The 115,343-nt window shown below is 62.9% G+C and carries 90 protein-coding genes, 3 tRNA genes and 1 pseudogene (1 of these 94 running past the window's edge); 53 read left to right on the forward strand and 41 right to left on the reverse strand.

What is annotated here, in order from left to right:
• Window positions 1–707: IS1595 family transposase (locus ACZ92H_RS16740; RefSeq protein WP_465052361.1), on the forward strand; the 707-nt coding region annotated here is incomplete at its 5' end.
• 13 nt (window positions 708–720) lie between these two features.
• Here ACZ92H_RS16740 and ACZ92H_RS16745 read toward each other — a convergent pair.
• The gene (locus ACZ92H_RS16745) at window positions 721–1,836 is read right to left on the reverse strand and encodes a LacI family DNA-binding transcriptional regulator (RefSeq protein ID WP_465050268.1); all 1,116 of its coding nucleotides are present in this window, start codon (window positions 1,834–1,836) and stop codon (window positions 721–723) included.
• A gap of 359 nt (window positions 1,837–2,195) precedes the next feature.
• Between ACZ92H_RS16745 and ACZ92H_RS16750 the strand changes: the two genes are divergently transcribed.
• From ACZ92H_RS16750 to ACZ92H_RS16770, 5 genes are all read left to right on the forward strand, one after another.
• Entirely contained in the window at window positions 2,196–3,446 is a 1,251-nt protein-coding gene (locus tag ACZ92H_RS16750; protein WP_131369947.1) for an Hsp70 family protein, read from the forward strand.
• Window positions 3,447–3,586: 140 nt separating this feature from the next.
• Window positions 3,587–4,216 carry a 3'-5' exonuclease gene (locus ACZ92H_RS16755; protein ID WP_465050269.1) on the forward strand — a complete coding sequence of 210 codons (630 nt, stop codon included), beginning with the start codon at window positions 3,587–3,589 and terminating at the stop codon, window positions 4,214–4,216.
• A 218-nt stretch (window positions 4,217–4,434) separates the two neighbouring features.
• Window positions 4,435–5,823 carry a tetratricopeptide repeat protein gene (locus ACZ92H_RS16760; RefSeq protein ID WP_465050270.1) on the forward strand — a complete coding sequence of 463 codons (1,389 nt, stop codon included), beginning with the start codon at window positions 4,435–4,437 and terminating at the stop codon, window positions 5,821–5,823.
• 99 nt (window positions 5,824–5,922) lie between these two features.
• Window positions 5,923–6,399 carry a DUF4262 domain-containing protein gene (locus ACZ92H_RS16765; RefSeq protein ID WP_131369941.1) on the forward strand — a complete coding sequence of 159 codons (477 nt, stop codon included), beginning with the start codon at window positions 5,923–5,925 and terminating at the stop codon, window positions 6,397–6,399.
• The gene (locus ACZ92H_RS16770) at window positions 6,396–6,839 is read left to right on the forward strand and encodes a DUF6386 family protein (RefSeq protein WP_465050271.1); all 444 of its coding nucleotides are present in this window, start codon (window positions 6,396–6,398) and stop codon (window positions 6,837–6,839) included. The genes ACZ92H_RS16765 and ACZ92H_RS16770 overlap by 4 nt, the downstream gene beginning before the upstream one ends.
• Window positions 6,840–6,864: 25 nt before the next feature.
• Here the strand turns inward: ACZ92H_RS16770 and ACZ92H_RS16775 are convergent, their stop codons facing one another.
• A complete protein-coding gene (locus tag ACZ92H_RS16775; protein ID WP_465050474.1) occupies window positions 6,865–8,652 on the reverse strand; it encodes a GGDEF domain-containing protein in 1,788 nt (595 codons plus the stop codon).
• Between the two features lie 415 nt (window positions 8,653–9,067).
• Here ACZ92H_RS16775 and ACZ92H_RS16780 point away from each other — a divergent pair, with 415 nt between their 5' ends.
• On the forward strand, window positions 9,068–11,266 hold the full coding sequence (locus tag ACZ92H_RS16780) for a prolyl oligopeptidase family serine peptidase (RefSeq protein WP_465050272.1): 2,199 nt from the start codon (window positions 9,068–9,070) through the stop codon (window positions 11,264–11,266).
• 89 nt (window positions 11,267–11,355) lie between these two features.
• On the opposite strand, the gene ACZ92H_RS16785 is transcribed toward ACZ92H_RS16780, so the two are convergent.
• The 6 genes from ACZ92H_RS16785 to ACZ92H_RS16810 form a co-directional block, all read right to left on the reverse strand.
• Window positions 11,356–12,258: an STM4011 family radical SAM protein gene (locus ACZ92H_RS16785; RefSeq protein ID WP_465050273.1), complete on the reverse strand. Its 903-nt coding sequence runs from the start codon at window positions 12,256–12,258 to the stop codon at window positions 11,356–11,358.
• Window positions 12,252–13,631 (reverse strand): STM4012 family radical SAM protein, encoded by a 1,380-nt coding sequence (locus ACZ92H_RS16790; protein WP_465050274.1) that lies wholly within the window; start codon window positions 13,629–13,631, stop codon window positions 12,252–12,254. The genes ACZ92H_RS16785 and ACZ92H_RS16790 overlap by 7 nt, the downstream gene beginning before the upstream one ends.
• The gene (locus ACZ92H_RS16795) at window positions 13,628–14,485 is read right to left on the reverse strand and encodes an STM4013/SEN3800 family hydrolase (protein WP_465050275.1); all 858 of its coding nucleotides are present in this window, start codon (window positions 14,483–14,485) and stop codon (window positions 13,628–13,630) included. Before ACZ92H_RS16795 ends, ACZ92H_RS16790 begins: the two co-directional genes overlap by 4 nt.
• Before the next feature lies 1 nt (window position 14,486).
• Entirely contained in the window at window positions 14,487–15,578 is a 1,092-nt protein-coding gene (locus tag ACZ92H_RS16800; protein ID WP_465050276.1) for an STM4014 family protein, read from the reverse strand.
• A 22-nt stretch (window positions 15,579–15,600) separates the two neighbouring features.
• The gene (locus tag ACZ92H_RS16805) at window positions 15,601–16,527 is read right to left on the reverse strand and encodes an STM4015 family protein (protein WP_131369929.1); all 927 of its coding nucleotides are present in this window, start codon (window positions 16,525–16,527) and stop codon (window positions 15,601–15,603) included.
• Between the two features lie 171 nt (window positions 16,528–16,698).
• The gene (locus tag ACZ92H_RS16810) at window positions 16,699–17,274 is read right to left on the reverse strand and encodes a helix-turn-helix domain-containing protein (RefSeq protein ID WP_092797454.1); all 576 of its coding nucleotides are present in this window, start codon (window positions 17,272–17,274) and stop codon (window positions 16,699–16,701) included.
• A 222-nt stretch (window positions 17,275–17,496) separates the two neighbouring features.
• Between ACZ92H_RS16810 and kbl the strand changes: the two genes are divergently transcribed.
• The 3 genes from kbl to ACZ92H_RS16825 are packed head-to-tail and all read left to right on the forward strand — an operon-like array spanning window position 17,497 to window position 21,157.
• Window positions 17,497–18,723, forward strand: coding sequence for a glycine C-acetyltransferase (kbl, locus tag ACZ92H_RS16815; protein WP_465050277.1), 1,227 nt, complete (start codon window positions 17,497–17,499; stop codon window positions 18,721–18,723).
• A gap of 20 nt (window positions 18,724–18,743) precedes the next feature.
• Window positions 18,744–19,709 carry an NAD-dependent epimerase/dehydratase family protein gene (locus tag ACZ92H_RS16820; RefSeq protein ID WP_131369922.1) on the forward strand — a complete coding sequence of 322 codons (966 nt, stop codon included), beginning with the start codon at window positions 18,744–18,746 and terminating at the stop codon, window positions 19,707–19,709.
• A 47-nt stretch (window positions 19,710–19,756) separates the two neighbouring features.
• The gene (locus tag ACZ92H_RS16825; protein ID WP_131369919.1) at window positions 19,757–21,157 is read left to right on the forward strand and encodes an L-serine ammonia-lyase; all 1,401 of its coding nucleotides are present in this window, start codon (window positions 19,757–19,759) and stop codon (window positions 21,155–21,157) included.
• A gap of 190 nt (window positions 21,158–21,347) precedes the next feature.
• Here the strand turns inward: ACZ92H_RS16825 and ACZ92H_RS16830 are convergent, their stop codons facing one another.
• Window positions 21,348–22,088: an AAA family ATPase gene (locus ACZ92H_RS16830; RefSeq protein ID WP_131369916.1), complete on the reverse strand. Its 741-nt coding sequence runs from the start codon at window positions 22,086–22,088 to the stop codon at window positions 21,348–21,350.
• Between the two features lie 270 nt (window positions 22,089–22,358).
• Here ACZ92H_RS16830 and thrC point away from each other — a divergent pair, with 270 nt between their 5' ends.
• Genes thrC through moaD form a run of 3 tightly spaced genes read left to right on the forward strand, consistent with a single transcriptional unit; the run spans window position 22,359 to window position 25,356 of the window.
• Window positions 22,359–23,855: a threonine synthase gene (thrC, locus tag ACZ92H_RS16835; RefSeq protein ID WP_465050278.1), complete on the forward strand. Its 1,497-nt coding sequence runs from the start codon at window positions 22,359–22,361 to the stop codon at window positions 23,853–23,855.
• On the forward strand, window positions 23,855–25,081 hold the full coding sequence (locus ACZ92H_RS16840) for a molybdopterin molybdotransferase MoeA (protein ID WP_465050279.1): 1,227 nt from the start codon (window positions 23,855–23,857) through the stop codon (window positions 25,079–25,081). Before thrC ends, ACZ92H_RS16840 begins: the two co-directional genes overlap by 1 nt.
• Before the next feature lie 17 nt (window positions 25,082–25,098).
• Window positions 25,099–25,356, forward strand: a complete 258-nt coding sequence (gene moaD / locus ACZ92H_RS16845; protein WP_131369906.1) for a molybdopterin converting factor subunit 1 — start codon at window positions 25,099–25,101, stop codon at window positions 25,354–25,356.
• Window positions 25,357–25,405: 49 nt separating this feature from the next.
• Here the strand turns inward: moaD and ACZ92H_RS16850 are convergent, their stop codons facing one another.
• On the reverse strand, window positions 25,406–25,639 hold the full coding sequence (locus tag ACZ92H_RS16850) for a hypothetical protein (protein WP_131369904.1): 234 nt from the start codon (window positions 25,637–25,639) through the stop codon (window positions 25,406–25,408).
• A gap of 163 nt (window positions 25,640–25,802) precedes the next feature.
• Here ACZ92H_RS16850 and ACZ92H_RS16855 point away from each other — a divergent pair, with 163 nt between their 5' ends.
• Window positions 25,803–27,044 (forward strand): TIGR03862 family flavoprotein, encoded by a 1,242-nt coding sequence (locus ACZ92H_RS16855; RefSeq protein WP_465050280.1) that lies wholly within the window; start codon window positions 25,803–25,805, stop codon window positions 27,042–27,044.
• A gap of 163 nt (window positions 27,045–27,207) precedes the next feature.
• Here ACZ92H_RS16855 and ACZ92H_RS16860 read toward each other — a convergent pair whose 3' ends face one another.
• The 6 genes from ACZ92H_RS16860 to hpnC form a co-directional block, all read right to left on the reverse strand.
• Window positions 27,208–28,014 carry a head GIN domain-containing protein gene (locus ACZ92H_RS16860; protein ID WP_465050281.1) on the reverse strand — a complete coding sequence of 269 codons (807 nt, stop codon included), beginning with the start codon at window positions 28,012–28,014 and terminating at the stop codon, window positions 27,208–27,210.
• 10 nt (window positions 28,015–28,024) lie between these two features.
• Window positions 28,025–28,825: a DUF1700 domain-containing protein gene (locus ACZ92H_RS16865; protein ID WP_465050282.1), complete on the reverse strand. Its 801-nt coding sequence runs from the start codon at window positions 28,823–28,825 to the stop codon at window positions 28,025–28,027.
• A gap of 27 nt (window positions 28,826–28,852) precedes the next feature.
• Complete coding sequence (locus tag ACZ92H_RS16870) at window positions 28,853–29,017, reverse strand: hypothetical protein (protein WP_465050283.1); 165 nt, start codon at window positions 29,015–29,017, stop codon at window positions 28,853–28,855.
• A 130-nt stretch (window positions 29,018–29,147) separates the two neighbouring features.
• On the reverse strand, window positions 29,148–30,539 hold the full coding sequence (gene hpnE, locus ACZ92H_RS16875) for a hydroxysqualene dehydroxylase HpnE (RefSeq protein ID WP_465050284.1): 1,392 nt from the start codon (window positions 30,537–30,539) through the stop codon (window positions 29,148–29,150).
• Window positions 30,532–31,365 carry a presqualene diphosphate synthase HpnD gene (gene hpnD, locus ACZ92H_RS16880; protein ID WP_465050285.1) on the reverse strand — a complete coding sequence of 278 codons (834 nt, stop codon included), beginning with the start codon at window positions 31,363–31,365 and terminating at the stop codon, window positions 30,532–30,534. Before hpnD ends, hpnE begins: the two co-directional genes overlap by 8 nt.
• A gap of 46 nt (window positions 31,366–31,411) precedes the next feature.
• Complete coding sequence (gene hpnC, locus ACZ92H_RS16885) at window positions 31,412–32,284, reverse strand: squalene synthase HpnC (RefSeq protein ID WP_131369889.1); 873 nt, start codon at window positions 32,282–32,284, stop codon at window positions 31,412–31,414.
• Between the two features lie 292 nt (window positions 32,285–32,576).
• On the opposite strand from hpnC, the gene ACZ92H_RS16890 reads away from it, so the two are divergent.
• The 3 genes from ACZ92H_RS16890 (at window position 32,577) to ACZ92H_RS16900 (ending at window position 37,149) form a co-directional block, all read left to right on the forward strand.
• Entirely contained in the window at window positions 32,577–33,737 is a 1,161-nt protein-coding gene (locus tag ACZ92H_RS16890; protein ID WP_465050286.1) for an efflux RND transporter periplasmic adaptor subunit, read from the forward strand.
• Entirely contained in the window at window positions 33,734–36,835 is a 3,102-nt protein-coding gene (locus ACZ92H_RS16895) for an efflux RND transporter permease subunit (protein ID WP_131369883.1), read from the forward strand. The genes ACZ92H_RS16890 and ACZ92H_RS16895 overlap by 4 nt, the downstream gene beginning before the upstream one ends.
• 231 nt (window positions 36,836–37,066) lie before the next feature.
• A tRNA-Leu gene (locus ACZ92H_RS16900) sits at window positions 37,067–37,149 on the forward strand.
• A 68-nt stretch (window positions 37,150–37,217) separates the two neighbouring features.
• On the opposite strand, the gene ACZ92H_RS16905 is transcribed toward ACZ92H_RS16900, so the two are convergent.
• On the reverse strand, window positions 37,218–38,732 hold the full coding sequence (locus tag ACZ92H_RS16905; RefSeq protein ID WP_465050287.1) for a hypothetical protein: 1,515 nt from the start codon (window positions 38,730–38,732) through the stop codon (window positions 37,218–37,220).
• A gap of 7 nt (window positions 38,733–38,739) precedes the next feature.
• Complete coding sequence (locus ACZ92H_RS16910) at window positions 38,740–38,922, reverse strand: hypothetical protein (protein ID WP_465050288.1); 183 nt, start codon at window positions 38,920–38,922, stop codon at window positions 38,740–38,742.
• 601 nt (window positions 38,923–39,523) lie between these two features.
• Between ACZ92H_RS16910 and tig the strand changes: the two genes are divergently transcribed.
• The 8 genes from tig to ACZ92H_RS16950 all read left to right on the forward strand — a co-directional run bounded on the left by tig (window position 39,524) and on the right by ACZ92H_RS16950 (window position 48,975).
• Window positions 39,524–40,864, forward strand: a complete 1,341-nt coding sequence (gene tig, locus ACZ92H_RS16915) for a trigger factor (RefSeq protein ID WP_465050475.1) — start codon at window positions 39,524–39,526, stop codon at window positions 40,862–40,864.
• Between the two features lie 220 nt (window positions 40,865–41,084).
• Window positions 41,085–41,702, forward strand: coding sequence for an ATP-dependent Clp endopeptidase proteolytic subunit ClpP (clpP, locus tag ACZ92H_RS16920; RefSeq protein WP_374106865.1), 618 nt, complete (start codon window positions 41,085–41,087; stop codon window positions 41,700–41,702).
• A gap of 200 nt (window positions 41,703–41,902) precedes the next feature.
• On the forward strand, window positions 41,903–43,171 hold the full coding sequence (gene clpX, locus ACZ92H_RS16925; protein WP_076568804.1) for an ATP-dependent Clp protease ATP-binding subunit ClpX: 1,269 nt from the start codon (window positions 41,903–41,905) through the stop codon (window positions 43,169–43,171).
• Window positions 43,172–43,445: 274 nt separating this feature from the next.
• On the forward strand, window positions 43,446–45,857 hold the full coding sequence (gene lon / locus ACZ92H_RS16930; protein WP_465050289.1) for an endopeptidase La: 2,412 nt from the start codon (window positions 43,446–43,448) through the stop codon (window positions 45,855–45,857).
• Between the two features lie 204 nt (window positions 45,858–46,061).
• Window positions 46,062–46,334 carry an HU family DNA-binding protein gene (locus ACZ92H_RS16935; protein ID WP_010398442.1) on the forward strand — a complete coding sequence of 91 codons (273 nt, stop codon included), beginning with the start codon at window positions 46,062–46,064 and terminating at the stop codon, window positions 46,332–46,334.
• Between the two features lie 124 nt (window positions 46,335–46,458).
• Window positions 46,459–46,535, forward strand: a tRNA-Asp gene (locus ACZ92H_RS16940).
• Window positions 46,536–46,552: 17 nt separating this feature from the next.
• Window positions 46,553–46,629: transfer RNA gene (locus tag ACZ92H_RS16945), tRNA-Asp, on the forward strand.
• 423 nt (window positions 46,630–47,052) lie between these two features.
• Entirely contained in the window at window positions 47,053–48,975 is a 1,923-nt protein-coding gene (locus tag ACZ92H_RS16950) for a SurA N-terminal domain-containing protein (protein WP_465050290.1), read from the forward strand.
• Window positions 48,976–49,181: 206 nt separating this feature from the next.
• On the opposite strand, the gene ACZ92H_RS16955 is transcribed toward ACZ92H_RS16950, so the two are convergent.
• Window positions 49,182–49,871 (reverse strand): arylesterase, encoded by a 690-nt coding sequence (locus tag ACZ92H_RS16955; RefSeq protein ID WP_465050291.1) that lies wholly within the window; start codon window positions 49,869–49,871, stop codon window positions 49,182–49,184.
• Here ACZ92H_RS16955 and ACZ92H_RS16960 point away from each other — a divergent pair.
• Window positions 49,870–50,622, forward strand: a complete 753-nt coding sequence (locus ACZ92H_RS16960; protein WP_465050292.1) for an ABC transporter ATP-binding protein — start codon at window positions 49,870–49,872, stop codon at window positions 50,620–50,622. The genes ACZ92H_RS16955 and ACZ92H_RS16960 overlap by 2 nt on opposite strands.
• Window positions 50,623–50,917: 295 nt before the next feature.
• Here the strand turns inward: ACZ92H_RS16960 and ACZ92H_RS16965 are convergent, their stop codons facing one another.
• Complete coding sequence (locus tag ACZ92H_RS16965; protein ID WP_465050293.1) at window positions 50,918–52,465, reverse strand: NAD(P)H-hydrate dehydratase; 1,548 nt, start codon at window positions 52,463–52,465, stop codon at window positions 50,918–50,920.
• Between the two features lie 131 nt (window positions 52,466–52,596).
• On the opposite strand from ACZ92H_RS16965, the gene ACZ92H_RS16970 reads away from it, so the two are divergent.
• Complete coding sequence (locus ACZ92H_RS16970) at window positions 52,597–56,178, forward strand: hydantoinase B/oxoprolinase family protein (RefSeq protein WP_465050294.1); 3,582 nt, start codon at window positions 52,597–52,599, stop codon at window positions 56,176–56,178.
• A gap of 6 nt (window positions 56,179–56,184) precedes the next feature.
• On the opposite strand, the gene ACZ92H_RS16975 is transcribed toward ACZ92H_RS16970, so the two are convergent.
• Window positions 56,185–57,084 (reverse strand): LysR family transcriptional regulator, encoded by a 900-nt coding sequence (locus ACZ92H_RS16975; RefSeq protein ID WP_465050295.1) that lies wholly within the window; start codon window positions 57,082–57,084, stop codon window positions 56,185–56,187.
• A gap of 122 nt (window positions 57,085–57,206) precedes the next feature.
• Between ACZ92H_RS16975 and ACZ92H_RS16980 the strand changes: the two genes are divergently transcribed.
• Genes ACZ92H_RS16980 through ACZ92H_RS16990 form a run of 3 tightly spaced genes read left to right on the forward strand, consistent with a single transcriptional unit; the run spans window position 57,207 to window position 60,199 of the window.
• The gene (locus ACZ92H_RS16980) at window positions 57,207–58,505 is read left to right on the forward strand and encodes a CitMHS family transporter (protein ID WP_465050296.1); all 1,299 of its coding nucleotides are present in this window, start codon (window positions 57,207–57,209) and stop codon (window positions 58,503–58,505) included.
• Between the two features lie 28 nt (window positions 58,506–58,533).
• The gene (locus ACZ92H_RS16985; RefSeq protein ID WP_465050297.1) at window positions 58,534–59,871 is read left to right on the forward strand and encodes an acyclic terpene utilization AtuA family protein; all 1,338 of its coding nucleotides are present in this window, start codon (window positions 58,534–58,536) and stop codon (window positions 59,869–59,871) included.
• 19 nt (window positions 59,872–59,890) lie between these two features.
• Window positions 59,891–60,199, forward strand: coding sequence for an AtuA-related protein (locus tag ACZ92H_RS16990; RefSeq protein WP_465050476.1), 309 nt, complete (start codon window positions 59,891–59,893; stop codon window positions 60,197–60,199).
• A 158-nt stretch (window positions 60,200–60,357) separates the two neighbouring features.
• Here the strand turns inward: ACZ92H_RS16990 and ACZ92H_RS16995 are convergent, their stop codons facing one another.
• The 5 genes from ACZ92H_RS16995 to ACZ92H_RS17015 form a co-directional block, all read right to left on the reverse strand.
• Complete coding sequence (locus ACZ92H_RS16995; RefSeq protein ID WP_465050299.1) at window positions 60,358–61,770, reverse strand: ABC transporter ATP-binding protein; 1,413 nt, start codon at window positions 61,768–61,770, stop codon at window positions 60,358–60,360.
• Window positions 61,767–62,558, reverse strand: coding sequence for an ABC transporter permease (locus tag ACZ92H_RS17000; RefSeq protein WP_465050300.1), 792 nt, complete (start codon window positions 62,556–62,558; stop codon window positions 61,767–61,769). The genes ACZ92H_RS16995 and ACZ92H_RS17000 overlap by 4 nt, the downstream gene beginning before the upstream one ends.
• Entirely contained in the window at window positions 62,555–63,487 is a 933-nt protein-coding gene (locus tag ACZ92H_RS17005) for an ABC transporter permease (protein ID WP_465050301.1), read from the reverse strand. The genes ACZ92H_RS17000 and ACZ92H_RS17005 overlap by 4 nt, the downstream gene beginning before the upstream one ends.
• Window positions 63,484–65,091: an ABC transporter substrate-binding protein gene (locus ACZ92H_RS17010; protein WP_465050302.1), complete on the reverse strand. Its 1,608-nt coding sequence runs from the start codon at window positions 65,089–65,091 to the stop codon at window positions 63,484–63,486. Before ACZ92H_RS17010 ends, ACZ92H_RS17005 begins: the two co-directional genes overlap by 4 nt.
• Window positions 65,092–65,161: 70 nt before the next feature.
• Window positions 65,162–66,103, reverse strand: coding sequence for an AraC family transcriptional regulator (locus ACZ92H_RS17015; protein ID WP_131369846.1), 942 nt, complete (start codon window positions 66,101–66,103; stop codon window positions 65,162–65,164).
• 177 nt (window positions 66,104–66,280) lie between these two features.
• Between ACZ92H_RS17015 and ACZ92H_RS17020 the strand changes: the two genes are divergently transcribed.
• The 3 genes from ACZ92H_RS17020 (at window position 66,281) to ACZ92H_RS17030 (ending at window position 70,914) form a co-directional block, all read left to right on the forward strand.
• On the forward strand, window positions 66,281–67,333 hold the full coding sequence (locus ACZ92H_RS17020; RefSeq protein ID WP_465050303.1) for an NAD(P)-dependent alcohol dehydrogenase: 1,053 nt from the start codon (window positions 66,281–66,283) through the stop codon (window positions 67,331–67,333).
• Window positions 67,334–67,840: 507 nt separating this feature from the next.
• Complete coding sequence (locus ACZ92H_RS17025; protein ID WP_465050304.1) at window positions 67,841–70,267, forward strand: membrane-bound PQQ-dependent dehydrogenase, glucose/quinate/shikimate family; 2,427 nt, start codon at window positions 67,841–67,843, stop codon at window positions 70,265–70,267.
• A gap of 11 nt (window positions 70,268–70,278) precedes the next feature.
• Entirely contained in the window at window positions 70,279–70,914 is a 636-nt protein-coding gene (locus ACZ92H_RS17030) for a TetR/AcrR family transcriptional regulator (RefSeq protein WP_131369838.1), read from the forward strand.
• A gap of 190 nt (window positions 70,915–71,104) precedes the next feature.
• Here the strand turns inward: ACZ92H_RS17030 and ACZ92H_RS17035 are convergent, their stop codons facing one another.
• The 4 genes from ACZ92H_RS17035 to ACZ92H_RS17050 all read right to left on the reverse strand — a co-directional run bounded on the left by ACZ92H_RS17035 (window position 71,105) and on the right by ACZ92H_RS17050 (window position 74,997).
• Window positions 71,105–71,503 (reverse strand): VOC family protein, encoded by a 399-nt coding sequence (locus ACZ92H_RS17035; RefSeq protein ID WP_131369835.1) that lies wholly within the window; start codon window positions 71,501–71,503, stop codon window positions 71,105–71,107.
• A gap of 109 nt (window positions 71,504–71,612) precedes the next feature.
• Window positions 71,613–71,918, reverse strand: coding sequence for a cyclic-phosphate processing receiver domain-containing protein (locus ACZ92H_RS17040; RefSeq protein WP_465050477.1), 306 nt, complete (start codon window positions 71,916–71,918; stop codon window positions 71,613–71,615).
• 726 nt (window positions 71,919–72,644) lie between these two features.
• Complete coding sequence (locus ACZ92H_RS17045) at window positions 72,645–73,043, reverse strand: hypothetical protein (protein WP_465050305.1); 399 nt, start codon at window positions 73,041–73,043, stop codon at window positions 72,645–72,647.
• Window positions 73,044–73,371: 328 nt separating this feature from the next.
• A complete protein-coding gene (locus ACZ92H_RS17050) occupies window positions 73,372–74,997 on the reverse strand; it encodes a response regulator (protein WP_131369829.1) in 1,626 nt (541 codons plus the stop codon).
• A 239-nt stretch (window positions 74,998–75,236) separates the two neighbouring features.
• Between ACZ92H_RS17050 and ACZ92H_RS17055 the strand changes: the two genes are divergently transcribed.
• From ACZ92H_RS17055 to purL, 3 genes are all read left to right on the forward strand, one after another.
• Entirely contained in the window at window positions 75,237–76,289 is a 1,053-nt protein-coding gene (locus tag ACZ92H_RS17055; RefSeq protein WP_465050306.1) for a GGDEF domain-containing protein, read from the forward strand.
• 189 nt (window positions 76,290–76,478) lie between these two features.
• Window positions 76,479–77,543 carry a GGDEF domain-containing protein gene (locus ACZ92H_RS17060; RefSeq protein WP_465050307.1) on the forward strand — a complete coding sequence of 355 codons (1,065 nt, stop codon included), beginning with the start codon at window positions 76,479–76,481 and terminating at the stop codon, window positions 77,541–77,543.
• Between the two features lie 195 nt (window positions 77,544–77,738).
• Complete coding sequence (gene purL / locus ACZ92H_RS17065) at window positions 77,739–81,788, forward strand: phosphoribosylformylglycinamidine synthase (RefSeq protein WP_465050308.1); 4,050 nt, start codon at window positions 77,739–77,741, stop codon at window positions 81,786–81,788.
• A gap of 114 nt (window positions 81,789–81,902) precedes the next feature.
• On the opposite strand, the gene dgt is transcribed toward purL, so the two are convergent.
• The 4 genes and pseudogenes from dgt to ACZ92H_RS17085 form a co-directional block, all read right to left on the reverse strand.
• Entirely contained in the window at window positions 81,903–83,123 is a 1,221-nt protein-coding gene (dgt, locus tag ACZ92H_RS17070; protein WP_465050309.1) for a dGTP triphosphohydrolase, read from the reverse strand.
• 479 nt (window positions 83,124–83,602) lie between these two features.
• Window positions 83,603–84,274, reverse strand: coding sequence for a hypothetical protein (locus tag ACZ92H_RS17075; RefSeq protein WP_465050310.1), 672 nt, complete (start codon window positions 84,272–84,274; stop codon window positions 83,603–83,605).
• A 246-nt stretch (window positions 84,275–84,520) separates the two neighbouring features.
• The gene (locus ACZ92H_RS17080; RefSeq protein WP_465050311.1) at window positions 84,521–85,483 is read right to left on the reverse strand and encodes an ATP-binding protein; all 963 of its coding nucleotides are present in this window, start codon (window positions 85,481–85,483) and stop codon (window positions 84,521–84,523) included.
• Window positions 85,484–85,569: 86 nt separating this feature from the next.
• Window positions 85,570–86,447: pseudogene (locus ACZ92H_RS17085) on the reverse strand (lipid II flippase family protein).
• A gap of 446 nt (window positions 86,448–86,893) precedes the next feature.
• Between ACZ92H_RS17085 and ACZ92H_RS17090 the strand changes: the two are divergent.
• Complete coding sequence (locus tag ACZ92H_RS17090; RefSeq protein ID WP_465050312.1) at window positions 86,894–87,349, forward strand: tellurite resistance TerB family protein; 456 nt, start codon at window positions 86,894–86,896, stop codon at window positions 87,347–87,349.
• A 191-nt stretch (window positions 87,350–87,540) separates the two neighbouring features.
• Here the strand turns inward: ACZ92H_RS17090 and ACZ92H_RS17095 are convergent, their stop codons facing one another.
• A complete protein-coding gene (locus ACZ92H_RS17095; RefSeq protein ID WP_465050313.1) occupies window positions 87,541–88,071 on the reverse strand; it encodes a hypothetical protein in 531 nt (176 codons plus the stop codon).
• 190 nt (window positions 88,072–88,261) lie between these two features.
• Complete coding sequence (locus tag ACZ92H_RS17100; protein ID WP_465050314.1) at window positions 88,262–89,326, reverse strand: PEP-CTERM sorting domain-containing protein; 1,065 nt, start codon at window positions 89,324–89,326, stop codon at window positions 88,262–88,264.
• Window positions 89,327–89,591: 265 nt separating this feature from the next.
• Between ACZ92H_RS17100 and ACZ92H_RS17105 the strand changes: the two genes are divergently transcribed.
• Genes ACZ92H_RS17105 through ACZ92H_RS17125 form a run of 5 tightly spaced genes read left to right on the forward strand, consistent with a single transcriptional unit; the run spans window position 89,592 to window position 96,083 of the window.
• The gene (locus tag ACZ92H_RS17105; protein ID WP_465050315.1) at window positions 89,592–90,275 is read left to right on the forward strand and encodes a vWA domain-containing protein; all 684 of its coding nucleotides are present in this window, start codon (window positions 89,592–89,594) and stop codon (window positions 90,273–90,275) included.
• A gap of 14 nt (window positions 90,276–90,289) precedes the next feature.
• A complete protein-coding gene (locus tag ACZ92H_RS17110) occupies window positions 90,290–91,048 on the forward strand; it encodes a PP2C family serine/threonine-protein phosphatase (protein ID WP_465050316.1) in 759 nt (252 codons plus the stop codon).
• Window positions 91,045–93,384 carry a hypothetical protein gene (locus ACZ92H_RS17115; protein ID WP_465050317.1) on the forward strand — a complete coding sequence of 780 codons (2,340 nt, stop codon included), beginning with the start codon at window positions 91,045–91,047 and terminating at the stop codon, window positions 93,382–93,384. Before ACZ92H_RS17110 ends, ACZ92H_RS17115 begins: the two co-directional genes overlap by 4 nt.
• A gap of 9 nt (window positions 93,385–93,393) precedes the next feature.
• Window positions 93,394–94,743, forward strand: coding sequence for a toxin-antitoxin system YwqK family antitoxin (locus ACZ92H_RS17120; protein ID WP_465050318.1), 1,350 nt, complete (start codon window positions 93,394–93,396; stop codon window positions 94,741–94,743).
• On the forward strand, window positions 94,725–96,083 hold the full coding sequence (locus ACZ92H_RS17125; RefSeq protein WP_465050319.1) for a toxin-antitoxin system YwqK family antitoxin: 1,359 nt from the start codon (window positions 94,725–94,727) through the stop codon (window positions 96,081–96,083). The genes ACZ92H_RS17120 and ACZ92H_RS17125 overlap by 19 nt, the downstream gene beginning before the upstream one ends.
• Before the next feature lie 132 nt (window positions 96,084–96,215).
• Here the strand turns inward: ACZ92H_RS17125 and nadB are convergent, their stop codons facing one another.
• Complete coding sequence (nadB, locus tag ACZ92H_RS17130; protein WP_465050320.1) at window positions 96,216–97,829, reverse strand: L-aspartate oxidase; 1,614 nt, start codon at window positions 97,827–97,829, stop codon at window positions 96,216–96,218.
• 213 nt (window positions 97,830–98,042) lie between these two features.
• Between nadB and ACZ92H_RS17135 the strand changes: the two genes are divergently transcribed.
• The 6 genes from ACZ92H_RS17135 (at window position 98,043) to ACZ92H_RS17160 (ending at window position 105,241) form a co-directional block, all read left to right on the forward strand.
• Window positions 98,043–99,431, forward strand: coding sequence for a TIGR03013 family XrtA/PEP-CTERM system glycosyltransferase (locus ACZ92H_RS17135; protein ID WP_465050321.1), 1,389 nt, complete (start codon window positions 98,043–98,045; stop codon window positions 99,429–99,431).
• Entirely contained in the window at window positions 99,428–101,539 is a 2,112-nt protein-coding gene (prsK, locus tag ACZ92H_RS17140) for an XrtA/PEP-CTERM system histidine kinase PrsK (protein ID WP_465050322.1), read from the forward strand. Before ACZ92H_RS17135 ends, prsK begins: the two co-directional genes overlap by 4 nt.
• Window positions 101,540–101,583: 44 nt before the next feature.
• Window positions 101,584–102,939: a PEP-CTERM-box response regulator transcription factor gene (gene prsR / locus ACZ92H_RS17145; protein WP_131369778.1), complete on the forward strand. Its 1,356-nt coding sequence runs from the start codon at window positions 101,584–101,586 to the stop codon at window positions 102,937–102,939.
• A gap of 93 nt (window positions 102,940–103,032) precedes the next feature.
• Window positions 103,033–103,476 (forward strand): hemerythrin domain-containing protein, encoded by a 444-nt coding sequence (locus tag ACZ92H_RS17150; RefSeq protein ID WP_131369776.1) that lies wholly within the window; start codon window positions 103,033–103,035, stop codon window positions 103,474–103,476.
• Between the two features lie 39 nt (window positions 103,477–103,515).
• Complete coding sequence (locus ACZ92H_RS17155) at window positions 103,516–104,466, forward strand: hypothetical protein (RefSeq protein WP_465050323.1); 951 nt, start codon at window positions 103,516–103,518, stop codon at window positions 104,464–104,466.
• Window positions 104,467–104,671: 205 nt separating this feature from the next.
• Window positions 104,672–105,241 (forward strand): DUF1439 domain-containing protein, encoded by a 570-nt coding sequence (locus ACZ92H_RS17160; RefSeq protein WP_131369770.1) that lies wholly within the window; start codon window positions 104,672–104,674, stop codon window positions 105,239–105,241.
• 12 nt (window positions 105,242–105,253) lie between these two features.
• Here the strand turns inward: ACZ92H_RS17160 and ACZ92H_RS17165 are convergent, their stop codons facing one another.
• From ACZ92H_RS17165 to lpxO, 4 genes are all read right to left on the reverse strand, one after another.
• Window positions 105,254–105,490, reverse strand: a complete 237-nt coding sequence (locus ACZ92H_RS17165) for a DUF7661 family protein (protein WP_465050478.1) — start codon at window positions 105,488–105,490, stop codon at window positions 105,254–105,256.
• Between the two features lie 346 nt (window positions 105,491–105,836).
• Complete coding sequence (gene fdx, locus ACZ92H_RS17170) at window positions 105,837–106,175, reverse strand: ISC system 2Fe-2S type ferredoxin (protein ID WP_465050324.1); 339 nt, start codon at window positions 106,173–106,175, stop codon at window positions 105,837–105,839.
• Between the two features lie 144 nt (window positions 106,176–106,319).
• Complete coding sequence (locus tag ACZ92H_RS17175) at window positions 106,320–106,712, reverse strand: DUF6331 family protein (RefSeq protein ID WP_465050325.1); 393 nt, start codon at window positions 106,710–106,712, stop codon at window positions 106,320–106,322.
• Between the two features lie 135 nt (window positions 106,713–106,847).
• Window positions 106,848–107,747, reverse strand: coding sequence for a lipid A hydroxylase LpxO (lpxO, locus tag ACZ92H_RS17180; RefSeq protein WP_131369761.1), 900 nt, complete (start codon window positions 107,745–107,747; stop codon window positions 106,848–106,850).
• A 141-nt stretch (window positions 107,748–107,888) separates the two neighbouring features.
• Here lpxO and ACZ92H_RS17185 point away from each other — a divergent pair, with 141 nt between their 5' ends.
• The 5 genes from ACZ92H_RS17185 to ACZ92H_RS17205 form a co-directional block, all read left to right on the forward strand.
• Window positions 107,889–108,326 carry a hotdog fold thioesterase gene (locus ACZ92H_RS17185; protein ID WP_465052362.1) on the forward strand — a complete coding sequence of 146 codons (438 nt, stop codon included), beginning with the start codon at window positions 107,889–107,891 and terminating at the stop codon, window positions 108,324–108,326.
• A gap of 277 nt (window positions 108,327–108,603) precedes the next feature.
• Window positions 108,604–110,184: a methyl-accepting chemotaxis protein gene (locus ACZ92H_RS17190; RefSeq protein WP_465050327.1), complete on the forward strand. Its 1,581-nt coding sequence runs from the start codon at window positions 108,604–108,606 to the stop codon at window positions 110,182–110,184.
• An 81-nt stretch (window positions 110,185–110,265) separates the two neighbouring features.
• The gene (locus tag ACZ92H_RS17195; RefSeq protein ID WP_465050328.1) at window positions 110,266–110,805 is read left to right on the forward strand and encodes a hypothetical protein; all 540 of its coding nucleotides are present in this window, start codon (window positions 110,266–110,268) and stop codon (window positions 110,803–110,805) included.
• Window positions 110,806–111,163: 358 nt separating this feature from the next.
• Window positions 111,164–114,187, forward strand: a complete 3,024-nt coding sequence (locus ACZ92H_RS17200; RefSeq protein WP_465050329.1) for a calcium-binding protein — start codon at window positions 111,164–111,166, stop codon at window positions 114,185–114,187.
• Window positions 114,188–114,287: 100 nt separating this feature from the next.
• Window positions 114,288–115,343: the start of a type I secretion system permease/ATPase gene (locus tag ACZ92H_RS17205; protein ID WP_465050331.1), read on the forward strand. Its footprint extends 1,134 nt past the window's final position; only the first 1,056 of its 2,190 coding nucleotides appear in the window; the start codon lies at window positions 114,288–114,290; its stop codon lies beyond the right edge, outside the window.

Genomic DNA, 115,343 nt, shown 5'->3' on the forward strand with positions numbered 1-115,343 from the left:
TGGCTCGCCTGCGGCATAAATCGCTGTGGCTCGGTTATGCCGACTGCCTGCTCGATTCCCGCTCGGTACGCCAGGCAGCCAGCCAATTGGGCGTGCACCGCAACACCACGTTCCGCTGGCGCCACCGTTTTTTAGCCCTGGCAAAAACGGACCGGCCGCATGGCCTGCATGGCATCGCCGAGGTCGACGAACTGTATGTGCTGGAATCGCAAAAGGGAGCGCGGCATCTGACGCGTCCGGCGCGCCGCCGGGGTGGCCATGCCCGCCAGCGTGGCATTTCCAGTGCGCAAGTCTGCATCCTTGTGGCGCGCGACCGCACGGGGCAAACCCTGGCTTTCGTCACCGGACAAGGCGCGCTGACGACGGCGCAGCTGCATGACTGCTTGTCTCCCGTCATCGACAAGGATGTCTTGCTGGTGACGGACGGCCATGCCGCCTACCGGGCCTTCGCGCGCACAGCGGGGATCAGCCACCAGGCCGTCAACGTGCACGCAGGCATCCGCGTGCGCGGTGCCGCGCACGTGCAGAACGTCAATGCGTATCACAGCCGTCTGCGCGAATGGTTAAGGGCGTTTCACGGCGTGGCGACGCGCTACCTGCCAAACTACCTGGGATGGCGCTGGATACTCGACGCCAGACGCATCCGCTCACCAGAAACGTTATTGAAAGCAACATTGGGCGCATTCCCACATCTGACGGTGACATAGCCTTTTTTTATGGCTAGGCGGCCGCCATCATGCCGAAGCGCTGCCTGGCAAATTCAGGTTCCGCGGTCAGCCGCGCCGTGCTTCCTTCCACCAGGTACGAACAATAGCGGCGCCGCTCGGCGATGCCGCCGCGCCGCTCCATCAGCTCTCCCAGCATGGCGACGGCATCGGCGGCCATCTTTTGCACGGGCTGGCGCAGGGTGGTGATGTCGTAGCTGAGCCAACCGGACGCTTCCAGCGCATCGAAGCCGGCCACCGACATTTGCAGCGGCACCTGGATGCCCATCTGGTGGCGCGCCGTGTCCAGACAGCCGATGGCCATGATGTCGTTGCCGCAGATGACGGCGTCCGGCACGCGGCCCAGGCGGTCGATGACCTTGCGCAAGCCGCAGCCGCCGCTGGCGTAATCGTAATTGCCGCTGACGACGATGGGCGCGGGCAAGCCCAGGCTCAGCAGGCGGTCCAGCACGCCCGCCTTGCGTTCCTGTGCCACGGCCGAGTCGCCGGGGCCGTCGATGATGGCGAACTGGCGGTGGCCCGCCTCCGCCAGCCGCGACACGAGCAGGCGTGCCGCTTCTGCCTGGTCGCACAGCACGGCATGCACGGCGTGCTCGCGCGGGCTGCGGTTGAACAGCACCAGCGGTACCTCGCGCCGGGCGAACTCGGCCATCTGTTCGTCGGACAGGCCGGCCGCCACGATGGCCCCATCGACCTGGTACTGCCACACGTCGCCGAGCACCTTGCCGATATCGGCTTCGCGCTCCAGCGTGAACAGCAGCAGGCGCTTGCCCTGGCGGGCGATTTGCTGGCTCAGGTCGGACAGTACTTGCGGATAATACAGGTTGGCCAGGTTGGAAATGATGACGGCCACCAGGTTCGAGCGGCGCGTGATCAGGCTGCGCGCGGCCGCGTTGGGAATGTAGTCGAGGCTGATGGCCGCCTGCATGACCTTGGCATGCGTGGCTTGCGATACGCTGGCGCCCGGCTTGAAGCAGCGCGAGACGGCCGATTGCGACACGCCGGCCAGCAGGGCCACGTCATACGAGGTCACGCGGCGTCCGGCGGCGGGCAGGCTGCGTGCGACGGGAGCGGTGCCGGGGTTGCGCGCGACAGGATTCTTTTTTCGCATATTGGTCTGGCAAGCAAGCTGTCTCAAAGTATTCCTGCAGGCCCGGCCGCTTGTGGCGGCCTGGATGGGAAAGATGAGCATAGCGTAAAAGATTGCCATGTGGCAAGACTGTTTTCTTATTCATGTTGCAAAAAATATGATGAATTGGCAACTGGTATGCCTGTCGGGCGCGCCGCTGCGTGCGCCGGCGCCAAGTGGTCGCCAGGTGGCGACGTCTGGCCGCCAGGGCTAGCCGTTGATTGCCGGTGGGAAAACTTGCCGCCGCCTTCCTCCGTTGACGGCCATCGTACGCATATATGTCTAGTGCAACCGCGTGCCTTCTGATAACATAACGCCCCTTTATTCAGGGAAGGGTCGACATGGCCAATGCATGCGGCGTCGATTTCGGCACGTCAAATTCCACGGTAGGCTGGGCACGTCCCGGGCAGAGCACCATGCTCGGCCTGGAAGATGGCAAGACCACCTTACCATCCGTCGTCTTCTTCAATGCGGAAGACGAGGAAGTCAGTTTTGGCCGCGCGGCGCTGGCCGGTTATCTGGCCGGCTATGAAGGGCGCCTGATGCGCTCGCTGAAAAGCCTGCTGGGCACCAGTCTCATCGATGGCCAGACGGAAGTGGGCGGCCGCGCGCTGCCGTTCCGCATGCTGCTGGCACAATTCATCGGCGAAGTGAAACGCCGCGCCGAGCAGTCCGCCGGCCGCGAATTCTCGTCCGCCGTGTTTGGCCGCCCCGTCTTCTTTATCGACGACAATGCGCAAGCCGACCAGCTGGCGCAGGACACGCTGGCCGAAGTGGCTCGTTCCGTCGGCTTCAAGGATGTGGCCTTCCAGTTCGAGCCGATCGCCGCCGCGTTCGACTACGAGTCGCAGATCAGCAAGGAAGAGCTGGTACTGATCGCCGACATCGGCGGCGGCACGTCCGACTTTTCGCTGGTGCGCCTGTCGCCCGAGCGGGCGAAAAAGACGGAGCGGCGCGAGGACATCCTCGCCACCGGCGGCGTGCACATCGGCGGCACGGACTTCGATAAATACCTGAGCCTGTCTTCCGTCATGCCGCTGCTCGGCTACGGCAGCCGCCTGCACAACAATAGCGAGGTCCCCTCCAGCTATTATTTCAACCTGGCCACCTGGCATACCATCAACCTGGCTTACACCAAGAAGATCTGGGTGCAGCTGGCAGACGTGTGCCGCGATGCGCGCGAGCAAGACAAAGTGAAACGCCTGCAAACGCTGATCGACGAGCGCGCCGGCCACTGGCTGGCCATGAAAGTGGAAGAGGGCAAGATCGCCCTGTCCGACGCGGCCGAAGTGCAGCTGGAGCTGGACCGCCTGTCGCCCGCGCAAAGCCTGCTGCTGAAGCGGACGCAATTCGACGAGGCCATCGGCCATCTGTGCGGTTCCGTGGAAGAAACCGTGCTGCGCCTGCTGCGCGACGCGGGCGTGGCGCCGGAAGACGTCGATACCGTGTTCTTCACGGGTGGCTCGAGCGGCGTGCGTTTGCTGCGCGAAAAAATCGCGGCCCTGGTGCCGGCGGCGCGCAAGGTCGAAGGCGACTTGTTTGGCAGCATCGGCGCGGGATTGGCGCTGGATGCCGTGCGCAAGTTCGGTTGATGGCTGGGCAAGGCGCGCGCCTGGCGGCGTAGCCTTGCCGCCTGGCTTGTCGCCGTGCTAGTGTATGGTCCTGCAACGCGGCGCCTGCTCCTGCGCATTTTATCGAGACACTTATCGTTGCACCCACGAAAGAGCACCCCATGCATGTGTTTGACAAACCGATCGTCATGATCGACTTCGAGACGACCGGCTTATCTCCCGACATGGGCGACCGCATCACGGAGGTGGCGGCGCTGCGCATCGAGGGCGGGCAGATCACGGACCGCTTCGTGACCCTGATCAACTGCAATGCGCGCATTCCCTCGTTCATCACGGGCTTGACGGGCATCACGCAGGCGATGGTGGACCAGGCGCCGCCCGTGGCCGAGGTGGTGCCGCAGTTGCTGGACTTTATCGGCAGCGATGCCTTGTCGGCGCACAATGCCAGTTTCGATGAAAAGTTCCTGCGCGCGGAAAGCGCCCGTCTGAACCTGGCGCCCGCGCACGAGGCGCTCGTGTGCTCGCTGAAACTGTCGCGCCGCGTGTTTCCCGGCATGTCCAGCTACAAGCTGGGGCTGTTGTCGAGCCAGCTGGGCATCGCCTTCAAAAGCGCCGCCCACAGGGCCGAGTCCGATGCGGAAGTGGCGGCGCAAGTGCTGATCCATATCGGGCGCCATTTGCGCAGCAACTATGGCATCGCCGACGTCGACGCGGACTTGCTCGTCTCGCTGAACAAGCTGGCGGCGGCCAAGGTGCCGCAATTCCTGCAGAAACACCCGTCGCGCCGCTGAGCGTCCGTCAATGCTTGCCGCGCGCCAATTCTGACGCGCAACAGCCCGCTTCGCGCTGAAGCGGGCTCATCAAAACGATGTAATTTTGTTATTTCCTTTGAGTTCGCTCAAGCCCTTTCCCCGCATCGAATTTAAAATTTAAGCAACACACGATTTCGCCGCCCTGGGCCGCCGTTTTGCGCGCGCTGCCGGCAAGCGCAATGTGGATGGGGGCGCACATGGACAAGCACCATACTGCCAGAGATAGCCACCAGGCGTATATCTGGTTCCGCACGGCTGCCGAACAGGGCAATGCCTATGCTCAATTCAACCTGGGATTGATGTACAAGAAGGGGGAAGGTGTCGCGCACGACGATGCGCGCGCCTTTGTCTGGCTGCGCCTGGCGGCCCTGCAGGGGCTGGCCTTTGCGCAAAATCATCTGGGCGCCCTGTATTACCATGGCCGCGGCGTGGCGCAGAGCGACGAAGAGGCGGTGCTGTGGTTCCGGCGCGCGGCAGCGCAGGGCGATGCGTCGGCCCAGCAAAACCTGGGGCAGATGTACCGCAAGGGGCGGGGCGTGCTGCAAAGCGACGAACTGGCCCTGGCCTGGTTCTACCGCGCGTCCGAGCAGGGCGTGGCCAGCGCGCAATCGCTGCTGGGCGAAGCGTATGCGCAGGGACTGGGAGCGAAGAAGAACGATGCGCTGGCCCTGGCCTGGTTCCGCAAGGCCGCCCTGCAGGGCGATGCGCAGGCGCAGCTGAACCTGGGTCTCGTCTACAAGCGGGGCCAGGGCGTGGTGCAGAGCGATACGCAGGCGCTGGCCTGGTTTCGCCAGGCCGCTGCCCAGGGCCTGGCCGTGGCGCAGCGCCAATTGGGCGTGGCGTATGCGGAAGGCCTGGGCGTGGCGCCGGACCAGTTGCGCGCCTACGCCTGGCTGCAGCGCGCGGCCGAACAGGATGACATGGATGCCCAGTTCAACCTGGGCGTGATGCTGGCGCGCGGGCAGGGCGTGGACCGCGATGACGCGCGCGCCGTGGCCTGGTACCGCCGCGCCGCCCTGCAGGGGCACTGCATGGCGCAATACAACCTGGGCGGCATGTACGCGGGAGGGCGTGGCATTGCCCGCGATTTGCGCCAGGCGCTCGATTGGTACGCGAAGGCGGCGGCCCAGGGGGCGGCAAACGCGCAGTTCAACCTGGGCGTGATGTATGCCAATGGTCATGGCGTGGCCCGCGACGAAGTGTGCGCTGTGCACTGGTACCGCACGGCGGCCGAGCAGGGTGATGCCAGCGCGCAAAATAACCTGGGCGTCATGTATGCGAACGGCCATGGCGTGCCGCAGGACGACGGCCTGGCCGTGCATTGGTATGCGCGCGCCGCCGAGCAGGGCCATGCGCTGGCCCAGTACAACCTGGGAGGCATGTACAACGGCGGGCGCGGCGTGGAGAAGGATGCCGTGCGCGCCTACATGTGGCTGGCGCTGGCGGCGGAAGCCGGCGACGGCACGGCCGCCGGCGCGCGCGAGGCCAGCGGCGGCAAGCTGGCGCCCGGGCAATTGCAGCAAGCCCGTGAATTGATGCGGCAATGGCGCCTGGCCCACGGGCTGGCGGTGCCGCCGCGCGCCTAGCGCTTCCCGTCCTGCCGTGCCTGCCAGCACATGCGATAATTGCACCTCGGCATGCCTTGCGTTGGCATGTTTTTCATGTGGGATAAGGAAAGGGGCGCGATGGCAAGGCAGGCAGGCGAAGATGCATCCGAACAAAAAGTTATCGATGATATCGCGACACATGGCTGGCACGGCGTGCATATCGCCGGCGATGACGAGGGGCCCGGCTATAGTTTCACGATAGGCGCATGCCACAGCTTTGGCGTGCCGGAATTTCTCATCATGGGTTTGCCGCAAGCGATGGCCCACAGCATACTCGACGTGGCGCTCGATGCCGCGCGCAGCGGCGCCATCACGGACTTCACGGCCACCACGGATGCTTTGCTGCAAGGCCATCAGTGCGCTTTCGTGCGCGTGCCGGAAGCGCAATACCGCGACCATGTCGGCTATGCGCGCTGGTATTACCAGGGCAATGATTTTACTTTGTACCAGATCGTCTGGCCGTCGCGCGATGGGTATTTCCCTTGGGAGGCCGGCGCCGGCACTGCCTATGTCGCCAGCCAGCCGTTGCTGGGACCGGCGCCGCTGGTAGCATGAATGCGGGCAAGGTCGTCACGCTGGTGACCGGCACGGCCACCCTGTGCGTGTTCGACCCGGCCCGCTTGCGCCACAAGCTGGACGACGGCTGCGACTGGTGGAGCGTCCCCTGCGCGGAGCTGGCGGCCGTGAATGCGGGCCTGGCGGCATTTTTCAACGTGGGCGGCGATGGCGCATACGAGATCACGCTGCAGGACGAACTTGCCGAGCCACACGCGAGCGTGCACCTGGCCGTGCTCTCGGGCCGCGTCTATATCGGTGCTGGGGAAGACGTGACGGGCGGCGGCCTGGAGCCGGACGCGGCTTGCGGCGGCCTGTTTCTGGACCTGCCCGCGGGCAGCTATCGCGTGCAGGCGCGGCGCGATGGCGCGCGCATCAGCCTGGCATTGCTGCCGGACGCGCGTGGCAGCAATGCGTTTGACGCGCTGGTGCGCATCTAGTCATCGTTGCGCGTATCCGGCCTGCCTATGCATCCAGGCGCGCCACGCCCGTGCCCTGGCGGCGGTCGAGGAACAGGCTGTTGCCGTGGATTTTCTTGGCCTGCTTTTTTGCTTCCGCCGCCCGCGTGGCGATTTGATGGTGCGTGTAATACTGGTGCGCCTCGACCTTGATGACGCCCAGCGACAGGCTGATCAGCGAGTAAAACACTTTCTTGCCCTGCCGGTCTTCACTGATGTAGCCGCCTCGTTCGCAGTCGCCCGTGCTGTAATAGGCGAGGATGGCGGACGAAAAGTCGTCGAGCATGGCCTGGCAGCGCACTTCCCAATCCTCGCTCTGGAACAGGATCATGAAATCGTCGCCGCCGATATGGCCGATGAAGTCGCGGTTCGGGTCGCAATGGCTGCTGAGGATCTCCCCCGTCAGCTGGATCACGTCGTCGCCCTTGCGGTAGCCGTATACATCGTTGAATGGCTTGAAGTGGTCGAGGTCGCAATAGCAGACCCAGAAGCGGCTGCCGCTGTGCAGCAGGCGATCGATATGTTCGTTGATGGGCACGTTACCGGGCAGCTGCGTCAGGGGATTCGCGTAGCGGGCCGCATTGATCTGCATCTGCGTGATTTCGCGCATCAGGTCATGGCCCGTGCCCATGCCCAGGTAGCGGCCGTGTTCAGTAATGATGAAGCCGTTGAACAAATGGTGGGCATCCGACTGCACCATGGTGTAGCTGAGTTCCTGCAAGCTTGTCTCGTGGTCGGCGATGAGGGGATTGGCATCCATGAACAGGCTGCAGGATTTCTTGCCGTACAGTTCGCGCTGATAGGGGCGGGCGAAGTGGTCGATCATCTCGAAGCGGCTGATCAGGCCCAGCGGCACGCCGTTGTCGACGACGGGAATGATCATCAGCTTCGGTTCCTTCAGGAAAATGTCGTACACCTCGTTATTGTTCAGTTGCGGCGACACGGCCGCCACCCGGTGCAGCAGCTTGCGGATGCTGGCGCCATTCTTTTCCAGGCTGCTGCGCTGCGGATACACGGCCACGCCGTTGCGTCCCAGCGCCTGCACCACTTCCGCCGGCAAGGCGCGCGCCGGCACCATGTTGGGCCGGCCCAGGTGATAACCTTGCCCGAAGGCCACGCCCAGGTCGCGCAGCACCAGCAGTTCCGTCTGCGCCTCGATGCCCTCGGCAATCACCAGGGTGCCGGATTTCTCCGCGATTTCCTGGATCGAACGCACGAATTGCAGCTTTACGGGGTCATTGTTGATGCCCTGGATAAAATGCATGTCGATTTTGACGTACTCGGGCCGCAGTTCCGACCACAGGCGCAGGCTGGAAAAGCCTTCACCCAGGTCGTCGATGGCGATCTGGAAACCCATGTTACGGTAATGCAGCACCGCCTCGCGCATCAGCTCGTAGTCGTAGGTGGGCTGGTTTTCCGTCAGCTCGATGATGACGCGGTCCGGATTGATGCCGATGTGCTCGATGTATTCCAGGGTCTCGCCATGGCGCGCATTGCGCAGCAGCAGGCATTCAGGGCTGACATTGAGGAACAGCTTGCCCGGCAGCTGCAGTTCGGCAAAGCGTTCCAGCACCACCTGGCGGCACAGGTGTTCCACTTCCAGGGTCAGGTCGTTCGCGCGCGCCACCTTGAACAGGTTCATCGGTGCATGCAGGGGGCTGTCCGATGGCCCCCGTATCAGGCCTTCGTAGCCGATGATCTCGCCGCTCTGCATGTGGATGATGGGCTGGAACAGGGCGCTGAGCTTGCGGCCGGCCAGGATCTCGTGCAAGGCATCCGTCCCTTCGATGGTCATGGCGGCCGCTGGCGGCTTCAGGTACGCCACGTTCGATGGCGTCGCGGCGGCGGGCGCGGAGGTGGCGGTGGGGAGGGCGAGAGTGTGCATAGGGGGATCTGGCGGCACGGCCTCTGGACGGGCCATGAACATGTTGCCGATAGTAAAGAAGATTTATGACGGCTTGATGAAATGTATTTGCTTTTGACAATGTTTCTTGCCTGACCGTCAGTTTGCCGATTCTCCTCAAAAACGCGATTTACCACGGCGATTTCCGTGAATTGCCCAAACAAAAAACGGCAAATTCAGCGGATAACTGTGCATTAAAAGTGCCGATCCGCGCTATGATTTCTCTTGGCGAAAGTCAACATAGGCAGCCGCAGAGTTTGCTAGAGCGGTCTGCTTCCCCGACATCCAACAATGAGACAAACAACCCATGCAATTACGTAGTGCAACCCTCATACTCAGCTTGCTGGCCGCATTCGGTGGCAACGCCATCGCGCAAACTGCGCCCGTTCCTGCTTGCCCTGCCGGCGACGGCGCGCCCGTGACGTATCCGGTCAGCAAAAAAGTCGACCAGCAGGACAGCTATTTCGGCACCACCATCCTCGACCCCTACCGCTGGCTGGAAGACGCCAACAGCGCTGAAACGGGCGAGTGGGTGGCGGCGCAAAACAAGCTGACGCAAGCGTACCTGGGCACCATTCCCGAGCGCGAAGCGATCAAGCAGCGCCTGACGAAGCTGTGGAACTATGAGCGTTTCTCTACGCCAACCAAGCAGGGCGGCCGCTACTTTTACAGCCGCAACGATGGCTTGCAAAACCAGGCCGTGCTGTACACGGTAAAAAAACTGGCGGACGAGCCCCGTTTGCTGCTCGACCCGAACACCCTGTCTTCCGACGGCACGGTGGCCTTGGCCGGTACCTCGATCAGCCCGAATGGCAAATACCTGGCCTACGCCACGGCCGCTTCCGGTTCCGACTGGAACGAGTGGAAAGTGCGCGACATCGAAACGGGCAAGGATTTGACGGACCATATCAAGTGGGCCAAGTTCTCCGGCGCCTCGTGGACCAAGGACAACACGGGCTTCTTCTACAGCCGCTATGACGCGCCGAACGAAGCAACCAAGCTGGCCGATATCAATTACTTCCAGAAATTGTATTTCCACAAGATCGGCACGCCGCAAAGCGACGACGTGCTGGTCTTCGACCGTCCCGACCAGAAGGAATGGGCGTTCGGCGGCAGCACCGTCAGCGATGACGGCAATTACCTGATCATCACGGCCACGCAAGGCACGGAACGCAAGAACCGCGTCTTCTACAAGGACTTGCGCCAGAAGAATGCCAAGGTGGTGGGCTTGCTGGAAGAATTCGACGCGTCGTACGCATTCATCGACAATGACGGCCCCGTGTTCTTCTTCAAGACGGATAACAAGGCGCCGAAATCGCGCGTGATCGCCATCGATACGCGCAAGCCGCTGCCCTCCGACTGGAAGGAAATCGTGCCGCAAAGCGCGGAAACCCTGGTCGCCGTCAACCTGATCAACAACCAGCTGGTGCTCGACTACCTCAAGGATGCGCAAACGCAGATCAAGATCGTCGACCTGAAGGGCAAGCTGGTGCGCGAAGTGGCCTTGCCGGGCATCGGTTCGGCCGGCGGGTTTGCGGGCAAGCGTGGCGACACGGAAACGTTCTACTCGTTTACCAGTTTTACGACGCCCGCCACCATCTACCGCTACGACATGAAATCGGGCAAGAGCACGGTGTACCGCCAGCCAAAGGTCGATTTCGATCCGGACGCCTTTGAAACGCGCCAGCAATTCTTCACCAGCCGCGACGGCACCAAGGTGCCGATGTTCATCGTCTCGAAAAAAGGCATGAAGCTCGACGGTTCCAACCCGACCTATCTGTACGGCTATGGCGGCTTCAATATTTCGCTCACGCCGAGCTTCTCCGTGGCGAATCTGGCCTGGGTGGAAATGGGCGGCGTCTACGTGATGGCCAACCTGCGCGGCGGCGGCGAATACGGCGAAGCCTGGCATCAGGCTGGCACCAAGCTGAACAAGCAAAACGTGTTCGACGACTTCATAGGCGCAGCCGAATGGCTGGTGGACAACAAGGTCACCTCGCCCTCCAAGCTGGCCATCGGCGGCGGCAGCAATGGCGGCCTGCTGGTGGGCGCGGCCATGACGCAGCGTCCGGACCTGTTCGCCGCGGCGATTCCGCAAGTGGGCGTGCTCGACATGCTGCGCTTCCACAAGTTCACCGTGGGCTGGGGCTGGGTGCCTGACTACGGCTCGTCGGACGATGCGGAGCAGTTCAAGGCGCTGGTGAAGTACTCGCCACTGCACAACCTGAAGGCGGGCGGCTGCTATCCGGCCACCATGATCACCACGGCCGACCATGACGACCGCGTCGTGCCGGCGCACAGCTTCAAGTTCGCCGCCGCCGCCCAGGCAGCGCAAGGCGGCGCGGCGCCCGTGCTGATCCGCATCGACAGCAAGGCGGGCCATGGTGCCGGCAAGCCGACCACCAAGCAGATCGAGGAAGTGGCGGATCGCTGGGGCTTCCTCAGCCGTTCGCTGAAGATGACGCCAGCGGTGCCTGCGGAAGCGGCCAAGGTGGCGGCGCAGTAAGCCGGTAGGCGGTAGGTCGGATTAGCGCGCAGCGCGTAATCCGACACCGCCTGCGCCAACAATGTGTCGGATTACGCGGCCTGCCGCCGCTAATCCGACCCACTCCGACCTACCTCCGTAATCCTCGCCAGCACTCCCTCCCCAAACACCGCCTGAAACGGCAAATCCTTGCGCTGCGCATAGCCGATGTAGCAGTCGCACTTGAAGCGCGGGCAGGCGCGTTCCTGCAGCATGTCCGCCAGATCATCCTCATACAGATTCCCCAGCCGCTCCGGCACGAAATGGCAGCGCGCCAGTTCGCCATCGCCATCGACGGACAGCGATGCTTCGCCCGCCAGGCACGGTTTGCCGCGCGATGGGGAAGGCCGGCGGCTTTGCGCGAACCACGGGTCGATGGCGTCCAGTGCGGCCAGGGTTTCCCCGCTGTAGTAGCCGGGGCCGCGCCGGTCGTAGGCGTTCAGCCACAGGTACACGTGGCTGGGCAGCGCCGCGCGCAGGGCGCCGATGGCGTCCAGGTGTTCCTGCATGGCGACGACGCCGACGGAATAGCGCACGCCCATGGCGTCGAGGCGCGCGCAGCGTTCGACAAAGCGGGCCAGTGTCGTCTGGTCCGGATGGTAGGTGCACCACAGGCCGATCTTTTCCAGTCCATCCATGCCATCGAGCCAGCTCAATGGGCCGGACAGATTCGTCTGCAGCGCCACCTGGCGTACGTGCGGCAGTGCGGCCAGCGCTTGCATGGCCGCGCGGTAGTGGCGCCGCACCAGCGCTTCGCCCCAGGGCGTGAACAGCACGCCGATGTCCCGCTCCTGCGCCGCTATCCAGTCGGTAAAACGCGCCACTTCGCGCGCGTCGCGGGCCAGCGCGGCGCGGCTGTCGCGCTTCTTGGCAAACGGGCAGTAGCCGCAGGCGTAGTTGCAGCTGGCCAAGGTGCCGCGGTACAGCAGGGACAACGTGCCCGCCTGCGCGAGGCCGGGAGGTGCTGTCAGCACGCCTGGCCGCCTTCGGCCATCAGCGCGCGCACCTTGCTTGACGCCAGCCACGGGCCGATGGTGTCGGCGTAGCTGTAGCCGCGGTCGTTCAGGCGCAGCAACGGGCCATCCTCTTCCACCAGTTCCAGCGCGTGCAGCTCGGCCAGCTGCGGCAAGTCCGCTTCGCAGCGCGTGCCGAAGCGCGCCGCGTAGGCGTCGCGGTCCAGGCCCGGTTGCGTCAGCAGCGACTGGATCACGTAGCGGCGGCGCTGCTCTTCCTCGTCCAGCACGTAGCCGTGTTCCGCGTGCGCGAAGCGTTCTTCGTCCAGCGCCAGATAGTGGTCGATGATATTGATGGTGTCCGTGCGCGCCACCGCGTACTGGCTCGAATAATGCAGGCGCGAGGTATACGAGCGGGCGCCCGCGCCCAGGCCCACCATGCCGTCGTTCTGGCAGCAGTACGACGGGCCGTTCTGTTCCGGCGCGTGGGGCGCGCGGAACATGCGCATCGAGACCTGCTCGTAGCCAAGCGCGCGCAAATGGTCGCGCGCCGCCGCGTACAGGGACAGCCTGCTGTCGCCGTCCTGCGCCAGCAGGATGGGGTTCAGCGTCTCGGCGCCTTTGCGACGCGCGATCTTGCCGAGACCCGTTTGCTCGCGCACGTACAGCGGATACAGGTAGATTTCCTCGGGACGGAAGGCCAGCGCGCTGTCGATGGAGGCCAGCAGGCTGGCCACGGTCTGCCCCGCGATGCCGTAGATCAGGTCCAGGTTCAGGGTGGGAAAGCCGGCCGCGCGTATCAGGCCGATGGCGTGATGCACGGTGGCGTTTTGCTGGGGGCGGGCCAGGGCGCGCATCTCGCCGGCGGCAAAGCTCTGGATGCCCAGGCTGACCCGGTCGATGCCGTGCGCGCGGCACACGGCCAGACGCTCCGCCGTGATGGTCTCGGGCGAGGCTTCGATGCCGGCCGGCGTGTGCTGCAAGTCGATGCCGAGGATGTCGCGCGCGCCGCACAGCAAGGTATCGAGCTGCGCGGGCGACAGATACGTGGGCGTGCCGCCGCCCAGCGCAAAGCGGGCAAAGCGGCGTTCGCCCAGCGCGCCGTCGAGGGCGCGCATCTGCACCAGCACCTGCTGCACGTAGCGTTCGACCATCTCCGCGCTGGGGCGGGCCATGGCGAACAGGTTGCAAAAGCCGCAGCGCATCTCGCAAAACGGAATATGGATATACGCGAACAGGGCGCAGCGGTCCTGCTGCGCCCACAAGGGCGCCAGCGGCGCCGCTTGCTGCAAGGCGCGATAGGCCGCCTTGTGCGGATACGAGTAGGAATAGGCCTGGTAGGGCGTGTGGCGCATGCGCTGCGCCAGGGTGCCCGGCTGTTCGGATGGGTTCACGATGGGGACTCCTGGGATTGCGGCGGCAAGGCCGCGGTATCGGGTTCAATGAAAAAATGCGCGTACGGCACCTGCCACACGCTGTCGTGGGCGAGGCGGTGGCCGCGGTAGCCGTCTTCGCCGTAGGCGCTGCCGTGGTCCGAGCAGACGATGGCAAACGTGGGCGCGCGCGCGGCACAGGCCTCGAACAAGGGCGCCAGCGCACCGTCCACATAGCGCAGGGCGGCCGCGTGGCTGTCCAGGCAGTCGCTGCGGCAGCCGGGCAGGTAGGCGCGGTTTGGCGTATGCAGGGCGGCCACGTTAATGAACAAAAAGCTGCGCGCGTCGTCCAGGGCCAGGCGTTCGATGGCCAGTGCCACCTGCTTGTGCGTCGAGTGGCGGCTGGCCACGCCCATGCCGGCGCTCCAGTGACTTTCCTGGAACAGCGACGGCAGCACGCTGCCCAGAGCGGTTTGCTTGTTGAAAAAGCCCACGCCGCCGATGCAGATGGTGCGGTAGCCGCGCGCGGCCAGCGCGGCGGGAATATCGGCTTGCTCGAACGTGAAAGTGTGCGGTGATGTCGTTTCGCTGCCCGCGAAGGCCGAGGCGAACAGGCGCGGATGGCGGCCCGGCGCGGCCGGCGTCGGAAGGAAACCGGCAAAGAAGGCCTGGTGCGCCGCGTAGGTAAACGTGGCGGGCGAGTGGCGGCATTCCCAGCCGCCCGGCGGCAGGAAACGCCCCAGCACGGGCAGTTCGCCCGCTGCGTACAGGGCTTGCGCCACGTCGTAGCGCAGGGTGTCGAGGGTGATGAAGACGATGTCGTGACTGCCCACGATGGCGTGCATGTCGGGGATGTCGGGATTTTTTTCAGGCATGTCAGTTGAAATGGGCCAGTTGCGCCGCATAGGTGTCGGCGCCTTGCCATAGCAGGCCAGGCAGCAGGTCGCCGAAGGCGTTCGCTTCCAGCACGCGGGCCTGGCCGCGGCGCACCACCAGGTCGTAGCCCGCCACGCGGCTGTCCGGGAAGGCTTGCGCAGCCAGAGCGCTCGTCGCTTCCAGCGCCGCCATGTCGGCATCGTCCAGCAAGTCCGCCGCGTCGCCGCGCCGGTTGTCGAGGTGCAGATTGGTCATCATCCGTTGTCCCATGCGCGCCACCCGGTGCGCGGGCTGGCCGGCCAGAGTGACGACGCGCAGGTCGTAATGGCTGTCGCCGCGGCGCGGCTTGTTCAGCCATGCTTCCGCGTACAGCTGCTGGGCGGCCAGCGCATCGACGAGGGCCGCGATGTCGGTTTCGGCTTCGTAGCGCGCCATGCGCTTGCTGTTCATCAGGCGCGTTGCGCCTGGCGCGCGCAGCAAGGTGGCCGAGGTGGTGGCTTGCTGGCGGCCGGCGCGGTTGCGGCGGTAGGCGACGACGCCGGAGGCCGACGAGCCATAGCGCGGCTTCAGGTAGAGGCGGTCCAGGTCATGTTCGCGCAGCAAGTCCTGCAAGTGCGCGTAGCCTTGCACGGGACCCAGCATGAGTGGCACGGGCACGCCGTGCGCGGCCAGGTGGCGCTGGCATGCCAGCTTGTCCGTCATGCGGAGGATGTCGGCTGGCGCATTGACGGCGCGCACGTGCGGCAAGGCCGCCAGCTGCGCGCCCACATGCTCCATGGCGGCCGCAAAACCGGCAAACCACGCATCCATGGCCAGCAGCTCGCCATGGCCGGGCGCGGGCAGGGGCGCGCGGCCCTGCAGCAGGCGGCCGGAACGCAGCAACAGCAGATGGGCGGCAGGATCGTCGCCGGGCGGCTCGATTTTCAGCCAGCCGGGCTGGCCCAAGGCGACTGGCAGCAGGTCCGGCTGCGCCAGCCAGTCGCGCCATTCCAGCACCTGCGCGGGCGGCAGGCGCAGGTGCGCGCGCGCCGCCAGCATCAGGCGCACGCGCTTGCTGCCGGCAGTCGCCAGCAGGGTGAGGGGCAAGGCCAAGGAGACTCCGTTTGCTCGATGCTTACTCGCCCACGGCGACATAGCGGTAGGTTTCGCCGTCGTCCTCGTCCTCTTCCTGCGGGTCGTCCAGCGCCACCGCGAACGGCAATGCCTTCAGCTTCGCCTGGTTTTCTTCCGAGATGTAATGGTGCGACAGGTCCAGGCGTTTCAGATTGCCCAGCTGGCTGCCGTTCAGCAGCGCCGCGGCGCCCGTGTCGCCGATGGTGCCCAGCGACAGGTCGAGGATGTCGAGCTGCGCCACCAGCGGCTCTTCCGCCAGCCACACGGCCAGGTCGTCGGCGATTTCCGCATCGCGCAGGCCGAGATACTTCAGCGTGGGCACGGCCAGCTGCGCCAGCACCTTGCGGTACAGGTCCACGTCGCCGGAAAAGCCATAGTCGTCCGTGCCCAGCCACAGTTCCAGGTGTTCCAGCTTCGGCATGCTCGATTGCGCCAGCGCCTCGGCGATTTTCTGGTCGAGGCCACCCGATTCGATGGTCAGCTTGCGCAGGTGCTGGTGCGCGAACGGTTCGATCACCAGTTCATTGCCGCCACGGATGCGCAATTCTTCCAGCAGCGGGAACGCGTCCAGCAGGGGCTTGTAGCTGCCCTGGACGATCCACGAAATTTCGCATTCCTCGTACGTCATGTCGCCCATGAAAATGGCGCGCAAGGCGGGCAGCTGCGGCGCCTGGGCGATCAGCGCGGCCATCACTTCGTCGGCGCCCGATTCGTACGGGTCGCCCCACATGCCGATGATCAGCGCCTCGAGCGCGTTCTTGTCGGCCTTCTCGAGGAAGCCGGCGATCAGCTCATCCATCTTGCGCGTGTCGTCGTACTCGAGCGACAGGCGGTAAACGATGTCCCGGGAGGCATCGAACGGCAGGTCGGGGTCGTACTCGACGACTTTTTTATTGTGGAAGGTAATGGTGCTGTCGGAAATGGTCATCGCTGTGGCTCCGTGTAAGCGTTGGAGGCCTGGATGCCGCGCGCATGGCAACGGTGCTGGACGAGCCGGGATGTGCCGCGACGCTCTGCGAAGACATCCAGGCCTGGAGATCTTGTTTATTGCAAAATCTTAGCACGGAGGCACGGGCTTGTTGCGCACTGCTGGAGCGCGTTATCGATGGATCACCACCAGCAGCGCCTTGCCCTCGGTCTTGCCCAGGTTGCGTATCGTGTGCGGCTGGTCCGCCGGATAGCGCGCCGTGCCGCCATTCTTGACCTTTTTCTTTGCCGCGCCCACTTCCAGTTCCAGGTTGCCGTGGATCACCGTCAAATGCTCGGTGGTGCCCGGATCGTGGGGCTGCGACGCCAGTTCGCCGCCCGGCGCCAGCGTTACTTCATACCATTCATATTTGCCGGCCAGTTCCATCGGCCCCAGGATGCGCAGCACGTAGCCGGCGTGGTCGCCGGGCAGGGTGGGGGTTTCGTGCGCGTCCGTGACGCGGATGGTTTCCACGGCTTTTTCCGCGCTGGACAGCAATTCGCCGATCTGCACGCCCAGGGCGTTGGCCAGGCGCCACGTGATGGCGATGGTGGGATTGGCTTTTTCGCGCTCGATTTGCGACAGCATGGACTTCGAGACGCCCGCGATGCGCGACAGATCCTCCAGTGTCAGGCCGCGCGCCAGGCGCAGCCGTTGCAGGGTGGCACCTACTTCAGGGGGAGAATTGGTCGAAACGCTGGTTTTCATCGGCAGTTGGCTTGCAAAGTTCAAAAGGCTTGGGTAATATCCACTATATTGAATTTCAGTTCGAAATAGTGGATTTTGAAGGAAATCACGGAAACGTGTAGACTTCAAACAGCGCTTCACGGTACAGCATACTGCGCGCACCGGTCAAGCGGCGGCTTTTTCCCTATGGCGGCTGAGACCACACGGACACCACACGCCTACATCAGGGACACAAGGAATATCATGAGCGAGCAAGCGAAGAACACCTTTTTCAGCGGTCTGCAACAGAATCTCGATCAACTGCGCCAGCAGGGCTTGTACAAGCCCGAGCGCGTGATCGCCTCGCGCCAGGGCGCCGAAGTGGTGTGCGACGATGGCCGTACCCTGATCAATATGTGTGCGAACAACTACCTGGGCCTGTCCGGCGACGTGCAGACGCAGGAGGCGTCCATCGCCGCCACGCAGAAGTATGGCTACGGCCTGTCGTCCGTGCGCTTCATCTGCGGCACGCAAACCGTGCATAAGGAGCTGGAGCAGGCCATCTCCGCTTTTCTGGGCACGGAAGACACAATTCTGTACGCGGCGGCATTTGACGCCAACGGCGGCGTGTTCGAGCCGTTGTTCGATGAAAACGACGCCATTATTTCCGACGCGCTGAACCACGCTTCCATCATCGACGGCATCCGCCTGTGCAAGGCTGGCCGCTACCGCTATGCGCACAACGACATGGCCGACCTGGAAGTGCAGCTGCAGGCGGCCATCGCCGCCGGCAAGCGCCATAAAGTCATCGTCACGGACGGCGTGTTCTCGATGGACGGCACGATCGCGCAGCTCGACAAGATCTGCGACCTGGCCGACAAATACGGCGCGCTGGTGATGATCGACGAATGCCACGCTTCCGGCTTCATGGGCGCGACGGGCCGCGGCACGCACGAACACCACAATGTGATGGGCCGCATCGACATCATCACCGGCACCCTGGGCAAGGCCCTGGGCGGCGCCATGGGCGGCTTCACGTCGGCGCGCAAGGAAGTCATCGACACCCTGCGCCAGAAATCGCGCCCCTATCTGTTCTCCAACACCCTGGCGCCATCGATTGCCGGCGCCTCGCTGTCGGTGCTCGAGCGCCTGGCCAAGTCGACGGAGCTGCGCGACCGCCTGCATGACAACACGGCTTTCTTCCGCAGCGAGATCGAGCGCATCGGATTCACCATCAAGCCGGGCACGCATCCCGTCGTTCCCGTGATGCTGTTCGATGCCCCCGTGGCGCAGAAATTCGCCGCCCGCCTGTATGAGCTGGGCGTGCTGGTGACGGGCTTCTTCTACCCGGTCGTGCCGATGGGCCAGGCCAGGGTGCGCGTGCAGCTGTCGGCGGCCCACACCCGCGATCAGCTGGTCAAGGTGCTGGCCGCCTTCGAGCAGGCTGGCAAGGAACTCGGTCTGCTGACCACTGCCACCACTACCAATTAACAAGAAATCAGGATAAGAAGATGGAACGCATTTTAGTCATCGGCGCAAACGGCCAAATCGGTAGTGAACTGGTGGGCGCGCTGGCGCTGCAGCACGGCGCGGACAATGTCATCGCCAGCGACATCGGCACGAACAATCTGTACCAGGCCAAGCGCTATGCGCAGCTCAATGTGCTGGACAAGGACGGCCTGGCGAAAATCATCGCCGACGAGAACATCACCCAGGTGTACCAGCTGGCGGCCATGCTGTCGGCAACGGGCGAAGCGGCGCCATTGAAGGCGTGGAGCCTGAACATGGATGGCTTGCTCAATATCCTGGAGCTGGCGCGCGAACGCGGCGAGGCGGGTAAACCATTGCGCATCTTCTGGCCGTCGTCGATCGCCGCCTTCGGCCCGAACACGCCGCAGGTCAACACGCCGCAAATGACGGTGATGGACCCCACCTCGATGTACGGCATCAGCAAGCTGGCCGGCGAGCGCCTGTGCGAATACTACTTCAACAAGTATGGCGTAGACGTGCGCAGCATCCGCTACCCGGGCATCATCAGCTACAAATCGCCTCCGGGCGGCGGCACCACCGACTACGCCATCGCCATCTTCCACGCGGCCTTGCGCGGCGAGCGCTATGACTGCTTCCTCGATGCGAACACCACCTTGCCGATGATTTACATGCCCGATGCGATCCGCGCCACCATCGAACTGATGGACGCGCCGGCAGCGGCCATCAAGATCCGTTCGTCGTACAACGTGGCCGGCGTGTCGTTTAACCCTGAGCAGCTGGCGAAAGCCATCGTGCACATGGTTCCGGACTTCAAGATCAGCTACAAGCCGGACAGCCGCCAGGCCATCGCCGACAGCTGGCCGCAAAGCCTGGACGACAGCACGGCCAGCGCCGACTGGGGCTGGAAGGCGCAGATCGGCGTCGAACAGATGGTCACCGACATGCTGGCCAATGTCGACGTGGGGCACGCCGCCAAGGCGGCTTGAACGCGCACGAACATTTATAAAAACATACTAATATAAAGAGACACTACATGGATATGAGCGTATTTGACCTGTTCAAGATCGGCATCGGGCCGTCGAGCTCCCACACGGTGGGGCCGATGGTGGCGGCGCGGCGTTTTCTGGTCGAATACGGTCCCCTGGACCAGGTGGTGGGCGTCGAAGTGGCCCTGTACGGTTCGCTGGCGCTGACGGGCGTGGGCCATGCCACGGACAAGGCGGCCATCCTCGGCCTGATGGGCGAGACGCCGCAGCATGTGGCACCCGATGAAGTCGACAGCAAGCTGGCCGCCATCGAGGCGGCTGGCGAAATCGCGCTGCTGGGCACGCACGTGGTGCCGTTTACGGCCGCCACCGGCCTGGTCTGGCACAAGAGCGAATCCCTGCCCGAACACCCGAACGGCATGCTGTTCACCCTGAAGCTGGCCGACGGCAGCCGGGTCGACAAGGTGTATTACTCGATCGGCGGCGGCTTTATCCGCGAAGCGGGCGAGGCGCAGGCGGAAGCGGCCGTGGAATCGGCTGCCGGCGCGCGCGTCGTCTTCCCCTTCGATACGATGGACCAGCTGCTGGCGCACGGCGTGGAAAGCGGCCTGTCGATTCCAGAAATGCTGCGCGCCAACGAGTGCGTCAAGCGCAGCGATGCGGAACTCAATGAAGGACTGGACCGCATCTGGCACGTCATGCGCGACTGCATCGCGCACGGCCTGCACACGACGGGCAACCTGCCGGGCGGCTTGAACGTGAAGCGCCGCGCCGCCAAATTGTGGCGCCTGGCGCAGGATGCGAAGGCATCGGACAACCGCGCCAACGACTTGCCGCACGACGCCGTGCATCTGGTCAGCCTGTATGCGATGGCCGTCAACGAGGAAAACGCGGCCGGCGGGCGTGTCGTCACGGCGCCGACGAATGGCGCCGCCGGCATCATCCCGGCCGTGCTGCGCTACTACGCGGAGGACTGCCGTCCCAGCGATCCGGTGGGCGGCGTGCGCCGCTTCATGCTGACGGCGGCTGCCATCGGCATGCTGTGCAAGCGCAATGCCTCGATCTCGGGCGCCGAAGTGGGGTGCCAGGGCGAAGTGGGCGTGGCCTGCGCCATGGCGGCGGCCGGCCTGGTGGCGGCCCTGGGCGGCACGAACGAACAGATCGAGAACGCGGCCGAAATCGGCATCGAACACCACCTGGGCATGACGTGCGACCCGATCGGCGGCCTGGTGCAGATTCCGTGCATCGAGCGCAATGGCATGGGCGCCGTGAAAGCCATCACGGCGGCTTCCCTGGCGCTGCAGGGCGACGGCACGCATTTCGTCAGCCTCGACGAAGTCATCGAAACCATGCGCCAGACGGGCGCGGACATGCAGGACAAGTACAAGGAAACGTCGCTGGGGGGCCTGGCCGTGCACGTCATCACGGTGAATCACGCGGCTTGCTGAGGGCGACGCGACAAACCTGCTGCGCAGCCCACTTTCGCGTCGGCGTTGCTCGCTGTACCCTGGTACAGCTGCGCTACTCAACGCGACATTGGGCTTGCTCGCGACGGTTTCTCGCGCCGCCGTGACGTCCCATGTGATTCTTTGATGTCGCTCCAGGTCGGCTTGACGCAATGCGCGCAAGCCGACAACCTCACTCCTCCTCAAACAACTGCTCCAGCCTTCTCGGGTAGTTATTCAGAAAATCGCGCGTCACGGCGAAGTGCTCCGTGTCTTCATACGCCACTTCGTGGATGCCGCCGCCCGTAAACATCAGGATCTTCGCGTTCGGATAGGCCAGCAGGATGGGCGAGTGGGTGGCGATGATCAGCTGGGAATCGTCCTGCACCAGCTGGTGGATCACGGACAGCGCGGCCAGCTGGCGGCTGGGCGACAGGGCCGCCTCGGGTTCGTCCAGCAGATACAGTCCCTTGCCCCGCAGCTTGTTGATCAGGGTCGCCATGAACGCTTCGCCGTGCGACTGCGCGTGCAGCGACTTGCCGCCGTAGCTGGCCAGGTATTCGGGCATGTCGTCCATGTAGGTGGCGACGTTGAAAAAGCTCTCGGCGCGCAGGAAATAGCTGTCCTCGGGTTTTTTATAGCTCTTGCTCAGGCGCAGATGCGCGTGCAGGCCCGATTCCTCGTCCGAGGGCAGGGCGATGCGCACGTTGCGCGTGCCGCCATCCTTGCCGAAGCCCAGCGCCACGGCCAGCGCTTCGAGCATGGTCGACTTGCCGCTGCCATTCTCGCCGACGAAAAACGTCACGTCGCGGTGGAAGTCGATGTGCAGGAAGTCGCGGATGGCGGGGATGGTGAACGGGTAGCGGTCCAGGTCGACGACGGCGTCGGCGCGCAGCGCGGCGCTTTGCAAATATGGTTTTTTACTCAGCGACATGGCCGGTTTTCGACTCCATAGTGGCCCCGGTGCGGGGTAAACAACTGCAGTGTGGCGCAAATCGGCGGCGCGCGCCAGCACGCACGCGGGGCACGGCCGCCGGGCTTGATCTCCTGCCATTATGGCCGGTCTGACAACAGCACGGCTCTCGAATTGTCACATTCTGTCAGGGCCGACGCCACGCGATTCGCCTTGGACGGCGGCTGGCACTATAATATCCGCTGCCATTCATGATCAACCGCACTCAGCTCAACTGGACTCTTCAAATCTATGCATTACGTGTCTACCCGCGCTGATAAAGCGCCATCGCAATCGCAACAACCATCTTTGCAGCAATTTTCCGACATCCTCCTGGGCGGCCTGGCCCCCGATGGCGGACTGTATCTCCCAGAACACTACCCGCAAGTCACCGGTGCCGAGCTCAATGCCTGGCGCACATTGTCGTATGCCGACCTGGCCTACGAAATCCTGAAGAAGTTCGCCACCGATATCCCGGCCGCGGACCTGAAGGCGCTGACGGCGAAAACCTATACCAAGGAAGTCTACAAGAATGCCCGCGCCGGCGAAAACGCGGCCGACATCACGCCGCTGCGCGTGCTCGAAGAAAACGTCGTCAAGGGCGGCCAGACCACCCTGATCCTGCAGGCCCTGTCGAACGGACCGACCCTGGCCTTCAAGGACATGGCCATGCAGTTGCTGGGCAACCTGTTCGAATACACCTTGGCCAAGACGGGCGCCGAACTCAATATTTTCGGCGCCACCTCGGGCGACACGGGCAGCGCGGCCGAATACGCGATGCGCGGCAAGAAGGGCATCCGCGTCTTCATGCTGTCGCCGCACAAGAAAATGAGCGCCTTTCAGACGGCGCAGATGTTCAGCCTGCAAGACCCGAACATCTACAACATCGCCGTCGAAGGCGTCTTCGACGACTGCCAGGACATGGTCAAGGCCGTGTCGAACGACCTGGCCTTCAAGGCGCAGCAGAAGATCGGCACCGTCAATTCCATCAACTGGGCGCGCGTCGTGGCGCAGGTGGTGTACTACTTCCGCGGCTACCTGGCGGCCACCACCAGCAACGAACAGAAAGTCTCGTTCACAGTGCCGTCGGGCAACTTCGGCAATATCTGCGCCGGGCACATCGCCCGCATGATGGGGTTGCCCATCGCCAAACTGGTGGCCGCGACGAATGAAAACGACGTGCTCGACGAATTCTTCCGCACGGGCGTCTACCGCGTGCGCAAGTCCGCTGAAACGTATCACACGAGCAGCCCGTCGATGGATATCTCGAAGGCATCGAACTTCGAGCGCTTCGTCTACGACCTCGTGGGCCGCGACAGCGTACGCGTGCGTGCGCTGTTCACGAAAGTGGAAACCCACGGCGGCTTCGATTTGTCCGGCAAGCCGGGCAGCGATGGCGACGAATTCAAGCTGGTGGCCAGGTACGGCTTCAAGTCGGGCAAGTCCACGCACCAGGACCGCCTCGACACCATCCGCGACGTGGCCGACGATTACGGCATCACCATCGACACGCACACGGCCGACGGCATCAAGGTGGCGCGCGAGCACCTGGAGCCGAACGTGCCGATGATCGTGCTGGAAACGGCGCTGGCGGCCAAGTTCAACGAAACCATCCTCGAAGCGCTGGGCGTGGACGCGGAGCGCCCGGCCGGCTTCGAGAACATCGAGGACTTGCCGCAGAAGTTCGTCGTGATGGAGGCCGACGTGGAAAAAATGAAGGCGTATATCAGCGCCGCCACGGGGCTGTGATGAGCGAGCCGACCGCACAACGCAAAGCCATGCTGTCGGTGGCCGAGGCGCAAGCCTTCATGCTGGGCGCGGCGCGCCCGGTGACGGGCGTCGAACGCGTCGATACCATGCGGGCAAACGGCCGCGTGCTGGCCAGCGCGCAAACGTCGACCCTGAACGTGCCCGAGCGCGACAACACGCAGATGGATGGCTATTGCGTGCGCGCGCAGGATTGCGCCAGCGGCGCGGCCAGCCTGCCCGTGTCGCAGCGCATCGCGGCCGGCCACGTGGGCCAGCCCCTGCAGCCGGGAACGGCGGCGCGCATCTTCACGGGCGCCTTGATGCCGGACGGCGCCGACTGCGTGGTGATGCAGGAACAGTGCACTGTGGCGGACGGCGTGGTGACGGTCAACCACGTGCCGCACAGCGGCGAATGGGTGCGCCGCCAGGGCGAGGATATCCGCGCCGGCAGCGTGATCCTGGAAGCGGGGCGGCGCCTGCGCAGCCAGGAAATGGGCCTGGCCGCCTCCGTGGGACTGGCGCAGCTTCCCGTGCTGCGCAAGCTGCGCGTGGCCGTCTTCTTCACGGGCGACGAGCTGGCCATGCCCGGTGAGCCCCTGGCGCCTGGCGCCGTCTACAACTCGAACCGCTTCACCTTGCGCGGCCTGCTGGAAAATTTGGGTTGCGAGATCATGGACCTGGGCATCGTGCCCGACAGCCTGGAAGCGACGCGCGCCGTGCTGCGCCAGGCTGCCGAGGGCAGTGACTTGATCATCACCTCGGGCGGCGTGTCCGTGGGCGAGGAAGACCATATCAAGCCGGCCGTGGAAGCGGAAGGGCGGCTGAACATGTGGCAGATCGCCGTCAAGCCGGGCAAGCCCCTGGCGTTTGGCGAAGTCAGGGACGCCTTCTTTGTCGGCCTGCCCGGCAATCCCGTCTCCAGCTTTGTCACGTTCCTGCTGTTCGTGCGCCCGTTCATCCTGCGCCTGCAGGGCGTGGCGGGCGACCTGGCGCCGCGCAGCTACGCGCTGCCGGTCGCCTTCGAGCGCCTGAAGGCCGACAAGCGCAACGAATTCCTGCGCGCGAAGATCAATGGCGAGGGCGAACTGGAACTGTTCGCCAACCAGAGTTCGGGCGTGCTGACATCCACCGTGTGGGGCGACGGCTTGATCGACTGCCCGCCGGGCCTGTCCATCGCGCGCGGCGACAGGCTGCGCTTCATCCCGTTTAACGAATTGCTGTACTGAGTAACAAGGAAGTGACGATGAAGATCAATCTGCGGTTTTTTGCCAGCGTGCGCGAGCTGGTGGGCACGGCCCAGGAAGTGCTGGAAGTGAGCGAGCCTTTGCGCACGGTGGGCGAGGTGCGTTCTTTCCTGATTGCCCGCGGCGGCAACTGGGAATATGCGCTGGCCCAGGGCCGCGCGCTGCGCATGGCGCATAACCAGGTGATGTGCGGCGCCGATACCGGGATTGCCGATGGCGACGAGGTGGCGTTTTTCCCGCCCGTGACGGGCGGCTGATGCCGTCCGCATGAAAAAAATGGCCGCTTCCTGGAAGCGGCCATTTTTCTTACGGCGCCTTGGCTTTCGGCTTGTCGCCGCTGCACGTCGCGCAGGCGACGGCTTTCCGGTAGCGCCAGTACTTCGAGCCGATGAAGATGGCCGACGCCACCAGCGACCAGGCCAGCGCGCTGAGAATATCGGCCCGGCTGGTGGTGCCCTTGCTGTATTCGACCACCGTCAGGATGATGAATAAAATCGAGCTGGCCAGCAAATAGCGGGAAATCCAGAATCCTGCACCCATGTGTTTCTCCTCTCGTCGTCTTATCGTTCAATGATGGACACGGCTGTTCGTTGCAGCATGTTCGCGCAGTATGCCTCATTTTTGGGCGGCGGCGCCATTGGCGAACCTTATGTTGCCCAATCTCGACTAAAATGCCGGGGTTTTCACCGTCTCCCAGCTTGCCATGACCCATTCCAGCCTTCCTCCCTTCCACATCGCCGTCATCGGCGGCGGTCCCGCCGGCCTGATGGCCGCCCAGGCGGCCGCCGACCGGGGCGCCACGGTGGAACTGTTCGATGCCATGCCCTCCGTCGGCCGCAAGTTCCTGCTGGCCGGGCGCGGCGGCATGAATATCACGCATGCGGAGGGCTACCAGCCCTTTGTTTCGCGCTACGGCAGGCAGGCGCACCGCGTGAAGCCGGCGCTGGACCAGTTCGGCCCGCAAAAAGTGCGCGACTGGGTGCACAGCCTGGGCGTGGAGACTTTTGTCGGTTCCTCGAACCGCGTCTTCCCCACGGATATGAAGGCGGCGCCCCTGCTGCGCGCCTGGCTGCACCGCCTGCGCGAAGCGGGCGTGCAATTTCACATGCGCCACCGCTGGCAGGGCTGGCGCGACGGCCAGCTGGCGTTCGCCACGCCGGACGGCGAACGGGTATGCGCTTTCGACGCCGTGATCCTGGCGCTGGGCGGCGGCAGCTGGGCGCGCCTGGGCTCGGATGGCGCCTGGGTACCCTTGCTGCAGGGGCAGGGGGTGCCGGTGGCGCCCCTGGTGCCAGCCAATTGCGGTTTCGACGTGGACTGGAGCGGGCATTTCAGCAGCCGTCATGCGGGCGAGCATCTGGCCACGGTGGCCATCACGGCGCATGACATCGACGGCTTGACGATCAAGCGCCAGGGGCAGTTCGTCATCACGGCGGGCGGCGTGGAAGGCAGCCTGATTTATGCGTTGTCGGCCGGCTTGCGCGAGCAGATCGCGCAAAATGGCAGCACCACCATCTGGCTCGACCTGGCGCCTGACCACAGCCATGAACGCGTGTTCGAGGAAGTGACGCGCCCGCGCGGCGCCCGCTCCATGTCCAGCCACCTGCAAAGCCGCCTGGGCATCAAGGGCGTGAAATCAGGCTTGCTGCGCGAATGCCTGGGCGCGGCCGATTTTGCCGATGCGGCCAGGCTGGCGGCCGCCATCAAGCTGCTGCCCGTCACGCTCAAGCGCCCGCGCCCCATCGATGAAGCCATCAGCAGCGCCGGCGGCGTGCACTTCGATGGCGTCGACGGCAGCATGCTGCGCGCCATGCCGGGCGTCTTCGTGGCCGGTGAAATGCTGGACTGGGAAGCGCCGACGGGCGGCTACCTGCTGACGGCCTGCCTGGCGCAAGGCAAGGCGGCCGGCGAGCAGGCCGTGGCATGGCTGGAAGAGAATTCTTGAAATCACAACGGCATTGAGTCGTTGGCGCCACGACGCCGTTCAACATCGTAGCGGTCGGCGGTGGCCGGGAAGCGCAGCTGTACGCCAGCACGGGGCCGCCGAGGCAGCGAGCATCGCCAGCCGCAAATCGCGCCGCGCAGCAGATTGCGAGCGGCTGTCCTCATCAGTGCCAGATGATGTCGCCTGAACCGCTTTTCTGCGTTTCGCGCTGGCGCGGATTGCCGTACACGTGGATGTCGCCGCTGCCGCGCAGGGTCAGATTGGCGGCGTCGCGCACGAACAGGGTGCTCTGGCCCGAGCCTTGCAGGCTGACGCTGGCCTTGTCGGCGGCCAGGTGCTCGGCATCGATATCGCCCGAACCACTGAGGTCGGCGCGCACGAACTTGGTATTGCCGCTGGCGGCGATACGTCCGGAACCCACCATTTCCAGCACCACGCTATCGCTGTTGCCGGCGTTGATGTCGAGGTCGCCGCTGCCGTTGACGGTCGCCTGCACCTGCTTGTAGCGGCCCGTGAAGCTGACATTGCCTGAACCCATCAGTTCCAGGATGAAACTGTCGCCGGAAAAGCCCGTGATCTTGCTGTCGCCATTGCCGTGCACGTCCAGGCGGGTCAGGGCAGGCAGCACCAGTTCCACCTTGAGTGGCTGGCGATGGTGGAACAGCATGCCTTTCGGGCCGATATGCAGGGTCGTGCCGTCGGCGGTGGTGTCGACGTTCGACAGCAGGCGCTGCTCGCCGCTCACTTTCAGCGATGGCGTGCTGCCGCGGCGCAGCACCAGGTCGATGGGGCCGGCCAGGTCGATGCTGGTGATGCTCGCGGAAACGGGCCGCGTGTCGCTGCGCACGGCGCGGCCGGCAGCGCTGCTGGGGCTGCTGATGCCCTTGGCGCGCAGCGCCGCATACGACATGGCGATCAGGACCAGGGCCAGCAGGAACATGGACAGGCCGACTTTGAATAAGCGTTTCATGGCGGCCTTTCTAGTGACCTTTGAGCAGGGAGACATTCATGGCGAGGTAGCGCCGGATGCCGATCAGGGTATAGCGGGTGACCACCAGGCTGAGCAGGAAAATGCCTATGCCGCCCAGCAACATGCCCATGCCGAAGATGGTTTGCGTGGTGCGCGCATCGCGGTCCAGGTCGGTCGAGATGCGGATGCCGCCGCCGGCCAGCGCCTCGGCACGCTCCATCACGCGCGACGAGGTGTTCGCTGGCTCCGCCTGGTCCGGATCGTCCGCTTCGCTCCGGGCCGGGCCGGGGATGTTGTGCACTTCAATGCCCGCGTCGCCGATGGTAATGCGGGTTTCGCCCCGGTCGTCGCCATCGCCACCGTCATTGTCATGGATCAGCATGTAGCGCAGCGGGCCGTCGAGCACCAGTTCGTTGGCGCCGGACAGGCCGCTGGCCGTGATGGCGATGCCGCCCAGGTAAAAGCTCAGGCCAACGGCGTACAAGGTGGCCAGCAGGGCCGCATACACGGCGGCGGGCACCACCATGAAGAGGTTGAAGATGGCCAGGCCCACCAGCGAAACGAGCAGGCGCAGCAGGTTGACGGGCGTCTTTTTATGCTCGAACGCGTGGCGGTGCGTGCTGGTGCGCAAGGTCAGGGCGATTTTCTTCGGCTCGCCCAGGTCGTCGGCGATTTCCTGTTCGCTGCGCCCGGCCGCAGCGCCTTCGATGAAGGTCTGTTCATAATAATCGAGCGTCTTGGCCACCAGGTCCGGTGGCAAGCCCGCCAGCGCGCGCCGCAGCGCGTCGAGATAGTCTTGCTTGTTCATCATATTCGTCCTGTCTTGCGGTGCGCCGTGTCAGCCTACCGTGGGCAGCAGCATGCTGGCTTGGCTCAGCAGCAGCGGCGTAGGTTGCGCTTGCTGCACTTGCTGGCCGTCAATGACGAACAGTAGCGCCAGGGCCACGATGGACAGCACCGCCACGGCTTTCAAGCTGTTTATCAAGTGCAAGGTGGTGTGCATGGTGTTCCTCGTGGCATGGCGGTTGTCGATGGTCAGACTGTACCCAAGCGCACACTGGCGCACCAGCGCGGTGCGACAGAATGCAATTTGGCGGGGGCGAGCGACACCAGCGCGGGATGCACCGTCAAGTCTACCTTGGCTTTTGTCCCGCCTGCTTGCCCTGGCAGGCGGCCCTGGCCGCCGCGATGCCGCTGCGCACGGCCGCTTCGATGGTGGCTGGATAGTCAAGCGTGCGGTCATCGCCGGCCGTGTAGTCGCCGGCCAGCAGCAGGCCGGGCACGCCGCTGGCATTGCCAGGGCGGAGCAGCTCGGGCGTGCAGGCAAAGGTGGCGCGCTTTTCCGTGATCAGCTGGGTCCACAGGGGCTGCGCCAGTTCCGGGCGGCCCAGCACTTGCGCCAATTGTGCCGCGATGGCTTGCGCCAGCGGGCCGTGGCCTTGTTCGGCGGCATGGCCGGACGCGCTGATGACGACGGCCAGCAAACCGGCCTGCTGGCTGTCGAGCTGGCCACGGTCGAAAACGAACTGCCCCCACTGGGCCAGCGCCGGCGTGTCGACCAGCGCGTAGAACGGCAACGCCAGGCGCAGCGCGGCATCGTATTGCAGGTAGCAGGTGCTGATGGCTTCCGCCGTCAACGCCTGCATCTGGCTGATGGCAGGTTCCAGGCGCGCGTCTTGCAGGCCTTGCAGCAGGCTGGCCGCCTGCACGGCTGAGGTGGCGACGATGACGCCATCAAAGCGTTGCGCGTCGTCGAGCTGCCAGCGGCCGTCCGGCAGGGCTAGCAGGGCGGCGACCTTGACGCCCGTGTTCACCTGGCCGCCATGCTGCGCGACGTAGCGGGCGGCCGCGTCGGGGAACAGGGCGCTCAGGTCCGCCTTCGGGATCAGCATGTCGGAGGCGCTGCGGCGGCGCGCGCCCAGGCTGTCGCGCAGCACATTGATGAAGACGCGGGCCGAAGCCCGTTCGGGCGGGGTATTCAATGCCGCCAGGCACAGCGGATGCCACATCAGGCGGTTCAGGCGCGCCGTCTGGTCGAAGCGCTGCAGCAATTCACTGACCGGGCAATCGCTGTACAGTTGCCAGCCCATCCAGCGCATGGCGGTGGAAAAGCGCATCAATGCCAGTTTGTCGGCGCGCTGCAAACCCTTGGCGCGCAGCAAGGCCCACGCCAGGTGCAGCGGCGCGGGCAGGCGCGGCGCGACGAAGTCCATGCCGTCGGCGCCGGGCGGATAGCGCATCTGCAGGGGCAGCGAGAGGATCAGCTCGGCCGGATCCTGGCCCGCCAGCTTGATCAGGCGCAGGGTTTCCGTGTAGGCGCCCAGCAAGATGTGCTGGCCGTTGTCGAGCACCGCATGCGCTTGCCCATTGCCGCGCTCGACCCGGCGCGCGCGGCCGCCGAGGGTGCGCGCCGCCTCGTAGACGGTGACGGCATGGCCGGCGCGCGCCAGTTCCATGGCCGCCGCGCAGCCGGCCCAGCCGCCGCCGATGACGGCGTAGCGCTGCTTCACCTTGCTGTCAGCCACGAACCCAGGTCTTCCAGGCCAGCCACAGTTTGCGGATCGGGGTGAGCGAGATGCGCTGTTTCAGCACGTGGTAGCCGTCGCGCTCGACTTCGTTGAGCAAGGTGCGGTAGATGGCGGCCATGATCAGGCCCGGGCGCTGCGCGCGGCGATCCTCGGCCGGCAGCAGGGCGAACGCTTCGTCATACGCTTGTTGCGCGCGCGCCACCTGGAAACGCATGAGGTTTTCAAAATTGTCGCTATGGCGCGCGTTCAGCAGGTCGGCCGCCGTGACGTTGAATTGCTGCAATTCGCTGATCGGCAGGTAGATGCGCCCCTTGCGCGCATCTTCGCCCACGTCGCGGATGATGTTGGTCAGCTGGAAGGCATGGCCCAGCTTTTCCGCGTACAGCAGGGTTTCCGGACGGGTCGCGCCAAAGATGCTGGCTGACAAGATACCCACCACGCTGGCGACATGCCAGCAATAGCGCCTCATGGCCTGGTAATCGAGGTAGCGCGTCTGGTTCAAGTCCATTTCCATGCCATCGATGATGGCCTGCAAATGTTTTTCTTCCAGCTTGTAGATAGCCAGGTGCGGCTGCAGGGCGCGCATCACGGGATGCGTGGGGTTGCCCTCGTACATGGCCTTGACTTCCTTGCGCCACCAGACCAGCTTGGTACGTGCCACGGCTTCATCCGTGCATTCGTCGACCGTATCGTCGACTTCGCGGCAGAAGGCATACAGGGCCGTGATGGCCTTGCGGCGCTCGGCGGGCAGGAACAGGAAGCTGTAGTAGAAGCTGGAGCCGCTCTGGGCGGCCTTTTGTTGGCAGTATTCGTCGGGAGACATAGGCAAAAGAGCAAGGGTTGCAGATCGAAGCCGCTATTCTATCGTCTTACAGAGTGGGCGACGGGGGAAAAGCCGTGTTTACTTGCGTCTCTTGCTGCAGGTTTTTGCGCGACATGCGCAGGGCGCGCCAGAAAATGATCAGCCAGTCGCGTTTCTCCAGCTTGGGACGGCGGCGGAAGACGTCGTAGTTGACGTCCTCGATGCATTCGAGAATGCGCAAGCCCCCTTGCACCACCAGGCGCAGCTCCCAGCCGATGCGCCCGCGCAAGCGCAGGGCCAATGGCGCACCGGACAGCATCAGGGCCCGCGTGCGCGCCACTTCGAAGCGCATCAGCGCGCTCCATTTGCCGTGCGCCTCGGGCCGCTCGAAGGCGGCGGGCGAGACGGCAAAGCGGGTCAGGTCTTCCATCGGCAGGTAGATGCGTTCCTTTTGCTGGTCGATGGCGACGTCTTGCAAGAAATTAATTAGTTGCAAAGCTGAACATATCGCATCGGAATCGCGTACATTCTGTTCATCGGCCGCACCGTACAGGTGCAACATCAGCAGTCCCACGGGGTTGGCGGAGCGGGCACAATAGTCGAGTACGTCTTCGTAGCGGGCGTAGCGCGTTGTTTCCACGTCCTGCTTGAAGGCGGACAACAAATCGTGGAATGGTTTCAGCGGCAGCTGGAATGTGGCGATGACGGCGGCCAGGCGCTCGAACATGGGCTCGTGCAGGGTTTCCTGGCGTGCGATACGGCCCAGCGCTTCTTCGTAGGCGTGCAGGGAGGCCAGGCGTTCGGCCGGCTTGGCGTCGCCTTCATCGGCCAGGTCGTCGGCGCTGCGGGCGAAGGCATAGATGGCTTCGACGGCAGGCACCAGGCGGCGCGGCAGTAAAAATGATGCTACAGGGAAATTCTCGTAATGATCTACAGGCATGAACACACTTCTCTAGTCTTGCAGTTTTGTCCGACGCCTGGCCTAACCCGCGGTTTGGCCGGACGTTGTTCGTCTCAAGATTAATGACGCAAAAGTCACTAAAAACTTTTGCCCACGATTATAATTAATAACCAGAAAGTCATTAAGGGTATAGCGCACCCCGTCATGACCACACTGATATTGTCACAAATTTAAGGATATCGCGTGCGAAAAAATTTGGCCCACCCCCAATGGCAAGCAAAAAGTTTCCTCGCATAAAAATCTCACAGCCCGCATAGTAAAGGAAAATACCTTGTTTGCCCTGAAAACCCTGCGCCGAGAGACCGGCGCAACGACTCTTCCTGCCCTGCGCCTGATGGCCGCCGCCGCCCTGGCCATGACCTTGGCCGCCTGTTCCAAGCACGTGCCGAAGGTGGAGGACGTGCGCCCCGTGCGCGCGATAGTGTTATCTAGTAGTAATGTTGATGTGAGTGCCGAACTGGCGGGCGAGGTCGTGCCCCGCGTGGCGTCGCAGCTGGGTTTCCGCGTGGGCGGCAAGATCGTCGCGCGCAAGGTGGACGTGGGCGCCGTCGTCCACAAGGGGCAGGTGCTGATGCAGCTCGACCCCGTCGACCTGCAGTTGGCACAGGCGCAGGCAAAAGCGGCATTGGCCAGCGCGGAAACGAATCGCGACCTGGCACGCGCCGAGCTGAAACGCTATCAGGACTTGCGCGAGAAAAATTTCGTCAGCCAGGCCGTGCTTGACAGCAAGGACGCCGCCTACAAGGCGGCGCAAGCCAACGTGGAAGCGGCGCAGGCCGCCTACCGGGGCCAGGCCAACCAGTCCGGCTACGCCAGCCTGGTGGCCGATGCCGATGGCGTTGTCACGCGCATCGATGCCGAAGTGGGGCAGGTGGTGTCGCCCGGCACGCCCGTGGTGGTGGTGGCCAGGAGCGGCGAGAAGGAAGTGGTGATCGGCATTCCGGAAGACAAGGTCGATACCTTGCGCAAGGTCAAGGACGTGGTGGTGCGCCTGTGGGCCGACCCGCAGCAGGGGCTGCCGGGCAAGATACGCGAAGTGTCGCCCGTGGCCGATCCCGCCACGCGCACCTACATCGCCAAGGTCAGCATTCCCGATGCGCCCCAGGCGCGCCTGGGCATGACGGCCGTGGTGCAGTTCGCCTCGCAGTCGGCCACGCCGCAGATCAAGGTGCCGTTGACGGCCCTGTTCAACGAGAAATCGCAAAGTTCCGTGTGGGTGGTGGAAAACGGCGCCGTCAAGCTGGTGCCCGTCACGGTGGGCGGCGTGGCCGGCAATGAGTTGCTGCTGACCTCGGGCGTGAAGGCGGGCCAGACGGTGGTCACGGCCGGCGTCAACTTGCTGAAACCGGGCCAGAAAGTGACGATACTGGGCGCGGAAACGGCCGCGCCCGCCACGGCCGCCAGCAACGCTGCGCTGGGAGCGGCCAAATGAAGGGCGGTTTCAATCTGTCACGCTGGGCGCTCGAACATATTCCGCTGACGCGCTACCTGATGGCCGTGCTGCTGATCGGCGGCATGCTCAGCTATGCCAGCCTGGGCCAGGACGAGGATCCGCCGTTCACCTTCCGCGCCATGGTCCTGCAAGCGTACTGGCCCGGCGCCACGGCCTTGCAGATGGCCGAACAGGTGACGGACAAGCTGGAAAAGAAGCTGCAGGAAACGCCGTACATCAATGAAATCACCAGCTATTCGAAGCCGGGCGAAACCCTGATCCTGCTGGAATTGCGCGAATCGGCGCCGCCCAAGGAAACGGCGGCCGCCTGGTACCAGGTGCGCAAGAAGATCGGCGACATCAAGGGCACCTTGCCGGCGGGCGTGGTGGGACCGTTTTTCAATGACGAGTTTGGCGACACGTATGGGTCCATCTTCGCCCTGTCCGGCGACGGCTTTACCTACGCGGAAATGAAGGACTACGCGGACAAGGTGCGCCAGGAGTTGCTGGCCGTGGGGCAGGTGTCGAAGGTGGAGCTGTTTGGCGTGCAGGATGAAAAGATCAATATCATCTTTTCGCACAAGAAATTCGCCCAGCTGGGCATTCCGTTCGATGCCATCGTGCAGCAATTGTCCGAGCAAAATTCCATCAACGCCACGGGCGTGCTGGTCACGCCCACCGACAACCTGCAGGTGCGCGTGACGGGCGCCATGCTCACCGTCAAGGACCTGGAAAACCTCGAGCTGCGCGCCAACGGCACCACCTTCCGCCTGGGCGACTTCGCCACCGTAAAGCGCGAATTCGCCGATCCGCCGAAGGACAAGATGCGTTTCAATGGCAAGGAAGTGATCGGCCTGGGCGTGTCGATGGAAAAGGGCGGCAATATCATCGACATGGGCAAGGCATTGCAAGCCACCGTCAACCGCATGAAGAGCGAATTGCCGGTTGGCATAGAGTTGCAGCGCGTGTCGAACCAGCCGGAAGCCGTGTCCGCTTCCGTGGGGGAATTCGTGCATACCCTGATCGAAGCCATCCTGATCGTGCTGGCCGTCAGCTTTGTCGCGCTGGGCTTGCACACCAAGCCGCTGCGCATCGACGTGCGCCCGGGGCTGGTGGTGGCGCTGACCATTCCGCTGGTACTGGCCGTCACTTTCCTGTGCATGCGCCTGCTCGATATCGACTTGCACAAAATTTCCCTGGGGGCCCTGATCATCGCGCTGGGCTTGCTGGTCGACGACGCCATCATCGCCGTTGAAATGATGGTGCGCAAGATGGAAGAGGGCATGTCGCGCTTCGACGCGGCCACGTTTGCCTACACCTCGACGGCCATGCCGATGCTGACGGGTACCCTGATCACGGTGGCGGGCTTCCTGCCCATCGGCCTGGCCAAGTCGACGGCCGGTGAATATACGTTTTCCCTGTTCTCCGTCAATGCGCTCGCCCTGATCATTTCCTGGGTGGTGGCCGTCGTCTTCACGCCCTACATCGGCTACATCTTGCTGAAGGTCAAGCCGCACGCGCATAACGACCATGAATTGTTCGACACGCCGAACTTCCGCCGCTTCCGCCGCGCCGTGACCTGGTGCGTGGAATGGCGCAAGACGACCATTGCCGCCACCCTGGCGATCTTTGCGCTGGGAATTTATGGTTTCAATTTCATCGAGAAGCAATTCTTCCCCGACTCCAGCCGTCCTGAACTGATGGTGGAACTGTGGTCGCCGGAAGGCACGACCTTTGCCGCGAATGAAAAGCAGGTGAAGAAATTCGAGGCCTTCGTCGGCAAGCTCGACGGCGTGGAAAGCGTGACCAGCTATGTCGGCACGGGCAGCCCCCGTTTTTACTTGCCGCTGGACCAGATTTTCCCGCAGACCAACGTGTCGCAAGTGGTGGTGTTGCCGAAGAGCCTGGCGGACCGCGAGCGCTTGCGCCAGCAAATCGTCGATGTCTTCAAGAAGGATTTCCCGGAAGTGCGGGGCCGGGTCAAGCTGCTGCCGAATGGACCACCCGTGCCGTACCCCGTGCAATTCCGTGTCACGGGTCCGGAAGTGGCCGGCGTGCGCGCCATTGCCGATCAGGTCAAGGACATCATGCGGGCCAACCCGAATACTCTGGGCGTGAACGACAACTGGAATGAATCCGTGAAGGTGCTGCGTCTGGACCTGGACCAGGACAAGATGCGCGCGCTGGGCGTCACGTCGAAAACGGTGATGCAGGCGGCCAATACCATCCTGTCGGGCACCGTCATCGGCCAGTTCCGCGAAGACAACAAGCTGATCGATATCCAGGTGCGCCAGCCACTGGAGGAGAGGGCGACGATCTCCGTGCTGAATGACACGAATATCCCGACGGCAACGGGCAAGTCCGTGCCTATCTCGCAGCTGGCCCGCGTGCATTTCGTCTGGGAGCCGGGCGTGGTATGGCGCGATCGCCGCGAATGGGCCATTACCGTGCAGTCGGACGTGGTCGACGGCATCCAGGGCGCGACGGTGTCGACGCAGCTGGCACCGCAGCTCGATGCCTTGCGCGCCAAGTTGCCGGCCGGCTACCGCATCACCGTGAAAGGCGTGGCGGCCGACAGCGGCGAGGCGGAAGCGTCCATCGCGGCCAACCTGCCGCTGGCCATCTTCATCATCTTTACCTTGCTGATGTTGCAGCTGCACAGTTTCTCGCGTGCCTTGCTGGTGTTCCTGACGGGGCCGCTGGGCGTGGCGGGCGCCGCCTTTGCCTTGCTGGCGCTGGGCCGGCCACTGGGCTTCGTGGCCAACCTGGGCATCATCGCCCTGTTCGGCATGATCATCCGCAATTCGGTGATCCTCGTCGACCAGATCGAGCAGGACATCAAGGATGGCTCTGCGCCGTGGGATGCCATCATCGACTCGGCAGTGCGCCGCTGCCGCCCCATCGTGCTGACGGCCGCCGCCGCAGCGCTGGCCATGATCCCGCTGTCGCGCTCCGTGTTCTGGGGGCCCATGGCGGTGGCCATCATGGGCGGCCTGATCCTGGCGACAGCCCTGACCCTGCTGTTCCTGCCTGCGCTGTATGCGGCCTGGTTCCGGGTCAGGAAGCCGGACGTGACGCTCGCGAAAGCAGGTTCGTAATTAACTGCAGGGTTCCGGCATAAAAAAGGCGGCATTCCTCTGGGAAATCCAGTAGAATGCCGCCTTTGCTTCAGCAGTGGCCTGCCTGGCAAGTGCAAGGTAGCCAGATCGCTCCCGAGTTGTTAAAATCAGGGTGGCGCAGGCGGTAGCCGGCACGGCGGTCAGTCTGCGTGGCGGCCAATTTGCACGGCGGCCAAGCGGCGCGGCAAGAGTCGCCAGCAGTACAAGTATGCGGATGTGGTGGAATTGGTAGACACGCTGGTCTTAGAAGCCAGTGCTTCGGCTTGGGAGTTCGAGTCTCCCCATCCGCACCAATCCGGGTTGTTCCAGCCCGGACGTGCAGCACCATCAAGATCATTCTCAGAACTTCATCGGTTCAACTTCAACCCAGTACGCCGAGGCCCGCCAGTTGCCGGCTCGATTGCTGCACCAGCTGCGCAAGCAGCGCCTGGGCCTGCGGGTAGCCCGTCCTTTGCATCATGGCTTCATCCTGTGCCAAGGGCAATAACGCCTGCAGCACCCATTGCCGCGCTTGCGGCCAGCTGTGTTCCCCTTCAAGCCGGAGCTGCGGCATTTCCCTGTCCAGCAGTTGCAGCGCCGCGCGCGCCGTCGCCAGCTCCTGCTGCGCCTGCGATACCAGCGTGTCGCCGGGCGGCGGAGGCTGCCGGGCCAGGAAAGTGTCGAGCTTGCGGCTCTGGCGCTCGTACAGGTCGAGCAATAAGTGGGCGGTGGCGCCGGCGGGCCGCCGCTGAACGTCGAGCTCGTCGAGCACGGCCAGCAGCCAGTGCGTCATCCGCCGTCCGGCCAGGCCCAGCTCCGGCCAGGTGGTCGCCAGCAATTGTTCGCCCAGATAGCGGGCCCGGTCGATGGCACGCCGGCTGCCGCTCATGTTGTTGCCGATGGCGCCATACACGGGCGCCAGCGCTGCCTCATGCCGCTCGGCTAGCAGGCACAGCAATGCCAGGTGCACGTACACGTGGAAGGCGGCCAGCACGCGGTGCGCATCCCAGTAATGATTGCCTTCATCATCGGGCGCATTCCACAGCGAGCAGACTTTGGCGCCATCCTCGCGCGCATAGTCGGGGGCCAGCAGGCTGTGGCCGTGGCGAAAGTCGTAGAGCTTCTGGTGCAGCGCTTCGTGCAGCAGGTGCTCGGCCAGCCACCACGGATTGCCGATCAGCTCCTGGTTCAGGAAGACACTGCCATTGACGCGAAACTGCGAGCTGGAAGCCTTGCCGCGCCAGGTGCCCAGCTTGGGAAACAGGGCGATCAGTTGCACGTGCGACAGGGCGCTGGCGCTCAGGCGTGGCAGCAGGGTGTCCAGCAGGCGCAGGCCACGGCGCAGCAGGGCGCGCTCGTGCGGCGTGGGCGTGGCCAGCGGCGCGCCGTAATTGTCTTCCATGACGGCAAGGAAGGCCGCTGCATAGGGCGTGCCCTGGTGCCAGGCATGCCATATATACGTGTCGTCGTCCTGTGCCGGGCCGTCGTCGTGCAGGCGCGCCATGTCCGGCAGGTGGGCGACCAGCGGCCCGCCGGGCAGGCCGGCGCGCAGGTGGGCGCCAGCGCCCTGGAACAGGGTCGCGCACTGCGGCAGGGGCAGGCCGTAGTCGTCGCCCAGATGCAGCTGGCGCATGGCGTGCTGCACGGCGCAGCGCAGTACCGTATCGCCGAGCAACTGGCGCCGGCGTGCCGGTGCCGCGGCATCGAGCAGGCCGGCCAGTCGCGCGGCCTCGGGCAGGGTGTCGCCCAGCTTGTGCAGGCGCCGCCGGTAGGCGACGGCCAGCTGGTCACGGATGTAGTGGCTGTCGCCAAAGGCGCGGTGGCGCACCAGCGCCGTTTCCACGGCATCGAGCACATCCATGCCTGGTGGCGTGGCCCGCAATGCGACTGCAGCCATTGCCGTCTCAGGCGACGGTCGGGTGGTCGTGGTCGTGGTGGCCATCGCCCTTGATGCGCAATTCCATTTCATCGACTTCCGTCTGGATTTTTTGCAGATCGTCATCGGTGACGCCGTCGAGCAGGCGGCTGAGAACCATTTGCAGCTTGGCTTTGGCGTTGGTGGAGGCGCCCGGTGCGCTATCGCTCATGATGTTTTCTCCCTTAAATTCACTTGGAGAGGGGCAAGCGGAGTTAGGTTTGCCTGAAAAATGGCCAAATTGAGGCAAATCAAAGGTTTTTTGCCCGAAATCTTCGCCAAGAGCGCATTTCTTTGTTTCGGACGGAGCGACAGTTCGCATATACTAATGTACGAAGCAGGCTGGAAAGCCTGTCTCTGGCGAAATGAAGAATGCCGGGGCAAGAGTAAAGACAGGGCAGAGCCAGGCTGCGGCGACTCGTTCGCCGCCGCTGGCATCCTCTGTGGCCGGGCCGCAAAGCCAGCCACTTCTCCGAAGTCCTTTGTTATAATGCCACGCTTTACCGAATGATGGCCGGCCCTGCGATTTACCTTGAAGCATGGCTGGACGCTCGGAGCCCTGTCGCGGTACTGGAAGCGGCGGATTGTTTGGTGCCTGGTGCGGGTTTTTCCCCAGCCGGGTAGACCAGGTCCACTGTCCTGCTTTCAATACTTTTACAGATGAATTTGCGAGCGAGTGAAGCTGGGCCCATGTCTTGCTGCCAGGAATGGCGCAAGGGGTCGGGTCTTCTTCTCTCGTACCAACAGTATTTATTTTTTGGACGATTTTTTACATGGCAACTGCAGTCGAAACCTTGGGCAAACTCGAACGTCGTATCACGATCTCCTTCCCGCTGACGGACGTCCGCACGGAAGTTGAGAAGCGCCTGAAAGTGCAAGCCCGTACGGCTAAGGCACCGGGCTTCCGTCCGGGCAAAGTGCCGTTGAAAATGGTCGCAGCACAATACGGCTACCAAATCGAATCCGAAGTGCTGAACGACAAAGTCGGCCGCGCTTTCAACGACGCCGCCAACGAAAACAACCTGCGCGTCGCCGGTTTCCCGAACATCGTGCCGAAAGAAGAAGCAGCCGAAGGCCAGCTGGCTTTCGACGCAACCTTCGAAGTGTATCCGGAAGTCGTCATCGGCGACCTGACGGCCGTTGAAATCGAAACCGTGCAAGCCGACGTGTCGGAAGCCGAAATCGACAAGACCATCGACATCCTGCGCAAGCAGCGCGTGCACTTCCACACCAAGGGCGAAGCTGGCGAACACGGCGACGGCGGCGAGCCAGTCGCTGCCAACGGCGACCGCGTGACCGTGGACTTCGTCGGTTCGATCGACGGCGTTGAATTCCCAGGCGGCAAAGCTGACGGCTACGCTTTCGTGCTGGGCGAAGGCCGCATGCTGCCAGAATTCGAAGCAGCAACCCTGGGTCTGAAAGTGGGCGAGTCCAAGACGTTCCCGCTGTCGTTCCCGGAAGACTACCATGGCAAGGACGTGGCCGGCAAAACCGCCTCGTTCACCATCACCCTGCAAAAGCTGGAGTGGGCGCACTTGCCGGAAGTCGATGCTGAATTCGCAAAATCGCTGGGCGTTGCCGATGGCGACCTGGCCAAGATGCGCGAAGACATCAAAGTCAACCTGCAACGCGAAGTTGCCGGCCGCGTGAAAGCGCGCAACAAGGAAGCCGTCATGGACGCGCTGATCAAAGTTGCTGAGCTGGAAGTGCCAAAAACGCTGATCGCTCAGGATTCCGAGCGCCTGGCCGAAATGACCCGCCAGGACATGGCGCAGCGCGGCATGAACGTCAAGGACGTGCCTTTCCCAGCAGAACTGTTCGCGGAAAAAGCCGAGCGTCGCGTACGCCTGGGCCTGATCCTGTCGCAACTGGTCGGCGACAACAACCTGCAGGCAACGCCTGAGCAAGTGAAGGCGCAAATCGAAGATTTCGCCCAAAGCTACGAAGATCCACGCGAAGTGCTGAAGTACTACTACAGCGACCGTCGTCGCCTGGGTGAGATCGAAGCCCTTGTATTGGAAGAAAACGTCGTCACCTACGTGTTGGGCCTGTCGAAAGTTACGACGAAAGCAGTTGCTTTCGACGAATTGATGGGAAGCAACGCACAAGCGTAAACCAGTTGGTATTGGGATGCCATGATAGCTTTTAACACCTGACGAAACCGTAGCGAGCGGATGGAAGTTGTGGCTGAGAAGCGGAACTGTGCGAATGCACGGGGACGCCGGCTCAGTGAGCAGCGGAGACCGCACACGCGACGCGCAGTAGGTTTTGTCAGGTGTCCCAAGGTGGTGGTAGCATCCCCTAACTGCTTCACAAGGAAATGAAATGACAGGTATGAACCGTAATCCGGCGCTGGACACAGAGATGCTCGGCCTGGTGCCGATGGTGGTGGAACAAAGCGGTCGCGGCGAGCGCTCGTATGATATTTACTCGCGCCTGCTGAAGGAGCGCTTGATTTTCATGGTTGGCCCGGTCAATGACCAGATGGCCAACCTGGTTGTCGCCCAGCTGCTGTTCCTGGAAAGCGAAAATCCGGAAAAGGAAATCTCTCTCTACATCAACTCGCCAGGTGGCTCGGTTTCGGCCGGCATGGCCATCTACGACACCATGCAGTTCATCAAGCCGGACGTCTCGACCCTGTGTACCGGGATGGCCGCCTCGATGGGTGCCTTCCTGCTGGCCGCCGGCGCCAAGGGCAAGCGTTTCTCGCTGCCAAACTCACGCATCATGATTCACCAGCCGTCCGGTGGTTCGCAAGGCATGGCGTCGGACATCGAGATTCAGGCAAAGGAAATTCTTTACCTGCGCACCCGCTTGAACGGCATCATGGCCGAGCGCACGGGCCAGTCGATCGAACAGATCGCCAAGGACACCGACCGCGACCGTTTCATGTCCGCCGACGAGGCTGTTGAGTACGGCTTGATCGACAAAGTGTTGACCAGCCGCGCTTGATGAGCCCCTACCGGTATTGCTAAGCAAGTAAGTAAACGCCCGGGCGCTCAAACGTTCGGGCGTTTCGCTTTTATTTCGGGTAGCATGGAGCTTGTGCACGTTGTTGACTTGCGCCATGGGTCGTTGCCTTTACGAGCAGCAACTGTCATCCGGCTTGCGATTTTGCAATATTGTTAATGCAGTTCCAACCAAAATGCCTTATGTCAGACAAAAAATCCTCTAGCGGCGAAAAATTACTGTATTGCTCGTTCTGCGGCAAAAGCCAGCACGAGGTGAAGAAACTCATCGCCGGCCCGTCCGTGTTCATTTGCGACGAGTGCATCGACTTGTGCAACGACATCATCCGTGATGAAACGTCCAGCATCGAGACGGTGACCGGTACCAAATCCGACCTGCCGACGCCGCAAGAAATTGCCGCCTTGCTCGACCAGTACGTGATCGGCCAGCAGACTGCCAAGCGCATCCTGTCGGTGGCGGTGTACAACCATTACAAGCGCCTCAAGCACCTGGGCAAGAAAGACGACATCGAACTGGCCAAGAGCAACATCTTGCTGGTCGGTCCTACCGGCTCGGGCAAGACCCTGCTGGCACAGACCCTGGCGCGCATGCTCAACGTGCCGTTCGTGATCGCCGACGCCACCACCCTGACCGAAGCCGGTTACGTGGGCGAGGACGTGGAAAACATCATCCAGAAGCTGCTGCAAAGCTGCAACTATGACGTCGAGAAAGCCCAGCGCGGCATCGTCTACATCGATGAAATCGACAAGATTTCGCGCAAGTCCGACAATCCGTCGATCACGCGCGACGTGTCCGGCGAAGGCGTGCAGCAAGCCTTGCTGAAACTCATCGAAGGCACGATGGCTTCCGTGCCGCCACAAGGCGGCCGCAAGCATCCGAACCAGGATTTCGTGCAGATCGACACGACCAACATCATGTTCATCTGCGGCGGCGCCTTCGATGGCCTGTCGAAAGTGATCGCCAACCGTTCCGAAAAGAGCGGCATCGGCTTCTCGGCCACCGTGCGCAGCAAGTCGCAAAGCTCGGCCAGCGAACTGATGTTGCAAGCGGAGCCGGAAGATCTGGTCAAGTTCGGCCTGATTCCGGAACTGGTGGGCCGTCTGCCCGTCATCGCCACGCTGGCGGAATTGACGGAAGAGGCGCTGATCCAGATTCTCGTCGAGCCTAAGAATGCGCTGATCAAGCAGTATTCGAAGCTGCTCGAGATGGAAGGCGCGGAACTGGAGATTCGTCCGGCCGCCCTGCACGCGATCGCCCGCAAGGCGCTGGCGCGCAAGACCGGTGCCCGTGGCCTGCGTTCCATCCTGGAACATGCTTTGCTGGACGTCATGTACGAACTGCCGAGCGAACAAAATGTGGTGAAGGTCGTCATCGACGAAAATACCATCACCAGCGGAGCCAAACCTTTGTTGATTTACCAAGAGACTGCCAAGGCCTCCGGAGAAAATTGAAAACTGCCCACACAAATGCATAAAAAGGGTTTTGATTCCTTAAGGCATGGCAGTACAATTTAAATCAATAATGGTGCAGGCTTCAATCGTAAAGCCACTCGCGGCGCTTCGCTGCGCGTGGCTTTTTTATCATTGAACTTGCGCATTAGAGTCATGCGGGTGTGTTTTGCGAAATAGACAGTGATGTTTGTTTCACAGAATTATTTATTCTCGCCGGTCTTGTGTTTTGGCAGCGAGCGCCAACATCGTAAACACGCTTTCTATAAGGTACGCCATGACAACTTCCAAATTAACTGAGCAAACTCAACTGCCGTTATTGCCGTTGCGGGATGTCGTCGTTTTCCCGCATATGGTGATACCGCTGTTCGTTGGCCGTCCAAAGTCGATCAAGGCGCTGGAAGCTGCGATGGAGCAAGGCAAGAGCATCATGCTTGCCGCTCAAAAAGCAGCCGCGAAGGACGAGCCGTCTCCTTCGGATATCTATGAAATTGGCTGCGTCGCCAATATTCTGCAAATGCTGAAGCTGCCCGATGGCACCGTCAAGGTGCTGGTCGAAGGCGCGCAGCGTGCCCGTATCAACCACATCAGCGATGCGCCGACGCACTTCATCGCCGACCTGACGCCGCTCGAGTCCGAGCCGGGCGACGAGTCGGAAGTCGAAGCCATGCGCCGCGCGATCGTGCAGCAGTTCGACCAGTACGTCAAACTGAACAAAAAGATCCCGCCTGAAATCCTCGCATCCCTGTCGGGCATCGACGATGCCGGCCGCCTGGCCGACACGGTGGCTGCGCACCTGCCGCTCAAACTTGAGCAAAAACAGGTCATCCTGGAAATTTTCAGCGTGGCCAAGCGCCTCGAGCACCTGCTGGGCCAGCTCGAAGGCGAGCTCGACATCCTGCAAGTGGAAAAGCGCATCCGTGGCCGCGTCAAGCGCCAGATGGAAAAATCGCAGCGCGAGTACTACCTGAACGAGCAAGTCAAGGCGATCCAGAAAGAACTGGGCGAGGGCGAAGATGGCGCCGACCTCGACGAGCTGGAGAAAAAAGTCGCTTCGGCAAAAATGCCGAAGGAAGCGCTCGACAAGGCCACCAACGAGCTGAAAAAACTCAAGCTGATGTCGCCGATGTCGGCCGAAGCCACCGTCGTGCGCAACTACATCGATACCCTCGTCAATTTGCCTTGGAAAAAGAAATCCAAGGTCAATAACGACTTGTCGAATGCGGAAAAAGTGCTCGAAGGCGACCACTACGGCCTCGACAAGGTCAAGGAACGCATCCTGGAGTACCTCGCGGTGCAACAGCGCGTTGACAAGCTGAAAGCGCCCATCCTGTGCTTCGTCGGTCCTCCGGGTGTCGGCAAGACGTCGCTGGGCCAGTCCATCGCCCGCGCGACGAACCGCAAGTTCGTGCGCATGGCCCTGGGTGGCGTGCGCGACGAAGCGGAAATCCGTGGCCATCGCCGCACCTACATCGGCTCGATGCCGGGCAAGATCCTGCAATCGCTGTCGAAAGTCGGCGTGCGCAACCCCCTGTTCCTGCTCGATGAAGTCGACAAGATGGGCGCCGATTTCCGTGGCGATCCGTCCTCGGCCCTGCTGGAAGTGCTCGACCCGGAACAGAACCACACGTTCTCCGACCATTACATCGAAGTCGATTTCGACTTGTCCGACGTGATGTTCGTGGCGACGTCGAACTCGTACAACATTCCGCCAGCCTTGCTGGACCGCATGGAAGTGATCCGCCTGTCCGGTTACACGGAAGACGAAAAGACCAGCATCGCGCAGCGTTACTTGCTGCCGAAGCAGATCAAGAACAATGGCTTGAAGGAAGAAGAAATTTCGGTGGCCGAATCGGCGCTGCGCGACATCATCCGCTACTACACGCGGGAAGCCGGTGTGCGTTCGCTCGAGCGTGAAGTGTCGAAGATCTGCCGCAAGGTAGTCAAGATGCTGCTGCTGAAAAAATCCGACAAGAAAGTCATCGTCAACTCGAAGAACCTGGATAAATTCCTCGGCGTGCGCCGCTATGATTTTGGTGTCGCCGAGAAAGAAAATCAGGTGGGCCAGGTGGTCGGTCTGGCATGGACGGAAGTGGGCGGCGATCTGCTGACCATCGAAGCCGTATCGATGCCGGGCAAGGGCGGCGTCATCCGCACGGGCACCCTGGGCGACGTGATGAAGGAATCGATCGAGGCGGCCCGCACCGTCGTGCGCAGCCGTTCCGCGCGCCTCGGCATCAAGCCGGACGTGTTCGAGAAGAGCGACATCCATATCCACGTGCCGGAAGGCGCGACGCCGAAGGATGGTCCTTCGGCGGGCGCAGCCATGACGGTGGCGATGGTGTCGGTCTTCACGGGCATTCCCGTGCGCGCCGACGTGGCGATGACGGGCGAGATCACCTTGCGCGGCGAAGTGCTGCCGATCGGCGGCTTGAAAGAGAAGCTGCTGGCGGCCCATCGCGGCGGCATCAAGACGGTGCTGATTCCCGAGCAGAATGTGAAAGACCTGGCCGAAATTCCGGACAACGTCAAGAACAAGCTGGAGATCGTGCCCGTGCGCTGGATCGACAAAGTGCTGGAAATCGCGCTCGAACGCATGCCTGAACCATTGACGGAAGTCGCTGCCGTGGAGGCTGTCACGGCCGCGGCGGCCAAGCCTGACACGGCTGGCGAGGTAGTAAAACACTAACGTTTTACCCCTGTTTTCCCCAAACAAGCGCTTTTAGAGCGCTTGTTTTATATTGAAACGTGAATTGCGCCCCCAAAGCGCTTGACACATATACAGTGTGGCTTGTTTAATACGCCTGCACATTTTTTTCGCCGGACAGCTGTGGTGCCAAAAGTGCCGCAACGATACGGTAAACGTTTTATACCTTTGTAATTGGGGATGCTAGTGAACAAGACTGAATTGATCGACCACATTGCTGAAAAAGCTGACATTTCCAAAGCCGCCGCTGCGCGCGCACTCGACGCTGTTATCGGCGGCGTGACGGAAACTTTGAAAAACAACGACAGCGTGACGCTGGTTGGTTTCGGTACTTTCTCGGTCAGCGAACGCGCTGAGCGTACCGGCCGCAATCCGCGTACCAAAGAAGCGATCACGATCGAAGCTGCAAAAGTCCCGAAATTTAAAGCTGGTAAAGCTTTGAAGGATGCTGTAAACTAACGGACTTCGGTGAGGTGACAATCACCGGAAACATTTGGCGGCGCTTTCGGGTGCCGCGATTTCAGGGTCGACGTTCTTGAATGACGATCCTGAAAACAAATGCAAGTAGTACTGTGTATTTTTCGGAGTGGTAGTTCAGTTGGTTAGAATGCCGGCCTGTCACGTCGGAGGTCGCGGGTTCGAGTCCCGTCCGCTCCGCCAAAAAAATACGCTCTTAAGGAGTGGTAGTTCAGTTGGTTAGAATACCGGCCTGTCACGTCGGGGGTCGCGGGTTCGAGTCCCGTCCGCTCCGCCAGAATATGGAAACCCGCGCTGCTGAATAAGCAGCGCGGGTTTTTTGTTTATGCGTCCGATTATCTTCGCGCGGTGACGCTTTAAATCTTTGCAGTGCCGTTCTGAATAAAGAAGGCGCGTGCATTTAAATCCCCTTTAAGCTGGATCGGGTTTAATGGCCGAGCTCGGCTTCCCGCCGGGACTGCCCGCGCCTGCGCCGCCGGGGCAGGGCGCCGCCCCTGATTTACTCTTGCTATAGCGCTATGGGCATTGTAGAATCAGGAGATAATGGCTTGGGCGTCAGAATCCTGCTTTAGTTCCAGCGCCAAGTTGTTGAATCTAAAGGGGAAGTGGACATCTGTCCCGTCCATTCCGCCGAAGAAATCAAGGCGAACGCATGTTCGCCTTTTTTTATAGTGATCCACTCATCCCGAATTGGCTGACCATGTTTGAATTTATTCGTACCCATCGACGCTTCATGCAGTTTCTCTTGATGCTGGTGATCGTCCCGTCTTTTGCACTGGTCGGTATCAGTGGCTACCAAAGCTTCGGCGACGGCGCGAACACCATCGCCAAGGTCGGCGATCAGGTGATCACGCAGCAGCAATATGAAGAAGCGCAACGCCAGCAGATCGACCGCTACCGCCAGATGATGGGCGCGCAGTTTGATCAGAAAATGTTCGACACGCCGGAAGCGCGCCAGAGCATCCTCGACAACCTGATCGCCGAGCGCGCCGTGGCCGCCGAAGTGGGCCGCAGCCACCTGGTCATCAGCGACGCCGTGCTGCAAAAGGAAGTGCTGGAGATCCCCGGCTTGACCCTGCCAGATGGCAAGTTCGACCTGGAGCGCTACAAGGCCATGCTGGCCGCGCAAGGCATGACGCCGCAGATGTACGATGCGCGCCGCCGCAGCGACCTGGCCCTGCAGCAACTGGCTGGCGCCGTGCAAGGCACGGCCTTCGCCCCGAACACCGTCTCCAAGCGCCTGTCGGACATCACCTCGGAAGAGCGTGAAGTGCAGGAGCTGCTGTTGCCGATCGCCCAGTACGTGTCGGAAGTCAAAGTGACGGACGCCATGGTCAAGGCTTTCTATGACAAGAACAGCAAGTTCTTTGAAATCCCGGAACAGGCGAAGATCGAATACGTCGTGCTCGATGACAGCGCTGCCAGCGAGCAAGTCGACGTCACCGACGCCGACGTGACGAGCTACTACGCGAAAAACCAGAAAGCCTATACGACGGAAGAAGCGCGCCAGGCCAGCCATATCCTGGTGGCCGTGAAGAAAGACGCATCGGCCGCCGACAAGGCTGCCGCCAAGGCCAAGGCCGAAGCCATCCTGGCCGAAGTGCGCAAGGCGCCTGCCAGCTTTGCCGCCGTGGCGAAAGCCAAGTCGGAAGATCCGGCGTCCGCGGAACAAGGCGGCGACTTGGGCGTGATCGGCAAGGATGGCCTGCCAGCGCCGCTGCTGACTGCCGTCTCGAAGCTCAAGCAGGGCGAGATCAGCGATGTTGTCGCGTCCGATTTCGGCTTCCATATCCTGACCGTCACCTCGCTCAAGCCACAGCACGTCAAGGCGCTGGACGAAGTGCGCGGCGAGATCACGGCTGACCTGCGCAAGCAGTTCGCCGCCAAGAAATACTCGGAAATGGCGGAAACCTTCACCAACACCGTGTACGAGCAGTCCGATAGCCTGAAGCCAGCCGCTGACAAGCTGAAACTGAAAGTGGAAACCGTCGCCAACCTGTCGCGCACGCCGTCGCCGGCACTGGGCAATGCACCGTTCAACAACGCCAAGTTCCTGACAGCCATCTTCTCGAACGACTCGCTGAAGGACAAGCGCAACACGGAAGCCGTGACCGTCGCGCCAAACGTGCTGATCGCTGGCCGCGTGGTGGAATTCAAGCCGGCATCGAAGCGTCCGCTGGCCGAAGTCGAAGCGATGATCCGTCAGCGCGTGACGATGGAAGAAGCGGAAAAGCTGGCGAAAAAAGCCGGCGAAGCCAAGCTGGCCGCCTTGAAGGCATCGGGTGACGCCACCGGTTTCGGCGCCGCGCAATGGGTGTCGCGCAGCAAGCTCGACGGCATCAACCGCGCCGCCATCGCGCAAGTCATGAAGGCCGACACCAGCAAGCTGCCAGCGTACGTGGGCGTGGACCTGCCAGCGCTGGGCTACGGCATCTACCGCATCAGCAAGGTGCAGCAGCCGGAACAAGTGGATGCGGCGCGCCGCCAGCAAGAGAAAGACCAGATCAGCGGCATCCTGGCACAACAGGAAATGTTCGATTACGTCGAGTACCTGAAAGCCAAGGCCAAGGTGAAGATCGTCAAGCCATTGACGGCACCAGCCGCCGCACCGGAAGCGCCGTAATTAGTTTCCATGCATAAAAATAGCCGCTCACAGAGCGGCTATTTTTTTGTCTGTGGAGTATGCGTGCCATGGCGTCTTCCATGGTTGCCGGCGTAAAGCTGGGGTCAGTCGCTTCGCGATCGGAATACGCGCCATTGGCGCATATTCCCCCGTCGGGTCTGACCCCTGATTTCTGCCTCGGGTTCAATGTAACGTCAACAACAGGCTTATTTAGCCCCCAGCAACGGCGCCAGGCGCGGCCAGATATTTTTCAGAATCGCCGGATGCGCCTGCGCATTCGGATGCATGCGGTCCGCCTGGAACAGCTGCGGCTGGTCAGCGATGCCTTCGAACATGAAGGGCACCAGGGGCGCCTGCCATTCCTTGGCCAGCTTGCCGTACATGGCGTAAAACTTGTCGCCATAGTCGCGGCCATAGTTCGGCGGCATGCGCATGCCGACCAGCACCACTTGCGCGCCAGCCTTTTTCGACGCTTCGCCCATGGCGCGCAGGTTCGCCTCGGTGGCGGCCAGCTGCAAGCCGCGTAAGCCGTCGTTGGCGCCCAGTTCGATCAGCACCACGTCCGGCTGGTGTTTCGCCAGCAGGGCAGGCAGGCGCGCGCGGCCGCCACTGGTGGTCTCGCCGCTGATGCTGGCATTGACGATGCGCGTGGCGTTCTGTTGCGCCTTGAGCCGCTGCTCCAGCAGCGCCACCCAGCCCGTGCCCCGAGCCAGGCCGTACTCGGCCGAGAGGCTATCGCCGAGCACCAGCAGCGTTTTTGGTGCAGAATAGGCGTTCGCCATGCCTGCCCCCAGGAGCAGGATTGCCGCAGGAAGCAGGGCCAGGGTGCGCCGCCGCAGGCGGCTGCCGCCCTTGACACTTATTTGTTCACGAAATTTTTTAAGATAGATCAGCATGCCTGAATTCCCTAAAGCGACTTCCACCAACTTCCTCCCGTCCGAAGCAGCGGCCCAGCGGCCCGCCGCAACCAACAGCCAAAATGCGCAGCCGGCCATCGAAGTGGTCCAGCTGGCCAAGCGCGTACCCGATGCCGATGGCGAGCTGACCATCCTGCATCGCGTCGATTTTACCGTGCAAACGGCCGAGACGCTGGCCATCGTCGGCGCCTCCGGTTCCGGCAAGTCCACCTTGCTGGGCTTGCTGGCGGGACTCGATACGCCCAGCGAGGGCAAGGTGATGCTCGACGGCACGGATATCTTCGCCCTCGATGAGGATGGACGCGCCGGTTTTCGCAAGGAAAAGCTGGGCTTCGTGTTCCAGTCCTTCCAGCTGCTGGCGCACCTGACGGCGCTGGAAAACGTCATGCTGCCGCTGGAACTGCGCGGCGACCCGCAGGCGAAGGAAAAGGCGCAAGCCATGCTGGGCCGCGTCAACCTGGGCAGCCGCCTGAAGCACTACCCGAAATACCTGTCCGGCGGCGAGCAGCAGCGCGTGGCCCTGGCCCGCGCCTTCGTGACGGAGCCGCCGCTGCTGTTTGCCGATGAACCGACGGGCAGCCTGGATGCGGCCACGGGCGAAGCCGTGATCCAGCTGATGTTCGAGCTGAACCGGGAACGGGGCTCGACCCTGGTGCTCGTCACGCACGACAGCTCGATCGCTGCCCGCTGCGGACGCACGATTACCATTGCGGCGGGCCGGCTGGTGTGATGGCTGGCGGGCGGCAGGGCGGATGACGCCTCGCCCCAACCTGCGGATCCACCCGGCTGTTTGCGCGCGATGGCCATTGCGGCGGGACGCATGCCGCTCATGTTTGTCGGATTACGCGTTCCGCTAATCCGACCTACGTTCATGCTCGATTGCGGCGCGCTGCGGGTGGACGGTGGCCATTGCGGCGGGATGGCTGCCGCAGATGCTTGCCGGATTGCGCGTTGCGCTAATCCGGCCTGCATTCGTCGCCATGTGCAGGTTGGATTAGCCCGCAGGGCGTAATCCAACATCTGGCTCAAGCCAGCGACAAGGCATTGATCAATTTGCGGATCGCCGGGATCAATTCCCCCGCCGTCAGGCCGATCGGCCCCGCGCCCGATGCCACCAGCGCGTCGGCGGCCGCGCCGTGCAGCCAGACGGCGCCGATGGCCGCTTCCCATTCTGGCCAGCCCTGCGCCAGCAGGCTGCCGCACAGGCCCGCCAGCACGTCGCCCGTGCCTGCCGTGGCCAGGGCGGGGCCGCCCGTGTTGTTGACCACCACACTGCCATCCTGCGCGGCGATCACCGTGCCCGAGCCTTTCAAGACGACGATCACGCCCAGCTGCGCCGCCAGCTGGCGCGCCGCACCGAGGCGGTCGGCCTGCACTTCGGCCACCGTCATGTCGAGCAGGCGGGCCGCTTCCAGCGGGTGCGGCGTCAGGATGGTCGCCCCGGCCCCCGCGCGCACGGCCAGCGCCGACTGCAGTTCCGGCTCGGCCGCCATCAGGTTCAGCGCGTCCGCATCCAGCAGCAGCGGGCTGTCGCTTTCGAACGTCCGCTGCAGCAGTTCCACCGTATCGACATCGTCGCCCAGGCCCGGTCCCGCCACCAGCGCGGCGAAGTGCAGGCCGGAGAAGTCCACGTCCTTCGCGCGGCGGCACATCAGTTCCGGCTGGCCGCTGTCGAACGGGGGCGGAGAGTCGGGAAAGGCGATGTAGACGCGGCCCGCGCCCGCATGCAGGGCCGTGCGGGCCGACAGGATGGGCGCGCCCGCCATGCCGTGCGCGCCGCCGATGACGGCCACGCTGCCATAGCTGCCTTTGTGCGTGTTTTGCCGGCGCGGCTGCAGCTGGCGCGCGAACAGGTGCAGGCCGTTCAGCTGCGCCTTCGCCGCGGGCAGCAGGGCGGGGTCGATGGCCAGCGCCGCGACTTCCACTTCGCCCGCATGATCGCGGCCGTTCGCCGTGTGCAGGCCGGGTTTGTCGCCGATGAAGGTGAGCGTGTGCGTGGCGCGGATGGCGACGCCGTCGACGGCGCCCGTGTCCGCGTGCAGGCCGCTGGGCACGTCGAGCGCCAGCACGGGGCAATCGAGCTGATTCACCAGCTGGACCACCTCGCGGCATTCGCCGTCGAGCGGGCGCGACGCGCCGATGCCGAACAGGCCATCGATCACCAGATCCCACGGCGCCGCGCCCACGGCCGCCGACGCCATGCTGGTATCGGCGTCGATGAAGCGCGCGGCACTGTTGCGGGCGCGGCTCAGTGCCAGTGCCCGTTCGGGCGAGGTGGCGCGCGCCTCGGGCGCCAGCCATACCAGCACTTCGATGCCGCTGCCGGCCAGGTGCATGGCCGCTTCCAGCGCGTCGCCGCCATTGTCGCCGGGGCCGGCGAGCACCAGCACGCGGCTGTGTCCCGCGCTGTCGCCTTCTTCCTGGCGGTGCAGCAGTTTCAGCGCGGCGCTGGCGGCGGCCTGGCCGGCGCGCTGCATCAGCAAGCCTTGCGGCAGCTCTTGCAGTGCTGCCTGTTCGATGGCGCGCAGTTCGGCGATGGCGTACAAGGGATGTGCGGAGTCGGTCAGTGGCATGTGTGTCTTCCTGTTGTCGGTATGCTTGCAACATAAGGCCGATCGGCGTGGAAGGCAAGGCGCGCACGCCTGAAACGCCCGCTGATTTGGCGGCTACAATAGCCATCTCACTCAGACTTGGGGGCAAGGCGATGGATTGGCAATTCTGGATCGACCGGGGCGGCACCTTTACGGACATCGTGGCGCGCCGTCCCGACGGCAGCCTGGCCACGCACAAGCTGCTGTCGGAAAATCCGGGCCAGTACCGCGACGCGGCCCTGGCCGGCATGCGCCAGCTGATGGGTCTTGCGCCCGATGCGCCGCTGCCTGCCGGCCAGCTGGGCGCGATCAAGATGGGCACGACGGTCGCCACCAATGCGCTGCTCGAACGCAAGGGCGAACCGACGGTGCTGGCCATCACGCGCGGGTTCCGCGACGCCTTGCGCATCGCCTACCAGAACCGCCCGCGGCTGTTTGCCCGCCAGATCGTGCTGCCCGAACTGCTGTATGGCGACGTGATCGAACTCGATGAACGCATGGGCGCGCACGGCGAGGTGGTCACGCCGCTCGACGAGGCGGCCGCGCGCACGGCGCTGGAACTGGCGCATGCGCGCGGCTTGCGTTCGATCGCCATCGTCTGCATGCATGGCTACCGCCATCACGCGCACGAGGCGCGGGTGGCGCAACTGGCGCGCGAAACCGGTTTTACGCAAGTATCCGTCTCGCACGAGATCAGCCCCATGATGAAGCTGGTGGCGCGCGGCGACACCACGGTGGTCGACGCCTACCTGTCGCCCATTTTGCGCCGCTACGTCGACCAGCTGGCGCAGGAGCTGCCCGGCGTGCACCTGCAATTCATGCAGTCGAACGGCGGCTTGACGGATGCGCGCGCCTTCCAGGGCAAGGACAGCATCCTGTCCGGCCCCGCCGGCGGCATCGTCGGCATGGTGCGCGCCAGCGCGCTGGCCGGCTTCGACAAAGTCATCGGCTTCGACATGGGCGGCACCTCGACGGATGTGTCCCATTACGCGGGCGAGTTCGAGCGCGTGTTCGAGACGCAGATCGCCGGCGTGCGCATGCGCGCACCGATGATGAGCATCCACACGGTGGCGGCGGGCGGCGGCTCCATCCTGCACTTCGACGGCGCCCGCTACAAGGTGGGGCCGGACAGCGCGGGCGCCAATCCCGGCCCCGCCAGCTACCGGCGCGGCGGCCCGCTGGCCGTCACCGACTGCAACGTCATGCTGGGCAAGCTGCAGCCGGCGTTCTTTCCCCGCGTCTTCGGCCCCGACGCCGATGAGGCACTGGACGTGGCCACCGTGCGCGCCCAGTTCGAGGCGCTGGCGCGCACGGTGGGGAGCACGGCGGAGCAGGTGGCCGAAGGCTATATCGCCATCGCCGTGGGGAACATGGCCAACGCCATCAAGCAGATTTCCGTGCAGCGCGGCCATGACGTCACCGCATACACCTTGACCAGCTTTGGCGGCGCGGGCGGCCAGCACGCCTGCCTGGTGGCCGATGCGCTGGGCATGCGCACGGTCTTCATCCATGCCCTGGCGGGCGTGATGTCGGCCTACGGCATGGGCCTGGCCGACCAGAGCGCCATGCGCGAGCGGGCCATCGAGGCGGTATTGGGTGCGGATCTTGCGGACGATTTCGCCGCGCTGGGCGAACTGGCGCAAGGCGACTTGCTGCGCCAGGGCGTGGAACGGGAACGCATCGCGCTGATTTCGCGGGTGCACCTGCGCTACGAAGGCACGGATTCCCCCTTGGTGGTGCTGTTCGATAGCGTCGCCGGCATGCAGGCGCAGTTCGAAGCGGCGTACAGGAAGCGCTTTTCCTTCCTGATGCCGGCGCGAGCGCTGATCGTCGAGGCGATCTCCGTGGAAGCCATCGGCGCTTCCGACGCGCCGCAGGTTGGCGCACCGGCGTACGCGGCGCGGTTGGGCGCGCTGGCGCCCGTGCAGACGGTGGACATGTATTGCGCGGGAGCGTGGCGCGCCAGCGGCCTGTATGCGGCGGACAGCCTGCGTCCCGGCGACGCCATCGACGGTCCGGCCATCGTCAGCGATGCCAATGCCACCACCGTCATCGAGCCGGGCTGGCGCGCCGACGTCACGGCGCAGGGCCATTTGATACTGCGCCGGGTGGCCGCCTTGCCCGGGCGGCGCGACCAGGGTTTGCAAGCAGCGACAGACGCCGACCCCGTGATGCTGGAAATTTTCAACAATCTGTTCATGTCGATCGCCGAGCAGATGGGACTGCGCCTGCAAAATACGGCCCATTCCGTCAACATCAAGGAGCGGCTCGATTTCAGCTGCGCCATCTTCGATGCTCAAGGCAACCTCATCGCCAATGCGCCGCACATGCCCGTGCACCTGGGCTCCATGGGCGAGAGCATCCGCACCGTCATGACGCGCAATGCGGGGCAGATGCGGGCCGGCGACGTGTACATGCTCAACGACCCTTACCACGGCGGCACGCATTTGCCCGACGTGACGGTGATCTCGCCCGTCTTCGACGCCGACGGCAGCAGCATCCTGTTCTACGTGGGCTCGCGCGGCCACCATGCGGACATCGGCGGCACCACGCCCGGCTCGATGCCGCCCGACTCCACGCATATAGGGGAAGAGGGCGTATTGATCGACAATTTCAAGCTGGTCGACGGCGCCACGGGGCGGCTGGCGGAAGAAGAAACGCTGGCCCTGCTGGCGGGCGCCAGCCATCCCGCCCGCAATCCGCGGCAAAACCTGGCCGACCTGCGCGCCCAGGTGGCGGCCAACCGGAAGGGGGCGGACGAACTGCATAAAATGGTGGCGCATTTCGGCCTCGACGTGGTGCAGGCCTATATGCGCCACGTGCAGGACAATGCGGAGGAAGCCGTGCGCAGGGTCATCACGACCTTGAAGGATGGCGGTTATACCGTGGCGCTGGACAACGGCGCGCGCATCCAGGTGGCTATCCGCGTCGACGCGGCGCAGCGCAGCGCCACCATCGATTTCACGGGCACTTCCCGCCAGTTGCCGAACAACTTCAATGCGCCGTCCGCCGTCTGCATGGCGGCCGTGCTGTACGTGTTCCGCACGCTGGTGGACGACGAGATACCGCTCAATGCCGGCTGCCTGAAGCCCTTGACCGTCATCATTCCGCCCGGCTCCATGCTCAATCCCCAGTATCCCGCCTCCGTCGTCTCGGGCAACGTGGAAACCTCGACCTGCATCACCAACGCCCTGTATGGCGCGCTGGGCGCCATGGCGGCGTCGCAGGGCACGATGAACAATTTCACGTTTGGCAGCGACAAGTACCAGTACTACGAGACGATCTCCGGCGGCTCGGGCGCCGGCCCCGGTTTCGACGGCACGGACGTGGTGCAGACCAATATGACCAATTCGCGCCTGACGGATCCGGAAATCCTGGAGTGGCGTTTTCCCGTGCGCCTGGACGGCTACAGCATCCGTCCCGGCTCCGGCGGGGCGGGGCGCTGGCACGGCGGCAATGGCGGCGTGCGCAGGATGCGCTTCCTGGAAGCGATGACGGCGGCCATCCTGTCGAACAACCGCATCATTGCTCCGTTCGGCATGGATGGCGGCGAGGCCGGCGCATTGGGGAAAAACTATGTCGAGCGGGCCGACGGCACGGTCGAGCACTTGCCGCATATTGGCAAGGCGCAGATGCTGCCCGGTGACGTGTTCGTCATCGAGACGCCCGGCGGCGGCGGTTTCGGCGCGCCCTGAGGCAGGCTACGGCATGGCGCCACCGCCCAGGCGCAGCTCGATCAGCTCCAGCATGCCCTGTGCGGCGACGGACAGGCTGCGCTGCGTGGCCAGCACGATGGGGCGCTCCGGCTGGCCGTGCGCCAGCGGCACGGCCACCAGGTTCAGCTTGCGGAACTGGAACAGGGTCAGCGCCGGCACCAGCGCCACACCCAGGCCATGCTCGATCAGGCCGGCCACGGTGGCCAGGTGCTCCACTTCCAGGCCGCTGTCGCGCACGGCGATGCCATGCACCAGCAGCTCCACGTGCTGGCGCACGCTGGTGGACTTGGCCAGGTGGATCAATTCGCAGCCTGCGAGATCGGCCAGCGCCAAGCGGCGCCTGGCGGCCAGCGCATGGTCGCGCCGGCACACCAGATAGAACGGGTCGCTGCAGAGGGTGCGCGTGTCGAATTCGGCCAGCCGCGCGCTGGGCGCCGTGATGGCCAGGTCGACCTTGCCTTGCCGGAGCAAATGCAGGCACTGGTCCGACAGCGCGTCGTGCAGCCGCACTTCGATGCCCGGATAGCTGGCGCGGTACTCGGCGATCACGGCCGGCAGGCCATGCGCGGCCAGCGAGGGCAGGGCGGCGATGGCCACGCGCCCCTTGCGGCGCGCCACATAGTCGCTCAGGTTGCCAAAGGCGGCCTGCATGTCCGCCAGCAGGCCGCGCGCCACTTCCACGAACATCTCGCCTTCGACCGTCAGGGTCACGTTGCGCGTGTCGCGCTCGACCAGCTTTGCTCCCAGCGCCGTCTCCAGTTTCTGGATCACGGCGCTGAAGGCCGATTGCGACAAATGGCAGCGCTCGGCCGCGCGCGTGAAGTGGCGGCAGTCGGCCAGCGCGACAAACGCCTGCAGCAGCTTGCTGGAAATGTTGGGTAGCATCGTTTAATTTGAAAAACAGGATAATCATGCTGAAAAATCGATTTTACAATATAAAGCGCCGGCAGCAGAATGCTTCAAACCCCGCATAGACGAGGGACACACAACTTACGGAGACAAATACCATGCTGGCCCTGCTCGGACTGTGCACGATCGCCATTTTACTGGCGGCCATCCTCACCAAGAAAATGTCGCCCCTCGTGGCGCTCATTACCATCCCCATCGTCGCTGCCCTGATCGGCGGCTTCGGCATGGAGACGTCGAAATTCATCGTTGCCGGCATCACCAACATCGCGCCCGTGGCGGGCATGTTCGTGTTCGCCATCCTGTTCTTCGGCATCGTCACGGACGCCGGCATGCTCGACCCTGTCGTCAAAGGCATCCTGCGCGTGGTGGGCAGCCGCCCCAGCCGCATCGTGCCGGGGACGGCCTTGCTGGCCCTGCTGATCCACCTGGACGGTTCCGGCGCCGTCACCTTCCTCGTGACGATTCCCGCCATGCTGCCGCTGTACACCCGCCTGGGCATCGACCGCCGCATCCTCGCCTGCGTGGCGTCGCTGGCGGCCGGCGTCAACTTCCTGCCCTGGACGGGGCCGATGATACGCGCCTCGGCGGCCCTGCACATTCCCGTCAGCGACATCTTCATGCCGCTGATTCCCGTGCAGCTGATCGGCCTGGCCTTCGTCTTCGGCGTGGCCTATTACCTGGGCCGCAAGGAAGAAATCCGCCTGGGCCTGACGGCCGGCGCGCCGGCCGGCTTCGTGCAGATGCATGAACTGACGGAAGCGGAACAGGCCATCCGCCGGCCAAAAAACTTCTGGATCAATATCGTGCTGACGGTGATCGTGCTCGGCGTGATGATCAGCGGGAAGGTCGACCCCGTCGTGATGTTCATGATCGGCGTGGTGCTGGCCCTGATGATCAATTACCCGAACGCGGACATGCAGCGCGCCCGCATCGACGCGCATGCCAAGGCGGCGCTGCTGATGGCCAGCATCCTGTTCGCCGCCGGGGTCTTCACCGGCATCATGAACAAGTCCGGCATGCTGTCGGCCATGGCCAAGACGGCCGTCGGCTTCGTGCCGCCCGAAATGGCCTCGCACATCCCGGCCGTGCTGGGCGTGCTGTCCATGCCGCTGTCGATGCTGTTCGACCCGGACTCCTTTTACTTCGGCGTGCTGCCTGTGGTGGCCGAAGTGAGCAAGATGCTGGGCGTGGAACCGATCCAGGTGGCGCAGGCAGCCTTGCTGGGCCAGATGACGACGGGCTTTCCCGTCAGCCCGCTGACGCCGGCCACCTTCCTCGTCGCCGGCCTGGCCGGCATCGACCTGGCCGACCACCAGAAATACACTTTCAAATACCTGTTTGCCGCGTCGATCGTGATGACCATCAGCTGCATCTTGCTGGGCATCTTCCCGCTGTAGGCAACATCCTATTTAACAGGAGCGCAATATGAAAACCATCCGCATCGGCGCCGGCGCCGGTTATTCGGGCGACCGCATCGAGCCGGCCGTGGAACTGGCCGAGCGCGGCCAGCTCGATTACCTGATTTTCGAATGCCTGGCCGAGCGCACCATCGCGCTGGCGCAGCAAGCGAAGATGCAAGACCCGCAGCAAGGCTTTGACCCGCTGCTGGCCGAGCGCATGCGCGCCGTGCTGCGCCCGTGCAGCGAGAATGGCGTGCGCATTCTGACCAATATGGGCGCGGCCAATCCGCTGGCCGCCGCCGCCGCCATCCGCGCCATCGCGCAGGAACTGGGCTTGCCGCATATAAAAGTGGCGGCCGTCACGGGCGACGACGTGCTGGCGCTGGTGACGGGCGGCGATTACCTCGACGACACGGGCGCGCCTGTGGCGCAGCTGGGCGGGCGGCTGCTGTCGGCGAATGCCTACCTGGGCGCGCAGCCGCTGGTGGATGCGCTGGCGCAGGGGGCCGACGTCATCGTCACGGGCAGGATCGCCGACCCGGCCCTGGTGCTGGCGCCGCTGATCCATGCGTTTGGCTGGGCCATGGACGACTGGCACCGGCTGGGGCAAGGCACCCTGGTGGGACACCTGCTCGAATGCGCGGGGCAAATCAGCGGAGGCTACTTTGCCGATCCCGGCTACAAGGATGTGGCCAATCTGGCCCGCCTGGGCTTTCCCATCGGCGAGGTGCGCGAGGACGGCAGCGCCGTCATCACCAAGGTGGCCGGGTCGGGCGGCTGCGTGACGGTGGCCACCTGCACCGAGCAGCTGCTGTATGAAATCCACGATCCGGCCGCCTACCTGACGCCGGACGTGGTGGCCGATTTTTCGCAGGTGCGGATGGAACAGGTGGCCATCGACAGGGTGGCCATCACGGGCGCCAGCGGCCATGCGAAGAGCGGGCAGCTGAAGGTGACGCTGGGCTACCTGGACGGCTATATCGGCGAAGGGCAGATCTCGTATGCAGGCCCGGGCGCCGAGGCCCGCGCGCGGCTTGCGCAAGCCATCGTGGCCGAGCGCCTGCACCTAAGCGGCGTGCAGGCCGAGGAACTGCGTTTTGACCTGATCGGCGTCAACGCCATTCACGGCGCACAGCTGTCGGGCCGTCATGCAGAGCCATATGAAGTGCGCCTGCGCGTGGCCGGCCGCGCGGCCAGCCTGCAGGAGGCGGCGCGCATCGGCAATGAAGTCGAGACCTTGTACACCTGCGGCCCGTCGGGCGGCGGCGGCGCCAGCAAATCGGTGCGCGCCGTGGTGGCCGTGCGCGCCACCCTGGTCGACGCGGCGCTCGTTCCCAGCGCCATCCACTTCGGGGAAAACTGACATGAGCAAAGCTAAAACCATCGCGCTGCGCGAACTGGCGCATGCGCGCGCGGGCGACAAGGGCGACATTTCGAACCTGTCGCTGATCGCGTATGACCGCAAGGATTACGAACTGCTGCTGCGTGAAGTGACGCCCGAGCGCGTGCGCCGGCATTTCGCTGGCGTCGTGGGCGGCACCGTCACGCGCTACGAATTGCCGCAGCTAGGGGCACTGAACTTCGTCATGCAGCAGGCGCTGGGCGGCGGCGTCACGCGCTCGCTGGCCCTGGATGCGCACGGCAAGTGCCTGGGGGCGGCGCTGCTGGCGATGGAGATTGCTGTTTCCTGATGACGCGGTGGTTTTTCCTGCTTGTCCGGACCGTGGCTTGCGGTAGCGACGTTCTTTCACCCCAAAAGCAAGTGCCGGGATCAGACCCACGGGGCCTGACCCCGCGACCCCGGCCCTTTTTGTCTTTGGGTTGAAGGAAGCACGGAAGCCGGCACGCTTCAGCCAACGTGCAAATCGATGCGCCGCTGCGCCACGGCACGCGCGATTTGTTCATCGTGCGTCACCAGCAGCACGGCGCAGCCGCTGGCGCTGGCCGTGTCCAGCAGCAGCGCCAAGGTTTCCTGCTGCGTGATCGGGTCCAGGCGCGAGGTCGGCTCGTCGGCGAAGATCAGCGCCGGTTTCAGCAGCAGTACCCTGGCCAGCGCAAAGCGCTGCAGTTCGCCGCCCGACACTTGCGACGGCCGGCGCGCCAGCAAATGACTCCCCAGGCGCAAACGCGCCAGCAGCGGCGGCACGCAGTTCCATGCCAGGCCATGCAGCTTGACCACGTCGCGTAGCGCCGTTTCCAGCGTGATGGTGGGCGCGAAGGCGGCAGCCGGGTCCTGGTACAGTTTCTGGAAGGCCGTGCGCGGCAAGCCAGCGGCGCGTGTGACGGTACCCGCGTCGGGCTGCAATAGACCCAGCAGCAGATTGCCGAAAGTCGTCTTGCCGGCGCCGCTTTCGCCCGTGACGGCGACGACTTCTCCCTGGCGGATGTCCGCGCTGATGCCGGCAAACAGGGAATGCGGGCCGAAGGCCTTGGCGATGTTATCCACCTTGGCGACGATGGCACCCGGTGCCGCGCCAGGCGTGCGCGCTGGCCAGCTGGCCGGATCGGCCGCCAGCAGCGCCCGCGTGTAGGCGTGCGCCGGCTGCGCCAGCACGGTGCGCGATTCGCCCTGTTCGACGATGGCGCCGTCGAGCATGACGGCGACCTGGCCGCCCAATGCGCGCGCCAGCCACACGTCGTGCGTGATGCACAGCACGGCCATGCCGCCAGCTTGCGCGGCGCGCAGCATGGCCAGGATGCCGGCGCGCCGGCCGGGATCCTGGCCCTTGGTCGGTTCATCGACGATCAAGAGGCGGGCGCCGGCCGCATGGGTGGCCAGGAAGGCCACGCGCTGCGCCATGCCGCCCGATATCTGGTGCGGGTACAGGGGCGCCGCATGGCGCATGTCCAGCCGTGCCAGGTCGCGCAGGGCCGCTTCGCACGCATCGGTTTGCGACAGTCCCGCCACCAGCTCATGGGTTTCCGCCACCTGCTGGCGCACGCGCATGGTGGGGTCGAGCGCCAGCCATGGTTCCTGCGGCAGCAGCGCCACTTCGCGGCCCCACAGCGCTTGCCTGGATTGCGAATCGGCCGCCTTGAGCCGGTGCGTGCCGATGCAGATGCCGCCTTCGGCGCGCAGGCCGGCGGCGAGCGTGCCCATGATGGCCTGCGCCAGCAGGGACTTGCCCGAGCCGCTTTCGCCCAGCAAGGTCAATGCGCCGCCGGCCGCCAGGCCAAGGCTGGCGCCTTGCACCAGCCGCGCGCCGCTGGCCGTGTCGATGACGGCCAGGCCGTCCAGTTCCAGATAACGGTGTTCGCTCATGGGAGATTGCGTTCGCGCCCGGCCAGCATCAGGCCCAGCATGGTGAAGAACAGCAGCGCCACGGGGGCGGCCACCAGCCACGGCGCTTCGCTGTAATACGGCAGCAGTTCGATCATCATCACGCCCAGTTCCGCCGTGGGCGGCTGCAGGCCGACGCCGATGAAGCCTAAAGCGGCCATGGCCAGCACGGCGCCGCCAAGGCCGAAGCGCATCAGGGTGGCCAGGCGCGGCAGCAGCACGGGCGCCAGGTGGCGGCGGATGATGTAAGCGGGACCAAAGCCCAGCAGGCGCGCCGCTTCCACCTGCGGGCTGGCCAGCAGGAGGGCGGCCGCGCTGCGCGTGACGCGGAAGTATTCGACCCACAGGGCTAGCGAGATGCCCAGGTACAGGGGCCAGAACTGGCCGGGCGCGAAGGCGGCCAGCAGCAGTACCAGCAGCAGGCCGGGCAAGGCCAGCACCGCGTCGGCCAGTGCGCCCAGGAGGCGGTCCGGCCAGCCGCCGCGCCAGGCGGCCAGCAAGCCCAGCAACGTGCCGGGCAAGGCGGCGCTCAGCACGCTGAGCACGGCCATCGACAGGGACAGCTGCGCGCCGTGGGCAAGGCGCGCCAGCATGCTGCGGCCCAAATGATCGAGGCCCAGCGGATGCGCCAAACTGGGCGCTTCCAGAAAGCGCGCCAGGGTCTGGCGGGCCGGGTCGATGCCCACCAGCGCGGGGCCAAGCAGGGCAAAGGCGGCGACCAGCAGCAGGAGCAGCCAGCCGGCGCGCTGCGAGAGGGGTAATGCTTTCATGCCTGCCTCGCGCGCGGGTCGAGCGCGGCGCAAGCCAGGTCGACGAGGCAGTTGAACAGCACGAACAGCAGTCCCAGGACCAGGGCCGTGCCCTGTATCATCGGCACGTCGCGGGCAAAGATGGCGTGCACCAGCGCGTGGCCGATGCCGGGCCAGGCAAAGATGGTTTCCACCAGCACCACGCCTTCGACCAGGTACACCAGCTGCACCGCCGTGTAGGCGACCACGGGCGCGGCGACGTTGCGCGCGCCATGCCGCAGCAAGGCTTCGCTGGTACTTAATCCCTTGGTCAGGGCGAAGGCGTAGTAGGCGGAGGCGCGCACCTGGGCCATCGCGTCACGGGCCACGCGCGAGGACACTGCCGCCAGGCCCAGCGCCAGGGTCAGCGCGGGCAGCATCAGGCTGCCATGGTCGGCATGGCCGGCGGCGGGCAGGGCCTGCAGCTGCACGGCAAAGGCCAGCACCAGCAGCAGTGCCAATACAAATGGCGGCAGGGCGCGCAGCAGCACGGAAAGCAGCAGGTTGACCTTGTCGAAACAGCCGCCCGGACGCAGGCCCGCCAGCACGCCGGGCAAGGGACCCAGCGGCAGGGACAGCGCGACGGCGAATAGCGACAGGCGCAGGGTTTGCCCCAGCTGTATGCGGATGTCGTCAATGACGGGCTGCGCCGTCACCAGCGAGATGCCCAGGTCCAGGCGCAGCAGCCGCCCCCACCAGTCGGCCAGCGCGGCCAGCGGCGCGCGGTCCAGCCCCAGTTCCACGCGCACGGCGTGCGCGGCGGCCGCGTCGACCATGTCATAGCCATAGCGGCCCGCCGCGATGCGGTAGGCGATATCGCCGGGCAGCATGCGCGTCATGAAAAAGCACAGGGTGCCCACCAGCAGGGCCACCAGCAGCGCCTGCAGCAAGGCTTTCAGCAGGATCTTCATGCGGGAGTCTTCCACGTGATGCCGGAGAGCCGGTAGCTGCGCTCGAACGGGTCGATGCTCACGCCTGACACGCGGCGCGCCACGGCCAGCGTCTGGCGGTACCAGACGACGGGAATCACGGGCAAGCCCTGCTGCAGTTCTGCCGCGATGCTGGCGCGCAGCCGGGCCGCTTGCGCGCTGCCGGCCGCCACGCCGCCGCCGGCCAGTTGCGCCAGGGCGGCGCTGACGGCGGGGCTGTGCCAGCCCATCGCGCCCCAGTCTCCGCCGTGCACGCCGTAGTCGTCGGCCAGGGTGGCCGTCGGGTCGGGAAGGTTGCCGAAGTTGCGCGCCACGAGACCGATTTGCAGCGCGCCGCTGCGGTGGCCGGCGGGGATGTCGCTGGAATTGCCCACCACGACCTGGATGGCGATGCCGACCTGGCGCAGTTCTTCCTGCACGGCCGTGGCGATCAGCGGCAGTTCCGGGCGGTCGACAAAGGTGGTCAGGGTCAGCGCCAGGCGCTGGCCGGCGCGCCGCAGGATGCCGTCGGCGCCCGGCGCGTAGCCGGCCTGGCGCAGCAGCGCGCGGGCTTGCGCCGGATCGCCGCGCAGGGGCGCCATGGCGTTTTGCTGCGGCTGGTGCCACAGGGCCATCGCGGGCGGGAACAGCTGCGTGGCAGCCAGGTCGGCGTCGCGCAGCAGGGCGCGGGCGATGCCGTCGCGGTCCAGCGCCAGGCTGATGGCGCGCCGCACGCGCACGTCGGCCAGCAGCGGATGGCCGGCGTTGAGCTTTAAAAAGGTGGTGCGCGGCAGCGGCGCGGCCACCAGCTGCGCGGTGGATAGGCGCAGCAGGCGGCGGATGCTGGGCGGGTCCAGCGAGAAGGCCACGTCGGCCTGGCCGCTCTGCACCATCAGGGTCCGCGTTTCCGCGCGCGAGACGCTGATGTAGCGCGCCCGGCGCACGGCGGGCGGCTCGCCGCGCCAGCCATCGAAATACGCCACGTCGACCTGCTGCGGCAGGGCGATCGCCGTGATCCTGTATGGGCCGCTGCCGATGATGCGCTGCACGCGGCCATCCGCGCCATACGACGATGGCGCCAGCACTTGGGTGCCCGAATGCGTAAACAGGTAGGGCAGCGGCGCATAGGGCTGCGCCAGGGTCACGACGATGGCGCCGCGCGCGGATGCCATGCCGCGGATGCGGGCCAGGCGCAGCACGCCGGGCGCGGCCAGGGCGCGCTGCAGCGCAACGAGCACGGTGCCCGCCGTCAGCGGCGTGCCGTCGTGGAACAGCTTGCCCTGGGCGATGAAGAAGCGCCATTCCAGTCCATCCCGTGACACTTCCCAGTCGCTGGCCAGCGCCGGCAGCAAGCGGCCCTGGTCGTCCGCATCGAGCAGGGTTTGCGCCACTTCCATGCGGGTAAACATATAGCCGCCGCGCGACGGTTCCAGGCCCGTCAATTCCCACGGCCCGACGACGGTCAGGGTGTCGCGGCTGGCGGGCGCGATCGTCGCATGGTCGCTGGCGGGGCCGTCATGGGCGTGGGCGGGCAGGATGCCGGCGGCCAGCAAGCCAGGCAGATGGCGCAGCAGCTTGCGTCTGCCGCGGGAGCAGGAATCGGTCATCGGGCCATGGCGGTGCGGCGTCCAGTGTGGGGAGGCCAGATTCTAATGCACGCCGCGCAGTGCAGGCAAATCAGGACGTCGCGTAGGCCGTCGTGCCGCTGAGCTGGGCGCGCACCTGTCCCACGTCGCGCATGGGCGCGCGGCCGAACTGGCGGCTGTATTCGCGGCTGAACTGCGATTCGCTGGCGTAGCCGACGCGGTAGCCGGCCGTGCCCGCGTCGATCTGCTCGACCAGCATCAATCGCCGCGCTTCCTGCAGGCGCAGCAGCTTCTGGTACTGCATCGGCGTCATGGCCGTAATCGCCTTGAAGTGGTGGTGCAGCGACGACATGCTCATGTTCGCCATGCCGGCCAGGTGCTCGATGCGCAGCGGCTGCGCGTAATGCGCCTTGATCCAGTCGATGGCCTGCTTGACCTGGTGCGACTGGCTGCTGGCCAGCGCCATGTGGCGCAGGCGCGCGCCGACGGGGCCATTGAGCAGTCGGTACGTCAGCTCGCGGCGGATCAGCGGCGCCAGGGTGGCGATGTCTTCGGGCTTGTCGAGCAGGCGCACCAGGCGCAGCATGGCGTCCAGCAGCTCGGGCGACACGTCGCTGACGGAAATGCCGCGCGTGGCGGGGATCAGCTTCGGCTGCGCCGCGCCGCCGCCCGCGCTGGCGTTCTCGCCGTCGAGCAGCGCGGCCACGTCGGCGATGTCGATGCCCAGCACCACGCACAGGTGCGGCGCCTCGACGCTCGCTTCCACCACGCGCACCTGCACCGGCAGGTCGACGGAGGTCAGCAGATACTGCATGCGGCTATAGTGAAAAGTGTCGCTGCCCAGGGTGACTTGCTTGCCGCCTTGCGCGATCAGGGCCACGCTGGGACGCGCCGCATGGAACAGCGATTCCGTCGTCGAGGACTGGCGATGGAAGGTCAGGTTGCCGATGGCCGTCGCGTAGTCGCCGTTGCGCGGCGCGTGGCGGCTGATCAGGGCGGCGATTTCATCTTGCGGGGGAAGTGGCGTGGACATGGCGGCAGTATGCATCAGGCGAGGGAGGGCAGGGGATGATCTTACGCAGATTTGGAGGATCGTGCAAAGGTCTTGCAGGATCGCGGTAACGCGCGCGGCGCATTTGCCGCAGACTAGCAGCATCGCTTGCACGGCACGCGTCTCCCCTGTCACATACATATATCCATAGGAGTTTTCATGACTACCATCGCCAAAGGCTATGCCGCACTGGGCCCGACCTCCGCACTGCAACCGTTCACGTTCGAGCGCCGCGCCCCGCGCGCCGACGACGTGGCCATTTCGATCAAATACTGCGGCGTGTGCCATTCCGATATCCACCAGGCGCGCGACGAATGGGGCGGCTCCGCCTTCCCGATGGTGCCCGGCCATGAAATCGCCGGCGTCGTCACTGCCGTCGGCGCCGACGTCACCAAGTTCAAGGTGGGCGACCACGTGGGCGTGGGCTGCTTCGTCGATTCCTGCACTACCTGCAAGACGCGCAACGTCGACCTGGAACAGTACATGCCAGGCCTGATCCAGACCTACAATGGCCTGGAAGCCGATGGCAAGACGGCCACGCAGGGCGGCTACTCGGACAGCATCGTCGTCAAGGAAGGCTACGTGCTGTCGATTCCCGACAACCTGCCGCTGGACGCCGCCGCGCCGCTGCTGTGCGCAGGCATCACGCTGTACTCGCCGCTGAACCACTGGAAAGCCGGCCCTGGCAAGCAGGTGGCGATCCTGGGCATGGGTGGCCTGGGGCACATGGGCGTGAAGATCGCCCACGCCATGGGCGCCGAAGTGACGGTACTGAGCCAGACCCTGTCGAAGCGCGAAGACGGCCTGCGCCTGGGCGCCAACCACTACTACGCCACCAACGACGCGGAAACGTTCACCAAGCTGGCCGGCACCTTCGACCTGATCATCTGCACCGTGGGCGCGGCCATCGACTGGAACCAGTACATCAACCTGCTGAAAGTGGATGGCAACATGGTCATCGTCGGCATCCCGGACGGCGCCGTGCCGCCCGTGAGCGCCTTCGGCCTGGTCGGCGCGCGCCGCAGCCTGTCCGGTTCCATGATCGGCTCGATCAAGGAAACCCAGGAAATGCTGGATTTTTGCGGCAAGCACAATATCGTCTCCGACATCGAGATCATCCGCATCCAGGATATCAATGAAGCGTTCGAGCGCGTGGTCAAGAGCGACGTGCGCTATCGCTTCGTCATCGACATGGCGTCGCTCGCGCAATAAAAGGGTAACGCCCGAGAAAACGCCCAGGGCGTTGTTGCCGCGTCTCGCCGTACGAAGTTGCCATACCCTGTACTGTCTTCGACGCGGCGCCTGGCCCTGGGTGTTTTTCGGACGTTCCAACGGTATTTGATTTGTTTGACCGTCAAAACCGGCACGCCGGCGTCGAGGAACTGGGGTCGGACCCTCTGGGTCCGACCCCGGCAGTTTTCCCGGGGTGGCGTCTTCTTCGTGTAGGGCCGCCCCCGTAGGTCGGATTAGCGCAGCGTAATTCGACAAACGCTGCACTCGCCGCAACTCGGGACAAGCGCGCAAGCGCATCATCCAACAACCATCCGACCGGCATCCCCCATCCCCGCCAAAAATCAAGCTCCGACATCAATTTTTCTTTCCTTGCGTCAAAAAACGGCATAAAATGAAACCGTACAGTACAGTTTCACTACGTGGTTTTATAAAAATCAGCCATCCCCGACGTGTTTGCCTGGGCAGGGGAGGCGTCTTGGATAAAAAATGGACACTTCAACACAGTATGGAGCGGCGGCGATCCCGCCGGTCTCCAGGGGCAAGCGCGTGGCGCTGGCCGTTCTTGGCGTTTTTCTCGGGCTTTCCGGCCTGGCCCTGGCGGCCGGCGGCATTGAACTCATTACCCTAGGCGGTTCCTGGTATTACCTGCTGGCCGGTCTCGGCCTGCTTGCGGCCGGCGTGCTGTACCTGCGCCGCAAAGCGCTGGCCAGCGCCGTCGTGGCCGCACTGGTCATCGCTACCCTGATCTGGGCCGTGTGGGAAATCGGCTTCGCCTTCTGGCCCATGGTGCCGCGCCTGGCGCCATTCCTCGTGATCGGCCTGGCGGCCGCCCTCATGCATCCATGGCTGGCGGGCCGCGCCCATTCCGGGCAGTCGCGCGGCTTTGCCGCCTTGTTCGCCGTGCTGCTGGCGGCCGGTTTCGCTGCCATGTTCAAGCCGCATGGCGTGACGGAAGCGGCGGTCCGGCCGCAGCAGGATGCCGTCGCGCTGGCCAATGACGGCAGCGCCAACTGGGCGCACTATGCGAACGGGCAGGCGGGAACGCGCTTCGCGCCGTTCACGCAGATCGACAAGCAGAACGTTGGCCAGCTGCAGGTGGCATGGAGCTACCGCACGGGCGAGCTGGCCGAAGGCGCATCCGAATCGCAAAACACGCCGCTGCAGATCGGCGACACCATCTATACCTGCACGCCGACGAGCAAGGTCGTCGCGCTCGACGCCGACACGGGCAAGGAGCGCTGGAGCTACGATTCCCGGCCTGCCAACACCAAGACCTGGAACCGTTGCCGCGGCGTCGGCTACTACGAACCGGCCACGGTGAACAAACCGTTCCGGTTCGACGGCATGCAGGCGGCCAGCGCGCCGCAACCGGGCGCCTGCGCCAAACGCATCGTGCAAGTGACCATGGATGCGCGCCTGATCGAGATCGACGCGCAAACGGGCAAACTGTGCGAAGGCTTCGGCGACAAGGGCTCGGTCGACCTGATGACGGGCCTGGGCAAGGTGCGCGCCAACGTGCCGTACTATGCCTACACGTCGGCGCCGACCATCGCGCGCAACCTGATCATCCTTGGCGGCTGGGTCTTTGACGGCCGCTCCGTCGACGAGCCGTCCGGCGTCGTGCGCGCCTACAGCGCCGACACGGGCGAGCTGGTGTGGGCATGGGACCTGGGCAACCCGGCCATCACCAAGCTGCCGCCGGAAGGGCAGACCTACACGCGTAGCACGCCGAACATGTGGTCCACGCCCGCCGTCGACAATGAACTGGGCCTGGTCTACCTGCCGCTGGGGAACGAGCAGCCCGACTTCTGGGGCGGCAAGCGTCCGCCGCTGACGGAGAAATATTCGTCGGCCATCGTCGCCCTCGACATGGCCACGGGCCGCGAACGCTGGACCTTCCAGACCGTCCACCACGATATCTGGGACTACGACGTGGCCGCGCAGCCGGCCCTGTACGACGTCCCCGACGGCAAGGGCGGCAAGACGCCGGCGCTGGTACAGCTGACCAAGCGCGGCCAGATCTTCATGCTGGACCGCCGCACGGGCACGCCCATCGCCGACGTGGTGGAAAAACCCGTGCCGCAGGAGCATGCGGCCGGCGACTGGGTGGCAAAAACGCAGCCATATTCCACCGGCATGCCGGCCCTCGGTGCGCAAGCGCTGACGGAGCGCGACATGTGGGGCGCCACCTTCTTTGACCAGCTGGCGTGCCGCATCAGCTTCCGCAAGCTCAATTACCAGGGCGAGTTCACGGCGCCAAGTACCAGTGAAACCCTGATCTATCCGGGCTACTACGGTGGCTTCAACTGGGGCGGCGCGGCCGTGGACGAAAGCAATGGCTATATGTTCGTCAACGATATCCGCATGCCGCAAGTGGTCAAGCTGGTGCCGCGCGAAACCGTGGACGTGGCCAAGCTGACCTCGGGCCACGGCGTGGGCAGCACTTATCCGATGGACGGCACGCCCTTCGTCATCGACCACAAGGCCTTCAACTCGCCGCTGGGCATTCCATGCCAAAGCCCGCCATGGGGCGTGTTTGCCGCCATCGACCTCAAGACGCAGAAAAAAGTATGGGAGCGTCCGGCCGGCACGGTGCAGGACGCCGTCATCAACGGCATGCGCGCGCGCCTGCCCATCCCGCTGGGCATGCCGACCCTGGGCGGCGGCGTCAGCACGGCGTCGGGCCTGGTGTTTTATGCGGGCACGCAGGATTACTACCTGCGCGCGATGGATATCGCCACCGGGCATGAAGTGTGGAAGTCGCGCCTGCCCGTCGGCTCGCAAGGCACGCCGATGACGTATGTGTCGCCCAAGTCGGGCCGCCAGTACGTGGTGGTGGTCGCGGGCGGCGCCCGCCAGAGCCCGGACCGCGGGGATTACGTGATAGCATACGCGCTTCCCAAGACACAGTAAGAGTTTGCTTCATGCCCCAGTTGCGCACCGTCCCCGCTTCCCCGACTACCCGAAGCGAGGAGCGGCGGCGCAAGCTGCTGGTGGCGGCGGCGGACCTCTTCCTCGCCTCCGGCTATGACGGCGTCAGCATGGACGCCATCGTGGCCGAGGCGGGCGGCTCGAAAGCCACCGCCTACCGCTACTTCGGCAGCAAGCAGGAGCTGCTGGTGGCGGTGGTCGAATATCTGTGCGCCGACTTCATCATCGATTTGCGCCAGCTCGATACGTCGCAGGCGGGCCTGGAGCAGGGCTTGCAGCTGATCCTCGATGAACTGGTGGCCGTCGTCACCAGCCCCCGCCACGTGGATTTTTATCGCCTCGTCGTCACGGGCGCCGCCGCCGTGCCGGCCGTGGGCCAGACCTGGTACGAACACGGCCCGCAAGTGTGGCACGCATTGATCCTGCGCCTGCTGGAGCAGCAGCGCGTCCAGGGCCGCATCGCGCCCGACACCGCGTTTTCCAACCTGCCGCAAATCCTCTTCGATGCCGTGTTCTCGCACCTGACCACGCGCACCGTGATGCTGGGGCAGGGCGGCAATGCCGCCGCGTTCCGGCCATTGATCGCCGAATTGATCGACCTGGTGGTGGCGCGGGTGGCGCGCAAATAAACACGGCGGTTCACCAATGGCGTCGGATGTCGCTACGCTGATCCGGCCTGCACGATTACGCCACTGAACTCGTAAATGGCGGCGGCAACGGTGAAAAAGCGCAGGTCGGATTAGGCCCGGCAGGGCCGTAATCCGACAGTAGCGCTGGTCGGCTGCCTTCCCGCCAGAAAAGCAAGGCAATTCGCCGGCGTCAGGCTTCCGGCGCCGTCCACACCAGGTTCCACAGGTGGCCATCGATATCCTCGAAGCCCTGGTCATACATGAAGCCCTGGTCCTCGGGCGGATGCGGCGTGCGGCCACCGGCGGCAACGGCCCTGGCGATCAGGCTGTCCACCTCTTCCCGGCTTTCGCAACTGAGGCAAATGACGATTTCATTGGCCTCCCTGGCATTCGCGACAGGCTTGTCGATCAGCGACTGGAAGAAGGGTTCCGTCGTCAGCATGGCCTGGATGGTGTCGCCGGCAATGTTCATGAAGGCCGCGTTCTCGCCGCTGAAGCGGGGATCGAAGGTGAAGCCGAGGGCGGAAAAGAAGGCTCTGGATTTGTCCAGATCCTGCACAGGCAGGTTGAGGATGATCTGTTTGTGCATGGCGTCTCCCTGGTGAAGGTGATGGGCATTAAGACTGTAAATCATCTGACAGCGGCTGTCAGCGCAAGTTTGAGTCCATACACCTGATACGACACCGCGGTCATTGCCGTCAACTGATATCGCGCCCGGCGGCCAGGCGGCGGATGGCAGCGATCCCTGCCTCCATCTTTTCACGTGCGGAACTGTTGGCCGAATGGACCTGGATAATCGGGGGCTTAAAACCGCGCAATGCGACGGCTTCCTCGATCCACAAGACGACGTCATAGCCGGTGCCCCGCCCGTCATCGCCAAGATCGTGGTCGAGACTGATTTCGGCAACCCCGCCGGCGGCCAATAGCGCTACTGCCTCATCAGGCCAATACACGCGAGTCCAGCCCTGCGGCGTAGTGCGCTCATCGTCGAGGTAAACCTTCATTCCTTCATTCCCTTGGATAGTTGATGAAAATTTCTTGTCCATCAATAATACCCTGTACGTATGCTGGATATGCGGCGAAGAGCGCCTTATGCCGAAGTACGTTCCGCTTACGGCCGGGCGCCGTCATTGGCAGGTTCCGTTCCTTGCGGGCATTCCTCCCGACGCACGCGTTCGCCGTCCTTGCCTGGACCTTGACGCTTTGCCCAATGAAGAATGGCAGATTTCCAACAGCATATGGGAAATGCATTCACGCTGTTTATGCGCCAGCAGAATAAGAATAAAAAAACCACATCCGTGGGATGTGGTTCTAGTGGAGAGGGCAAGGGGTGGCTTGGCGCGGCGAGCCGCGCTTGAGTTTTATCATCGAATGACTTGACTTTTGGACTGGCCGCTAAAGGCTTTGAAAGCAGAGGCAAAAAGTCTGAAATAAAGACGTAGCCTTTTTTTCAGCAATCATCACTTCCTTGATAGTGTCTCTTAATACGCTTTTTATTTGGACATTCCTCAATGCTTTGTATGCTATTTTTATTGGTTCCAAAGAAATAAAATTGCGTCAACGATAATCGTGGCATACATGAACGCATACCCGGTAAATGGTGCCTGGAATGCCTGCCTGTCCTTAAAAAATGGAATGTGATTTTGGTCCTGGCGTGGTTCGATCGAGATGATCTGGCTGCCAAATCCTAAAAATTCTCTTTATTGAAGGTGTCAATACCGCTTTTATTATCAGTTTCCTGAGTCAGGAAAGGTTGCTTTATACAAATTGAGCAGAGACGGGGCGTTGTCCTTCAAGACGTCCTTCTTGCTTGCAGAGTCGAGCAGAGCTTGAATTTGCTTCTCGGACAGTTCAGGCGAGTCGAGATCGAGATCCGGAATTTCCTTCTTGGCCCACTCGCTCAGGGCCCGGATGATGATTGCCTCTTCGGTCACGCCATGGCTCTTTGCCAATGCGCGCAGCGTAGCGGCTGAAATTCCGAAAGCGCTGTTGACTTGATCCAGCGAAATTGAAAAGGTGTTTTCCGGTGTGTTCATTGCAAATGTACTTTCAGATGTGAGTGTCCTATTTTGGTGAGTGAGAAGAAGATGCAGGGACAAAATCGTCTCCTGCAACTGCTCCGTCATCATCCAGTTTCAGCATATTCATATAAAACTGCGGAAATTGCTAGTTGATTTGTTGCCATTTGGCAAAACGTCTACCAGCAGCACTCGCCGGACTGGGAGCGCTGTGCGCGACGGTGCGGGTACACGGCGGCTTGTTTCCGGTGCTGCGTAATTCGCAGGCTTAAAGGAAAGCCTCCGATAAAGTATCTCCCGACGGGCCAAGCCACGCGGTCGCCTCTAAAAAGTGTCTGCCAGGCGCTCTCAACCTGGACGCAAGGAACGGGGCCGGAAGGGGACGGCGTGTTACGCAGGGCCCGGCCCAGGCAGATAAAGGGCGGGGCGCGGGCGGCAGTCAGGTAGCAATACCATACTTGTGCTGCGTGGCCGCATACTGCTGCTTCAGCGACTCCAGCTTCGGATGCCTGGGGTCGATCTTGCGGATCACCTGCATCTGGTGCTGCGCCTGCTCGGCCAGCGGGGCTTCCCAGCCCAGCATGTTGAGCTGGCGCAGGATGGCGTCGACGGAAGCGAACAGCACGGGCAGGTTGCCCGGCGTCTTGCGCAGGGCCTGGCGCAGCACGAAGACGGCGCCCTTGAGCTCTCCGCTTTCCGACTTGCTGGCCGCATCCTGCATGAGTTCCTGCACCTGGTTCTTGATCTGCTGGCCCATGCCTTGCGCCAGGTCGTGGCGGCCCGCTTTTTCAAACACGTCCACGGCTTCTTCCATCGTCACGTCGCTGTCCGCCTCGTTGACGAGTTTCATCATGACATCGGAGGCGGCCTGCTCCAGGTTATTCTTCAGGCAGCTCTGCACCAGGCCCACCTTCAGCTGGGTCGACAGGCCCCGCGCGCCGTCCAGGGCGGCAGCGGCCAGCTGCAGTTCGCTGGCGGCGGCGATGTCATTGCCCGACAGTTCATGCAGCATGGCGGCCGAGATGGCACGGCAGGCTTCCACGTTGGCACCGCCCCGCAGGGAGCGCTCCATGTCGCGCAGCACGCCGCTCGCCTGCGGCGCGTCGCCCTTTTTCACCAGCGTTTTCACCAGGTTGACGTGGTCTTCCGGATCGCGGAATTCCGAGTACTTGGCCTTCGTCACCACCTGCTTGTAGGCCCGCTCGGCCGCGCCGATATCGCCCGTGTCGAAGGCGATGCCGCCCAGGTGGCGCAGCCGGCGCACCATGTGCGGCGAAATGGCCACCGCGTCTTCGAGGATTTTCTTGGCCTGCATCTGCTGGCCCATTGCTTCATGGTTCTTCGCCAGCAGGTCGTAGGCGGCCATGAAGCGGGGATTGACTTCCACCAGTTCCAGCAGCGCCTCCTGCGCATCCTCGTGGCGCTGCTGCTCGAACAGGGTGCGCGCCAGACCCAGGTGGGCCCAGGCCATGGGCCGCGTGGCCAGGGTGTCGGCATAGATCTGTTCCGCCTCGCGCCACTCGCCCAGGGTGATGTGCAGTTCGGCGCGCAGGCGGGCGAAGTCGGCCGCCAGGCGCGGGTGCTGCAGTTCGGCCGCGCGGCAGCTTTTCACGGCTTCGCGCAAGTCGCCCTTGTCGATCAGCTGGTAGGTGGGCAGGAAGATGGCGCGGCGCTCGATGGCGCGCTCGATGCGGCCGCTCAGCACATCGACGGTGAACGGTTTTAATATGTAGTCGGACGGCGTCAGCTCGGCCGCGCTGATCACCTTGCTGTGGATGGCTTCGGACGTCAGCATGATGAAGATGGTCCACAGGCCGATCAGTTTGTGGTGGCGCAAGTCTTCCAGCAGCTGCTGGCCATCCTGGCCATCCGTGCCACTACCAAGATCGTATTCGCACAGGATGATGTCGAACGGTTTTTTCATCAGCAGGCGGATGGCCGTGCCGGAATTGACGGCATATTCCACCTTGGTAATGGCCGCCTGGTTCAGCATATTGTGCAGATTGCCCCGCATGCTGGGGTTCGGGTCGACGATCAGGACAGATAAGTCGCTATATTCTGGCATTGTTCAGCTCTCGTTCATCTGTATATGGCTCTGCGGCTCGATGGTGCAACGTAGTTGCCTAATAATATTATTATTTGTCAGCATACTGCAAAGCCAGTGCAAATCGCTAACAAAATGCAGGCGAACGCATGCGGCGCGACACGGCTGGCGCGTGCGCTTGCGGGCAGGGCGGGCGCAGGGTATCCTGAAGGCAACCTTTTACGTTTGACCATGCTGGAATCGTCGCCTGGAAAGTCGCCATGTATTTGAACGACACGCGCAAGCAAACCCTGCATCATCTGCTGTTCGGCGGAGGACGGGCGCATGCCGAAAAGTACTTTCCCGAATTGCGCCGCATGGCCGTCATCAGCGAATCCTTTGCCCTGGCCAGCATTATGCTGGTGTGGGTCTTCATTCCTCCTGTAAATACGCTCGACATGGCGGCGCTGCTGTCTGCGCTGGCCGGCATCGCGCTGGCCATCGGCATCAATGTGGCCGCGCGCGCCATCTGGGTGCTGAAACTGGGGGGCGCGCTGGGCATGTGCGCCATCGCCTTTGGTTTCCGCCTGCTGGCGGAAGGGGCAGGCCAGGCGGAATTCTGGATGCAGCCCGTGGGCGTGTTCATGGTGCTGCTGGCGGCGCCCATTTTCAATGGCTGCGTGGTGTATCTCATCGTTGCGGCGGCTGTCTGGCTGATACTGGGCTACGGCCATTTTCCGCTCGATCCTGCCATGGCGCACGCAGCCTGGTCGAACCTGCTGATCGCCTACAGCATGCTGTTCGGCCTGGTCCTGAGCATCAGCTTTAATCTGTTGCGCCTGCGCGACTTTCGCGCCAGGGAGGCGCTCACGCGCCTGGCCTACCAGGATGGCTTGACTGGCTTGAACAACCGCCGCCGCTTTACCGAATTGACGCAGCAGTTGCAGCAGCAGCCGCAAACCATGTACTTCCTGATGATCGACATCGACAATTTCAAGAAAATCAACGATACCCTGGGCCATGACGCCGGTGACGTGGTGCTGGTCAAGACGGCGCACATCATCGCCGACGCCTGCGGCGGCCACCTGTGCGGACGCCTGGGGGGCGAGGAGTTCGGCATCGTCTACATCGGGGACCGGCGCGCCGTCTGCCAGTTCGCCGCCAGCCTGGTCGATGCCGTCTACCTGGCCTTCAATCCGGGGCAGGCCGTGTCGATCAGCGTGGGCATTGCCGAACTGGCCTGCGACACGGAACTGGCGCACAGTTATCGCCTGGCCGATGAATCGCTGTACCAGGCCAAGCACCAGGGCAAGAACCGCTATGTCATCGCCTGACGGCATGCACATCCGTCTTGCAGAGGTTTCGGGGAGCAGGTATTCTGTTTGCATTAATGTATTAATTAATGTCTTAACGGTATTCACGGCCGCCGGCCGCGCACCGCCCCGATGTGGCGCAGACGCAGGGTTTCACCGTGACGTGACCGCTGGCGTTTCACCTTTACGAGAGAAAATCCAGCCTTCCTGATGCGCCTTCCTTCCTTGAGTACCCTGCGGCGCGTCGCCATCCCCCTCGCGTTTGGCGGCAACAGCGAGCAGCAGCACACGTATTTTGCGGAACTGCACCGCGTTGGCCTCGTCACGCAAGTATTGGGCATCGTCGCCTACAGCCTGACGTGGATGCTGATGCCGGCGCCGTTCCAGCCCAACCTGGCGCATGCCGTGCTGGCGCTGCTGGGCATGCTGGCCAGCCTGATCGTGCGCTACCGCTGCACCACCTTGCCCGTGCTTACCATCACGGGCGCCTGCGCCGTGCTGACCCTGACTTTCGGCTTGCGCACCATGGCCGACGCCATAGGCCATGCCAGCTTCTGGGTCTTGCCCGTGGGCGTCTTCATGACCCTGGCCATCGCTTCCATCTTCAATGGCGGCCTCAGCTACCTGGCCGTGGTGGCGGGCGTGTGGTGGAACGTGGGCCATGGCCTGTATCCCGTCAACGCTGGCTTGCCCGACGAATCGTGGGCGCCGCTGATGATCGCCGTCAGCGTGCTGTTCGGACTGGCGCTGAATGTCAGCTTCAGTTTATTGCGGTTACGTAACTATCACTCGAAGCAGGAGCTGACGCGGCTGGCCTTCCAGGACAGCCTGACGGGCTTGAACAACCGCCGCATGTTCACGCAGCGCGCGCAGCAGATGCATGGCGCGCCGCAGGGCGGCACCTTGTACTTCCTGATGATCGATATCGACGACTTCAAGATCATCAACGACCAGCAGGGCCATGATGCGGGTGACGAGGTGCTGGTGCGCACGGCGGCCATCATCGCGGGCAAGGCGCAGGGCCATTTGTGCGGACGCCTGGGCGGCGAGGAATTCGGCATCGTCTACGCGGGCAACCGCGAAGACGTGCGCGCCTTTGCCGCTGCTCTGGTCGAGGCCGTCAGCCAGGGCTTCCTGGCCGCGCAGTTCGTGTCGATCAGCGTGGGCGTGGCCGAACTGGACCGCGGCAAGGACCTGGGCCACGGCTACCGCCTGGCCGACGAAGCGCTGTACCTGGCCAAGCGCCAGGGCAAGAACCGTTACGTGATCGCCTGAAGGTTGCCTGGCCTGGCTGTTGCAAGTTGGCGAAAACTGTCCGTTTCCAGGGCAAAATGGCTGGAAAGCCATAAGTTCCGGTCATAAAGCAGGGGTAAAACGGGTATAATGCGCGCAAAGGAAATTTGCCGTACGAAAGATATTGTCATACCTACCTTTAACCCGCAGCCACGCTGCATCAACCACCTTCCAATCATGTTGATACTGCCGGGTTCCAATGCCCTGTCCCATTTCCGTAGCCACCGTCTGTTAAGCCAACTGCAAGCCGTTTCGCCTGCGATCGTTGCCGTACAAGCACGCTATGTCCATTTCATCGATGCCGGCGCGCCTCTCACCGACGACGACAGCACGCGCCTGGGCGCCTTGCTGACGTACGGCGAGCCGGCCCAGGCCGACAATACGGAAGGCGCTGCCGAAGAATTCTTCGTCATTCCCCGTTTTGGCACGATTTCGCCGTGGGCCTCGAAAGCCACCGACATCGCGCACAACTGCGGCATGGCGCACATCAAGCGCGTCGAACGCGGTATCGCTTTCCGCATCAACCTGAAATCGGGCATCCTGGGCAGCGCCATCGGCGCGGGCAAACTGACGCAGGAGCAGGTCGACGCCGTGGCAGCGCTGCTGCACGACCGCATGACGGAATCCGTGCTGCGCAGCGCGGACGACGCCAAGGACCTGTTCCGCACCCTGGAAGCGCGCCCGCTGGAATCCATCGACTTGCTGGGACAGGGCAAGGCCGCGCTGGAAACGGCGAACGTCGAGCTGGGCCTGGCGATGTCGGAAGACGAGATCGACTACCTGGACGCCGCCTTCACCAAGGCCGGCCGCAACCCGACGGACGTGGAACTGATGATGTTCGCGCAGGCGAACAGCGAGCATTGCCGCCACAAGATCTTCAACGCCGACTGGACCATCGACGGCGTGGCGCAGGCCAAGTCCTTGTTCGGCATGATCAAGAACACGCACGAACTGCAGCCGAAGGGCACCGTCGTCGCCTACAGCGACAATTCCTCGATCATGGAAGGCGCCACCGTGTCGCGCTTCTACCCGCGCGGCGACAAGCACGAATATGCGGCGTCAAACGAACTGACGCACACCCTGATGAAGGTGGAAACGCATAACCACCCGACGGCCATTTCGCCATTCCCCGGCGCCTCGACGGGCGCGGGCGGCGAGATCCGCGACGAAGGCGCGACGGGCCGCGGCGCCAAGCCAAAAGCGGGCTTGACGGGTTTCACCGTGTCGAACCTGTCGCTGCCGGACGCCGTGCGCAGCTGGGAAACGGCCGCTTCCGTGACGGCGCCGCTGGCTGGCCGCGCCGATGCGGAGCAATACGGCAAACCGGAACGCATCGCCTCGCCGCTGCAGATCATGATCGAAGGCCCGCTGGGCGGCGCCGCGTTCTCGAACGAATTCGGCCGTCCCGTATTGGGCGGCTACTTCCGCACGTATGAACAGAACGTCGGCGCGCAAGAAGCTGGTGCACCGGACGCCGTCTTCGGCTACCACAAGCCGATCATGATCGCGGGCGGCATCGGCAATATCTCGGCGCAGCACACGCACAAGAACGACATCCCCGTCGGCAGCCTGCTGGTGCAGCTGGGTGGCCCGGGCATGCGCATCGGCATGGGCGGCAGCGCCGCCTCGTCGATGACCACCGGCAGCAACACGGCCGACCTGGACTTCGATTCCGTCCAGCGCGGCAATCCGGAAATGGAACGCCGCGCCCAGGAAGTCATCAACGCCTGCTGGCAAATGGGCGCGGACAATCCGATCATTTCCATCCACGACGTGGGTGCGGGCGGCTTGTCGAACGCTTTCCCGGAAATCACCAACGACGCCAAGCGCGGCGCGATTTTCGACTTGCGCAAGATTCCGCTGGAAGAATCGGGCATGGCGCCGAAGGAAATCTGGAGCAATGAGTCGCAGGAGCGCTACGTCCTGGCCATCGCGCCGGAAAGCCTGCCGCTGTTCAAGGCCATGTGCGAACGCGAACGCTGCCTGTTCGCCGCCGTGGGCGTGGCCACCGAAGAGCGTCAACTGAAACTGATCGACCCGGAACTGGGCAACGAGCCGGTCGACATGCCGATGGACGTCTTGCTGGGCAAGCCGCCCAAGATGCAGCGCGACGTGGTCCACGTGGCCAACGACTTCCCGGCCATCGATCTGACGGGCATGGACCTGGTGGACGTGGCGCAAAAAGTGCTGCTGCTGCCCACCGTGGCCGACAAATCCTTCCTCATCACCATCGGCGACCGCAGCGTGGGCGGCATGACCGTGCGCGACCAGATGGTGGGACCATGGCAAGTGCCGGTGGCCGATTGCGCCGTCACCACCATGAGCTTCGAGGGCTACCTGGGCGAAGCGATGGCCATGGGCGAACGCACGCCGCTGGCCGTCATCGACGCAGCCGCTTCCGGCCGCATGGCCGTGGGCGAAGCCGTCACCAACATTGCCGCCGCAGCCATTTCCGACATTTCCGACATCAAGCTGTCCGCCAACTGGATGGCCGCCTGCGGCCAGCCTGGCCAGGACGCAGCCCTGTACGACACGGTGAAAGCCGTCGGCATGGATCTGTGCCCGGCGCTGGGCATCAGCATCCCCGTCGGCAAGGATTCCCTGTCCATGCGCACGACGTGGAAAGACGAGGGCACGGGCGCGGCGAAATCCGTCACCTCGCCGGTGTCGCTGATCGTTTCCTCGTTCGCGCCGGTGACGGACGTGCGCAAGTCGCTCACGCCGCAGCTGAAGACGGACCAGGGCGACACTTCCCTGATCTTGATCGACCTGGGTCGCGGCAAGAACCGCCTGGGCGCCTCCGCTTTGGCACAAGTCATGGGCCAGCTGGGCAACGCCACGCCGGACGTGGACAGCGCGGAAGACTTGAAAGGCTTCTTTGCGGCGATTCAAAAGCTGAACAGCGACGACAAGTTGCTGGCCTACCATGACCGTTCGGACGGCGGCCTGTACGCCACCCTGACGGAAATGGCCTTCGCCGGCCACACGGGCATGTCCGTCAACCTGGACATGCTGACCATGGAAGGCGAGCATTCCAGCGACTGGGGCGACGCCAAGAACTGGGCCGGCCAGGTGGCGGAACGCCGCAATGAACTGACCCTGCGCGCCCTGTTCAGCGAAGAGCTGGGCGCCGTCATCCAGGTACGCGCGGAAGAAAAATCGCTCGTCATGGACGTGCTGCGCACCTTCAACCTGGGCGCCTGCAGCCATATCATCGGCAAATTGAACGACCGCGACGTGATCGAATTCACGCGTGACGCCAAGCTGATTTACACCCAGCCGCGCGCGGAACTGCACCGCCTGTGGAGCGAAACGAGCTGGCGCATCGCCCGCCTGCGCGACAATCCCGCCTGCGCGGATGCCGAATATGACCGCCTGCTGGACGTGCAAGACCCGGGCATGTCGCCGATTGTCACCTTCGACCAGAACGAGAACATCGCCGCGCCATTCATCGCCACGGGCGTGCGTCCCCGCGTCGCCATCCTGCGCGAGCAGGGCGTCAACTCGCACATCGAGACGGCGTATGTGATGCATCAGGCGGGCTTCACGGCCGTCGACGTGCACATGAGCGACCTGATCGCGGGCCGCGTCAAGCTGGACGACTTCCAGGGCGTCATCGCCGTGGGCGGTTTCTCCTACGGCGATGTGCTGGGTGCGGGCGAAGGCTGGGCGAAAACCATCCTGTTCAACGCCAGCCTGGCGGAACAGTTCGCGCGCTTCTTCAACCGCACGGACAGCTTCGGCCTGGGTATCTGCAACGGCTGCCAGATGATGAGCAACCTGAAATCCATCATCCCCGGCGCCCACGCCTGGCCTAAATTCACGCGCAACAAGTCGGAGAAATTCGAAGGCCGCTTTGCCATGGTCGAAGTGATGGATTCCCCATCGATCTTCTTCAACGGCATGGCCGGCACCCAAGCCGGCATCGCCATCGCCCACGGCGAAGGCTACGCCGACTTCTCGCAAACGGGCGACATCACCCAGGTCACGAAAGCCATGCGCTTCGTCGACAACAAGGGCGCCGCCACCGAAGCGTATCCATACAATCCGAACGGCTCGCCGGAAGGCATCACCTCCGTCACCACGCCAGACGGCCGCTTCACCGTGCTGATGCCGCACGCGGAGCGCGTGTTCCGTTCGGTGCAGCAGTCCTACCACCCTGAAGCATGGGGCGAGGATTCGCCATGGATGCGCATGTTCAGGAATGCGCGGAAGTTTGTGGGGTAATTAGTTACGTTACTTGCGGCGCGGCGACTTGGTTCAAGACGCTGCTGCTGGGGCAGGAATGAGAAAGCCGCTGTCGGGAGACAGCGGCTTTTTTTCAACTAAGTATGTCAAATTTCAGGGTTGATATATCCGGTCTAATGAGCCATTGCCGAAATATTTCTCATATTCTTGAGCCGCGAAAGAATCCATCATTCCAGCTATATAATCAATAACTAGACGTTCGATTGGTTCATCTAGATGTCGTAATTCTGCAGGCAATAATATTTTCCCTTTATTATATGACTGGTCGGTAAGAACTTCATAGAGCCCTTTTATTATTTTCTCTCCACGTTTCTCATAAAGTTGAACATCTTTCTTTCTTAGTATAGCTTTGAAGAGAAGATTTTTTAATCCGGTGGCAAGATTGTGTTTCGATGCGTAGCCAAGCCTTTTGTTACCTTTTTCTCCTATTGCTTTTATATCCTTGCATAATTCATTCACAATAGTGGACGTCAATTCTTTTCTTAATACTACTGAGTATTCCTCAGATGAGCCATGCGTATTGCATTTAAGCGCTTCACTTTCTGAGTGTTTTACTATTTCTGAGAAATTATCGTATGCCGAACTGTATTTTGTGCTAATTTTGAATTCGTGTAAAATTTCACCTATGGTTATCATCTTAAAGCTCAACGCATCTTCCAGGTCGTGTGCTGCATAAGCAATTTCATCAGAAATGTCCATTATTTGTGCATCAATACTTTTCTTGATTGTTATGCCATGGTTTGAAAGTTCCGTAGTTAAAAAATCATAATCATCTGGGTATAGATATTTTTTACTATTTTCTTCTTTTTTGTTAAAGTATTTAGTTATTCCAAAAAAAGTTCGGATTGTTAGATTTAATCCTTCATAAGAGTGATGTTTCTTTTCTAATTTCCTCATTACTCTAAAAGCTTGTGCATTACCCTCATAGCCGCCAATGCCAGCGCTTAATTTATTTAATACCATTTCACCGTAATGACCAAAGGGCGGATTGCCTATATCATGCGCTAAAGAGCAAGTTTCAGCTACAACGCTTTTTTGAAGGCCTAAATCTACCGCAATGCTTCTTGCTAATTGCGCAACCTCTAAGCTATGTGTCAGTCTGTTTCGATTAAAGCGATTGGCGTCCACTCCGAGTAATTGCATTTTTCCTTGTAATCGGCGAAATGATGAGGAATAAAGAACGCGTGCATAATCGCGCATAACTTCCTCCCTACCTTCGCCTCTGCTATCGTTGCTATTCGTCGCTCTATACTCCAGTGGCAAGACTATTGTCTCTTGCTCCTGTGCAAAATCCCTTGTTTCTTCATCATACATGTCGGTTTTCCTTAGAGTATTTTTATGGTATGGCTATTATATTTATTGTCAAAAATAGATGTGTGCAAAGGAAGATATTAATCTCGATTATTTTTTCTCTAATTTTAAATGATTTTTAAAAACATATTTTTTCGTTCTTGATTTTTTTTGCTGGATGAAATGCTGGTCTGCGAGTCTATTAATGCCATGTTGAGCTCATTGCTGTATTCGCTACCCCGGTCGTCGGCATGTGGAAGTTCTCATTCATCAATCTTACTTTATATCTACTCCCTTATGCTATAGTGGCCTCCACTTGGTAAGCCAATACCTCATCATGCACTCTAAGCTAAAGAACGGGTTGATTTTTTCCTTGGCTAATAAGGAACATGTCTAATGAAAATATTTCTTCAGCATTGTGCATGAATGGGCTATTTCTGGATGATAATGACAAATCCGCTATATATACAGCGGATTTTTCATAAATTACTAATTGAACTACTTTATGGCTTCGTAAATTTGCAATCAAAGCTACTTGAAATTAATTCTCGAAGATTTATTACTGTAATTCTGTTTTCATAAGTCCCTCCATCCGTGTTCTCAATGTCGAATATTTCCCATTCAAAAGAATTTCCGGGAATTTTTCGTATATTTCCGAAGCATGTGAACGTGTCTCTAACTGATTTTTCTTCATCGACATTCACATCCCACGCAACGATAAAATCAACGACGGCAAGGGCGTGATTGAAAGGGCCGAAATTATTAAACTCATATTTGTATTCGATAGAGCAAATATTTTTTTCATGTAGTGGATGTGAAGCGTGTTCGTCGCGCAGTCCTAAGCTATCAATGCCTTGGGTTGAAAAAGTTATAATTCTACGCCAATATTTTTCCAGTTCTCTATTTTTTCCTTTAAGCGCAGATAGCTGAGAGTACATTACTCCTACTAAGTATTCTTCGCCAGGTTGTGGGGATAAAAATAAGTGTTTCTCTTTTGTTGAATCCGTTATTCTAATTCTTTCCCTTGATTTAATATTAAATTTTGCCAATTCTAACATTTCAATTTGCTCATTCAGCAAATTTTCGGAACTTTCTCTTCTTAGTCTGGAAAGTAATTCGGCAAACGTATAATCAGTAGTAAATTGCGTGTCTAGGAACTTCTTTATCTCAGACATGAAATTTGGATCAGTTAAAGTGTCATATGCTCGTTTGCTGAGCGCACTTCTATTCGTGACAAGATCAAAGTCGCCATCAATTATTAGTGAATAATGACTTGCTGCATCTCCTTCGGATAAAACCTCATATCCGTCTATTCTTGTTAAAATATCAGGATATTTGCAAATTTTAATGCCTTTTACAGAAATAAAAACACCTCGTTGATCACTTAGCCTAATGCCAGACTTTCCTTGGCCTTTTCTGCCCTAATTCGGATATTCATCGTGTGCTCGGCGATTTCCGTCAATTGCTAAAATAATCGAAAATTTATTTGGTCCTACACTAAACTTCTTGGCTGAACGACTAAAAAATCTACCGTCTCTGAGGCGAGCGATTTGAGCGGGACCTTTCAAACTCGGATCGGGATTGCCTTTTTCAAGATACGGATAGCCAAATGGTATTTTTGAAGTGTGTTCGTCGGCAAATAATGTGAAATCAGCGGCTTTTAAACCTGAAGTTACCTGTTGACGTTGGCTTGCTGTGAACCCTTGTGCCGTTGTTAAATGCCGGACGTCACCGTGGCGAGTATAGAATTGGATGTAATTTTGAACATAGGATTCATTTGATGACGGTCCAAATGTGAAGTGTTTCAAATATGCTTCTGTTTCCAAATGATCAATTAATACAAATGTTATGGAAGGCGATAGCTCTGGATCTTCAATAGCATTTTTTATGTATGAAATAGCCATTGCTGTATCAGATGTTGGCGCGATTATAAATGCGTCAAGAATTTCATTTATATTGTTAGATACAATAGGAGTAATGTCAAAATTTGTATCGAGGTTTGCCCGTGGGTTATCAATTGTCTTGTATTTCCATTGACCTTTATTTTTGTCTGATGTTGTTGCAACTAAAATTCTTGCGCATGCAAAACATAGCTTTGATCCTTGGCATTTGTAGCCAATAGTTTCACCTTGTTTCTTTGTTGATTTTCCAATTGAGAAAAATGCCTCCCAAGGTGTTATTCCATTTATTTTTGTTTTATCATCAAGGCCAGTTCCGTCATCAAGAAAAATAAAACCTTGCCGATCTTTTAGCGGGACATATATCATATGAGTAGCTTTTGCATCATATGAATTTGATATTAGCTCTCTCAGTACTTCGCAAGGATCGTTTCTGTTTACAGAAAGCTCACCAAGTACATGGCTAAACTCAATTTGTGGTCGCATGTCTTATCTTTCTTTTAATAAATTATCTAATGTGTTGGGGACAATAGAATTTTTCAATGTTAGATGATGTTTTTTCTTGATTACGTTTATATATTTTTGGCCACCCCCACAATCACCACCGCCGACGGCACCAGCAAAAATTGCGCAATCAGCGTCCCCGCCAATCTGCTCCCCACCAGCCACACCACCGCCCGCCGGAACTGCGATTCTTCGATCTTGCCTTCGATGACGTCATCCGTCATGCCCGACACCACGGGTCGATGAAGACGGCCATCATGATGGTGGCGCCGCCGTTGATGATGGAGGACAGGGTGCTGGAGGTGACGCGCACGCTCGGATCGAGCACGCCTGCGTGCAGGGCAGCGGTATAAGGTGGACAACGAGGCGCCTACCGTCCACAGGGCCGTGGCGATGACGTTCATGGCTGTCATGGAGATGGAGACGCCGGATTTTTCGCGCAGGCCCGTGACGTTGGCGGGCTTGGGCAGAGGCTGGCGGAAGTCTTGAGGTAGGACAGGCCGCCCTTGAAGACGGCGTGCAGCAGCAGTTTCGGTACCGATCTGTGCACCTGGAAGTGCTCGACGGCGCGGCAGAAGGCGCGCTGGAAGGTGGGGATCAGGATCGCGCCGAGTATCGTTGCCAGGCTGGCGGAGAACAGCAGCCAGCGAAAGTCACCCAATAAGGTGCTGGCGGCGATATGCTGGTCGATTCCCGTTTCCACCCGCTTGGCGAAGGTAAGGCTGAAAATCGGGCCGAGGAAGGAATTCGAAGTGCGCGACAGCAGCATCAGGATGCTGAACAGGGCCAGCGACACGGCGATGCGCCGCGTGCGGATGCCGGCGATGCGCACGGAGTAGGCGAGGGTGCCGATCATGTGGATGATGAACGTCAGTGCGCAAATCAACAGCAATTGCTTGTCCATCACAACCTTGCAGTAAGGAAAAATGTAATTCCATGCTGCCATGAAGTTACTTATTTTTCAACTGCAAAGAAGTTAATTTTCAAGTTAAGTGGTTTTCGGGGTGTTGTGCATGCTTTTGCGTGGTGCGGGCTGTGTTTCAATCGAGGTGAATACCGGGGGCTTGCCGGGCGGGATGCCCTTGAACAGGCTAATACCGCTAAATTGCTCCCCTTTTCAAACCCCGGAGCAAAGGACCGGGGTGGGACCCTGAGGGGCCGACCCCAGCTTTTCCGCTGTTCGGGGTGATCGGCGGCTGCTCATACCAGCTGATATGAGTGGTCCGTCGATGGAGGGGGCCGATTACGCAGTGCCCTTGCCGCAGCTGCCCGGGTCCAGGCAGACCTGCCGCCGCCATGCTTGCGCCGCTTGCATTCCAGCCTCGCGCCCTCAGCTAAGCGGGAGTGGTAGCCTGTAGCGCTGCCGCATCCATACCTACCAGGAGAACCGCCATGAGTTTCGATTCCTTTCTGTCCAAACTGAAGAGCAAGGCAAGTGAACTGAAAACCGAAGCGCTGAAGTACAAGAACAAGGATTTCCTGAACGCCGCGATGGCAGGGTCGGCCCTGATCGCCATGGCGGACGGCAGTGTCAGCGCGGACGAGAAGCAGAAGATGGTGAAGTTCATTGAAAGCAATGACGCACTGTCCGTGTTTACCACCAGCGACGTGATCAAGGCGTTCCAGGAATATGTAGGGCAGCTGGAGTTCGACAAGGATATCGGCGAAGCCAAGGCGTATCAGGCGCTGGGCAAGATGAAGTCGAATGTGGACGCGTCGCGCCTGCTGGTGCGCATGATTATCGCCATCGCTTCGTCGGACGGCAATTTCGACGCCAACGAACATCGCGTGGCCAGCAAGATTGCCAAGGAACTGGGCTTGAGTCCGGCGGAGTTCGAGTTGCAGTAACTGCCAGTCCAGCCGGCCCCGGCTGGCTATGTAATCCTCAGGAAGTTATTGTGAATTTATGAAGAACAGAACCGGATGCTATGCAAGGCGTCCGTTGCGACGCAGTGCGAGCACTGCTAGCAGCGGGCAACGCCGCAGAGCGCCGGTTATGGAAGTCAGAAATCACAATAATTTATTGTGGGTTACTTATCTTAATCCTTGTCCCACCACGGCGGCGCGCTCTCCGACCTCGGGCATGCCATCTTCAATGCACTTATCTTGTAGCGGATCTCGATCACCTGCCCATGGTGAAACGGACCGCGTATCCAGTCACCGGAATTAAAGAGGTAGGACTTGCCATTGATGCAGCGTTCGGTTGGCATGTCGCCGATGGGGCCGGTCGAACGCAGGGTGACGCGCACTTCGCCCGTTGCATCGAGCGGCGCGTCGGCGCTTGCATACAGTATATCTATGCCGACATCGCAGACACGGGTGCTGCCTATCTTGCTGCAGTACTTGATATACGTTTCCTGGCGCGCCGTGACCATGTGATCTTCATGCCGCATCGGCTTGCCATCGTCAAAGGTAAAGCGCAGGATGACTTGCGTGGGCTCGCTGGCAGGATGGCGTATGGTGCTGGTGCAGGCAGCGCTGGCCAGGGCCAGCAGGGGCCAGGCCAGCAGGCGCAGGCCGCGGCGTAACACATGCGCCATGCGGGCAGGAATCTTTCTAGTCTGAGTCATGCTGCTCCATGGTAAATAGCCGCGGCGTCATTGTGGCGAAGGCGTGGCGAAGGCGGCAATCATAGCATGCAGCAATTTTTCCACGGAGCATGTATCTGGCGGCACTGCCGCCGGTTTGTGCATGTATCCGAATGTTGGCCCAGGCTCGGCTGGCGGTCGGAGCGCCGCCAGCCGATGACAGGACGGTGGATCAGCTACGCTTGCGTGCAGCGCAAGTCAGCAGGGCCAAGCCGGCGAGCAGCATGGCGTAGGTGGCTGGCTCCGGAACCGGCGAGACGGGATCGAGGCGCACGACTTCGCATATGCTGTTGCGGCAGCCATAGGCGGAAATCTGGCCCGCTTCGTTGATGCCACCCACTTGCCCGAAGTACCAGCCATCCTCGCCAATCAGGTCGCGCAAGTCATATGTATCATTGCCATCCCAAAGCATGGCCGACGTGCCGAAGTCGTTGTAACCCAGTACCCTGCCGAGACCATCGATACCGATGGAGTCGGAGAGCTTGGGTATCGTTTGACGTATTCCATTGGACCAGATGAACGCTTCTGTGCCGTTGGCACCGCGACCGCTCGTCTGCCGGCCCGATACCTGGCCAGCGTTGTTAATGCCGGTGGCTGAACTTGGCGAGTCATGCTCGCTGGCGAGCTGAGTTATTACGCCATTGGCATACAAATAGGCCGTATTTGCGCCGTTTGCCCCCTTCGTGTAGCCGACGACAGATCCCGAACTGTTGATATGGTAGGCAGCGATGCCGGCGCCCCCCGCGTCGATTTCCTGGTAGCCGCCAGCGCTGGAGTACACATAGGCGCGCGCGTTGTAGGCGCTGTCGAACGTGTTGAGCGTGACTTGCCCGGTTTCGTTGATGTCGTTTGGATATCCTGGCTGGCCATTTACAGTGAGGAGCGTGTATGCACCGTTTTCCACATAGTAATAAGTCCGGTCACCGTAGTCGCTTGGCTTGGAATAGGCGATGCCTTGGCCAGAGGCATTGAGGCTCACTATCACCATATTTCCCGGCAAGGGGGCCGAGACATTCAGGCTTGAGCCCGAGGTGCTGAACCAGACGTTCTTGCCCTCGGAACTACCGGATCCAAAAATCTGCCCCTGTGAGTTGATGCTTCCTGCGTACACATGTGCAGGCATCGAGTAGTTGAAACGCGTCAGCGTAAATTGTGGCGCCGGAACAGTCGCGGCAGATGCCGATGTGGCCGCCATTCCCACGAGCAGGGCCAGTACTGATTTTCTGAAAATATGCATGTCATTCCTTTGTTAAAAATGGCAATTATGATAATTAATAATAAAAATGTAAACCTAATTGACAACTTAATTGTCGAGAAAAATTTCCAGATATTCATTTTTTTGTCGATATTGGCAAACTTTGCGCGCATGGCGGTACCGCCATGGCACGAAGGCGAAGTTGCTAAGCTTTGTGCAACCTTGCATTTAGGCAATCTCGCGCAGGAAATCGCCCACGATGATGTAAGATTCGCACTATGTCCGATTTCACATTTACCGATTGCCCATGAGTTCAATAATGATTCCCGATGTCGCCCTGGTCGACAACACCGAGCAACGCACGCCGCTGGTGTTGGTGCTGGACTGCTCCGGCAGCATGGATGGCGAACCCGTCGCGCTGCTCAACGAAGGCCTGGCCCTGCTGGAGCAGGAATTGAAATCCGATGTGATCGCGTCCAAGCGCGTGCGCATCCTGGTGATTCAATATGGCGCGCATGATGAAGCCGTGGTTGCCAGCAACTGGTGCGACGCCATGGATTTCACGGCGCCCCTCTTGGCCGCAAACGGCACCACGCCCACGGGCGCGGCCGTCGAACTGGCGCTGGCGGAAATTGAGCAGGAAAAGCAGCGCTTCCGCACCGCCGGCGTGGCGTACACGCGGCCGTGGCTGTTCCTGATGTCCGACGGCGAGCCGACGGACCGCTGGCAGCACGGCGCCGAGCAGGCGCGCGCGGCGGAGCAGGCCAATAAAGTGGCGATCTTCCCCATCGCCGTGGGCGAGCACGCGAATATCGGTACCCTGGGCGAATTTTCCAGCCGGGGCGAGCGCGGCGTGAAGCAGCTGAAAGGCTTGCAGTTCCGCGAACTGTTCCTGTGGCTGAGCGCCAGCATGCAGGTGGTGTCGCAGTCGCGTCCCGGCGCGCAGGCGCAGCTGGCGTCGACGGACGGCTGGTCCGTCGTGAATACCTGATAGCCTGCTGATCCATGGCGATAGCAAACAAGCATTGGCGCGTGTTCGGCGCGTCCGTCACGGGCAAGGCGCACCTGGACAAGGACATCCCTTGCCAGGATGCCCACGCGCACGCCGTTGCCAACGGCGTGCTGGTAGCCATCGTCTGCGATGGCGCCGGTTCGTCGCGCTTCAGCGAGCATGGCGCGCAGTTTGTCGCCAGGCAAACCGTGCAGGCGCTGGCCGGACGTCTGGAGCAGGGCGCCACGGTGCAGGATTTGCACGCTGGCGTCCTGGCGGAAACGTTGGCGCAGGTGCGCGCCGCGCTGGACGACATCGCCCGCGCCGCCAACGCCACGCTCGATGACTACGCCAGCACCGTGGTGGGCGTGGTGATGAGCAAGGATGCCGGCTTCTTCTTCCACCTGGGCGATGGCCTGGGCGTGGCCCAGCTGGGCGATGGCGCCGAACTGATCTCGCTGCCTGCCAACGGCGAATACGCCAACGAAACCTACTTTATCAGCGGCGAGCGCTGGCGAGAACAGCTGCGCCTGCTCGCGATTCCGCCAGCCGCGCGCGGCGTCGTGCTGATGTCGGATGGCTGCATGCCCTTTGCCATGAGCAGGAACAATGCGGCCCTGTACGCGCCCTTCATGGATGCCGTGCAGGGCTATCTGAGTACGGTCGATAGCGTCGAGCTGGGCAATGCGGCGCTGGCGTCCACCCTGGCCGACCCGCGCACGCACCAGATCACGGGCGACGACAAGACCCTGCTGCTGGCCTTGCGCGCATGAGCCAGAAGCAGGGCGTGACACCGGGGTTGAGTCCGGGTGGAAAAATCTGGCTGGATAAAGTCCGTGGCCTGGTCCTGGGTAAACTCATCAAGAGCGGCGGCGCCGGGAGCGTGTATCTGCTGCCCGGCGCGCCTGCGCAGGTAGCCAAGCTGTACCACCCGCACCTGGACTGCGGCGCCAACCGGCGCAAGCTCGAAGCCATGCTGGAGCTGAGCCCCGACTTGCCGGACCAGCTGGAAAACGGCAAGCGCTACGTGCAGATCGCGTGGCCGCAAGCAGCCGTGTTCGATGGCCAGGGCGGCTTTGCCGGCTTCGTCATGCCCTTGCTGGACATGGCGCAGACGGCCGAGCTGGAACAGGTGCTGCAGGAACGCCAGGCGCGCGCGGCTGGCTTGCCCACGGGACTCGGTCCCAAGCTGACCCTGGCCGCCAACCTGGCCGCCGTCATCGACGCCTTGCACCAGCAGCAGCATTACGTGGTCGACCTGAAACCCGTGAATTTGCGTTTCTATCGCGATTCGCTGTACATCGCCATGCTCGACTGCGACGGTTTCAGCATCCAGGGCCATGCGGAACGCTTTCCTGCAGAACAATTCACCGTCGATTACCTGGCGCCGGAATTCCAGCGCAAGGGCATGCCGGCCGGTGCGGAACTGGCGCAGGACCGTTTTGCGCTGGCCGTCGTCATCTTTCAATTGCTCAACTTCGGCATCCACCCGTACAGCGGACGGCCCGGCAATGCCCAGGTGGCCACCGACATTCCCGGGCGCATCCGCGACGGCTGCTATGCGTATGGCATCAAACGCCACAAGCAGCTGGCACCCAACGCCACCAGCGGCCATGCGCTGATGCCGCCTGAATTGCGCGCCATGTTTGACCGCGCCTTTTCCCCGTCTCCCAGGCCGCAGCGGCCATCGGCGGCCGACTGGGCACAGTTGCTGCGCGGCTATGCGCAGCGCAGCGGCGGCAAGCTCGTCGTGTGTGCCGTGCATCCCGAGCACCAGCATTTCGCGGCCCTGGGCTGCGCGGCCTGCGCGCGCGACAAGGTCATCGCCGCGGCCGCGCAGGCATCCGCGCAGGCGCAGCAAGTGCAGCTGCAACAGCAATCGTCGCCGCCGCAGCGCAGCGCGCGCCGCACGGCGCCGGGGCAAACGCCGGTGGCCATCCCCGTGGCGGGCAATACGGGCGCCGGCATCACGGGCAAGGGATGGGCCGTGGTGGTGGTGCTGATCGTGCTGTTCCTGATAGGCTTTACGGCCTGGACCGCGTCGCCCGATGCAGTGAAGGACAAGACCAGCCTGCAGGCGCAAGCCGACCAGGCGGCAGGCCGGGAAGTATTTTCCTGGCGCCCGCGCAGGACGGCCGGTTTCCAGCCGTCCGATGCACGCAAGGCCGTGCGCAGCCTGTCGCAAGCGATCAGCAAGGGCGACGACGATGCCGTCACGCGGGGCTTGCAGTTGCTGTACCGGGCGGGTGAGGACAAATCGTCGCGCTATGAGGGCGACAAGGTGCGTGCGCGGTTGCGTACCACCTTGATGGAAGGCGTGGGCGCGATGCCCGGCTATTCCCCCGCATTGGCGAATACCTATCTCGACCAGTTGCAAGCCGACCCGCGCGACCATTTGGCGGCGGCGGCCATGGGCCGCATGCACCTGAGCCTGGACGAAGGGCAGGCGGCGCGCCAGTATTTCGAGCAAGCCGTGTGGGCGCGCCCGACGGATGGCGTGGCCTGGCTGGGCATCGCGGCCACGGCGCTGCTGCGCGGCGGCGATGAGCGTGACGCCGTCAACATGGTTGCGCTGGCACAGCTGACGTCTTATCGCTACGCGGTGGAGAACGCCATGCCGGCGGAACCGGGCGAGCCGGCCGACAATGGCGTGGTGCGCACGGCCGAGCGCATGGACCGGGCCGCCAAGGTGCTGCGCCTGGCTCAGGGTTGGGCCTACCAGAAACGCTGGGACAAGGCGCTGGCCGATGGCGCGCTGCTGGCAGAAAAGCTCAAGGCCTTGCCGCCGCTGCCAGACCAGCCGGCAAGCGTGCAGCGCGAGACGATGACGACGGTCGACTATGGCGTGCTCGATGCAAGGCACGCGACGGGCGAAAACCGTCTGATCCTGTCGATTGGGGCCGACGGCAGCCTGACGCATGCGGCGGCGGACATGCCGATGGAACCCATGCTTAACAAGGTCATGCTCGATAGCGTGAAGCGCTGGACCTATTTGCCGGCCGTCAAGCATGGCCAGTTGCAGGATGCCAAGGTGGAAGTGCAGGTGCGCTATCGTAATGGCCGGGTCAGCTTTGTGCCGGCCGACGCGCGCGTTGCGCCGGAAGATTAAAGGAGTCGTATGAAAATCAAGACCGTATGCGCCGTGTTTGGCGCTTCCATGCTGTGGCCCGCGCTGTCGCAGGCGGACATCGTGCAGCGCCTGGTGATGACCAGCATGGCCAGCGAGTCCGATAGCGAAGGCGGCGATGTGTTCACTATTGCGGGCACGACAGCCTGCGGCGGCAAGCAGATACGCATGGATGCGCGCTCGGTGAACCTGGACGAGGCGCCGTACGAGGCGCTGAAAGTCCAGCTTGCCGAACGCATGCGCGCCAGGACGCCCATGCTCGTCACCGTGAAAAAATGCCCGGACGATGCGAGCGTGCCCATCGTGCGCGAGATCGCCGCCTGCGCGCCAGCCGATTGCGCCGATGGCCGGGCGCGGCTGTACCTGCACGAGCGTTTCTATCCCATCGAGCGGGACCAGGCGCCCAACGTGCTGCTGTTGCCCTTGCCGAAAGGCAAGCTGCCGGGCACGTGGAAGGTGGACATTTATAGCGTGGCGGGCCGCAAGCTGCGCCTGTCCGGCCAGGTCAACCGCGCCGATTATGCGCAGGGCGAGCTGGTGGGCGGCTATGTCACGTATTACCCCGACGGCAAGATCGAAAAGCAGGTGGCGCAGGATGGGCAGGGCCGGCAGGATGGCGTCACCAGCCTGTTTCGCGCGGATGGCAGCCTGGAATCGCGCGGCAGCTGGCGCCATGGCTTGCCGGAAGGCACGCACCGGCAATATCACGCCACGGGCAAGCTGCGCGAGGCCAGCATATACCGCGACGGACAGCGCGTGGACGGTCCCGTGCAGACCTTTGACGCGAACGGCAAGCTGAGCACCAGTTACGTGCTGCGCGATGGCCGCATGGAAGGCGAGCTGCTGGCGTATTTCCCGGACGGAAAAGTCGCCGGCCGTACCCAAGTGAGCAAGGGCAAGTTCAATGGCAGCAGCACCGAGTACTACCCCGATGGCGCCGTGCGCGCCAGCATGACCCAGGTCAACGACCTGCCGGTCGGCGAGGCGCTGGAATTTTATCCGGACGGCAAGGTGCAAAGCCGCCAGCAGTATGGCGACGGCGGCGCCTTGCGCAAGCTCCAGCGCTACAGCCCGCAAGGCGTGCTGGTGCTGGAGCGCAGCTGGGACAAGCAGCTGCGCGAGCAGGGCACGTCGCGTTCGTGGTACGCCAGCGGCAAGCCCGAGCGGACTATCGATTACGTGAATGACCGGCGCGACGGCTGGAGCCGCAGCTGGCATGAGGATGGCAGCCTGCAGAGCGAGTGTCGCTATGTGGCTGGCAAGGCGCAGGACGGGTGCGGCGAAGCGCCGCCAGCGCCGGAACTGGAACGCAAGGAGCAGGCATGGCGCGCATTGAATTGAGGCATGTGCTCGGCATTGCGCTGCTGTGGCCGGCGCTGGCCAGCGCCGAGATCGAGCAGCGGCAGGTCATCAGCGCCATCGCGGCGGCGCCCGGCGGCGACGTGCTGACCCTGGCCAGCGACAATGGCTGCGGAGGGCGCCTGGTGCGCATGGATGCCAAGTCCGTGCGCCTGGACGCGGCGCAATATGCGGCCATGAAGCAGCAGCTGGCGCCGCTGATACGCGAGGCGACGCCCTTGCTGATGCGCATCAGCGCCTGTCCGGCGCCGGGCGCGGCGAAGGTCCTGCCCGAAGTCAGCAAGCTGGGCGGCTGCGAGCCGCAAGCGTGTGCCGATGGCAAGGCGCGCCTGTACCTGAACCACAATCTGCGGCGCGGCGAAGTGAAGGAGCATGCGCGCTATGCGCTCGTCGTGCCGCTGCCGCCAGGAACGACACCGGGCACCTGGCAAGTCGCGGTATTCCACGTGCGCGAAGGCGAGCCGAAGCGGCTGTCGGGCCAGGTTGATGCGCCCGATTATCTGCATGGCAAGCTGGTGGGCAACTACAGCATGTATTACCCGCATGGGCAGGTCGAACTGCAGGTGGAGCAGGATGGCCGCGGCGTGCAGCAAGGCATGCAGACCCGCTATTATCCGGACGGCAAGATCTCCATGCGCGGTACGTGGCGCAATGGCGTGCAGGACGGCGAGGAGCAGACTTATCACCAGAGCGGCAAGCTGATCGAGTCACGCAGCTACCGCAACGGCGTCCGCGCCGATGGCTTGATGGAAACCTTCGATGAGGACGGCAAGCTGCGCACGCGCATGACGCAGCTCAAGGGCCAGGCGGAGGGTGAACTGCTGCTGTTTTATCCCGATGGCAGCGTGGAAAGCCGCAGCCTGTATGTCAACGGCATCAAGACGGGACCGGGCACGGAATATTTCCCGGATGGCAAAGTGCGCAGCACGGGCAGCTATGTCGATGGCAAGCCTGCCGGCGAAAGCGTCGAATATTATCCGGATGGCAAGGTGGCCAGCCGACGCACGCACAGCGGCCATTACGTGCTGCGCAGCGAACAGCGCTTCAGTCGCGCCGGCACCTTGCTTGTGCAGAAACAGTGGAACGAGGGCGGCCGCGAGGAGGGAGCGCTGCGTTCCTGGTACGCCGATGGCAAGCCGCGCCAGTTGATCGAATACGTGAACGGCGAGCGCCAGGGCTGGACGCGGCACTGGCGCGCGGATGGCAGCGTGGAAAGCGAATGCCGTTATGCGGCGGACGAGCCGCAGGGGGAGTGCACGGGGGAATCGGCCAAGTTCTCGTACACGGAGGACGGCATTGCGATTGAAATGCCGGAGCAGTGAAGGGCATCATTCCCCCCCAAGACAATGACCGGGGGCCGTACCCTGAGGGGGAATGTGCGCAATGGAGCACATTCCGATCACGAAGTGAACGACCCCGGCCTTTGCCGGGGTTGCGTCAGGGGTCTGGTACGGTTAACGATGCGGCGGCGTCAGCACGCTGGCGATGGCCTTGGGTAACGTTTCCGGATAATCGCGGCTGAAGTGCAGGCCGCGGCTTTCGCGGCGCGACAGGGCGCTGTTGACGATCATCGAGGCCACGTCGACCAGGTTGCGCAGTTCCAGTAAATCGTGCGTGATGCGGAAATTGCGGTAGTACTCGTCGATCTCCTCTTTCAGCAGGGCGATGCGGTGCTGGGCCCGTTCCAGGCGTTTCGTCGTGCGCACGATGCCCACGTAATTCCACATGAAGCGGCGCAGCTCATCCCAGTTGTGCGAAATCACCACCTCTTCATCCGCATCCGTGACGCGGCTTTCATCCCAGTCGGGCAGGTAGGGCGTGCCCAGCTTTTCCTTGCTTTCGATATCCTGCGCGCAGGCGCGGCCGATGACGATGCATTCCAGCAAGGAATTCGATGCCAGGCGGTTCGCGCCATGCAGGCCCGTGCACGCTGTCTCGCCCACGGCGTACAGGCCCGGCAGGTCGGCGCGGCCGGACAAGTCCGTCACCACGCCGCCGCACGTGTAGTGGGCGGCCGGCACGATGGGGATCGGCTGCCTGGTGATGTCGATGCCCAGTTCCAGGCAGCGCGCATAGATGGTGGGAAAGTGTTCGATGAGGAACTCGGCCGGCTTGTGGCTGATGTCCAGGTGCACGTAGTCGAGGCCCCGCTTCTTGATCTCGAAGTCGATGGCGCGCGCCACCACGTCGCGCGGCGCCAGTTCGGCCCGCGCATCGTGGGCCAGCATGAAGCGCGTGCCAGCGGCAGCGCCCGCTTCAGGCGGCAGTTTCAGCAAGCCGCCTTCGCCTCGGATGGCTTCGGTGATCAGGAAGGACTTGGCATACGGGTGGTACAGGCAAGTGGGGTGGAACTGGATGAATTCCATGTTCGACACGCGGCAACCGGCGCGCCAGGCCATGGCGATGCCGTCGCCGCTGGCCGTGTCGGGATTGGTGGTATACAAATACACCTTGCCGGCGCCGCCCGTGGCCAGCACGGTGTGCTCGGCGGCAAAGGTCAGCACCTTGCCCGTTTGCTCATCCTGCACATACAGGCCGTGGCAATGGGGCTGGGCGTTGCGCTGTGCCGGCTTCATGCCCAGCTTGTCCGAGGTGATCAGGTCGATCGCGCAATGGTGTTCGAACAGGGTGATGTTCGGGTGGGCGCGCACCTTTTCTTCCAGGGTCACTTGCACGGCGTGGCCCGTGGCGTCGGCCGCGTGGATGATGCGGCGCTGGCTGTGGCCCCCTTCGCGGGTCAGGTGGAATCCCAGCTCGGCCGTGGCGTCGCGCGTAAACGGCACGCCTTGCTCGATCAGCCATTCGATCGCTTCGCGGCCGTGTTCGACGATGTAGCGCGTGGCGCTCTCGTCGCACAGGCCGCCGCCGGCGATCAGGGTATCTTCGATGTGCTGCTGGTGGCTGTCGCCCGAGTCCAGCACGGCCGCGATGCCCCCTTGGGCCCAGTTGCTGGCGCCATCGAGCAGCTCGCGTTTGGAAATGATCGCGACAGTGCGCGTCTCAGCTAAATGCAGTGCAACCGATAAACCCGCCAGGCCACTGCCGACAATCGCTACATCAAATTTCATGACATTTATCTCTTTTAGGGGAAGCATACTATAGTCCATTTCACATCAATCGGTAATGTGTTGAGATAAATTCTGCCGATGAAAGATAGGCTGTGCAGTAGCTTGTGGCGCATCAAGGTCAGCGTGGAACAGTCCGCCATGATGGCAAGACCAGCAGCAGGCCGCCTTGCGCGCGCTGCGCTGGCAGGCATTGCTTCTTGCGCAGGGGGAACCATGATCCGCATCTTCAGCCATTACGTGTCAAAAACAGCCTTCATTCTGCTGTTGCTGGAAATACTGATCCTGCTGCTGTCCGCCACCCTGACGTCCCTGCTGTGGTTGGCGGATGGCAGCCGCCTGGTGCGGGCCGGCGAGGTTTACCTGTCATCGACGATCTTTGCGCTGGTCATTGTTTTCAGCATGAGCGCGCTGGGCATGTACCAGCACCGTTCGCGCGAGGATATCCGCAACACGCTCTTGCGCATCCTGCCTTCGTTCGCGCTGGGCTTTGCCGTGCTCAGCGTGATGATCCGCTTTATCCCCTCGCTGCAGTTCGGACGCGGCAGCGTGCTGATCTTCGGGCTGGGCGCCATCGGCGTGCTGCTGGCGCGCCTGGTGGTGTTCAAGTCCGCGCAATCGGCGCTGATGGAAGGCCGGCTGATCCTCGTCGGCGGCGGCGCCCTGGCGCGTGAGTGCATGGAGCTGGCGGCCAGCAAGATCGGTTTTCACCAGTTTACGGTGGTGGGCTGCATCGACGTGGCGGGCGAGCAATGCTGCGTGCCGGCCTCGGCATTGCTGCCGGCGGAACCCTCGCTGCTGGCCATGGCCCAACGCCACGATGCGCATGAGATCGTCGTTTCCGTCAGCGACCGGCGCAATGTTGCGTTTCCCGCCAAGCAACTTCTCGAATGCGCGCTCGGTGGCGTGAAAGTGATCGACGCGGCCACCTTTTTCGAGCGCGAAGCGTGCCAGATCCGCATCGATTCCCTGCAACCGAGCTATCTGATCTACGGCGGCGGTTTCGACCAGAGCTTTTTCCGTGCCGCCTCGAAGCGCCTGTTCGACCTGGCCGCCAGCGGCATCATCTGCCTGACCGCGCTGCCCGTGATGCTGGTGACGGCCCTGTGCATCCGCCTGGAAGATGGCGGCCCCGTGTTTTACCAGCAAGAGCGGGTGGGGCGCGACGGCTTGCCCTTCAATGTGCTGAAATTTCGCAGCATGCGCAGCGATGCGGAGCGCGACGGCAAGCCCATCTGGGCGCTGGCCAACGATGCGCGCATCACGCGCGTGGGCCATCTCATCCGCAAGCTGCGCATCGACGAATTGCCGCAAATGCTCAATGTGTTTCGCGGCGAAATGAGTTTCGTGGGACCGCGGCCCGAGCGCGCGTATTTTGTCGAGCAGCTGAAGGAGCAAGTGCCTTACTACAACATTCGTCACAGCATCAAACCGGGCATCACGGGCCTGGCACAGGTGCGCTATCAATATGGCGCTTCCGTCGACGATGCCGTGAAAAAACTGCAATACGATTTATATTATGTAAAAAATAACAGTCTGTTTCTCGACTTGCTGATCCTGCTCGACACGGTGCAAGTGGTGCTGTTTGGCAAGGGTAGCCGATGATGCGGGCGCAGTCGGCCTGGCTGGCGGCGGCGGATGCGGCGGCACTCAGCCATGGCCTGGCGTCGCTGGCCTTTTTCGTGCTGGCCCTGCTGTTGATCAGCAACTGGCACGCGCGGCAGAACGTGCGCGCCTTGCTGGTGGCCTGCCTGGCGACGGGCGCGTGGGCCACGGGCACGGTAGTGCTGGTGCTGCTGGGCCAGCGCATTTCACTGGCCGGCGATGCGCTGGAAATGCTGCGCACCGTGGCCTGGCTGGTGTTTTTGCTGCTGCTGATCGATCCATCGCGCACGCGCCTGCGCGCCGTGCTGGCCGGTATTGCCGCGATTGCCTTGGCGCAGTGGCTGTTTGTCGTCGCCAGCCAGCTGGCGCTGCCGGCCGCGCCGGGGCGCGCCACGGCCAGCGTCTGCCGGCTGCTGCTGGCCGTGCTGGGCATGCTGCTGGTGGAGCAGTGGTACCGCAACACGCCGCCCTTGACACGCTGGGGCATCAAGTTTGCGTGCCTGGGCGTGGGCGGCCTGTTCGCCTACGATTTCTATCTGTACAGCGACGCCTTGCTGTTCCGCACGATTAACGATGATATATGGGCCGCGCGCGGCGCCGTCGACGCCCTGTGCGCGCCTCTGCTGGCCATCTCGGCCGCGCGCAATCCGGGCTGGGCGCTGGGACTGTCCGTCTCGCGCCAGATGCTGTACCGCTCGGCTGCCTTGCTCGGTTCGGCTATCTATCTGCTGGCCATGGCGGCCAGTGCGTATTACCTGCGCTATTTTGGCGGTACCTGGGGTTCCCTGATGCAGATGGCTTACCTGGGCGGCGCGGCCATGCTGCTGGCGGGCGTGCTGTTTTCCGGCAGCCTGCGGGCCAAGCTGAAGGTGACGATCAATAAACATTTTTATAATGCCATTTTTGATTACCGCGAAGAGTGGCTGCGCTTCACGCGCGCACTGTCCGAGGATGGCCCGGCCCTGGGCGAGCGCACCATCCAGGCCGTGGCGCAGCTGGTGGAAAGCCGTGCCGGGGCGCTGTGGATCTTGCGTGAACAGGGGCAATTTGCGCCCGCCGCCAGCTGGAACTGGCCGCCCCCCGCGTGGAGCGAAGCGGCGGCAGGCGCGCTGTGCCAGTTCCTCGCAGCACGCCAGTGGGTGATCGATGTGCCCGACTGTGAGCACAATCCGCGCCAGTACGGCGGCCTGGCCTTGCCGCCTGCGCTGCTGGCGCTGCCGGACGTGTGGCTGCTGGTGCCATTGATGCTGCACGGCCAGCTGTTCGCCTTCGTGGCGCTGGCGCGGCCCCGCACGGCCATCGGCCTGAACTGGGAAATCCGCGATGTGCTGAAAATTGCCGGCAGCCAGGCCGCCAGCTACCTGGCGCACCGCGAATCGCTCGACTCGCTGATGGTGTCGCGCCAGTTCGAATCGTTCAACCGCATGTCCGCCTTCATCGTGCACGATTTGAAGAATCTCGTGTTCCAGCTGTCCTTGTTGCTCAGTAATGCGGAAAAGCACCGCGCCAATCCCGCTTTCCAGGAAGACATGCTGTGTACCCTGGATCATTCCGTCCAGAAAATGAAAACCCTGCTGCAAAAGCTGGCGCTGGGCGAAGCGCTCGATACGCCGACGCCATTGCTGCTCGATGGCTTGCTGCGCCAGGCCGTGGCCGCCAAGGCCAGCCTGGCGCCCGCGCCGCGGCTGGAAATCGTCGATGCCGACTTGACGGTGCTGGCCCACCGCGCGCGCCTCGAGCGGGTGCTGGGCCACCTGATCCAGAACGCCATCGAGGCCACGGCCAGCGACGGCAGGGTGGCCGTGCGCCTGTTGCGCGAGCGCCAGAGCGCCGTGGTCGAGCTGGACGACACGGGGCAGGGCATGAGCGAGCAATTCATCCGCGAACGCCTGTTCAAGCCGTTCGACAGCACCAAGACGGCGGGCATGGGCATCGGCGTGTTCGAGAGCCGCGAATATATCCGCGAAGTGGGCGGCAGCCTGGAAGTGCGCAGCGCGCCGCAGGTGGGCACGACGTTTCGCGTGATCCTGCCGCTGCACGCGCCCTTGGGGGCAGACCCGCCGGGGGGACGCGCCGCCATGTGGCGCATCCCGCTCCGGCAGGACTGACCCCGGACTGCCGTTGCCCTATCCCCTGACTGGAGCCGATACCCATGGCCAAACAAAAACTGCTGGTCATCGAAGACGATCCCGGCCTGCAAAAGCAGCTGCACTGGAGTTTTGACGCGTACGACGTCTTGCTGGCGGGCGAGCGCGAAGCGGCGCTGGCGCTGGTGCGGCGCCACCAGCCGGCCGTGGTGACGATGGACCTGGGCTTGCCGCCCGACCCCGATGGCGCCACGGAAGGGCTGGCCACCTTGCAGCAGATTCTCGCGCTGGCGCCGGACACGAAAGTCATCATCCTCTCGGGCAACCAGGAACGCGCCCATGCCTTGAAGGCGATCGCCTTGGGCGCCTACGATTTCCACCAGAAGCCGTTCGACGCCGACATGCTGGGCCTGGTCATCGCGCGCGCCTTTTACCTGCACGCCATGCAGCAGGAAAACCGTCGCATGCTGCAGACGCAGGCTGATTCGCCCCTGGCCGGCATCGTCAGCCGCGATCCCGGCATGCTGAAACTGTGCCGCAGCGTGGAAAAAGTGGCGCCCTCGTCGGCCAGCGTGATGCTGCTGGGTGATTCGGGCAGCGGCAAGGAGCGCATCGCGCGGGGCCTGCACGCGCTGTCGAGCCGCCATGCGCAGCGCTTCGTCGCCATCAATTGCGCGGCGATTCCGGAAAACCTGCTGGAAAGCGAGCTGTTCGGCTACGAGCGGGGCGCGTTTACGGGCGCGGCGCGGCAAACCCTGGGCAAGATCGAACTGGCCCACGGCGGCACTTTCTTTCTCGATGAAATCGGCGACATGCCCATGGCGCTGCAGGCGAAACTGCTGCGCTTCCTGCAGGAGCGGGTGATCGAAAGGGTGGGCGGACGGGGCGAGATCGCCGTCGACGTGCGCATCGTCTGCGCCACGCACCAGGACCTGAAGGTGCTGGCGGAACAGGGACGGTTCCGCGAGGACCTGTTTTACCGCCTCAGCGAAATCGTGCTGCGCATCCCGCCGCTGCGCGAGCGGGCCGGCGACGCGGCCTTGCTGGCCCACCATTTCAAGAATAAATTCTGTGCCGGCGAAGGGCGCAGCACCCTGCATTTCAGCCCCGGCGCGTTGCAGCTCATCGAAACGTATGGCTGGCCCGGCAATGTGCGCGAAGTGGAAAATTGCATCAAGCGGGCCGTCATCATGAGCGACGGCCCGCAGATCATGCCGGACGACCTGGGCCTGCCCGCCAGCGCCCAGCCGGCATGCGAGGAAGAATCGCTGAGCCTGCGCCAGGCGCGCGAGGCGGCCGAATACAAGGTCATGGTGCGCGCGCTGGCGCGGGCCGACGGCAATATCGCCAGGGCGGCCGAACTGCTGGGCGTGAGCCGGCCCACGCTGTATGACTTGATGGGGCATCACGGCATCAAGTAGGCAAGTGACTAAATATTAATATTGTGTATGGCGCCGCACATACGTTGCGCCGGCCACGGCGCATCCTAGCCTCATCGACATCGAGGAGGCGCCATGAACGCGATCAGTTTATTGATGAAGGACCACAAGGCTGTCAAGGCCCTGTTTGCCCAGTATGAAGGCTTGAGCGACCGCTCCTTTGCTACCAAGAAAAAACTGGCCGACCAGATCTGCCAGGAACTCACCGTGCACACGCAGCTGGAGGAAGAGATCTTCTATCCGGCCGTGCGCCGTCCCATCCACGACGGCGACCTGATGGACGAAGCCGTCGTCGAGCACGCCAGCGCCAAGGAACTCATCGCCCAGATCGAAGCGATGGACCCGGCCGATGACTTGTACGACGCCAAGGTCAAGGTGCTCTCCGAGCAGATCGATCATCACGTCAAGGAAGAGGAAAACGACATGTTTCCCAAGGTGCGCCACACCGCCGTCGACCTTGATGCGCTGGGCCAGGAGATGGCGGCGCGCAAGGAACAGCTGATGGGCGCACCTGCCTGAGCACTGCATAAAACCAATTACCAACCAAGGGAGTATTCCATGCAAGCTACACAATTGTCCGTTTCGGACCTGAACAATCCGGGCGTTTCCTGGGGCGCCGTGCTGGCGGGCGCCGCCGCGGCCGCCGCCTTGTCCTTCATCCTGCTGATCCTCGGCGTGGGCCTGGGCCTGTCGTCCGTCTCGCCATGGTCGTTCAACGCCACGGCCGTCGGCGTGTCCACCATCGCCTGGCTGGCCTTCATGCAGCTGGCCGCCTCCGGTATCGGCGGCTACATGGCGGGCCGTCTGCGCGTGAAATGGAGTTCCATTCATACGGATGAAGTGCATTTCCGCGATACGGCGCATGGCTTGCTGGCCTGGGCCGTGGCGACCCTGATCACCGTCGCCATCCTGGCCGGCGGCACGCGCGCCGTGCTGAGCGGCGCCATCGACGCGGGCAGCGGCGTGGCGGCGGCAGTCAGCCCCGTGGCGGCGGCTGGCGCCGGTGCGGCCGGTGCCAAGGCGGGCGAGGGCGGCAGCAGCGGCGGCAGCAGCAGCGCCAATCCGCTCGACTATTTCTCCGACATGCTGCTGCGTGCCGCGCCGGCGCCTGCCGCGGCCACCGGGACGCCAGCCGTAACGGACCCAGGCGTGACGGTCGCCGACCAGCGCGTGGAAATCGGCAAGATCTTTGCCACGGGCCTGTCCACGGGCAGCCTGGCTGCCGATGACCGCGCTTACCTGGGCCAGATCGTTGCCAAGCGCACGGGCCTGACCCAGGCTGAAGCGGAAGCGCGTGTGGATGCCGTCTACGGCCGTGCCGCCAAGGCCGCCGCCGATGCCAAGGCTGCCGCCCAACAGGCCGCGGAAACGGCACGCAAGGCCGGTGCGCATACGGCCCTGTGGATGTTTGTCGCCTTGCTGCTTGGCGCCTTCGTTGCGAGCCTGGCGGCGACGTTCGGCGGCCGCCAGCGCGACCATGAGCGCGTGCTGCGCCATGTGACCATTTAAATCAAACCCATTCATTCAAGGAGTCTGCCATGCGTTCCATCCTCTTGCTGCTACTGGGTATTCCATTGCCCATCGTCATCCTGATCGCCCTGTTCGTGCGTTAATCAGGCCAACGTAAAAAAACGGCGCCCGCCGCAAGCCGGGCGCCGTTTGTATGAAAGCAGGCGCGTGTGTAAGATAGCGCATCTTTTCTCTGAGTCCCGCCATGAACTTGACCGCCATCCGCCCCTTGCTGAAAAGCACTGTCATCGCCGCCATCGCTTGCGCCACGCTGGCTTCGTGCTCGACCCTGATCGGCCCGCGCGACGTGAACGTGTCGCTCGCCAAGATGCAGCAAGGCCTGGAGCGCCGCTTTCCCATCGACAAGCGCGTGCTGTCCGTGCTGGATGTCAAGCTGACGCATCCGCAACTGACGCTGCAGCCCGAACGCGAGCGGGTCGCCCTCAGCATCGATGCCAGCGTCACGCCGCCTTTCATCCGCCAGAACTGGCGCGGCAACCTGGCCCTGTCCGGCCGCCTGGTGCTCGATACGCAGCGCAACGCCGTTTACCTGAGCGAAGCGAGCGTGGACAGGGTGAACATCGACGGCATGGACGAGTCGCAGCAGCGCCAGTTCGCCAAGGTGGCCAGCCTGGTGGCCGACCAGCTGATGCATGAAACGCCGATCTACACGTTCAAGCCCGATGAATTGCGCTACGCGGGCGTGCAATTCGTGCCGACGCGCATCCAGACCACCGGCAACGGCTTGACCGTGACGTTCGAGCCGGTAAAATAAGGCCGCTGCTTTTTACGTATGACCATGCGCCGGGCTGATTTGCGTTGTCGTGTTATTGCGTGGCGTCGCCTCTTCATGGAACAGGTCCGCCAGATATTCGCCCAGCGCCTCGGCCTGCATCCCATCGGGGATAATGAAATCGGCGGGCCGCCGCTTGCCTTCCGTTCCCAGATAGAAAGCGCGCCATGCGCCCGCATTTCCCCGCACGGCAATCAAAGTGCCAAAGACGTTGAATCTGAATTCCTGCATCAGCATGTTCCCATCACATCGAAAAAAACATCAATAATACGGCGTCTTGCGCGCGTTGCCGCGGCAAGCGACAGATGGCGGATCTCTTCAAGGGGCGCATCGCAATGCGCTGCCCATGCTGGCACAGGCGTGGTAGCCGGCGGATGATGCCAGCGGCTTGGCAGATGAAATCAAACGCGGTTTCAATGATGTCAACCACGCCGCGGGCGAAGCGCCGCCCGTGCCAGGATGATCGCTGGCGGGCACGGGAAGACAGCAGGGGGCGCATCGCGCGGCGGACCTGTCCGGACCGGTTCGACATGCCGGGGCCGGGATCGAAGCGCCGCTGCGGCGCTAAGTTGATCGATTAACTTTTCTCCTTGGCGTGATTCAGCGTGTACCGGGGAATTTCCACCGTCACGTCCTGCGTGCGCAGGCGCGCCTGGCAGGACAGGCGCGAGTGCGGCTGCAAGCCCCAGGCCTGGTCGAGCATGTCTTCCTCGTTGTCGCCCAGGCCGTTGAGCGACTCGAAACCCTGCACCACCACCACGTGGCAGGTGGAGCAGGCGCCGACCTGGCCACAGGCGTGTTCGATTTCAATGTGATGGGCCAGCAAGGCATCGCAGATGCTCATGCTCTCGGGCGCGTCGATGACGGCGCCGCCGGGCGCCAGTTCGTGGTGGGGCAGTACGGTGATTTTTGGCATACGGTAATCTCCTTGAGTGCCGTCACCTTAGACCTTCCCGCGTGGAGAAGGTCAAGCGGCCGATGATTTTCGCATCCATTTCCGCATCAACTTCCGTCCCAACTTGCGCATCGGCTTCGCTGCCCGGCCAGGCGCTGCACGGGACTAGCGGCCCGACAGGCAGCCGTCCACGTGTTCCAGCAGCCGCAGAAACACGCGCTTGTGCGCCAGGTTGTTCATGCGTTCACTCATCATTACCTCGCTGGCGACGCCGGCCACGCCGTGCCTGGCTGTTACAGAGGCCGCGGCTAACTGCCGCAATTGCGCCGGTTCGAGTTCAGCGAGCGCGGTGGCGATGCCTGCGCGCGTGAAGTCGTAGGCGTCAAAGCCGCAGCAGCCGGCCACGCAATGGGTTTCCAGTCGGTCGAGCAAGGGCCATAGCCCCGTCAGCTGCTCGTCGATATTGACGGCTTGCGCATAGCGCCCGGCAATATCGATATTCTCGATCCATTCCTCCTCGCCAATCTGGATGTCGTATTTGTGGTCGCGTTCGGCCATTTTTTCCTTCCCGTCCGGGCAGTGCGTGTCTTGTGAAGGCGCATCGTACCGCAAGCGATACGGCAAGGGGCACACAATGCGCCGCGGCATAAAAAAACCGCCCGAGGGCGGTTTTTTACGTGGCGAAGCCAGCGCTTAAATGAAATAAATCAGCGCGATGATGCCGACCACCAGCGCCACGCGCGTGACCTGGTAGGCCGTCTTGTTCCACGCCTTGAAGCGGCGGCGATACTGGCCCATGGTCCAGGAAATCTGGAACAGCTTGCTCACGCCGCCCACCTGGTCGCCCAGTTCGTTGGGCGAGGCGGCGGCCGTCATCAGGGTGCGGCCCAGCCAGCGGTTCAGCGCTTGCGCCCAGCGGTAGCGCATCGGCCGCTCGATGTCGCAGAACAGGATGATGCGGTCGCTGTCGGCATCGTTGCGCGCCCAGTGGATATAGGTTTCATCGAACATCACGGCCTGGCCGTCGCGCCAGCTGTGGCGCTCGCCATCGACGTCGATGAAGCAGCGGTCGTCGTTGGGCGTCTGCAAGCCCAGGTGGTAGCGCAGGGAGCCGGCGAACGGGTCGCGGTGGGGGTTGAGCTTGCCGCCTTGCGGCAGTTCCGCGAACATGGCGGCCTTAATCGACGGAATCGATTGCAGCAGCGCATAGGTTTGCGGGCACATCTGCTGCGCCGACGGGTGATTGGCGTCATACCATTTCAGGTAGAAACGCTTCCAGCCATACTTGAAGAAGGAATTGAAACCCACGTCATTGTTCTTCTCGGCCGCCTTGATCTTTTTCATTTCCTGCATGCGCAGCGCTTCATCACGGATGATTTGCCAGTTCTGCTGCAGCGGCGCCAGTTCCGGGAATTGCTCGACCGACAGATAGGGCGTGGCCGGCACCTTGGAAAAGGTGTGCATGAACAGGTTCAGCGGCGCCATGAACGAGGAATGATCGAAGATCTGGCGGCGGAACGGCAGGCGCACCTTGCCCCGAAAATGAATATGTAAAACAGAAAACACAAAAATGCCCAGCAAGGCCCACTTCATACACAACCTCGTTTTTTAAGAATGGGGCAATTATAACCAGTTAATGCCTTCTCCATCCTGCACCTGGGTGAAGGAATCATGAAGCGGCATCCACGGCACGGCTGCCCTACAATATGCTCATTTGATCACTTTCAAGGGGTAATGATGGATATCTGGCACGCACCGCTCGACCTGGCCACGCTCAACGCCGCCAGCGAGGGCACGGCGATGCGCCACCTGGGCATCGCATTCACGGCTTTCGGCCCGGACTGGATCGAGGCGACCATGCCCGTCGACCACCGCACCATGCAGCCTTTCAAGCTCCTGCATGGCGGCGCTTCCGTGCTGCTGGCCGAAACCCTGGGCAGCATGGCGGCGAATGCCTGCCTCGACAGCAGCAAGCAGGTGAGCGTGGGACAGGAAATCAATGCCAACCAGGTGCGCGGCGTGCGCGGCGGCCTGGTGACAGGCCGGGCCACGCCCATCCACCGTGGCCGCACCAGCCAGGTATGGGAAATCCGCATCGTCGACGAGCAGGGCAAACTGTGCTGCATCTCGCGCATCACCATGGCGGTCATCGACGCGCCCGGCGCACAGTGAATTCGCTGTGATTGACCTGCATCAAGGCATTAAAAATGGCCTCATGGAATTATAAATAACGTTGTTCGCTTATAATTCAGTCCGCTCTTGTGTCGCGCCGGGTTCTCGCACGCGCCTGCACATTGCCCGAAATAGAAGCTGACTGCCCAAAAAACGCCAGTTAGATGCCCATCCCGCCCAGGCGGGAGCGGCAAGACGACGTCCAGCAGATGGCCGGTTCCCATGGCACCGGCCACACATTCAACTTTTTATTGATTAATAGGGCAACACAAAAACAATGAAGTCATTCAACCGCTTGACGATTGGCGCCCGCTTGAGCGCCGGCTTTGCCGTGCTGGTCATCCTGATGCTGGTGCTGTCCGCCTTCGCGCTGCTGCGCATCGGCGCCATTTCCAGTGCAATGGAGGCGCAGGAAAAGGTTCAGCTGGAAAAACTCGAACCGCTGTACGTGGCGCGCGAAGCGCTGGACCAGACGGGTTTGGCGGCCCGCAACGCGTATATCTTCCATGACCAGGCGGCCGCCGAAAAAGAGCTGGCCATCCTCGACAGCCAAAAAAACCTGTACCTGGACGCGCTGGCCAGGCTGGCGCCGAAATTTGCCGGCGATGCCCAGTTCGACAAGGTCAGCACGGGCTTGAAAGCCATGGCGCAGGAGCTGCTGCGCCCGCGCCAGTTCCGCGCTGCGGGACAAATGGAGCAGTACGGCACCTTCCTCGTCGATGAATGCAGTCCCTTGCGGCGCCAGATCGTCGCCGATATCGATGCCGTACTAAAATCCGTGCAGCGCGAGTCGGAACAGGCGAGTGCGGACGCGCGCGCCATCCACGCCCAGTCGCTGCGCTGGATCGGCGTGCTGGCCGCGCTGAGCGTGCTGCTGTGCATCCTTGTCGCCACCGTCATCACGCGCGGCCTGCTGCGCCAGCTGGGCGGCGAACCGGCGTATGCGGCATCCATCGCCGGCCGCATCGCGCAGGGCGAGCTGGCCATCGACGTGCACACGCGCGAGGGCGACGACAGCAGCCTGCTGTTCGCCATCAAGACCATGCGCGACAACCTGGCCGCCATCGTCGGCAAGGTGCGCCACGGCACGGAAAGCATCGCCACGGCATCGACGGAAATCGCCACGGGCAACCGCGACCTGTCGCAGCGCACGGAGCAGCAGGCCGGTTCGCTGGAAGAAGTGGCGTCGTCGATGGAAGAACTGATTTCCACCGTGCGCCAGAATGCGGACAACGCGCAGCAGGCCAACCGCCTGGCGCGCGAAGCGTCGCACGTGTCGGAGCAGGGCGGCAAGGCCGTGGCCGAGGTGGTGCACACCATGGGTTTGATCAATGCCTCGTCGAACAAGATCGTCGACATCATCGGCGTCATCGACAGCATCGCTTTCCAGACGAATATCCTGGCCCTGAACGCGGCCGTGGAAGCGGCGCGCGCGGGCGAGCAAGGCCGTGGCTTTGCCGTCGTCGCCACGGAAGTGCGCAATCTGGCGCAGCGTTCCAGCGCCGCCGCGCGCGAAATCAAGGTGCTGATCGACGATTCCGTCAGCAAGGTCGGCACGGGCACCGTGCTGGTCGAACAGGCGGGCGCCACCATGCATGACGTGGTGGCCGGCATCGGCCGGGTCACGGGCATCATGGCCGAGATCAGCCACGCCACGCAGGAGCAGGGCGCCGGCATCGAACAAGTCAACCGCGCCATCGTCGACATGGACCGGGTGACCCAGCAAAACGCGGCCCTGGTGGAGCAGGCGGCCGCCGCCGCGCACGAATTGCAGCAGCAGGCGGCCCAGCTGGAGCAGGAAGTGGGCATCTTCAAACTGGCCAAGCCGGCCAGCGGCCCCCTGCGTCTGGCGGCCTGAGGCCGGATCTGGCCATCCAGCGGCGCGCCATGCGCCGTGTTACGCGCTACAATGAGTGCTGGATCACCGCCAGGACTTCTCATGCAAGTGCGCAGCAGCGACGATATGTCCAGTCCGGACGGTGCCGACAAACCGGCGCCGCCCGTGCTGCAGCAGGCTTTGGCCGGCCTCGGCTGGGGCTTGCTCACCTGCGTGCTGTGCTTTGTCATCCTGTTTGTCACCAAATGGCTGCTGCCGCCCGAATATTGGGGCGCGCACACGGGCCTGGCCAAGTTCAAGCGCGAAGTCTCGCTGCCCATGCTGGTGTTCTGGGTCGTCATCTATTCCCCCATCCTGGAAACCTTCCTCGGCCAGCTCCTGCCGCTGGAAATCCTCAAGCGCCTGGGCGCCGGCCGCCAGCTGAGCATTTTCGTCGGCGCCATTCTGTGGGGCATCGTGCATTACATCAGCGGCGGCTTGCTGCACGCCATTGTCGCGCTGGGCTCGGGCGCCATGTTCAGCTTTGTGTACCTGCGCTACCGTGGCCCGGGCGTGGCCGCCGCCTACACGACGACGGCGTTTTCCCGCGCCTGCAACAACATCGCCATCCTCGTTGCCGTGTTCTACGGCCTCGACGCCTGAGCCGATCGGCTTCTCGTCCCCGTTCGCAATCAAGACAGCAGCAGTCGCGCCAGCGCCCCGCCAGCGCACTGCCCATTCCCGCCTTGCTTGCTTGATGCGCGGCCATGCCGCCTGCGCGCTCAGGCGCGTGCTTCATGACATTTGCATGACAAATAACAGTGTTTCCCTTCCTTGAACGTCAGTATCAGGCGCATCGGACGCGGCGGATCAACCCGCTTCGTCCACGCGCCGAAAGTGCCTGAGCCTTGACGGTGCACGCCGCGGTGCCTGCTCATGCTGCCGGGACTTTTGCCTGGCATGCCGGCCTGCGCCGGCATATTCCATCTTGGTTTGAAGTTTAACGACAGGAAACTGCAACATGACTGAAAAAATTGCATCCGACACCAGCGTCTCCGCCATCGAGGCTTACCTGAACAGCGCCGCGCTGGCGGCCCCGCAGCGATTTGTCGGCACGGCGAACGCCGATGTCCTCACGGGCACCGCGGGCGCCGACGTGCTCGAAGGCCTGGCCGGCGACGACACGTATTACGTCAACCACAGCGGCGACGTGATCGTCGAGCTGGCCAACGGCGGCACGGATACCGTGTACACCAGCGTCGACTACGCGGTGCCGGACAATGTCGAGAACGTGCGCCTGACGGCCGCCGGCCTGACGGTGACGGGCAGCGCCAACACCAATAATGTCTTTCACGTCAGTGTGGCCGGCGGCAACCGGATCGATGGCGGCGGCACCGGCAACTCGGTCAACTACGTAGCTTCCGACAAGGGCGTGACGGCGACGCTGCTGGGGGCGAATGACCCGCTGGCGGCGCCTGCAGGCAGCGACGTGCTGATCAACCTGATGAGCATGGTCGGCAGCAAGTTCGACGACGTCCTGACCGGCAATGAACTGAAAAATGCCCTCGTGGGCGGCTTCGGCAACGATACTTTGCGTGGAGGCAAGGGCGACGATACCCTGGCCGGCATGCAGGGCGACGATACCTACATCTTTGCCCGTGGCGATGGCGCCGACGTCATCGTCGAGACGGAAGAGGCTGGCAGCCACAACATCGTCTCCTTCCTGGCCGGCATCGGCGCCGACCAGCTGTGGTTCCGCCAGGTGGGCGCGAACCTGGAAGTGAGCACCATCGGCACGACGGACAAGGTCACCATCAATGCCTGGTTCTCCGGCACGGGGCCGCGCATCGAACAGTTCCGCACGGCCGATGGCCGCGTGCTGCTGGGCAGTGACGTGCAAAAGCTGGTGCAGGCGATGGCGGGCCTGGCCCTGCCGCCGCTGGGACAGCTGACCCTGCCTGCCGGCACGGCGGCCGCCCTGGCACCGGCGCTGGCGCAGAACTGGCGCACGGAAGGCCCGGGCCAGCCCAGCAATGGCAGCTTCACCGGCACGGCGAACGCGGACATCATCAAGGGCACGGCGGGCGCCGACGTGATGATCGGCCTGGCTGGCGACGACATCTATTATGTCAACCACAGCGGCGACGTCGTGGTTGAACAGGCGGGCGGCGGACGCGACACTGTCTACGTCAGCGCCAATTACACGGTGGCCGCGCATGTCGAGGAGGTGCATGTCAGCGCATCGGGCCTGACGGTCACCGGCAGCAGTAACGACCAGCGTTTCCATGTCGACGTCAGCGGCGGCAACCTGCTGCTGGGCGCCGGACTCGACAATGTCGCCACCTATGCCGGCGCCAAAACGGGCGCCGTGGCCACGCTGTACTCCATCAACGGCACGCCCACGGCGGCCCCCGGCAGCGACGTGCTCGTCAATTTCAGCAGCGTGGAAGGCAGCGCCTATGACGACGTGCTGTCAGGCAACGAGCGGGCCAACACCCTGTCCGGCGGCCTCGGCAACGATACCTTGCAAGGCGGCAAGGGCGACGACGTGCTGACCGGCGGCCTGGGCGACGATATCTATGTCTTTGGCCGCGGCGACGGCGACGACCTCATACTCGAAGCCTCGGCCGATGCCGGTTACGATGCCATCGCTTTCCTCGCCGGCGTCAACATCGACCAGCTGTGGTTCCGCCAGGTGGGCAATGACCTGGAGGTGAGCACCATCGGCACCACCGACAAGATCACCATCCGCGCCTGGAACGGGGCCGTGCCGAATATCGAGGAATTCCGCACGGCCGCCGGCCACATCCTGCGCGGCGCCGACGTGCAGCTGCTGGTGCAGGCGATGGCGAACCTGACGCCGCCGCCGCTGGGCCAGCTGACCCTGCCTGCCGGCACGGCTGCCATCCTGGCGCCCGTGCTGGCCCAGGCCTGGCACTTCAACGGTCCCACGCAGCCGACGGGGCAAACCTTCACCGGCACGGCGAATGCCGATGTCATCACGGGCTCCGCGGGCGCCGACCTGATGGAAGGCTTGGGCGGCGACGACACGTATTACGTCAACCACAGCGGCGACTTCATCGTCGAACGGGGCAATGGCGGCACCGACACCGTGTACACCAGCGTCGACTACACGGTGGCCGACAATGTCGAACGCGTGCGCCTCAACGGCCCGGGCCTGACGGTGACGGGCAGCGCCTACACGAATAACGTCTTTTTCGTCGAGACCCCTGGCGGCAATGTGCTTGATGGCGCCGGCGAGGGCAACGCCGTCAATTACGTCGGCGCCAGCACGGGCGTGACGGCCGTTTTCGCGCCTGTCGGCACGCCGCTGGTAGCGCGCGCGGGCGTCGACGTACTGGCCAACTTCAATGCCGTGGTCGGCAGCAAGTTCGATGATGTGCTGACCGGCAACGAGCTCAAGAATATCCTGGTGGGCGCCCTGGGCAACGATACCCTGCAAGGGGGCAAGGGCGACGACATCCTGTCCGGCACGCTGGGCAACGATACCTATATCTTTGCCCGCGGCGATGGCGTCGATGTCATCAATGAAGCCAACGAGGCGGGCAGCCATGACGTGGTGGCCTTCCTGGCCGGCGTCAGCGCCGAGCAACTGTGGTTCCGCCAGGTGGGCACGAACCTGGAGGTGAGCACCATCGGCACCACGGACAAGATCAGCATCACGGGCTGGTATGCGGCCACGGGGGCGAGCATCGAGGAATTCCGCATGGCCGATGGCCGCGTGCTGCTGGGCAGCAATGTGCAAAAGCTGGTGCAGGCGATGGCGGGCCTGACGCCGCCGCCCCTGGGCCAGCTGACCCTGCCTGCCGGCACGGCCGCCACCCTGGCGCCCGTGCTGGCGCAGAACTGGCGCGCCAGCCAGACGTTCGGCGCCGCCAGCCAGGCGGCCAGCGGCAGTTGGCAAGCCGATCCGGCGCAGCTGGTGCAAGCCATGGCCGGCTTTGCCGTGCCGGCGTCGGCGTCGGCGCCCTGGTCGGCCCATGGCGGCCAGGTCGCGCAGATCCAGCTGGCGGCAGCGCATTAATCCCGTATTAATCCCTTGAGCAACTAGATCCACCCGCACGCAGCCAGCCCGATACTTTCGTCGCGGCCTGGCTGCGTCATTGAATTTTTGATATGATCCGATGACCGCACTCCCATACAGCAACGATCCGCCGCCCCTTGACAAAACGCCGCCCGACACGGGCTTGCAGTCGCTGCTGCTGATGGCCAGCCTGCATGGCATCGCCGCCGATGGCGCCCAGCTCAGGCACGCTTTCGGCCAGGCCGTGTTCACGCGGCAAACCATCGTGCTGGCCGCCCGCCAGCTGGGCTTGACGGCCAGGCTGGTGCGCCAGCCTCCTGAACGGCTGGCGCAGGCGCCGCTGCCGGCCATCGCCATCGCCGCCGACGGGCGCTTCTTTATTCTTGCCAAGGTCGAGACGGGCGATGGCGGCGTCAGCAAGGTGCTGATCCAGCATCCGGGCCAGCCGCCGCAGATACTGGGCCGCGATGCCTTTTTCGCCGCCTGGTCGGGCGAAATGATCTTTTTCACCAGCAAGGCCAGTTTCGCGGGCGAGACGGCCCGCTTCGACTTCAGCTGGTTCATCCCCGCCGTCGTCAAGTACCGCCGGCTGCTGGGCGAAGTGCTGCTGATTTCCTGCGTGCTGCAGCTGATCGGCCTGGTCACGCCCCTGTTTTTCCAGGTGGTAATGGACAAGGTGCTGGTCAACCACGCCATGCAAACCCTGCACGTGGTGGCCATCGGCCTGGTCTGCGCCATCGTCTTCGAAGCCGTGCTCAGCCTCATCCGCACCTATGTTTTCGCGCGCACCAGCAGCAAGATCGACGTGGAGCTGGGCGCGCGCCTGTTCCGCCACCTGCTGGCCCTGCCGATCGCGTATTTCCAGGCGCGCCGGGTGGGCGATTCCGTGGCGCGCATCCACGAGCTGGAAAACATCCGCTCTTTTCTCACCGGCAATGCCATGACCCTCGTGCTGGACTTGCTGTTTTCCTTCATCTTCATCGCCGCCATGCTGTGGTACAGCGCCGCGCTCAGCGTCGTCGTGCTGGCCTCGATTCCCGTCTACGCGGCCCTGTCGATGCTGCTCACGCCCGTGCTGCGGGGGCGCCTGAACGAGAAATTCAACCGCAGCGCGGAAAACCAGTCTTTCCTGGTCGAAACCATCAGCGGCGTCGAC

Source organism: Janthinobacterium foliorum (assembly GCF_978021625.1).

Bases quoted from the DNA above. Each gene is read 5' to 3' on its own strand.
- ACZ92H_RS17075 (WP_465050310.1), bottom strand. From the start codon at position 84,274: ATGTCTGAGATAAAGAAGTTCCTAGACACGCAATTTACTACTGATTAT.
- ACZ92H_RS16805 (WP_131369929.1), bottom strand. From the start codon at position 16,527: ATGACCATTTCCGACAGCACCATTACCTTCCACAATAAAAAAGTCGTC.
- ACZ92H_RS17135 (WP_465050321.1), top strand. From the start codon at position 98,043: ATGATCCGCATCTTCAGCCATTACGTGTCAAAAACAGCCTTCATTCTG.
- ACZ92H_RS17025 (WP_465050304.1), top strand. From the start codon at position 67,841: ATGGACACTTCAACACAGTATGGAGCGGCGGCGATCCCGCCGGTCTCC.
- prsK (WP_465050322.1), top strand. From the start codon at position 99,428: ATGATGCGGGCGCAGTCGGCCTGGCTGGCGGCGGCGGATGCGGCGGCA.
- ACZ92H_RS17055 (WP_465050306.1), top strand. From the start codon at position 75,237: ATGTATTTGAACGACACGCGCAAGCAAACCCTGCATCATCTGCTGTTC.
- ACZ92H_RS17200 (WP_465050329.1), top strand. From the start codon at position 111,164: ATGACTGAAAAAATTGCATCCGACACCAGCGTCTCCGCCATCGAGGCT.
- ACZ92H_RS17155 (WP_465050323.1), top strand. From the start codon at position 103,516: ATGCAAGCTACACAATTGTCCGTTTCGGACCTGAACAATCCGGGCGTT.
- hpnC (WP_131369889.1), bottom strand. From the start codon at position 32,284: ATGCCTGTAGATCATTACGAGAATTTCCCTGTAGCATCATTTTTACTG.
- ACZ92H_RS16905 (WP_465050287.1), bottom strand. From the start codon at position 38,732: ATGGCTGCAGTCGCATTGCGGGCCACGCCACCAGGCATGGATGTGCTC.
- thrC (WP_465050278.1), top strand. From the start codon at position 22,359: ATGCATTACGTGTCTACCCGCGCTGATAAAGCGCCATCGCAATCGCAA.
- ACZ92H_RS16860 (WP_465050281.1), bottom strand. From the start codon at position 28,014: ATGAAACGCTTATTCAAAGTCGGCCTGTCCATGTTCCTGCTGGCCCTG.
- ACZ92H_RS16820 (WP_131369922.1), top strand. From the start codon at position 18,744: ATGGAACGCATTTTAGTCATCGGCGCAAACGGCCAAATCGGTAGTGAA.
- ACZ92H_RS17190 (WP_465050327.1), top strand. From the start codon at position 108,604: ATGAAGTCATTCAACCGCTTGACGATTGGCGCCCGCTTGAGCGCCGGC.
- hpnD (WP_465050285.1), bottom strand. From the start codon at position 31,365: ATGTCTCCCGACGAATACTGCCAACAAAAGGCCGCCCAGAGCGGCTCC.
- ACZ92H_RS16965 (WP_465050293.1), bottom strand. From the start codon at position 52,465: ATGCCACTGACCGACTCCGCACATCCCTTGTACGCCATCGCCGAACTG.
- lpxO (WP_131369761.1), bottom strand. From the start codon at position 107,747: ATGAAGTGGGCCTTGCTGGGCATTTTTGTGTTTTCTGTTTTACATATT.
- ACZ92H_RS16765 (WP_131369941.1), top strand. From the start codon at position 5,923: ATGGCAAGGCAGGCAGGCGAAGATGCATCCGAACAAAAAGTTATCGAT.
- dgt (WP_465050309.1), bottom strand. From the start codon at position 83,123: ATGTATGATGAAGAAACAAGGGATTTTGCACAGGAGCAAGAGACAATA.
- purL (WP_465050308.1), top strand. From the start codon at position 77,739: ATGTTGATACTGCCGGGTTCCAATGCCCTGTCCCATTTCCGTAGCCAC.
- ACZ92H_RS17100 (WP_465050314.1), bottom strand. From the start codon at position 89,326: ATGCATATTTTCAGAAAATCAGTACTGGCCCTGCTCGTGGGAATGGCG.
- ACZ92H_RS16975 (WP_465050295.1), bottom strand. From the start codon at position 57,084: ATGCTACCCAACATTTCCAGCAAGCTGCTGCAGGCGTTTGTCGCGCTG.
- kbl (WP_465050277.1), top strand. From the start codon at position 17,497: ATGAGCGAGCAAGCGAAGAACACCTTTTTCAGCGGTCTGCAACAGAAT.
- ACZ92H_RS16745 (WP_465050268.1), bottom strand. From the start codon at position 1,836: ATGCGAAAAAAGAATCCTGTCGCGCGCAACCCCGGCACCGCTCCCGTC.
- ACZ92H_RS16830 (WP_131369916.1), bottom strand. From the start codon at position 22,088: ATGTCGCTGAGTAAAAAACCATATTTGCAAAGCGCCGCGCTGCGCGCC.
- ACZ92H_RS16870 (WP_465050283.1), bottom strand. From the start codon at position 29,017: ATGCACACCACCTTGCACTTGATAAACAGCTTGAAAGCCGTGGCGGTG.
- ACZ92H_RS16825 (WP_131369919.1), top strand. From the start codon at position 19,757: ATGGATATGAGCGTATTTGACCTGTTCAAGATCGGCATCGGGCCGTCG.
- ACZ92H_RS16750 (WP_131369947.1), top strand. From the start codon at position 2,196: ATGGCCAATGCATGCGGCGTCGATTTCGGCACGTCAAATTCCACGGTA.
- ACZ92H_RS16770 (WP_465050271.1), top strand. From the start codon at position 6,396: ATGAATGCGGGCAAGGTCGTCACGCTGGTGACCGGCACGGCCACCCTG.
- ACZ92H_RS16865 (WP_465050282.1), bottom strand. From the start codon at position 28,825: ATGATGAACAAGCAAGACTATCTCGACGCGCTGCGGCGCGCGCTGGCG.
- fdx (WP_465050324.1), bottom strand. From the start codon at position 106,175: ATGCCAAAAATCACCGTACTGCCCCACCACGAACTGGCGCCCGGCGGC.
- ACZ92H_RS17125 (WP_465050319.1), top strand. From the start codon at position 94,725: ATGGCGCGCATTGAATTGAGGCATGTGCTCGGCATTGCGCTGCTGTGG.
- ACZ92H_RS16840 (WP_465050279.1), top strand. From the start codon at position 23,855: ATGAGCGAGCCGACCGCACAACGCAAAGCCATGCTGTCGGTGGCCGAG.
- ACZ92H_RS17040 (WP_465050477.1), bottom strand. From the start codon at position 71,918: ATGAAGGTTTACCTCGACGATGAGCGCACTACGCCGCAGGGCTGGACT.
- ACZ92H_RS16985 (WP_465050297.1), top strand. From the start codon at position 58,534: ATGAAAACCATCCGCATCGGCGCCGGCGCCGGTTATTCGGGCGACCGC.
- ACZ92H_RS17080 (WP_465050311.1), bottom strand. From the start codon at position 85,483: ATGCGACCACAAATTGAGTTTAGCCATGTACTTGGTGAGCTTTCTGTA.
- ACZ92H_RS16895 (WP_131369883.1), top strand. From the start codon at position 33,734: ATGAAGGGCGGTTTCAATCTGTCACGCTGGGCGCTCGAACATATTCCG.
- ACZ92H_RS16910 (WP_465050288.1), bottom strand. From the start codon at position 38,922: ATGAGCGATAGCGCACCGGGCGCCTCCACCAACGCCAAAGCCAAGCTG.
- ACZ92H_RS16755 (WP_465050269.1), top strand. From the start codon at position 3,587: ATGCATGTGTTTGACAAACCGATCGTCATGATCGACTTCGAGACGACC.
- ACZ92H_RS17060 (WP_465050307.1), top strand. From the start codon at position 76,479: ATGCGCCTTCCTTCCTTGAGTACCCTGCGGCGCGTCGCCATCCCCCTC.
- ACZ92H_RS17035 (WP_131369835.1), bottom strand. From the start codon at position 71,503: ATGCACAAACAGATCATCCTCAACCTGCCTGTGCAGGATCTGGACAAA.
- ACZ92H_RS16850 (WP_131369904.1), bottom strand. From the start codon at position 25,639: ATGGGTGCAGGATTCTGGATTTCCCGCTATTTGCTGGCCAGCTCGATT.
- prsR (WP_131369778.1), top strand. From the start codon at position 101,584: ATGGCCAAACAAAAACTGCTGGTCATCGAAGACGATCCCGGCCTGCAA.
- ACZ92H_RS16775 (WP_465050474.1), bottom strand. From the start codon at position 8,652: ATGACCATCGAAGGGACGGATGCCTTGCACGAGATCCTGGCCGGCCGC.
- ACZ92H_RS16855 (WP_465050280.1), top strand. From the start codon at position 25,803: ATGACCCATTCCAGCCTTCCTCCCTTCCACATCGCCGTCATCGGCGGC.
- ACZ92H_RS16980 (WP_465050296.1), top strand. From the start codon at position 57,207: ATGCTGGCCCTGCTCGGACTGTGCACGATCGCCATTTTACTGGCGGCC.
- ACZ92H_RS16995 (WP_465050299.1), bottom strand. From the start codon at position 61,770: ATGAGCGAACACCGTTATCTGGAACTGGACGGCCTGGCCGTCATCGAC.
- clpX (WP_076568804.1), top strand. From the start codon at position 41,903: ATGTCAGACAAAAAATCCTCTAGCGGCGAAAAATTACTGTATTGCTCG.
- ACZ92H_RS17105 (WP_465050315.1), top strand. From the start codon at position 89,592: ATGAGTTCAATAATGATTCCCGATGTCGCCCTGGTCGACAACACCGAG.
- ACZ92H_RS17005 (WP_465050301.1), bottom strand. From the start codon at position 63,487: ATGAAGATCCTGCTGAAAGCCTTGCTGCAGGCGCTGCTGGTGGCCCTG.
- ACZ92H_RS17020 (WP_465050303.1), top strand. From the start codon at position 66,281: ATGACTACCATCGCCAAAGGCTATGCCGCACTGGGCCCGACCTCCGCA.
- ACZ92H_RS16960 (WP_465050292.1), top strand. From the start codon at position 49,870: ATGCCTGAATTCCCTAAAGCGACTTCCACCAACTTCCTCCCGTCCGAA.
- ACZ92H_RS17120 (WP_465050318.1), top strand. From the start codon at position 93,394: ATGAAAATCAAGACCGTATGCGCCGTGTTTGGCGCTTCCATGCTGTGG.
- ACZ92H_RS17195 (WP_465050328.1), top strand. From the start codon at position 110,266: ATGCAAGTGCGCAGCAGCGACGATATGTCCAGTCCGGACGGTGCCGAC.
- ACZ92H_RS16970 (WP_465050294.1), top strand. From the start codon at position 52,597: ATGGATTGGCAATTCTGGATCGACCGGGGCGGCACCTTTACGGACATC.
- ACZ92H_RS17045 (WP_465050305.1), bottom strand. From the start codon at position 73,043: ATGATGACGGAGCAGTTGCAGGAGACGATTTTGTCCCTGCATCTTCTT.
- ACZ92H_RS17000 (WP_465050300.1), bottom strand. From the start codon at position 62,558: ATGAAAGCATTACCCCTCTCGCAGCGCGCCGGCTGGCTGCTCCTGCTG.
- ACZ92H_RS17050 (WP_131369829.1), bottom strand. From the start codon at position 74,997: ATGCCAGAATATAGCGACTTATCTGTCCTGATCGTCGACCCGAACCCC.
- ACZ92H_RS17110 (WP_465050316.1), top strand. From the start codon at position 90,290: ATGGCGATAGCAAACAAGCATTGGCGCGTGTTCGGCGCGTCCGTCACG.
- tig (WP_465050475.1), top strand. From the start codon at position 39,524: ATGGCAACTGCAGTCGAAACCTTGGGCAAACTCGAACGTCGTATCACG.
- moaD (WP_131369906.1), top strand. From the start codon at position 25,099: ATGAAGATCAATCTGCGGTTTTTTGCCAGCGTGCGCGAGCTGGTGGGC.
- ACZ92H_RS17030 (WP_131369838.1), top strand. From the start codon at position 70,279: ATGCCCCAGTTGCGCACCGTCCCCGCTTCCCCGACTACCCGAAGCGAG.
- ACZ92H_RS17115 (WP_465050317.1), top strand. From the start codon at position 91,045: ATGAGCCAGAAGCAGGGCGTGACACCGGGGTTGAGTCCGGGTGGAAAA.
- ACZ92H_RS16760 (WP_465050270.1), top strand. From the start codon at position 4,435: ATGGACAAGCACCATACTGCCAGAGATAGCCACCAGGCGTATATCTGG.
- ACZ92H_RS17095 (WP_465050313.1), bottom strand. From the start codon at position 88,071: ATGACTCAGACTAGAAAGATTCCTGCCCGCATGGCGCATGTGTTACGC.
- ACZ92H_RS17185 (WP_465052362.1), top strand. From the start codon at position 107,889: ATGATGGATATCTGGCACGCACCGCTCGACCTGGCCACGCTCAACGCC.
- ACZ92H_RS16950 (WP_465050290.1), top strand. From the start codon at position 47,053: ATGTTTGAATTTATTCGTACCCATCGACGCTTCATGCAGTTTCTCTTG.
- clpP (WP_374106865.1), top strand. From the start codon at position 41,085: ATGAACCGTAATCCGGCGCTGGACACAGAGATGCTCGGCCTGGTGCCG.
- ACZ92H_RS16780 (WP_465050272.1), top strand. From the start codon at position 9,068: ATGCAATTACGTAGTGCAACCCTCATACTCAGCTTGCTGGCCGCATTC.
- ACZ92H_RS16795 (WP_465050275.1), bottom strand. From the start codon at position 14,485: ATGCCTGAAAAAAATCCCGACATCCCCGACATGCACGCCATCGTGGGC.
- ACZ92H_RS17165 (WP_465050478.1), bottom strand. From the start codon at position 105,490: ATGCAGGAATTCAGATTCAACGTCTTTGGCACTTTGATTGCCGTGCGG.
- nadB (WP_465050320.1), bottom strand. From the start codon at position 97,829: ATGAAATTTGATGTAGCGATTGTCGGCAGTGGCCTGGCGGGTTTATCG.
- ACZ92H_RS17090 (WP_465050312.1), top strand. From the start codon at position 86,894: ATGAGTTTCGATTCCTTTCTGTCCAAACTGAAGAGCAAGGCAAGTGAA.
- lon (WP_465050289.1), top strand. From the start codon at position 43,446: ATGACAACTTCCAAATTAACTGAGCAAACTCAACTGCCGTTATTGCCG.
- ACZ92H_RS16810 (WP_092797454.1), bottom strand. From the start codon at position 17,274: ATGAAAACCAGCGTTTCGACCAATTCTCCCCCTGAAGTAGGTGCCACC.
- ACZ92H_RS17175 (WP_465050325.1), bottom strand. From the start codon at position 106,712: ATGGCCGAACGCGACCACAAATACGACATCCAGATTGGCGAGGAGGAA.
- ACZ92H_RS17010 (WP_465050302.1), bottom strand. From the start codon at position 65,091: ATGACCGATTCCTGCTCCCGCGGCAGACGCAAGCTGCTGCGCCATCTG.
- ACZ92H_RS16955 (WP_465050291.1), bottom strand. From the start codon at position 49,871: ATGCTGATCTATCTTAAAAAATTTCGTGAACAAATAAGTGTCAAGGGC.
- ACZ92H_RS17015 (WP_131369846.1), bottom strand. From the start codon at position 66,103: ATGTCCACGCCACTTCCCCCGCAAGATGAAATCGCCGCCCTGATCAGC.
- ACZ92H_RS17160 (WP_131369770.1), top strand. From the start codon at position 104,672: ATGAACTTGACCGCCATCCGCCCCTTGCTGAAAAGCACTGTCATCGCC.
- ACZ92H_RS17150 (WP_131369776.1), top strand. From the start codon at position 103,033: ATGAACGCGATCAGTTTATTGATGAAGGACCACAAGGCTGTCAAGGCC.